Genomic DNA, 84,827 nt, shown 5'->3' with positions numbered 1-84,827 from the left:
CTCAGGCTTTCCTCCGGGCGCTTCCCTTCGGTGTTTCCGACTCTATCAGATCTTTTCTCGACCCGATTTCCTCGGTGCTTTCCAGGTTCCCGCTCTCGCGTTTCCCTTTCCGGCTTTCCCGACTTTATCAGAGATTCTGAGTCAGGATTTCCGCCCTGCCGGGGCAGGTCCCTGACGCTCGGTGGCGCCGGGTTCCCCCGCTGGCGGAGCCGTAAACGTACTGGAGCGGGGCCCCTCGACGCAAATCGAGGGGCCCCGCTCCAGGTTCACCTGCGTCAGGACTTGACCAGGCGTCAGACCTCAACCACCACAGGCAGGATCATCGGCCTGCGCCGGTAGCTGTCCGAGACCCACTTGCCCAGGGTCCGTCGGATCAGCTGCTGCAGCTGGTGCGGCTCGACGACGCCGTCCTGCGCGGAGCGCTCCAGTACCTCCGTGATCTTCGGGATCACCTCGCCGAAGGCGGAGTCCTCGATGCCCGAGCCACGGGCCTGCAGATGGGGACCACCGGTGATCTTGCCCGTCGAGGCGTCCACGACCACGAAAACCGAGATGATGCCCTCGTCGCCGAGGATCTTGCGGTCCTTGAGCGCCGGCTCCCCGACGTCGCCGACCGAGAGGCCGTCGACGTACACGTATCCGGCCTGGACCTTGCCGGAGATCTTGGCCTTGCCCTCGATGAGGTCGACGGCGATGCCGTCCTCGGCGATGACGATCCGGTCGTGCGGGACACCCGTCAGCGCGCCCAGCTCGGCGTTCGCCCGCAGATGGCGCCATTCGCCGTGGACCGGCATCAGGTTCCTCGGGCGGCAGATGTTGTAGAAGTACAGCAGCTCGCCCGCGGACGCATGGCCCGAGACGTGCACCTTCGCATTCCCCTTGTGCACCACGTTGGCGCCCCAGCGGGTCAGGCCGTTGATCACGCGGTACACAGCGTTCTCGTTGCCCGGGATCAGCGACGAGGCCAGGATCACCGTGTCGCCCTGGACGATGCGGATCTGATGGTCCCGGTTGGCCATCCGGGACAGCGCCGCCATCGGCTCGCCCTGCGAGCCCGTGCACACCAGCACGACCTCTTCGTCAGGCAGGTCGTCCAGGGTCTTGACGTCCACCACCAGACCGGGCGGCACCTTCAGATAACCGAGGTCCCGCGCGATGCCCATGTTGCGGACCATGGAGCGCCCCACGAAGGCGACCCGGCGGCCGTACTCGTGCGCGGCGTCCAGGATCTGCTGGATGCGATGGACATGACTGGCGAAGCTCGCCACGATGATCCGCTTGCGGGCGCCGGCGAAGACCTGACGCAGGACGTTGGAGATGTCACGCTCGGGCGGGACGAAGCCCGGCACCTCGGCGTTCGTCGAGTCGGCGAGGAGGAGGTCGATGCCCTCCTCGCTGAGCCGCGCGAACGCATGCAGGTCGGTGAGGCGGTTGTCCAGCGGGAGCTGGTCCATCTTGAAGTCGCCGGTGTGCACCACCATGCCGGCGGGGGTGCGGATGGCGACCGCCAGGGCGTCCGGGATGGAGTGGTTGACCGCGATGAACTCGCAGTCGAAGGGGCCGACCCGCTCTCGCTGCCCCTCCGCGACCTCCAGCGTGTAGGGGCGGATGCGGTGCTCCTGGAGCTTCGCCTCGATCAGGGCGAGGGTCAGCTTGGAGCCGATCAGCGGGATGTCGGGCTTCTCCCGCAGCAGATACGGGACGCCGCCGATGTGGTCCTCGTGTCCGTGAGTGAGGACGATGCCCTCAACGTCGTCGAGGCGATCGCGGATGGACGAGAAGTCCGGCAGGATCAGGTCGATTCCGGGCTGCTCCTCCTCAGGGAACAGCACGCCGCAGTCGACGATCAGCAGGCGGCCGCCGTACTCGAAGACGGTCATGTTCCGGCCGATTTCCCCGAGGCCGCCGAGTGGGGTGACCCTCAGGCCGCCTTCGGGGAGCTTCGGCGGCGGGCCGAGTTCAGGATGCGGATGACTCAAAAGACTCTCCTCACCACGCACGCCACGTACCTGTAGGGGCACGTGGCGCGCATGACGTTCGTGCAAAAGCAGTTGTTGTGTGGGATGCAGGCACCTGGGTCCTGCCTATTCAGTTGTGAAGTCTGTGTCAGAGTTCTACCCCGCCGGCGACAAGATCGATCTTGAGCTGAGCGGTCTCCTCGGGCGAGAGCTCGACCATGGGCGCGCGCAGCGGTCCGGCGGGCAGACCCTGGAGCGCGAGCGCGGCCTTGGTGGTCATGACGCCCTGGGTGCGGAACATGCCGGTGAAGACCGGGAGCAGCTTCTGGTGGATCTCCAGCGCCTTCTGGACGTCGCCGCCGGCGTAGGCCTCGGCCATCGCCCGCAGCTCCGGGGTGACGACATGGCCGACGACCGAGACGAATCCGACCGCGCCCACCGAGAGCAGGGGCAGGTTGAGCATGTCGTCGCCGGAGTACCAGGCGAGGCCGGACTGGGCGATCGCCCAGCTGGCGCGGCCGAGGTCGCCCTTGGCGTCCTTGTTGGCGACGATCCGCGGGTGCTCGGCCAGTCGGACGAGGGTCTCCGTGGTGATCGGGACACCACTGCGGCCCGGGATGTCGTAGAGCATGACCGGCAGCTCGGTGGCGTCGGCGATGGCCTTGAAGTGCCGGTACAGGCCCTCCTGCGGGGGCTTGTTGTAGTACGGCGTCACGGTGAGCAGTCCGTGTGCGCCGGCCTTGTGCGCCGCGCGCGCCAGCTCGATGCTGTGGTGGGTGTCGTTCGTGCCGACACCGGCGACGATGTGGGCGCGGTCGCCGACCGCCTCCAGGACGGCCCGTACCAGCTCCGATTTCTCCGCATCGCTGGTGGTGGGGGACTCGCCGGTGGTGCCGTTGATGATCAGGCCGTCGTTGCCTGCATCCACCAGGTGGGTGGCGAGCCGCTGTGCGCCGTCGAGGTCGAGTGCGCCGTCCGCCGTGAACGGCGTGACCATGGCGGTGAGGATCCGCCCGAAGGGGATCTGCGGAGTGGAGGTCGGAGCCATGGCATACACGCTACTCGTTGCTCAGGGCGGGGTCTGCCCTCGGGGTGCGGGGAAAGTCCTGACAAAGATGGAACCCGGCACTGCCTGCTCGGGGGTTCAAGCAGTGCCGGGTCCGTTTGATCAGGCTAGATGAACTTCTCGAAATGCCGCAATACGGACACTTCGCTCGGCTGACCGCACATCTGTGCCCGACCCGCGAACAGGCGCGGTATCACGGCGCAACGCGCCCGTTGGCATTGAAGGCGGCATGGGTGAGCGGCATGAGCTCGGCCCACTCCGCCTCCATCCGCTCGCCGACCATCTCGATCTCCCGCTGGGGGAACGAGGGCACCTTGGCCAGTTCGTGCTGGGTGCGCAGGCCGAGGAAGTGCATGAGGGAGCGCGCGTTGCAGGTCGCGTACATCGACGAGAACAGGCCGACCGGGAGGACCGAACGGGCGACCTCGCGGGCCACGCCCGCGGCCAGCATCTCCTGGTAGGCCTCGTACGCGTGCACGTACGTGTCCTCCATGACCCGGCCGACCAGCTCCTGCTGCGCCTGGGTGCCCTCCACGAACCGGTACTTGCCGGGGCGGCCCTCCTGGACGAGCTTGCGGGACTCGTCGGGGACGTAGAAGACGGGCTGGAGCTCGCGGTAGCGCCCGCTCTCCTCGTTGTACGACCAGCCCACGCGGTGCCGCATGAACTCGCGGAAGACGAAGATCGGGGCGCTGATGAAGAACGTCATCGAGTTGTGCTCGAAGGGGCTGCCGTGCCGGTCCCGCATCAGGTAGTTGATCAGCCCCTTGGAGCGCTCCGGGTCCTTCTTCAGCTCGTCGAGGGACTGCTCGCCGGCGGTGGAGACACGGGCGGCCCACAGCACGTCGGAGTCGGCCGCGCTGTGCTTGACCAGCTCGACGCTGACATCGCTGCGGAAGCTGGGCTTGAGGTCGTCGGCGGGGGTGTCGGTCACGGCGTAGAAGATCCTTCCCATCACAGGCTCGGGCGGCGCCCACTCTACGGCCCTGCACCGACAACGGGGCGTTCGCTGCCGGGCCACGACATTCGACCGCGAAGTTCGGCGAAATCGGCGAAACAGGGCACCTTTCGGCGGTCTCGCGCGTCTGTATGAGTGACGGCGCCCCGTTCGGGTCACCCGGTCCACAGCAAGCCCCGGGAATCCCGGTCCCTACCAGCCAGAGGAGATGCGCTCCCCATGTTCCGTCGGCGCGAGCCCGTACCGTTCGCCTTCCTCGCCGAGGCCGACTCCTTCCGCAGCAATGTCACGCGTCCGCCCCGCGAGCGTGCCTCGGTCGGCCAGATCGCCGGGCGCTGGCTGACGGGGCTCACCGTCGTGGCCGGGCTCGTGGGCGCCCTGGTCATCGGCATGCCGTCGATGTCGCACCAGTCACCCGCGGCGACGCAGCACTCCGAGGCCTCCGACGGGCGCTGAGGCGCTCTCGCCGTCCGACTGGCGCACAGGCGCACTCCCTCGGCCCCCCGAGGGTGGTGAGCCGGGACACGGCTCGATAGCCTCACCGGGCACAGCCCCATGAGCGAGTGAGGATCAGCCGTGCCCCTGCCCTTCCTGACGGCCGACCGTGCTTTCGAGCAGGCAGCGGACGACACCCCGCTGCCGTACGACGACCGCGACCGCTGGCGGCGCCCCTACCGCCCCGGCCCCTGGCGGGTGGGTGCGGCCGCGCTCCTGCTCCTCCTGGCCTCGTACGTGCTCTTCGCGGCCGTCATCATCGCGTTCACCGGCACGCTGTCCGGTGCCGTCATGGTCTTCGCCATCGCGCTGGTCGTCATCGCCGGGGCCCTGCGGCTGCTGCGCATGGGTGTCTGGGTGAGCGCGCGGGGGCTGCGCCGGGTGGGCTTCTTCGCCACGCGTACGACGCGCTGGGAGCAGGTCGTCTCGGTACGGACGGTGCAGCAGCCGGTGCGCTGGCTCGGGCTTCCGCGCACGGTACAGGGACAGGCGCTGGTCTTCCTCCGCAAGGAACGCGCGGCCGAGGAGCTGCTGCCGCCCCTGCTCACCACGCACGGCGCCGACTTCCTGGCGCGCCCGCAGGCCTTCGACCGGGCGGCGGACACGGTCGAGGCATGGGCCGCGGAGTACGGCCGGGTCTGACCGGCCAGGACTCCGGGCCGGACGCGTCACGACGCAGGGCCGCCGGAGGCGCGACGACCCGACGACGAAGGGGCCGCCCACGGATGCGGGGCGGCCCCTTGTGCGTCCGGGCGGCCGGTCCTCGGACCGGGGCGGGGACGGCGGTCGTCAGGGTGTGACCGGCCTGCCCTCGTGCAGGGCGATCGCCCGCTGCATCGCCTTGCGGGCGCGGGGCGTGTCACGGGCGTCGTGGTAGGCGATGGCCAGCCGGAACCAGCTGCGCCAGTCGTCGGGGGCCGCCTCCGTCTCCGCCCTGCGCCGGGCGAAGACCTCGTCGGCCGAGTCGCGGTCGATCCGGCCGCCGGGAGTGCGTCTGAGTTCGTCGACCGGCAGACCGCCCTCGGCGTCCAGCTCGGCGGCGAGCCGATTGGCCTTGCGGACGAACTGGGTGTTCATCCACAGGAACCACACGCCGATGACCGGCAGGATCAGTACCGCGACACCGAAGGGGACGGTGACCGCGGTGCCGGTCTGGATCAGGAGCACTCCACGGCTGCCGACCAGGACGAAGTAGACGACGAGGACGGCGGCCGTGACGGCGTAGGTGAGCTTCGCGCGCATGGACGGCCGCTTCTACTTCAGGTCGAGGAAGTGTTCCAGGCCGAAGGTGAGGCCCGGGGTGGTCACGACACGGCGGACACCGAGCAGGATGCCCGGCATGAAGCTGCTGTGGTGCAGCGAGTCATGGCGGATGGTGAGGGTCTCGCCCTCGCCGCCGAGCAGCACCTCCTGGTGGGCGAGCAGACCGCGCAGACGGACCGCGTGCACCGGCACCCCGTCGACGTTCGCCCCGCGGGCGCCGTCCAGGGCCGTCACCGTGGCGTCGGGCTGCGGGGCGCTGCCCGCCTTCTCGCGCGCCGCGGCGATCAGCTGGGCGGTGCGCGTGGCGGTGCCGCTGGGGGCGTCCACCTTGTTCGGGTGGTGCAGCTCGATGACCTCGACGGACTCGAAGTACGGGGCGGCCACCTCGGCGAACTTCATGGTCAGCACGGCGCCGATGGAGAAGTTCGGGGCGATGAGGACGCCCGTCTCCGGTGACTGGGCCAGCCAGCCCCTCAGCTGCGCGAGGCGCTCGTCGGTCCAGCCCGTCGTACCCACCACGGCGTGGATGCCGTGCCGTACGCAGAAGTCGAGATTGCCCATCACCGAAGCCGGCGTGGTCAGCTCCACCGCCACCTGGGCGCCCGTCTCGACGAGGGCCTCCAGCTTGTCGCCCCGGCCGAGAGCGGCCACCAGTTCCATGTCCTCGGCGGCGTCGACGGCCCGTACCGCCTCCGCACCGATCCGGCCCTTGGCGCCCAGGACCGCCACGCGCAGCTTGCTCATCTCTTGCTTCCTTAACCGGAGGGGATTACGCGACCGCATCGTGCAGACGGGACGCCTGCCGGTCCTTCAGCGGGCCGATGACCGACAGCGAGGGCCGCTGTCCGAGGACGTCCCGGGCCACGGACCGGACGTCGTCCGGGGTGACCTCGGCTATCCGGGCCAGCATGTCGTCGACGGACATCTGGTCGCCCCAGCACAGCTCGCTCTTGCCGATGCGGTTCATCAGCGCGCCCGTGTCCTCCAGCCCGAGGACCGTGGCCCCGCGCAGCTGGCCGATGGCGCGGGTGATCTCGTCGTCGGACAGACCGTGCTCGGCCACCTGGTCCAGCTCGTCCCGGCAGATCTTGAGGACGTCGTGGACCTGGCTGGGGCGGCAGCCCGCGTAGACGCCGAACAGACCGCAGTCGGCGAAGCCGGAGGTGTACGAGTACACGCTGTAGGCGAGGCCCCGCTTCTCGCGGACCTCCTGGAAGAGCCGGGACGACATACCGCCGCCGAGCGCCGTGTTCAGCACCCCGAGGGCCCAGCGGCGCTCGTCGGTGCGGGCCAGGCCGGGCATGCCGAGGACGACATGCGCCTGCTCGGTCTTGCGGGACAGCAGCTCGACCCGGCCGGCCGTGCGGATGCCGCGGCGGCCTTCGCGCGGCCCGAGGGGCACGGCGTCCGACCGGGTGAGCGCGCCGGCCTTCTCGAAGGCGGCACGCACCTGGCGTACGACCTTGTTGTGGTCGACGTTGCCCGCGCACGCGACCACCAGATGCGTGGGGTCGTAGTGCTTGCGGTAGAAGCGGCGGACGCGGTCCGCGGTCAGCGCGTTGACCGTGTCGACCGTGCCGAGGACCGGGCGGCCGAGCGGGGTGTCGCCGAGCATCGTGTGCGCGAAGAGGTCGTGCACACAGTCGCCCGGGTCGTCCTCCGTCATCGCGATCTCCTCGAGGATCGCGCCGCGCTCGATGTCGACATCCTCCTCGCGGATCAGCGAGCCGGTGAGCATGTCACAGACGACATCGATCGCCAGCGGCAGGTCGGTGTCGAGCACCCGCGCGTAGTAGCACGTGTACTCCTTCGCCGTGAACGCGTTCATCTCGCCGCCGACCGCGTCGATCGCGGCCGAGATGTCCAGGGCGCTACGCCGTTCCGTGCCCTTGAAGAGCAGGTGTTCGAGGTAGTGCGTGGCGCCGTTCAGCGCCGGTGTCTCGTCGCGCGAGCCGACGTGCGCCCAGATGCCGAACGTGGCGGAGCGCACCGAGGGCAGGGTCTCGGTGACGATGCGCAGTCCACCCGGAAGGGTGGTCTTACGGACAGTGCCGATGCCGTTCGCCCCCTTGATCAGGGTTTGGGTACGGGCGACGGCCCGCGCCTCCGAGGAGGTGCGGGCCGTCGCCTTGAAGCCACGGGACGTCACTGGTCGGTGTCGTCCTTCGCGTCCTCGCCCGCGTCCTCGCCCTCGATGACGGGGATGAGGGAGAGCTTGCCGCGGGAGTCGATCTCGGCGATCTCGACCTGGACCTTCTGGCCCACGCCGACGACGTCCTCGACGTTCTCCACGCGCTTGCCGCCGGCGAGCTTGCGGATCTGCGAGATGTGCAGCAGACCGTCCTTGCCCGGGAGCAGCGAGACGAACGCGCCGAAGGTGGTCGTCTTCACGACCGTGCCCAGGTAGCGCTCGCCGACCTCCGGCATGGTCGGGTTGGCGATGCCGTTGATCGTGGCGCGGGCGGCCTCGGCGGACGGGCCGTCGGCGGCACCGATGTAGATCGTGCCGTCGTCCTCGATCGTGATCTCGGCGCCGGTGTCCTCCTGGATCTGGTTGATCATCTTGCCCTTGGGGCCGATGACCTCACCGATCTTGTCGACCGGGATCTTGACGGTGATGATCCGCGGGGCGTGCGGGGACATCTCGTCGGGCCGGTCGATGGCCTCCATCATCACGTCGAGGATGTGGAGACGGGCGTCGCGGGCCTGCTTGAGGGCCGCGGCCAGGACGGAGGCCGGGATGCCGTCCAGCTTGGTGTCGAGCTGGAGGGCGGTCACGAACTCCTTGGTGCCGGCGACCTTGAAGTCCATGTCGCCGAAGGCGTCCTCGGCGCCGAGGATGTCGGTCAGCGTCACGTAGTGCGTCTCGCCGTCGATCTCCTGGGAGATCAGACCCATGGCGATACCGGCGACCGGGGCCTTCAGCGGCACACCGGCGTTCAGCAGCGACATGGTGGAGGCGCAGACCGAGCCCATGGACGTCGAGCCGTTGGAGCCGAGGGCCTCGGACACCTGACGGATCGCGTACGGGAACTCCTCGCGCGTGGGCAGGACCGGGACCAGGGCGCGCTCGGCGAGGGCGCCGTGGCCGATCTCGCGGCGCTTCGGGGAGCCGACGCGGCCGGTCTCACCGGTGGAGTACGGCGGGAAGTTGTAGTTGTGCATGTAGCGCTTGCGCGTCACCGGGGAGAGGGTGTCGAGCTGCTGCTCCATGCGCAGCATGTTCAGCGTGGTGACACCCAGGATCTGGGTCTCGCCGCGCTCGAACAGGGCCGAGCCGTGCACCCGCGGGATGGCCTCGACCTCGGCGGCCAGGGTGCGGATGTCGGTGACACCGCGGCCGTCGATGCGCTTCTTCTCCTTGATGACGCGCTCGCGGACCAGGGCCTTGGTCAGCGAACGGTACGCGGCGGAGATCTCCTTCTCGCGGCCCTCGAACTCCGGCAGGAGCTTCTCGGCGGCGAGCTGCTTGACGCGGTCCAGCTCGCTCTCGCGCTCCTGCTTGCCGGCGATGGTGAGCGCCTGGGCCAGCTCGGGGCGGACCGCGGCGGTCAGTGCCTCCAGGACGTCGTCCTGGTAGTCGAGGAAGATCGGGAACTCGGCGGTCGGCTTGGCGGCCTTCGCGGCGAGGTCGGCCTGGGCCTTGCACAGCACCTTGATGAAGGGCTTCGCGGCATCCAGACCGGCGGCGACGACCTCCTCGGTGGGGGCCTCGGCACCGCCCTTGACCAGCTGGATGGTCTTGTCGGTGGCCTCGGCCTCGACCATCATGATCGCGACGTCGCCGTCCTCCAGGGCGCGGCCCGCGACGACCATGTCGAAGACGGCGTCCTCGAGCTCGGTGTGCGTCGGGAAGGCGACCCACTGGCCGTTGATCAGCGCGACGCGGACGCCGCCGATCGGGCCGGAGAAGGGCAGGCCGGCCAGCTGCGTGGACGCGGACGCGGCGTTGATCGCCACGACGTCGTACAGGTGGTCGGGGTTGAGCGCCATGATGGTGGCGACGACCTGGATCTCGTTGCGCAGGCCCTTCTTGAAGGACGGGCGCAGCGGGCGGTCGATGAGCCGGCAGGTGAGGATGGCGTCCTCGGAGGGACGGCCCTCACGGCGGAAGAAGGAACCGGGAATCTTCCCGGCCGCGTACATCCGCTCCTCGACGTCCACCGTCAGGGGGAAGAAGTCGAGCTGGTCCTTGGGGCTCTTGGACGCGGTGGTGGCCGACAGGACCATCGTGTCGTCGTCCAGGTACGCGACGGCGGAGCCGGCGGCCTGCTTGGCCAGGCGGCCCGTCTCGAAGCGGATCGTACGGGTGCCGAAGGAGCCGTTGTCGATGACGGCCTCGGCGTAGTGGGTCTCGTTCTCCACTAGCGTTTTCTCCTCGTCTTCGTCCCTCGCTGCCCGTGTGGCAGGGGGACGGTGGCGGAGAAGCGCTCCATCTGGTGCGGGCCGGTCTTCGATCGAAGCACCCGGGGCTCGCTTCCCCCCGGGGGCCACTACCGAGGACCGGCGGCGGCGAGGTGCGCTTCTCCTCGTTCGGTGCGCGGGGATGTGCCCGGGGTCCGGACGCTCCTCGCACGGTGTCGTACGTCTTGCGTTGTGCTACCACACTACAAAGCGGCAGTGACAGTCCGCACGTACAGCAAAGGGAGCGGTCCCCTTCGCTCGGGAACCGCTCCCTTCACGGCGTCTTACTTGGCGCCCGCCGCACCACGGCGGATGCCGAGGCGGTCGACCAGCACACGGAAGCGCTGGATGTCCTTCTTGGCCAGGTACTGCAGCAGGCGGCGACGCTGACCGACCAGGATGAGCAGACCACGGCGGGAGTGGTGGTCGTGCTTGTGGGTCTTGAGGTGCTCGGTCAGGTCCGAGATACGGCGGGACAGCAGCGCGACCTGGACCTCGGGGGAGCCGGTGTCGCCCTCCTTGGTACCGAACTCGGACATGATGTGCTTCTTCGTAGCGGCGTCGAGCGACACGCGTACTCCTCGTAGTCTTTTTGAGTGCCACCGAGTGCCCCTGGTCTGCTTCTCAGGGGAGCTTCCACAACTCGGGCGGCGGGATCCGCTCGGCGCGGCCTCCGGATCCCTGGCAGCCCCTGAGGGGCGTCGGCGGGGTCCGGGGGGCGTACACGAACGGCCGTCACACAGGGTACCAGCCCGTAGTGGGCAGGTTTCCCGCCCCTCGGGCCCGGCGGGCTGCGGGCATCAGCGCGCCCGCAGGAACTGGTCTGCGACGACGACGGCGACGAGCCCGGTCGCCAGCAGCCACGTGCCGACGCGGGTCCGGCCGCGGCGGCTGAGCTCGATGACCACGCCGCACAAGATGAGGATGGCGCCGTAGACACCGATGGTCAGGAGCGAGGGTTGTTCACGGAGCCCTATGACAAGCATGACAGCGACCGCGGCCATGATTGTCCCGGCCACGGCCATGCGTAGGCGGCGGGCCTGCCGGGGGCTCAGTGCCTGGTGCCGCTCCTCCGGTTCCGCCGGCTCGTCAAGCTCCTCGGTCTCCCCGGTGGGCCCGGTCCGGTCGCCATCGGCATCTTCCTGACCGGTGTCGACGTCTTCTTGATCGGTCGAGGTCACGTCTTCTTGATCGGTCGAGGGCACGGCAGCCTGATCGGTCGAGGTCACGGCAGCTTGATCGGTCGTGGTCATGAGGGCAGCGTAGAAGCGGAAGCATCGTGCGCGCCGACAACATCGCGGCAATGCCTCCGACTTCCGGGACGGCGACGAACCACTCGTCCGGGCACGCTCGCCTGATGAACCACCCGTCCGGGAGCGCTCGCCTCCGGCTCGCGGGTCGCGGGCCCCATGCGACAGGCCGCAAGCCGCAGAGTCACCGCAGGCAGGGTCACAACAGCCGGAAGCCGAAGCCCGTGGCGGCGAGGCCGACGACGAGGATCGTCGGTCCGAGGACGTAGTTGCCCCACTTTCTGCGTCCTTGGGCACGCCAAAGAGCGATGGTCACAGCGACACCGGCTATGACGATCAGACACCCGGCGATCCCGAGGAGCGCCAGCAGGAAGCCGCTCCAGGAAGCGGGGTGGTCCTGGTTCGGGGTCCAGGTCGCCGCAAGTCTCATGGCGTCGGCTGCTCTCCCTCGCTCTTGGCCAGGTCCTGGATGTCCGACTCGATGCCGGAGCCTGCGGCGTAGACGCCCGTGTTCAACGTGGTGCCCACGGTGTTCTTGAACGCGCTGTCGGCGAGCTTGCCCTGATCGCTGAGGTTCTCGCCGCCAAGGCTTCCATGCTCCTCCAAGGCGTGGTTGACGCCATGGTTCTGGGCGTTGCCGACGGCACCGGTCGCAGCGTTCGTGAGAGCGTCCTGACCCATCGTCGACGCGTCCTGGTCGTTTGCCATGTCGGCCGAGAGGCCACCCGCGACGTTGCCCGCCGCGCCGTTGACGGTGGTGCCGAGCAGGCCATCGCCCCTGAGGACATTGCCCGCCACCCCGGTCAGCTCCGCCGTGTCCGCCAGCGCCGCACCGCCCCCGGTGAACACGGCCGTACCGCCGGCGGCCCACGCACCGCCGGCGAGGTCGTCCCCGACGGTCACAGGCTGACCGTGAACGGCCTGGTTGACCATCATGCTGCCCGAGTCGGCGGCGAAGTTCGTGACGAAGCTCTCGCCCCCCTTGGTGAGGAACTTCGCGCTGAACTGGGCCACTTTGGTGAGAACCCGGGCCAGCGTGGCCGCCCCTTCCTCGGTGAGCGCGCCGAATCGCTCCAGCAGGGCCGCCACCTTCTCGGCGGCCGAGGTGAAGAGCTTCACCAGGTCGACGATCCTGCTGATGCGTGCGGCCACTGCCGTGTTCGCGACGAGGTCGGAGAGGAAGCCGGTGAAGAAGGACAGCGCCGCTCCGGCCACCTCCATCTCGGCGATCTCGACACAGATGTCGATGATCTCCTCGTTGATCCTGTCGATCTCGTCGGCGTACGCCCGCAGCCCGTCGGCCACCTGGTGGAAGTTGTGCGCGACGTCGCTGATGACCTGCTTCTGTTCCCGCCAGTGCTTCTCGAAGGCGTCACGGGCCTCGCCGTGCCAGCCCTGTCTGTCGATCCCCGCGATCGCCACATCGAGGGTGTGGACGACCTCGGTCAGCTCGGTGCCCATGGTGTCCCAGGCACGGGCGATCGTCCGGAGGCTCTCGCCGTCACCGCCCGGAAGCTCCACCCCGCACGCCTGGAGGATCTCCAGGACCTTGCCGTCGATCCAGCTGTTGATGCTCACGCCGGGCCCGCTGCCGGCCTGGTCGCGGCGTGGAGACGGCTTACGGCCACCTGGTCGGAGTCCTTGTAGTTCGCGGCGTTGAGGCGCAGCCGGTCGGCGTCGCTGCCGAGCACCCCGGGGAGGTGCCCGAGCGCCTTGACGGTGCTGGTCAGCAACTTCTGGTACTTCTCCGCCGCCCCGTCGCAGGCGCCGAGCAGACCGAAGGCCTCCCCGATCTCGGACGCGGTCGCCGCGAAGTCGTCGATCGGCCCGGCCAGCCCCTTCGCCTCCCTGTCGAACTTGCCCGCGAGGTCCGTCAACGTATCGGGATCGACACCGAACTGGTTCGTCATCCCGCCCCCGTCGTCGAGTACATGATTCAGCGACGGTACCCACGACAGTCATGCGTGACGGGGGACGTTTACCGGTTCAGAAGACGACCCTGTCGCATCCTTTGCGCCTGCCCGTCCCGCGGTTTACGCAGCAGCCTGCGCGCGGGAGGCCTGGGCTGGTCGCAGTAGGCAATCCGCACGTACGGCAACACCTACGGCAAAGGAAACGGCGCCCCGCAGTAGCGGAGCGCCGTTCGCCGTCGAGCGGTCGTCAGACTCCGCCGCGGACTTTGCCGTAGACATCGAGGACGGCCAGGCAGACCGGGACCAGGGAGAGCAGGACCAGGGAGTCCGCGAGGTCCAGCATGCGGCCCCAGAAGGGGGAGAGCCCCTTCTGCGGCACGATCAGGGCGATCGAGATCAGCAGCAGCACACCGGCCGCGACCGAGGCCCCGAGCCACAGGGTCCGTATGTCGACGGGTCCGGCGTTGCCCTGGGCCAGCTCGACGAGGATGTCGGTCGGGGGCGAGATCGCGAGGCCGAGGACCAGGAGGCCGAGGGTGACGACACCGGCCACGAACAGGCACGTCACCTGAGCGGTGTAGCGGAACAGACGGGCCCGCAGCATCGCGGCGAGGCCGGTGCACAGGGCGAGCAGCTGCGCCCAGCCGCTGTCGCTGAAGCCGAGCACCGCGCCGCCCGCGCCGATGACGACGGCGGCGCAGCCGCCCACCAAGCCGAGCAGCAGTTCGTGGCCCCGGCCGGTCTGGGCGATGATGCGCTGGACGTCGACCGCCTCCAGGTCGCCGTCCCGGCCCTCGCGACGGGCCCGGGCCAGGTCCTCCGGGTTGCGGAAGCCGATCGGCAGCTTGGCGAAGCGGGCCGACCAGCCGGGCAGGAAGCCGACGACGGCCAGCGCGACGACCGCGGTGCCCGCGGCGATCTGCCGGGGCTGTGCGTCGGTGAGCACACCGCAGAACACGGCGAGCGTGCCGATCGCGGCGGCGAGCGCGGCGGCCACGAAGGGGGCGTCACCCTGCGGCAGCAGCATGATCAGCACGATGGAGAAGAGCAGCACGGCGACGCAGCCGACGAGGAACTGGATCCGGCCGGGACCGTGCCCCGCGTCCTGGGGAATGACGCCGGAGCCCGCGATGAGCGCGTGCGGCAGGGCCGAGACACCGAGCGCGACGGCGGAACCGCGGTCGGCGTAGACCCGGGCCCGCACACCGGCGAGTGCCGTGAGGCCGACGGCGACCACACCGGCGAGGATGCCCTGAAGGCCGTGCATGTCATGCCGTATCGGGTCCGCGAACCAGAAGACGAAGCCGAGCATGACCAGCAGCAGTGCACCGGAGACGAGGCCGGCCACCCGCATCAGGTTGTCGTTCCAGCTGCGCAGGTCCTGCTTGACCGCGGCGGCGATCGCGTCCACCACGTCGTCGTGCACGGCCGGCGGCAGGGAATCGGCGAACGTGCGCAGCAGCAGCACCTCGCCGTCCCTGACCCGCTGCTCCTGCAACGACCGGCTCGCGTCGAGCACTTGCCCCTCGCGACGTACGAGGTGGTAGCCGGCGGGGCTGGTGTCGGGCTGGACCAGGCCCGAGAGCCTGACAATCTCGGGAAAGAGGTCCTGAATCGGCAGGTCCTCCGGCAGCGCCACATCGACACGGCTGTCCGGCGCTGCGATGGTGATTCGGCAGAAACCTGTCGAAGTCCCCGTGCTCACCTGGTAGTTCCCCCTGCTAGACAAGGCTTCTTCACGACTTTTTCACGACTTCGCGCCGCTCGTACGACACGGAGCGCCACCCTATCCGTTGCCGCCTCGGGTCCGGGGCCAGCCTCCTCCTTTCCCCCAGGACCCGCCAGGCATCTCCATCGTCCTGCCTCCTTTGCGCACGGTGCGCATCAGTAGGATCGACGCCTGCGTGGACGACGCCTACGCGAACGAGAACAGGTCGCGGTACACGGGGGCGTCGGTACCAAGACGTATCAATCGCGAAGGAAGAGTGCATCGGTGAGCGTCGTCATCATCAAACGGCCGCCGCGGACAGCGCCCCTGGTCGTCCCGGACGGCGAGATCAGACTGGAGACGCCCCCCGAGATCCCGCGTGAGGGCGAGGAGAGCATGCTGATGACCCTGCTGCCCATGATGGGCATGCTGGGTTCGGTCGGCTTCTTCTTCATGCCGGGCCTGCCGTCCTATATGCGGGTGGTCGGCGGACTGATGCTGGCCTCGACCCTGGCCATGGCGATCGCCCAGTTCACCAAGTCCCGTCAGGGCGGCGGCGCCGGGATGGCGCAGGACCGGCGTGACTACTTCCGCTATCTGGAGCAGGTCCGCAAGGACGTGCACAAGACCGCCGATCTGCAGCGGCGCAGCCAGCTCTTCCAGCATCCCGACCCGGATCAGCTGTGGGCGCTGGCGACCGACGGCAGGCGGCTGTGGGAGCGGCGCCCGACCGACGGGGACTTCGCCTCCGTCCGGATAGGCCGGGGCACCCAGCAGCTGAACACTCCGCTCGTCGCTCCCGAGACCGCGCCCAAGGAGGAGCTGGAACCGCTGACCGCGGCGGCCATGAAGGCCTTCCTCGACGCCCATGGCAGCCTGTCCGACCTGCCTGTCTCCGTCTCGCTGCGCGCCTTCTACCACGTGACGGTGTGCGGAGACACCGACACGGTCTACGGCAACGCCCGCGCCTCCCTGGCCCAGCTGACGACGCTGCACTCGCCGGAGGACCTGATGGTGGCCGTGGTGGCGCACCCGTCCGCGGCGGCCGACTGGGACTGGATCAAGTGGCTTCCGCACAGCCAGCATCCGAAGGCGAAGGACGGAGCGGGCTCGGCCCGGCTCCTCTTCGACGACCTCGGGGAGCTGGAGGAGGCCCTGGCCGACCAGCTGGCGGACCGGCCGCGCTGGAACCGGGACGCGAACCCGGTGTACGACCAGCCGCACCTGATCGTGGTGCTCGACGGCGGCACGGTGCCGCCGGACTCCGAACTCGCCAGTGTCGAGGGACTCCAGGGTGTCACCTTCCTGGAGATCGCCCCGGGTGAGCTGGAGGAGGAGCTGCGCGCCGGTCTGACGGTCTATGCGAAGCCCAACGGCATGCGGCTGTACGTGGGTCACGAGTCCGCGTACACCGGCAAGGCCGATGTGCTGGGCGCCGCGCAGGCCGAGTCCCTGGCCCGGCAGCTCGCCCCGTTCCGGGTGGGCACCGCGGAGGAGGGCGAACCCCTGCTGTCCAACCTGGACTTCACCGATCTCATGGGCATCGGTGACGCGGGTTCCGTCGATGTCTCGCGCACCTGGCGTCCGCGCACGCTGCACGAGCGGCTGCGGGTGCCGATCGGTGTCGGCGAGAACGGCGAGCCGGTCATGCTCGACCTCAAGGAGGCCTCGCAGGAGGGCATGGGTCCGCACGGTCTGTGCGTCGGCGCGACCGGTTCCGGCAAGTCGGAGCTGCTGAGGACGCTGGTACTCGGTCTCGCGGTGACACACTCCTCGGAGACCCTGAACTTCATCCTCGCGGACTTCAAGGGTGGTGCGACCTTCGCGGGCATGGCGGACATGCCGCACACCGCGGCCGTCATCACCAACCTCGCGGACGACCTCACGCTCGTCGACCGTATGCGTGACGCGATCACGGGTGAGATGCAGCGGCGTCAGGAACTGCTGCGCACGGCGGGCAACTACGCCAATCTGCACGACTACGAGAAGGCACGGGCGGCGGGCGCGGCCCTGGAACCGATGGCCTCGCTGGTGATCGTCCTCGACGAGTTCTCCGAGCTGCTCACCGCCAAGCCCGACTTCATCGACATGTTCATCCAGATCGGCCGTATCGGCCGCTCGCTGGGTGTGCACCTGCTGCTGGCCTCGCAGCGTCTGGAGGAGGGCAAGCTGCGCGGCCTGGACACCTATCTGTCGTACCGGATCGGTCTGCGTACCTTCTCCGCCGCCGAGTCCCGTACCGCGATCGGCGTCCCGGACGCCTACCATCTGCCGTCGATCCCCGGCTCGGGTTATCTGCGCTACGACACCGACACCATGGTCCGTTTCAAGGCCGCGTATGTGTCGGGGGCGTACCACGGCGAGGGCCCGTCCCGGGTGAACCGCTCCACCCAGCTGCGGCCCGCGCTGTTCACGGCGGAACACGTGGCGCTGCCCGTGCAGCCGGTGGTCGAGGAGCCGGAGGCCGACAGCGGCGTGGACGACGCGCTCGCCGACACGGTCCTGGACGTCATCGTGGGCCGGATGGTCAACCAGGGACCGCCCGCGCACCAGGTGTGGCTGCCCCCGCTCGAGGAGGCGCCCTCGCTGGAGCAGCTGCTCCCCCAGCTGGCCGTCACCCCGGAGCGCGGCCTGACCGCGCCCGAGTACACGGCGCTCGGCCGGCTCAATGTGCCGGTCGGCCTGGTGGACAAGCCGTTCGAGCAGCGCCGCGACGTGCTCTACCGGGACTTCTCCGGCGGTGCGGGCCACGGTCTGTTCATCGGCGGTCCGCAGTCCGGCAAGTCGACGCTGCTGCGCACGCTCGTCTCGTCGTTCGCACTCACCCACACACCCACCGAAGTGCAGTTCTACTGCCTGGACTTCGGCGGTGGCAGTCTGATCGCGATGGAGGAGCTGGCGCACGTCGGCGGAGTCGCCAACCGGCTCGACGCGGAGAAGGTCCGCCGGACGGTCAGCGAGGTCGAGGGCATTCTGAACACGCGCGAGGAGTACTTCCGCGCGAACAACATCGACTCGATCCAGACGTACCGGCAGCGCAGGGCCGCGGGGCTGCTGCCGGACCAACCGTGGGGTGACGTCTTCCTCGTCATCGACGGCTGGGCGACCTTCAAGATGGACTACGAGCTGCTGGAGGCGGCCGTCACCGACATCGCGACGCGCGGTCTCGGCTTCGGTGTGCATGTGATCCTGACCGCCAGCCGCTACACCGAGGTGCGGCCCGCGCTCAAGGACATGCTGCAGAACCGCATCGAGCTGCGGCTCGGTGACCCGACCGAGTCGGAGATCGACCGCAAGGTCGCCCAGAACGTGCCCAGCACCATGCCGGGCCGCGGCCTCAGCCTGGACAAGCTGCACTTCATGACGGCGCTGCCCCGCGTCGACGGCTCCTCGGACACGAAGGACCTGTCGGAGGCGACGACGATCCTCGTACGCGGCGTCAACGACAACTGGCAGGGCAGCCACGCTCCGGCCGTACGGCTGCTGCCCACCCAGCTGTCGGCGGACCGGCTGCCCAAGGGGTACGAGCACCCGGCGCGCGGTGTCGCCATCGGCATCGACGAGTCGACGCTCGCGCCGGTCTTCGTCGACTTCGAGACGGACCCTCACTTCATCGTGTTCGGTGAGAGCGAGTCCGGTAAGTCCGCGATGCTGAGGCTGCTCATCAAGCAGATCACCGAGCGCTACAGCCCGGACAAGGCGAAGATCGTCATGGGTGACTACCGGCGCGCCCATCTGGAGGGTGTCCCGGAGTCGCATCTGTCGCGCTACTGCGCGTCGGCGCCCGCCCTGACGGAGACGCTGGAGGGCCTGGCCGGTTCGATGAACCGTCGCATGCCGGGCCCGGACGTCACACCCGAGCAGCTGCGCAACCGGAGCTGGTACAACAGCCCGGACGCGTTCGTCATCGTCGACGACTACGACCTGGTGGCGACGGGCATGAACCCGCTGGCCCCGCTGCTCGAGTATCTTCCCTTCGCCCGTGACATCGGCCTGCGCGTCATCATCGCGCGGTCCTCGGGCGGTGCCAGCCGGTCGCTGTACGAGCCGGTGATGCAGCGCCTGCGCGAACTGGGCGCCCAGGGCATCGTGCTCTCCGGCGACCGCACGGAGGGCGCCCTGCTCGGCAACATCACCCCGTCGCAACTGCCGCCCGGCCGTGGCTACTTCCACACGCGGCGGCGCGGGGGCCAGCTGATCCAGACCGGATGGCTTCCGGCGCGGTTCTGAGTTCCCGTCTGGCCCGGCACGACGATCGGAGGGGCGGCACCTGAGGGGTGCCGCCCCTCCGGCGTGTGTGGGGTTGGAGGGGATGAGGGGCCGGAGGTGGGTACGGCCCCGGCGTGCCCGCTAGGGTGGTCTGTCGAACAGTCGAACAAATGCCGATTCACGGGGGGCAGTTGTGGCCGACGACGGGCTGCGCGCCGATCCTTCGGTCCTCAAGGCCGAGGGCTACAACATGTTCACGGTGGGCCAGAACTTCGGCAAGGCGGTGGATAGCCTGCAGAAAGGGCTGACCGCGCTCGAAGGCGGCAACGGCACCCCGCCGTGGGGCGACGACGACATCGGCGAGAAGTTCGGCGTCGCCTACGAGGGCCTGCGCGACGGCATGTACCAGTCGATGGGCAGCCTGGCGGAACGGCTCGCGGGGATGGGGCTGGCCTTCACGGAGATGGGCGTACGACACGAACGGAACGAGGGCGACGAGGACGCCGCCTGGCGGACCATCACGGCTGAGTACGACGGTCAGGTGGACATGCCGACGGGGCCGCACCATCTGCGTCGTCGGCAAGAGGGCTGATCGGAAGGCGTACGACGGCTTGATCCGCGGTCGTGAGGCGGCTCGATCGGCAGCCGCCAGGAGGTCGCGCGCACCGCGGTCAAGCAGCCCGGCCTGCAACAGATTTGTGACAGCAATCCTCTGAAGTTGCTCGCGGGCCGGTACGTAAGCTGTGCGTACGGCTGTTCCATGCGCGATCTCCCCTGATGGGTGGGGGAGTTGGAAGCCGGTTGCAGACGGGGGTGTGTGCGCTGTGTCGATGATGCTGCCGGACGAACTCGAGTGGGTTCTCGAGATGCTCGGCTACCGCTGGCCGACGGCGGACGAGGACAAGCTCAGGGAGTGCGCCACCCTGTGGCGGAAGTTCGGCGACGACGTCACCGACCTGCACGCCTCGGCGAACGCCAGTGCCCGGACCGTGGTGGCTCACAACGCCGGCGAGTCGATCGACGCGTTCACCAAGGCCTACGCCAAGTTCGACGGCGGGAACGGCTCCGACGGCTACCTCGCGAACGCGGCCCAGGCCGCCTACACCATCGCAAACGTGCTGGAAGCCTGCGCGTACATCGTCGAGTTCGCCAAATGGGCGGTGATCGCCCAGCTGATCGCCCTGGCCTTCGAGATCGCCGCCGCCCAGGCCGCCGCGCCCTTCACCTTCGGCCTGTCCGAGGCCGGCGCACTCGGCGCCACCCAGGTCACTCGGCTGATCGTGCGTCGCCTCCTCGACGAGCTCAAAGAGGCGCTCATGGAATCGATCGTCGAGGCGATGAAGGAACCCGCCATCTCGGCGATCGAGGCGATCATCACCGACCTCATCCGGCAGACGGTGAATGTCGGCTTCGGCGCCCAGCAGGGCTACGACCTCGGCCAGACCGTGAAGGCCGGCAAGGACGCCGGCTGGCAGGCCATCAAGCAGACCCCCCAGACCCTGGCCGAGGGTGTGCGCGACAGCCTGGGCCAGAAGGCCGGCCACCGCTTCCACCACGCCATCGACAGCCGCATCGACGGCCATCACGCGTCGGGCACGGAGAACGGCGAGGGCGGGGACGGGGAGGGCGGGGACGGGGACTCCAACTCCTCGTCGAGGTCGTCGTCGGACTCGGACACAGGCACGGACTCGGGGTCCTCGTCCGACTCCTCGTCGTCGACGCACTCGGACACGAGCGGGCACTCGGACAGCACGGATTCGGGTACGAGCAGGGATTCGGGTACGAGCACGGATTCGGGTGCGGGGCGGAACATAGGCGCCGGTATATCCGCCGACACGGGTGGTGCCGGCCTGCACACGCCGGACGTGGGCGTGGGCCCCGGCTCGGACTCCGGTTCTGATTCCGGCTCCGGCTCCGACTCGGGTTCCGGCTCGCCGGACCCCTCCTCCTCGGACACGCCGGCCCCGCGGCACACACCGTCGCTGGCGGACTTCGACGACCCCACGCCCCGCGGAACCTCGCACAGCGCCCCGAACACCGACGTCTCGTCCGGTGCTCCGAGTACGTCCGGCACGGGCCACTCCTCCGTGTCCGGCTTCTCTTCACCGACCCCGCACGCGGCACCCAGCCATGTGTCGTCCGACGGTGCGGCGCCCTCGTCGGGCAGTGGCAGGGGCGGCGGCATCGGCACATCGATCGACAGCCTGGCCGCCGGCGTCCCCACCCAGTCCCACGCCTCCCCCACCCCGGCCGCCACCGACCACTCCCCCAGCGGAACCGGCGGCCGCACGGACGGCGGCTCAGCGATGCCCACCTCGCCCACGCCTCCGCCCACCACCGGCGGCCCGGGCCCGCGCCCGACGGCAAGCACACTCGGCACCACGTCCTCCGCGCCGGGCCCCACCAGCCCGGCCACGGCCCCGGGCCCGACGAGGAGTCCTTCCTCCACCACCCCGTCCGCAACGGGAACGGGCCCCGCGCCCACGCCGAGCCCCACATCCCAGACGACGCCTCGGACACTGCGAACCGCGATGCCGGAGGGCCGTATACCCGGCACGGGCGGCGGCCGAATACCCAGCGCGGGCGACGGCCGAATACCAAGCGGTGGTGACGGCCGAGTATCCGGCGCAGGTGACGGACGGCCATCCGGCACGAGCGACGGACGCACGCCTCGTACGACAGAGGGCCGCACACCCGGGACGGCAGAGGGCCGCACGCCCGGTGCGACAGACGGCCGCATCCCGACGCAGCGCACCCCTGGCACGGTCCCGGAGAGCCGAACTACACCGCGGGAAACGCCGGAGGGACGCACGACGCCCCGCAGCCTTCCGGAGGACCGCTCGACGCCCCGCAGTCCTTCGGAGGACCGTACGACGCCGCGGCCGGAGGACCGCGCCGCACCCAGGACGGACGACCGGTCGACCCCCCGCACGGACGAGCGGACGACGCCTCGAAACACCACCCCAGAGGACCGCACCGCACCCCGCAACACCCCCGGCACCACACCGAGCGACCGCACCGCACCCCGGAACACCACAGACGCGACCGACGTCCGCACACCCACCCGTGCCCAAAGCCCGGCCGCGGACCCGAGCCCGAACCGGAACTCGAACGCGGACCCGAACTCGCCCACGAATCGAACCGCCAACCAGACGCCCCCGCCCGCCACCTCAAGCAACACCGGCGCCAGCACTGGCAGCGGCAGCGGCAGCGGGCCGGAGCGAACCTCGAACCCGAACAGCAACACCTCGACCCCGAACTCCTCAACCCAGCCCGGCCCCACCCAGACCCCCCGTGGCTCCGGCACGCCCGGCGCTCAGAACCAGCCGGGCCCCCGCCCCACTCCCAACAGGCCGAACCAGCCCGCAGGCACGGCACCCGGCACCCCTCCGCACCCGAACGCCCCGCAGCAACCGGCGTCACAGCACCACACGTCGCAGACATCCGAAGCCGGAACGGACAAGCCCCGCGACCACGATCGACAGCACGACCATGTGACGCCCGTCCCGATCCACACCGTCGCTCCCGCCGCGGCACCCTCCACCCCGCCGTCGCACGCGGGCCACGCCACACCGCAGCCACCGGGCACGCCGCACGCCCAACCGGGCACGTCCCCCCAGCAGCACCCGCACCAGGACAGCCTGGACAACATCCGCAACGACCTGGACCATTACCCGGGCGGCCTGACCGACCCACACCCGGACGACCAGCAGGCACTGGCCAACGCGGTGCCGCACGAGCCCGACGGCACCCCGCAACGTTTCCCGGACCCCTTCGGCCACTGGTCCCAGCTCCAGAACGACGGCGGCAACCAAGTCCCCGGCCGCAGCAACAACTGCGCCGACTGCTCCCGTTCTTTCCTGGAGACCTGGTACGGCAATCCCCAGGTCTCGGCCCCCCGCACCCTCGACGTCGACGCACACGGCAACCTCGACCCCTGGTCCCCCGAGCACAACGCGAACACGAACCAGATCCGTTGGTCAGGCGCCGCGCACACCTACGCCGGCACCGGCAGCGACCCCGAGACCCCCAACCGCATCGCGTCGGACCTCCAGCAAGCCGGCCACGGCGCCGCAGCCATCGTCCAGGTCGACTGGCCGGGCGGAGGCGGCCACGCCTTCAACGCGGTCAACCACCACGGCAACATCATCTGGATCGACACCCAGAGCGGAGAGGTCAGCCACCAGCCCCTCCACATCCCCAACGCGGAACACGTCTGGCACATCCCCCTGGACGCCAACCGCAACCCGATCCACCCCACCCCAACGGACACCAGCACCTCCCACCACGGCTCGGACACCCCCCAAGAAGGAACCAGCACCCCCCACCACGAAACGAACACCCCCCAAGAAGGAACCAGCACCCCCCGCCAGAAGCCCGACAGTTCCCCCCAGGAAAACGAGAACCACAAGGATCCCGAGCCGAAACCGTCGAGCGAGTCATCGGACCACGTCCCCGGCGACGACTCCACCCACCAGTCCGACCCCGACTCGTCCAGGCCGGATCCACTCCCGACCACGGCCACCCACGACACCAACTCACCCGGGGGCATCACCCATCCCACCCCCGCGGAGCAGGAGGCCCACCACGACCGTCCTCAACGAGACCGGAAATTTCCGGCCGATCCTCCAAGCACCGATCGGCGTGCGCCGGAAGAGCCGGCGGGTAAAAAGTCCGACGACGATTCAAGCGACCCGTGGCTTGATGACGGGGACGGTACCGATCACGGAGAACACACATCCGCGCCTCCCGAAAGCTCGTCGTCGTACGAGGAGAGGCAGTCGGCGGATCACCAGCACTACGGCATGCTCGGCGACCAGGCACAGCAGGATCTCCGGGAGCGCAACGTCCACCAGATCGACCAAGAGCATGTGTACAACTACCTGGAGAACCTGGCCAATCACCACCATGATCAGATGCGCCAGTTGCTCGAGGGAAGCGAGAGCGGCACCACCTGGCGCCGCAGCGACTTGATGGCGCTTCCTGGCTTTGGGGACCTGAGCCGTGGCCAGCAATTGGCAACTGTGGCCGTCCTGGCGCGCCTCAGCATCCACTTCCACACAAACCAAGGAGTCGGCGCCAGCCCCCATCCGCGCGAGGGCGATAACTCTGCCTACAAATGGCGGGAAGATACAGAGCGAGAGCCGCTTCGGCCACGCGATGCCCTCCGGCAGAAGAACTACGACGGAGTCGACAACCATCGGTCATCGCGCGCTGCCGGGGTTCGCACCAAGTCGGACTTCTCGAACGTGGATGGTTCTGACAGCAAGAGCAGTTCGCCGGCTCAGCGCACGCGACACTACCTGGATGAAAAATACGGCGAGAGCGTTGCTGATCAGGTGGTTGCAGCAACCAGTGACATGAGACCCGACTTCTCCGGCCGGAACTTTGCCGTTATCGAGGTGTCCGACCCGCATACGGGAGAAACCCACTATGTGGCCGACAGTTCATTCAACTACGCGGGACCCCGTCCGGCACACTCAGAACCGCACATCGGTGGCTGGATAGAACGCCTCAATGAAGACCGAGCAGCCGAGGGAAAGAAACCCTTTGACGTAGTGCACATGTACACAGAGCGAGAACCGTGCGGACACCCCTCTGAATCCCCAGGTCACGCGGATTGCTCGGGATACATCTTGAAGTACATGCCCGAGGGCATGCCGATAAGCTATGGAACCGGATACCGGAAGGGCGAGCAGGTCGTTCCCTTCATCGACCCTCTGGGCCGAGAGGGAGTGAACACCCCACGCCAGGCAATGGATGCCGACTCCCAGCGCCATCTGAACAGGGTCTCAGATATCCTGAAGGCATACGCCCTCCCGACCCCCACGTCGGATTCCTAGAAACGACTTGACGTATGAGCACATCCGCCCCGGACCCGGCCGAAGTGTCACCCGAACTCGCCTTGAACCGCGCACTGCGGTGGATCGACAGGCCACGTGACAGCAGTGCCTGGTTGTGGTTCGGCGGCAAGGAGAGGGCCGGCAAGACCGAACTACTCCGCGAGATTTCCAGGCAGCAGCCCGATGCATTCTTCTTGGATTGCGCGGGCACGCCTTCCGAGGAGATCGCCCGCAAACTGGCTGATTCCTTTGGTGTGGCCGCACTCGATACCTATGGCCGTAATTTTTCGAATGCGGTAACCAGTATCTCCACGGGACCGGTGGTGCTCCTGGCGAACACTCAATGGGCAGGCAGTCTCCGCACCACACGTGAGCCGGAACGAGTCGTACATCAGGTGGTTCATACTCTCATCAGGAATCACAGGCGTAGCCTGGGGATGCGACTACTGATCGAGGTGGACCACACCGCGGACGTGATGGCATCCATGGGCGGCCGAGAGCTGACACTGGGCGCGCCCGGTGGAGACTACGCACAAATGAATCGTTCCGCAGACCCGGTCGAGGCCACAGCATTCCGTGCCCTCGCATTGGCCGAGTCCCGAACTGTTCCGCTGTCTGTCTGGTCGGTCCTGTGCTCAGCGCTTGGACACGACATCTCAGTCCAGCAATTGGAGCGGCTGACCTCATCGCGCTCAGCGGATCTACTGACTCAGACGAACAGTGAATTCGCCTGGGCGGGCGTCGCTTTCCGCCGCGAGTCCACTGCTCAGGTATGGCGTGAGACGGTGCCGCACGAAGAGGCAGAGCTCTTCCACGCAAGGGTGCTCTCCGCCTTGCGGTCCGCAGAACCGACGTCTGCGGTCCACTGGTACGTGCATCGCGCGGCCGCCGGCCACGCAGCCGCAGGCGGAGTCTTCGAGTCTCTGCTCCAAGACGCAACCATCATGGCCAAGGTCGGCCATCACACCTTGTTCGAGGCATTCGAAGCCGCCTACCACGGTGGCACCGTGCCTCAGTCAAGTCCCGCCGCCAACCTCTACTATCTCGCCGAACGCGGTGTCTGGCCTCATACACACGGTGAGTGGCTTGCCCTCCTGCATCACTCCCTTCTCAACCGAGGACCGGCAGATCGGGCCTTGGCCGATCGTCTCCTCGGCGCTGTCGGCGCCTCCACCTTGCCGTGGCACACCCTGTGGACACATGGCACCGGTCCCGGCACCGCCACCACGGAGAACTTGATCAAGCGGCCAAACGTACGCAAACTACATATCGTGCGCTCTGCATCTGCCCCCTTGGTCACCGCCACGGACGGTCAGGGCAACAGCAGCGTGTGGCGTCTGGACAACGGTGAGCCTGCCGTCGATCCTGACGACGCTCCCATGGCGCCGGAGTCCGTCGAGGCGGACCAAGGGCTTCAGGGGTGGAGGCCTGCTGGAGCGGCCGAAGGACACGTCGATGTACCGCGTATGCCGCGATATGTGCGACGCGCCGTTCGCACAGGTGACCGTGCTGTGATGTCGTCCAGCGACGGAGTCTTCGCCATAGCCGTCCACTCCTCGGAGTCGGGGGTACCGTCGGGAGTCCTGAAGAGGATGTTGCGTACTACCACCAGGCTTGGGACCGCCGACTTTCCCTCTGAGGCGCTACGGGCTCCCGCCGAGTGGTTCGAGAATGTCTGGGGTGCAACCCGGCTCAAGAGGCTTGCCCAGGGTGCCTTGCCCTCGAGACTCTCCGATCTCGGAGCACGCCAGTTCTTGACCGAGATCGGTTTCCCTCACATCAGCGGTTTCCTGGAACTTGAAACTCTGGATCTGTCCGTAACACATCTGACGGCTGTTTCCCATCCCTTGGTCGAGGATGGGACCGGGTTTCTGCTCGGGACCTGGCAGGGAGCGCACCTTCTCATCGACGGAAACAGTGGCAAAGTGTTGCAGGACGGATCCACCGGAATCAGCAACCCACTGGCCGGGAGCTCCCTGCGACAGTTCGTCACCATGGTGCGGCTCTATTACTGGTGGTTCGCCTCCGACTGGTCCGTCGAAGACGCGGAGGCCGACCTGCGTTCATGGCTCGCTCGCCTCGACCCCGAAGCTTACGCTGCTCAGTGCTGGCAACGCGTCTTCGAGGACTACAACTTCACGGATCGTGCCTGATGGGAATGCAGGTGGAATCACGATGTGATTCGGCTGTCCGGCCTACCGTGGCTCGACGGCAGACGATGTCGCACGCCGTCTGTTGGTGACTCAGCGTACCGACACCGTACACCTCACTTCACCGAAGATCATCAGAGTTGAGAGTGGCGGAGCTGGTAGGTCCCCCCGAACTCTGGACGGACCCAGACACTGCTTCGGCTGCGCGAGGCCGTCCCCGACGTGACGTGAGGTTGGAAAAGGCTCCTTGGGTGATTCGGCAGTCGGCGACCGGCGTAGTCGGCTCAAGTCGCAGATCGCAACAGCAATGAGCTCCCCGTATCCGCGGGCACCCGCCCTGTCCGAACCCGGGCAAGTGCCCTCAGGGGGCACCCTACAGCTCTGCGCACCACAACTTGGCTGTGTCCCACGGCAGATACCACCGACGCTCTCCCACGGGACCTCTCCGACATGGATAGCAATGTTCGGCAGGGCGCAGAGTACGGCCCGGTCATGCTCGGCGTTCAGGTTGTCGACGGGTTGCTGCCGTATGTCGGTGGGGGCGGATCGTCCGGCCTCAGGTGGAGTGCCGAGTCCGGCCTCAGGCGTTTGGGCGACGAGGTACTGTCACGCCTGAGGGAGATCCGGTGTCAAGGTCCTGGCCGCTTGCGCAGCAATGCCCTGAAGGTCTTGGTCGACTCGGACGGCGCCGAATGCCTCGATGCGGCCGACCGGTGCGCCGTGGAACGCCTCGTGCGAGTCAAGCTCCTGGACGAACTCCCCGTGAGTGTCCCCTCGGAGGCCGGCCGCTGGCCGGCCTTCCCGGCGGACCGGCTCGACGACGCCGTATCCGCTCTTGGACTGCACGATCCCTCGTCCGGTCACTACCGTCATGGGCGTGGCCGCCGCCACCCAGGCCGCAGACTCCCTGCAGTTCCAGGATCCCCAGGGCGAAACGCAGACCGCCTACCGGGTCTTCATCACGCCAGAGTTCGAGAATTGGCGCTCGTCCCTGCAGTTCAAGAAGTGGCGCATGCTGTGGGGAAACTCCTTTCTGGAGGAACTCGACGGTTTCCGGCTGGCCCGGAGACTCAGCCGGCGATGCGGAGAGGCCCACTTCTACAGCATCGACCCCTACAACGCCGCCGAGAACTGGTACATCGCCCGCGAGGGTCACCCTGTAAGAAGCTACGACACCTACGATTGACGCTGAGCCACGCAGGACTGGCGCAGCCTCGCAAACGCGCAGTGCGCAGGGTCGCCGTGGTGACCGTCCGTAGCCGTTGCGGTACGCGCGGCGGAAGTGGCTGGTGTCGGCGAACTGCCAGCGTGTCGCCACGTCGGCGACGGTGTACGAACTGCCGGGGTGGTCGAGTTCACGGTGGGCGCCTTCGAGACGACGTCGGCGTACATAGGCCATGACGGTCTCACCGTCGGCGAAGGCGCGATGGAGGGTGCGGACGGAGACGTTCGGCGCCTCGGCGATGGCGGCCGGAGTCAGGCGGGGTCCTGCAGCCGGCTGTCGGCGACGCCGCCGACCAGGCGGTGTTCCACCCGGGTGCGGTGGACGCCGGCGGTGCGGTTGGCGGGCAGGCGCGGATGCCGCACATGCGCGCGATGGCCGAGCCGGCGCTGCCACTGCTCGTGCAGGAGGTCCTGCCTGTGGGGATGGTGCAGCGGAACGTCGAGGGGCGCCCGCTGCCGCCACGCCGCTACGTCGACAGCTTCCGTCCGTGTCACGCGTGTCCCCGTCGCGCACCGATGTTCCTTCCGGTGCCCGTGCCGCGCTTCCTACGCTGCCGCCTACGCGATGAGCCCGTCGCCTCGGCCGACGCCGGGCCGCTCACGACTTCGTGTGCCGACACCGACCCCGCACCTCAGTGGAACCCTGTCGGGAACCTGCCCCTGCTCTCCCCCACGCCGGCCGACGAGGCCGACATCCGCACCGCGTTGACGGCGACGGCCGGAAGGCCCGCACCCATTCTCGTACGCCTACCGGGCCGCCGACGACCTCGACCGCGCCTCCGCCGAGGGCCGGCAACTCACGGTCGCGGAGCGAGCCCGGGTCTGTAGGGACACCGCCGTCGCCGCGATCCGCAGCCGCGAGGCGGTGGACCGTCTCGTCTCCGTGCCCGGCGCGAGCGCTTTGGCCCTCGCCAACCCCCTCCAGCGGATCCGAAGCGACCTGGGCACCGCCTCCCGCCACGGCGTCGTCAACCCCGACCTGGGCCGGGAGATCTACGGCCGCAGCCTGCCGGGCATCGGGGAACCGGCACGCCGGTACCGGGTGTCGTATCGATCATGACTGAAGGGCAAGGCTCCCAATCCGGAGTTCCGCCGGCCCGCCCTCTACAGGCGGGCCTTGCCGGAGACCTGCGAAAGCCGGCTGGCCGCACAGTCCGCGCAGTCCTCTCACGGCACCGGCATGCCGACCGGTGCCGGTTCGGGATACCGTCCCAAGCACCTGTCCCAGGACAGCCGCCAGCCGCACGGGCGAACTCCCGCAGGAGCGGTCCCGATACGACCACCACGACAAGGAGACCGGTTCCATGACCCCGGACACCCCGGCGGCTCCCCCCACCACCCCCGAGGAAGCCCTGGCCATCGTCCGCAGCCGGTACGCCCAGCCGAAGCTGCCCGACGGCACCCCGGCTGCCCTGAACGTCCACGAGTTCGACATCGGCTATCTGGTGTACGCGGCCTTCCCGCCCACCACCGACGCCGAAGGCCGGCCGCAGCCCTCGGCGCCGGGTGGCAGCAAGATCGTGGTCGCCAAGGACACCGGCGAGACCGTGACCGTCCCCAACTTCCCGACCGAGGCCGCGATCGCTCTGTACCGCCGTCAGCGTCAGGCGCAGCAGCCGAACGCATAGCGCTCGTCGGCGCCTAAGATCGAGGCCGGATCGAGGGCAGATCGACGTCGTACGCACATGCGACCGCGAAGGCGAAGGACGGGGAACGGGGAACCATGAGCGGCTCGACCGAGGACTACGCACCGCACCCCCACATAGGCGGCCGGACCGCCGCACTGCGCGCGCTCGCCGCGTGGCGCGGGGCCGCGCCCGGCGTGCCGCGCGTGGTCGTGGTCACCGGCGACTCCGGCAGCGGGCGTTCGCGGCTGCTCACCGGCTTCCTCATGCTGTGCGAGCCGGAGTTCCGCAAGCAGCTGCCGCTGGATGCGATGGATCCGTCGACGGTGCCGCCGGAACTTCCGGCCCCGGCGGTCCCGGCCCCCGACGGGCTGACCGCCGCGCAGGTGCTGTGGCTGCTCGCCGACCACTACGAGTTGGACGCCACGAGCACGCAGGGCGTGTTCGCCGAACTGGCGGCACTCGACGAGCCGGTGACCGTCGTCGTGCCGGATGCCGACCGGGCCGGTCCGGTACGGGCCGCGGGCGAGCCCGCGCGGCTTGTGCGGGAGGTGCTGGCGCCGCTCGCCGCCACCGGGACCGTACGGCTCCTGGCCGAGGTACCGCGCCCGCTGGTCGTCGAGCTCGCCGCGGGTCTCGCGCGCGGCACCGTACAGATCATCGATCTCGACGAGCCGGAGTGGGCCGACCCGGAGGGCCTCGTGCGGCACGCCCAGGCGGCGCTGAGTCCGGAGTTCGGTGCGCCCGAGCTGCCGTTCACGGTCGATCCCGCCGCCCGCCTCGCCCTCGCCGCGGCCATAGGCCGCCGGGCGGGGACGAGTCCGCTGGTCGTTCAACTCGCCGTTCAGGGTGTTCTGATGGCACCCGAGGGCTTCGATCCTGCCGACGAGAGCTGGTTGCCGACCTCCGTCGGGGAGGCCCTCGATCTGCATGCCGGGCGGCTCGGCGCCGATCCGCAGACGCTACGGCTGATGCTGGCACCGCTCGCCCTGGCCGAGGCCGACGGCATACCCGTCCCTCTGTGGGCGCGGCTGGCGAGCGCGGTCGCGGAACAGGACATGAGCCAGGCCATCGCGGGTGGGATGCTGCTCGCCGGGCCCTTCGTGCAACCCGAGGAGCAGCCGGCGGAGGGGGAGCGGGGCGGCGGACGTACGCTGCTCCGGCTACTGCACCCCGCCATCGGCGACGAGATCCGCGCCGGTCTGCCGAACCTCCACACCGCTCAGACGCGGATAGCGATGGCCCTGCTGGAGGCCGTGCCGGAGCAGGACTGGAGCAAGGCCGACCCCTACGTACGCGACCACATCGCCGGTCACACCCTGGAGGCAGGTCTGCTGCCCCAACTCCTCACGGATCCGGGGCTGTTCGTGCACGCCGACCCGGTGTCGCTGCGTGCCGCCGTCGAGGCCGTACCGGTGGAGGCGCTCGGCGCTCCGGCCCGTACGTACCTGCGTACGGCTCCCCTGCTGACCCGCACCCAGGTGCCCGCCGCGCTGCGCGCCGCCCTGCTGGAGACCGCGTTCGTCGAGGACGGCCTGCCCGAGTACGCCGACGCCGTCCAGCGGCTGGGCTTCGAGTTGCCCTGGCGGACGCTGTGGAGTCTGCCCGTCGCCGGCGTCAGCGCCGTGACCGTCGGGGGCCTTCCCCGTCCCGAGGGGCCGGCCACGCCCGTCGCCGTTCTCGTCGTACCCGCGGACACTCCTGGCGCGCGTCCGGTCGCAGGAGCGGGTGAGGTCGAGGTGAGCGCGACCGGTGAGATGGGCGAGACCAGCGCCGCGGAAGGGGCCGGCGACACGGACGAGACGGGCCGTTCCGCCGTACTCGTGCACGATCTCCTCCAGCCCCACTCCCTCGACGAGATCGATCCCGGGCAGATCCTGCGCCCGTCCGAGGACGAGCGGGCCGCCGCCCCGCTGGGGCTCAGCCGGGGCGCCGACTATCTGCGTGTCTGGGACCGGGCGAGCGGGGAGGTCGTGGCCGCGCTGATCTCCGACACGCCCTTCGTCGCTGCCGACCTCTCCCCCGACGGCATCCTCGTCGTCGCCACAGAGCGCGGGGCGAAGGCCCTCCACCTCCGCCCGGCGGCCTCGACGATAGCCTCGTAGGACATCCGCAGACGTCCCCCCGGCCTCCTCTCTTCCTTCCCCCACTCTCGACCGACTTCGAAGGAGCCTCCCCGTGACCAGCCAGGAGCAGGCGCTCGCCATCGCCGACCGGTGGCTCAACCCGGAAGGCTCGGCGGCGCCGCGTCGTGAGGTCGGGATGCGGGAGTTCGATCTGGGGTGGGTCGTGTGGGCCGCGCCCGGAGCCCCCGACCACGACCCGGTGACCGGGGAGCGCCGCGCGCCCGCCGCGGTCGGCGACGCGTGCGGAGTCGTCGACCGCCGCACCGGCGAGCTGACGCTCTGGCCGTCGGCGCCGGTCGAGGAGGTCGTACGGATGTACCAGCAGAAGCACGGCGGCGGCACGCAGGGCGGGGCACCGGCGGTGGACGCCCGCCCGGTCACCGGCCCCGGCAACACCGCCGTCATCACCTACACCGACCCGGCGAACGGCGAGGAGACCACCCTCTTCCGCACTTCCGGGCCGGGCCTGCCCCCCGCCGAGTACCAGGCCTGGGGCGAGCTGCGGCGCATGAACGTCCCCGAGAGCAGTGTTCTCGCGATCCACACCGACCTGCGCCCCAGCCTGCTCCCCGGCGGCTACACCGCCGAACTCCTGAATCAGTTCCGCAACGCCGAACTCTCCTGCTCGCAGAACTACGGCGCCCGCCCCGAGGACCGCGCGGAGGGCATCGCCGCCCTGGTCGAGCAGGTCGAGATCATGCACCGGATGGCCGGCCAGCAGCCGCCGCCCCGCCCGCACCGCCTCCCCGTACCCGCGCACGCGAGGCTCGCGGAGCCGATGCCTGACGTGGCCCTCGGCCGCCATCTCGTGGAGGTCTTCGGCCAGGAGGGCGTACGTCGCTACGACGCCGACGACGTCGCCGAAATCCCGCTGCCCGAGGCCGCCAAGTCGACGCTCGCCTGGGCCGGTGTCCCCGCCGACCTTCCGCTCTTCTTCACTGCCGACCGGCCCGACGCGCCTCCGGTCGGCGGCCTGTTCACCGACGTCGCCACGAATCTGCGCGAGCGCCGCAGCCCGGCCGGCGAGGAGAAGATCGGCGCCCTGGCCCATCTGGTGCGGATCGGGTTCGACGGCGCCGCGGTGGTCGCGGTGCAGTGCCTGCCCGGTACAACGGAACCGGACGGCCTCGGTGCGCTGTGGGCGGTGGACCCGGTCACCGCCGACGCCCGCTACATCAACGTCTCGGTCGCCGCCTTCGCCCGCTGTCTGGCGCTGCTCTCCACCACGCGGCAGCGGATGCAGGGCCTGGACCCGGCCGCGGCGGGGGCGGCGGTGGCGGCTCTGCAGGAGCAGCTCGCCGCCATCGATCCCTCGTCGCTGGGAAACCCGGACACGTGGTGGTCGCTGATCGTCGAGCAGATGTGGCACGGGCTGTTCTGATCGGTCGGCCGACTCCGCATCAGTACAGCGAGAATCCGCCACTGTGCCGCGCCTGGCCCTTCTTCGCGGACTGCGCGGACTGGCCCTCCGCCCTCTTCGGCTCGGACTGCCCCGAGGAGGGTTCACCGCTCGTCAGTGCCTCCCCGTGCCTGATCTGCTCGCGTTCCTCCTCGGAGAGCGACTCCCACTGGCCGCGCAGGGGCGCCAGCCCCTCGCCCAGGGCGTGGGCCGCCGTGGGGTCGTCCAGGGCGTTGCGCAGGGCGAGGCGGCCGGAGAGCAGCCTCTTCGCCGCCTCCTGCATGTCCTTGCCGACACCGTCGGTCTCGGACAGCTTGCGCAGGGCGGAGTTGAGAGAACGTGTCTGCTCCGGTTCGAGTGCCTCGTCCAGCACACCGGGGTCCTGCGAAGCGCCGTGCGGATTAGTTGAGTTCGCGGGTCGCCTGGTCATGTCGCTTCTCCTCGCTGCCCTCGTCTCTCGGACACCCGAAGTATCTCCCGTCCTGCACGGATGCCATGCTGACCCCCACCGGCCGAAGGGGAGAAGGACCTTATTGTCATGGCTCAGACACAGGGCACAGCACAAGGCAAAGGCGTCGATCGTTCCCTTGCCGGTCTCGTCGGCAGAGCCTTCGGCCGCCTCGGGCGCGCGGGCGGCCTGGTCTTCCTCCTCGCCGGCCTCGCCCTGAGCGGATGGGGCGCGTACGAGGGGGCGTACCTGGCGGGTTGGGCGGGCACGCACGGCACCCTGACCGTGAAGCAGTGCGAGGTGAGCTACCCGAACAACGCCTCCCGCAGCCACCGCAAGAACCGACGCCCCGTCCGCTGCGAGGGCAGCTTCGTGTCCGACGACGGCAAGAGCACGGACGCGGGCGCGGCGGTGCAGGTCAGGCGGCGGTACGCACCGGGCACCGAACTCTCGGTGCAGCAGACCGGCACGGCCACGACGAGCACCTCCGCGGACGGCGACTATGTGCAGAGCGGCATGGACCGCGCCTGGCGCTTCTTCAGCGCCTTCTTCGGCGGCTGGGTCCTCACGGGCCTCGGCGTCTTCTGCCTCGCCACCGGATACGCGCCGTTCGGCCAGAGTCGTATCTCCTTCGACGCGGCATGGGAGTCGGCGGGACGGGGAGTGACGCGCCGGATCGTGATCGGGATGCTGGGTGTGGGGCTCGCCGGAGCCGGGGTGTCATTCCTGGTCAGCTACTTCGTCTGACCTGCCCCGATGGCGACCGGACCGAGGGCAGAGGGATAGCCTGCGTTGATCAACTTCTCGTTGATCTCTGTTCGTTCAGTCATCACGCAGTCAACTACGGGGTCCTCCAGGCATGTCGACGCCTCCACCGCAGTATCCGAACCAACCGCCGTATCAGAGCCAATCGCCGTACGGGCAGAACCAACCGCCGTACCAGAACCAACCGCCGTACGGGCAGCCCCAACAGCCGTACGGACACCCGCAGCAACCGCAGTCTCAGCGAGGGCCCCAGCGCCCGCGACCGGGAGGTCCGCTGCGGGTTGTGAAGTCCGTCGCCATCGTCGTAGCGATCTGCGCTGGTCTGGCCTACTACGTCTGGGACTACAACACCAGCCCCACCGGCGGCAAAGCGAAGGCCGAGGCGTCGGCGTCCGCGTACGCCGAAGCCCACGACCCGGAGATCGGCGACTGCGTCAAGGTCAAGGACCCCCAGGGCGTGCCGCTTCCGACGGTCGTCGACTGTGGCTCCCCCGATGCCCAGTACAAGTTGGGCGAGATGCTTCCCGGCAAGGGCATGCACTGCGCGTCGGAGTACGACTACGGCATTCAGTACCGCAATGGCCAGAAGTTCAACTACACGTTGTGCTTCACCAAGGTCTGAGGTTCGGCTCGCATTCCGACCGTCTGCCGCCGTCCGCAGGAGCGGGCGGCGGCCGCCTCTTCCGGCGACCGCTGACCGAGTGCGGTGGTGACCCGCAACCCGCCAGGCACCGGCCCGAGTTCACCTCGTAGAGCGTGCTTTCTAGTGCTCTGAACGCATAGGTTCGCCGGGTTGGCGGTGGTCCCGGTTGGATGTGCGCTGACGTCCGATCCGACTGCTGGGGGTGCTGTGGTGGCCGAGCCTGTCCGTGTGCGCAGATTGACCGACCAGGATGGGCAGAAGCTGCAGCAGATCGTGCGCCGGGGCAGCACCAGCTCGGTTCGCTCTCGGCGCGCGATGATGCTGCTGCTGGCCTCCGCTGGCGGGAACCGGGGGCCGGGGGCCGTTGATCGTCCAGCTGGTCCAGGCCGACGAGAGCACACTGTCCGGGACGTGATCCACCGGTTCAACGAGATCCGGCCTGGCCTGCCTGTCCCCTTAGTAGGCGGGAGGCCGTCCCCGGCCATCAACTATCTTCTCCTCGCCCAGTTCCTGGTAGAGGTGACCGGCACGACGGCCGACCGGTACTTCACCCGACACGTCACCGAGCGCGCCAAGCTCTGGCACACCGCGTTCCCGCCGGCCGATACAACGCACCGTCTCGGTCGTCTCCCAGGAGGGAAGGATCGTCGACTACGGTTTTGGCCCGCACCCGACGGGGCGCTGGCCAGAGCGTCTTCCGGGGCCGCGGCGGCGCCGTCTGGGGTGGTGGCACGCTCACCGTGATCCGTGCCGAAGGCAGCCGGCAGACGTCCGTCGCGGTGAATCTGCGGAGGGGGAACACGCTCGGCTCCGCCGGTAAGCCTCAATCCCCGTCCACTCGGTTGCGCGCTTGCGCGTCCGTACCGCGTGGCGATGTACGGCTGACGGACCGAGGAGGAAATCGGTGGAGTCGGCCCCACACTGGAGCGGTCGACAGCCCCGCTGACCGTGCAGCGCGGCGACAGCCCTATGGAACACCTCGCAGAGGCAAGGGGGTCAGTTGACCGGCAGTTCGTCGTTCTCCCGTCGGGAGGCTGTGCCGAGCAATGTACGTGCGACGTCTTCCAGTGATTCGAGCAGCGGGTTGGGGTCGTCAGCGCGCGTGACGAGCACGACCTCGCAGGGATCGATGTCGATGACGGGCACCAGGGCGATGTCCTCGCGCACAGCAGCGCGTCGATCGCCGGCAGGGAAGATCGCGACACAGTGGCCGGTGGCGATGAGTTCCAGCTTGTCCTCGTAGCTGTCGTCGATTGCGGGCGGGGGTGGTGCCGGGCGGTCGCCGACCGGCTTGGGCGTGCTCCAGACAACCGGAGTGCTGAGGCAGGCCACCAGTTCCTCGTCCGACAGAGCCCGCAGGCTGACGGGTTTCTCGTTCGCCAGATGATGACTCGCCGACGTGACGAGTACCCGCGACTCCTCATGGAGCTTGGTCACCCGGAAGCCGTCCGTGGGCAAGGGCAGGGGTCTGTATGCGACGAGCGCGTCGACCCGCCCCTCGGCGAGGGCGTGCGTGTCCCGCCAGTCGAGGTGCCGGGTGCGGACCTGGCCGTCGGGGTGCCGGCGGCGCAGTTCCTGCACACAGGCGGTGATGACCAGCCCTTCGGCGTAGCCGACGGTGATGGTACGGGGCTGGACGGCGGCTCTGGCCGTGTGAGCGGCTTGCTCGGCCTCTTGGAGCAGCATCCGGGCCCTGGGAAGGAAGGCCTGACCGGCGTCGGTGAGGCTGCTGCCCTGCGGCGAGCGGTCGAAAAGCCGGACACCGAGCTGAGCTTCCAGTCGCTGGATCTGGCGGCTCAGCGACGGCTGCGCCAGGTGCAGCTTGGTGGCGGCCCGGCCGAAGTTGCCGTACTCCGCCACGACCGTGAAATAGCGCACGAGCCGCAGATCAACGTCCATTCGCCCAGGGTACGTCGCGCGCCGCCATACGCCTGGGACATGACGGCATACGGAACAGGTCTTGGACATGGTGTGCGGGTGGATATTTGGCTGGAGGGCATGACCACTTATGACGGCAAGAAGATCGTGATCACGGGCGGAAGCAGCGGTATTGGCCTGACTACGGCCCGGTTGTTCGCGGACGGCGGGGCGCACGTACTGATCACCGGCCGCACCAGATCCACCCTGGACGCCGCGTTGGAGCAGTTGGGGAACAAGGCGATCGCCGTCCGTAGCGACGCCGCGTCCCTGAAGGACATCAAGGCGCTGGCCGGCACGGTCCAGGAGCGGTTCGGCGCGGTGGACGCGCTGTTCGTCAACGCCGGCGTCACTGCGTCCGCGCCGTTCGGCTCGACGACGGAGGAGATGTACGACGAGCTGTTCGGCGTCAACGCCAAGGGCCCGTACTTCACAGTGCAGGCGTTGGCGCCGCTGTTGCGCGAGGGAAGCGGCGTGGTCCTCACCACGTCGGTGGTGAACGTCCTGGGCCTCGACGCGCTCAGTGTCTACTCGGCGAGCAAAGCAGCCCTGCGGTCGATGACGCGCACCCTGGCCCGCGAGCTGCTTCCGCGCAAGGTGCGCGTCAATGCCGTGAGCCCCGGCCCGATCGACTCGGGCATCCTGGACCGCTCCTTGCTGCCCGCCGACGTCGTCGAGGCGACGAAGGACACCTACCGGAGCACCAACCCGATGCAGCGGCTGGGGACGTCCGAGGAAGTGGCCGCCGCAGTGGCGTACTTGGCGTTCGATGCGACCTACTCGACGGGAACGGAGTTCCCTGTCGACGGAGGGGCTTCGCAACTCTAGGTGCTCTGACCACATAGGTTCGCCGGGGCGTCAGGGCGCGGTGGAGGGGGGCGTCCGCCCCAGCGGATGCCCTTCTCGCTGCGGATGCGGGCGCGCTCGCGGCGTTGAGCGGTCAGCACGTCGGGATGGCGGGTGTTCTGGTTCCGCCAGCGTAGGTAGGCGTGCACGGATCGGGTCTGCACGGTGTGGTTGCGGTGGTTGGAGTTGGCGACGGTGAACTGTCGCAGCGGCCCGAAGCAGGCTTCGATCGGGTTGGCCCAGGACGCGTAGGTCGGGGTGAAGCACAGCTCGACCCGGTGTTTCTTCGCCCAGCGCCAGGTCTGCTTGCCTTTGTGGGCGGAGAGGTTGTCCAGGATGACGTAGACCGGGGCTCCGTCCGGGCGGGCCGCGCGGATCGACTTGAGCGCGGCCAGGGTGTTCGCGACGCCCTTCTCGGCGTGGTTGACGCCCCACAGGGTGTCGTCGCCGATGGAGTAGCAGCCGTGGAAGTAGCGGACTCCGTGGGTGCGGTGGTAGGTCGCGGGACGACGTTCGGGGCGGCCCTGCTCGGACCAGCACGACCCAGCGGTGGGGCGGATGTCGAGCGGTCCGTACTCGTCGAATGCGAAGACGCGGTCGGGGAAGCGGTCCAGGACCTCTTCGATGCGGTCGAGCTTGGCATCGCGGTCGGAGTCCGGAGACTCTTTCCAGGTCTTGGTGCGCTGGAAGGTGATGCCGCGGCGGGCGAGGAGGCACCGTAACACCTCACGGCTGATCCGGCTGACGCGGCCGTGTACTTTCCGCAGGCAGGCGGCGAGTTCGCGGATGGACCAGCGGGTGAAGGGCTGGCCGAGATTGGTCGGGCCGGTGGCGGCCGTCTCGATGACGAAGTCCTCGTCGTCAGGGCTGAGCAGGCGGGGGACGGCCTCCCGCCCATCGAGGGTCCAGACAGGCCATTCCGATCTCGTTGAACTGGTGAATCACATCCCGGACGGTGTCCTCGTCGCCCTGCACCAGCTTCGCGACCACCGGCACCCGGTTCCCGCCCGCCGACGCCAACAGCATCATCGCGCGCCGATAGCGAACCGAACTGGTGCTGCCCCGGCGCACGATCTGCTGCAACTTCTGCCCTTCCTGGACGGTCAACCTGCACACACGGACAGGCTCTGCCACCGCACCCCCCACAGTCAGACGGACATCACCGCACATCCAACCGCCGGACCTGCCACCCCGGCGAACCTTCCCGGTCACAGCACTAGACTTCAGACCATGTCGTTCTCCGGCGAGCTCTCCCCCTCCCCCAGCGCCACCGTCGTGCCCACCGGTCAGCGAGCCTCGCGGCGGATGATCCCCCTAGGCCTCGTGCTCACGGCGATCAGTACCCTCGTTCTGTTCGGCGGCATAGGGGTGGCCGCCGGATTCGGGGACGGTGAGCCGAACCCGAAGGGGATCGGGGGAATCGTCATCGGGCTCTTCATGGGCTTCGTCGGCGTCACCAGCCTGATCACCGCCTGGGCCGCTCGGCACTCCAGCGTGAGCGTGGACCAGACGGGGCTGTGGGTCAGCAACGGCAAGGCGCGGAACGTCATCCCCTGGCAGAGCCTCGCCGGAGTCGGGTTGCACTGGTGCAAGGTCGGCAAACGCGGCGTGAAGATCTACTCCATCGAGCTGTGCCCCAACGCCCCCGTCGACCGCGACGACCCGGTCCTGTGGCCCCTGGTCCGCGACGAGGAACCGCTGCACGCCACCCTCCCGCGACTGCGCTACCGCCTGCCCGTCCCCGCGAGTTCCCGGGTAGCCCTGGTCACAGCCATCCAGCAGCAGGTCCCCCAGCTCTGGTTCGGGGAGACCGAGCGTCAGGCCGGATACGTGGGCGTTCCGGACAGCAAGGGGCACCGGGAGCGTACGCGCGGATCCTCACGCTGAGGAACCGGTGTCGGGGCGCATCCTCGCGCACGCCGGTCCGGGGCGCCCGGCAGAAGGCAGTCACTCCCGAGGCCCAGCGCTGAGCCTCACCGCCGAGCCTCACCGCCGAACGGCCGCCCGCCCCGGCCGGAGATGCCCACCGGCGCGTCCCGCTCCGCACGTTCGCGGTCCAGCTCCGCCTGCTGCCGCGCGTCCCAGTCCGCGAACTGGGCCTGGGACTGCCGGCGTTCGGCGTACGTCTGGTCATCGGCGGCCCGGCGGATCTCGTGGAGCCGCCGGTAGACGGCCTCGGTGTAGCGCGGGTCCTGGAAGGCGTCCTTGACGTCGACGCGACCGCTCAGCACCGCACGCGCCATGTCACGCAGGGTCGGGTCGAGCGATGCCGCGTCGGCGACGGTACGCAACGAGCGGTGCAGCCGCAGGGCCTGCTCGGGGTCCTGGGCGACCCCCATGAGTTCCTCGTCCTGGATCTCCCGGTCCGCGGTCATGGATCCGGCATGTCCTTCCTGTCGACCCTGTCGACGGTGTGAGAGGTGAAGACGGGTGAAGTCGGTAATGACGGTGAGGGCACAAAGGCGCTGAAGGATTGGGGGCGTTGAAGGCCCGAAGGCGCTGAAGGCATAAGGGCGTTGAAGGCCCGAAGGCGCTGAAGGCGTAGGGACGTTGGAGACGCAGGGGGCGGTGGGGGATGCAGGACCGGTGAAGGCATAGGGGCGTTGAAGTCGGGAGACGCGGCGAACGAGGGAACACCCGCAAGAGCCGTGAACCCGGCGAGCGGCCGCGCCGACGTCAGCCGAACTCGCTTCGAGCCCACTCCTGCGCGCCCCCCGTGCTGCCCGAGGATCGGGAGCCGCCCGCGGAGGCAGTGGCCGGGGCCCTGTTGGACGCCTGGGCCGTGCGCGAGGGGCCGGAAGCCTCCGCGGAGGCGGTGTCCGCAGCGCCGTCGGACCCCTCCGTCGCTTGGGCGCCATGTCCGGAAAGCGCGTCGACACCCCGCTGTGCCCGATCCCCGATCGCCCCGGTGACCTTCTCCGTCGCGCTGTCCACGGTGTTGTCCACGTGCCCCGACACGTCCGTGTAGTCGGCGAAGGTCGAGCCCTCACCCCCGGTGACCTCGTTCTTGAGGTCGTCCACGTACTCGCCGGCCGCCGTCTTGGCGACGTCCGCCGTCTCTCCGAGGTCGATGCCCGAACGTGCGTCGAAGTAGGTCTCGATGCTCTGCTGACCGACGTTCTGCGCCATACCGATGGCGGCCTCTTTGGCCTTGTCCTTGGCGGCGTCGACCACCTTTTCCTGGACGAACTGCTTGGCCTGCTCCTTGATCTGCTCCTTGGCGTACTGCTTGATCTTCTCCTTGGTGACCTTCTCGAGCTGCTCCTTGGCGATCTTCTTGAGGGCGTCCATGGAAGCGTGCTCCATGGCCTTGGTGATCGCCTCCATGACCTCCTTCTTGAGTTTCTCCAGCAGCTCCCGGACGACCACCCGGGCGGCCTGCGTCGCACCCAGCCCGCCGATCTCGGAGAGTCCGAAGGTGAAAGGGGCCGCCGCCTGCGCCGCGATGATCTCCACGGCCAGAGCGACGAGCTGGGCGATCACGGCGAGCTTCGCCGTGAGGACCGCCAACGCGGCCGCGTCGAAGGCGAGGGCGATCACTTCGCACGCGGTCTTCGCGTCCGGGATGTATCTGTCCTCGCCGTTCGCGCCGGTATAGGCGCCCCAGGCCTTGCTGAATCCGTCGACGGCCGAGCCCATATTGCTCGCGATGACGGTGCCGGCGAAGCGTTCGCCCTGCGCCTGGATCTCTTCGAGTTCCGCACCGAAATTCCGCCAGGTCTCCGCGACCTCATGAAGTGCTTCTTCGTCGACCTCGGGCCAGGAATAGCCAAGAAGGTCGAGCACCCAGACAAGCTCGCTGGGCAGTGTGAGCGACATGCCAATAGCCCCGTTGTTTTTCTTACAGTTGGCGGGAAATCCCGTTCAGCAGAACATCGTTGGACGCGTCCGCTCCGTCGTAGCTACGCGCCATGTCCTGCAAGTTGTGCCCGATCTGCTCGAGCCGTTTCGCAAGACTGCCCATCGATGTCAGGATTCCGTCGCGAATCGGCGTGTAGACCTGGCCGAAGACTTCCCCGAAGTCCGCGTCCTCCCAGGGCTCTCCAAGCCCTTCGAGGGTGTCCCCGAGCCGCTTGGAGGCATTCGAGAAATCACCCCCGAGGTCGACGAAGTTCCCCCCTTGGTTGCGGAGCACAGCAGTGTCCACGTCGAAGGTCCCGAACTCCATTGCGCTCCCCCGTAGTTCACTTGTCGCAGTTCATATAGGACGACAGACCGATACCCTAGACTCCTCGCGCACGACCCAGCGAATCCGCTGGTCAAGAGAACGTCAAGTTCCCAGGGGGACGACCGACAGTGGTGACAGCACAGCCGCGTTACGGCAGCACAGGGAGCCTGTGGGCGGGCAGACTCCTCGGACTGGGACTGCTTCTCCTGGCGGCGGTCGTCGCCGCGGTGACCATTCCGGAACTGCGCAGCGAACTCGCCGGTGAAGGCACCGACGGAACCCTCACGGTTTCTTCATGCGAAACACACACGAAGACCCACTACGGCACGCACAGGCGCACCACGGAACTCAAGTTCAGCTGCACGGGAAACTGGACCGCACAACACGGCGGGGCCGCCTACCAAGACGTAGAGGTGAACACCTCATCGCGTCTTGAAACCGGGGCGAAAATCCCCGTGGTGCACGTGGACAATACTTTCGAGCAGCCGCAGGACCGGAACCCCGGACGCGACGCGGGGATTCTCGCGCTCTGCCTCTCCTTGACGGCATTCGGCATCTACTGCCTCCTCACCGGATTCGGCACTCGCAACGGCCCCGGTTTGGCGGCCTCCTGGCAGCGCCTGCCGGCCCCCACTGTCACCGGCCCTCTTCTGGGCGGCATTTTCGCCCTGGGCATCCTGGCGGCGCTCGTCTGCGCACTCGCCCTGTGACGCCCGCATCCATTCTGAGGAACCCTCAATGACACAAGTACACGGGAACGCAGCGACGAACGCCACCGCGCCGGGAGAGCGCACGGGTCTCGGCCGCCTCATCGGCGCAGGCCTGATCCTCGTAAGCCTCGTGCTCCTGGCCCTCGGCGCCTTCCTCGGCCCCTATCGCTACGCCACCTCCACGCCCGGCAAGCTCACCGTCCAGACCTGCACCGTCGACTACAAGTACCGCTCCAGCACATCGAGCAGCTCACGGAAGCGGACCAAGACCAGGTGGTGCTACGGCACTTTCACCGCCGCCGACGGCAGCGCCAAGGACCTCAACGCCGAGCTCAAGAGCGACGCCCTGTACCCGCGCGGCCACGTCATCGAGGCGCGCAAGTCCGGCGACACCTCCTACCAGCAGGACCACGGCTGGGTCGGCGCCATCGCCGTCGGCTGCGCATGGTGGTTCGCCGCCCTGGTCCCCCTCGCCATCGGCCTCTTCTTCACCGCCACCGGCTTCGCCTTCGGCGGCCCCTCCGACGTCCACCGCGCCGGCCAGGCAGCGAGCCAGGGCCTGCTCCGTACCATCTACGTACTGACCGCGACAGGCGTGATCGGCTTCGTCATCAGCATGCTGGTGATGTTCTTCGCGTGAGAAACACCCCGGCGCCTCTCCAGGAAATCGAGGGACGCCGGGGTCGATGTGCTCGCGGACTCCTTCCCTGACAACCCAGCTCGGCGTTGGCGGCCTCGAGGTGCAGCGCCATGCCGCTCGCCGAACTTCCAGCCGAAACCAGCCGGTTGTGCCTAGCCCAGCACCGTCAGCACATCTCGAAACGTCGATGGTTGCGAGCGGCCAAAAAGACAGCCCGGTACGAGCTGGTCTTCGCCGATTCCGTTGCCCACCACGCTCGTCCACTTCGGCCGTGGCATACCAACAGATACGGCGTGGTGGCCGGTTCGGTGTGGATCACTCCGTCATTGCCCGGAAGCCCGGTCGCCGGCATCCGACTCCGCCGTCCTGCGACAGGACCACCCATTCCCGCAAGGATGGGAGATTCGCCCAGCAGCGCAAGGCTCACGTGCAGCCAACGATGGCCGACCGCCTCACCAGCCGCCGCCGGCGGCGCAGTTCGTTGCGCGCACCTCGACAGCAGAAGCACATCGATGAGGAGGTCCCGGACTCGCCCTACAGGGGTCATGACTCCCCCTGGCGCCTCATACTTACAGTTGCCAGCCACGGGCTTGGTGCGGCGCTGACGTACCTCGCTTGCCTCTGCCTCGCTCCTCCTGCCGTTCAGCTTGCTCCCGGTCAATCTCCTGCTGGTACTCGTCCAGTTGCCGCAGGCCCTGAGCTTCTGCGGCGCTGCGTTCTTCAGCGCTCATCTGCTCGTAGGCGCGCATCCCCGTCCGGGCCCTGTCCTGCAACGCTTCTCGGTAGGCTCCCGTCCGCATCGCCTGGCGCAGCCCGACCCGGCCGGCGAGGACTTCCCGGGCCATCTCCCGCAGCGTCTCGTCTTTACTGTCGGCCAGCCTCTGCAACGACTTACGCAAGGCCCGGGCCCGAGCAGGATCCTTGGCGATGTCGAGGAATTCCTCGTCTCCGACCTCGTGTTCGTCCATGCGCGCTGCTCCTCGCGAGGGGTTTACCGGACGGCGCTAGAGTAGCCGACGGTGATGAAGCGGCCGTGCGACGACGGGGTGAGGGATGACGTTCGAGGTCAAGCCGGAGGACCTGGATGGGTACAGCCGTCAGGTGGGGCGCGCGGCTGAGGACATGCACCAGGCACAGGAGTACATCAAGAAGTACGGCGACATGGGTGCCCTCACCGGGCAGGGGCTGTTCCTGTGGGCGACCGGCATGCACTCCCAGGCGATGGATGGGGTCAGTGACGTGGTCACCCGACTCCATACTCTCCTGGCCGCCAGCGCCAAGGAGCTGTCGAAATCCGCAGGGTACTACCGGACAACCGACCAGGACCAGGCATCCAAGCTGGACGCCACATACCCGCCGAGCAAGCGCTAACCCACCTGGAGCCTCATTCGCATGAGTTTCGCAGACACTGTCGAGCCCGTCGGCCATCTCAAAACCCCCAGCACGCCTGCTGAATTCTCCAAGGGAATTGTCGGTGACACCGTAAGTACGGTGAGCGACTTCCTGAGCCCCAGCGAGTGGGCACTGGCGACAATTCAGTTCGTCTTCGGCTTTAACCCCTTGGAAGACGCCATCGCATGGTTCACCGGCGACTGGGAGTCGTATGTGAAATGCGGCGAGATGTGGGCCAACACCGCAGCGTTCGCCACCGACATAGCCACGAATCTGAGGTCGGGCAACAGGGAGCTGGATGCGACCTGGAACGGCAACGCCGCTGATTCCGCCTATGTCTACTTTGAAGAATTGGCGAAGAAGATCGGCTCGCTCGGAGGCGACCTGAAGGCGCTTCAGGGCGCTTACAAGGAGGTCGGCCTCGCTGTGGCCAGGGCCGCCGACCTCATCAAGGGCTTGCTCGAGCAGCTAGCGGATGAGGCAATCATCGCGGAGGTCGAACTCAGTGCGGGCACACTGCTGGCCGAGACGGGCGTGGGTGCCATCATGGGCTATGCGGCTGCTGCTCTGGAAATCGCCGAAATGATCAAGACGTGGGGACGCGCGACCGAAGCCTACAGCGCTGCCCAGAACGCTGTGGATGCGGCGACAGCCGCTGCTGGAGTGGTAGTCGGCAGGATCAGCGTCGCTCTGCAGAGTTTCCCTGAGCCGGGGCAGAGCTACGACAATCCTGCGGTGTAGCCGCTACTAGGTCAGTAGCCAGGCCAGCAGCGTCAGTAGGAGGCAGAGGCCAGAGCCGGCGAGGCCTGCGCGGACAAGCCACCTGCGCACCGCGCCTGCCCGTGTGCCTGATACCGCCCGGGAAATCATGGCTACCTGCATGCCGCTGCGGGGGCACATGCCTGTGACAGCGAATGACATGCCGAATGCCGCTACGAGCCAGCCGAGGAAGAACAGCGCGATCCATCGGGTCGTCTCACCGAAGCCGACCCGCACATACGAGCCGCCAGCCTGCTGCACGGAAACCTTGCTACCCGGCTTCACCTTCGCCCGGATGCTCGCCTCGTCGTCAACGACCTTGTCGTCGTCGGATCGGAAGGTACCTCCACACACCGTGGTGTCACTGGAGCTGCGGCTACCTTGTTTGACCCAGCAATGCTCAACGGCCAGAGTGCCGTGGGTACCGGCGACGCCGGCTGCGTGGGCCGCGTTGTAGACGCCGAACCCGGAGATCACGAGGGCAAGAACGAAGAACAGCCCTCCCAAGGCGCGGCCCATGATGCCGGGCTGAGGGAGCGATGCAGTTGGTGCGAGCGGCGTCAAATCCGGCTGCCTCACTACGCGCCCTCTCCCATGTCAGACCTCTCAACCAGCTCTCGGTCATACCTCAAGCTGTTCGCCGCCGTCGACTCCACACATGCGCGGATCGCATCGGGCTCCTTCATACTGCCTAAGTAAACCAGGACGCCGACCGGGATCTGCGGGCCCGGAGGGGGCTGCCCGTCTTGGAGCTGGGGTTAGACCTGCCGACATCACCCAGACCAATGACGCCATGCCGGCGGCTTCGAGACGCATGGCGGCTCATCGGTCCGGGGTGTCGACATGGAGGCTGAGTAGCCGAGGGGGGTCTCACCCCTCGGCCCTCAACCCTCATAGATCCGTACGTGACGACCTCTCGTCATGCGGCACCCGTCGCACTGGGCGCCCCGCCGCAGCGCCAGAAGCAGTCCGCTGATCACCATCGACAACCCCACGCCGTCGGCCCCTGGACCGGTCAGCCACATCCCCTGTTCCGGACCAGCATGAGTGGTCTTCGGGTGTACCCACGGGAGAGGTGAGGCCGCAGCTTTCACTGCGGCAGCGGCGTCGGCCCGTACCCGAGGAGGGCATTCCACCCGCCCGGCGGGTGGCGGGCGGTCCTGGTGAGGATCGCGCGCGTCTGGGCCCGGAGTGAGCTTGGGATTGTGGGAGAGCATCAGCGCCACGACATCTGAGACGAGCGCAGCCGCCGACGACGTACCGTCGATCGGCTCGAAGCCGCCCGTGTTCTTCGCGCTCTTGATGTCCACACCGTGGGCGGCCACCTCGTTGTACGTGCACGGTTGAGAACTCGGCGCGAGCTCCGTCCTATTTGGTCGCGGCGACAGCGATGACGCTTGCATAGCCAGCGGGAGCCGAGGACTAGTTGAGCTCGCTTTCGCCGTTGCGGGCCGCCGCGAGAAGGGGCACCCCACGGCTCACCGCATAGCCGATGGCTGCGGCGACGTCCTCGTTCTAGAAGTACCCGACATTGCTGGTCCCAAGAGACATCGAGATCACATTGACGCTGTGATCCACCGCGTACAAGATTCCCTTTGCGTTGGGACCCCCGGCAATGGCTCCACGGCCGCCGACGTCAGGACCGCCTCGGCGGGCCTCGCCTGCTCCCATGAGCAGAGACAGCAGGACAGAGAGCTCAGTAGGCGGGAAGTACCATGCCGAAAGCGCCCAAGACCCCGACTGCGTGCGGCAGGATCAGGGCCAGGCCACCGATGCTGCGCCCTGTGACAGACGTCCCATGCGTACCTGTTGTGCTTTCAGCACCTCACGACAGGGTCGCCACCGTTGAGCTCGTCACGTGGTTCTCCGCCCCCGCCCGAAGTCGCTGCGTGTCCAGACGGCCATGCTCTCTGTCTCGGTTTATTCACGGCTCAACATCCAATTGCGCGGTCAGCGGCCCGATGTGCGCTGATCACCGGCTACGCCGCGGCCCGCTTGGCGTAGCGGTCCTCGTTCAAGGCAACACCACCGACCGCACAAGCTCCGAGGAAACCAACGATCCCGGCCGCCCAGCGCCATCCGGTGGGCACGTCGAACGTCAGCAAAGCAGCACAGGTGATGACGACGGCGCAGGTCTGCAACGCCAACGGCTCGATGCAAAAGGGCCAGTAGGAGCGCGGATCGAACAGCCGAAGCGGTCGGTCCTCCTGTGGACCAGGATTCAGCTTCTCCACAGACACCGCGCTGTCGTTCAACGAACGTGTCTGGTCAACACTGATCATTCCGTGCACCACCAAGCCGTTGTCGAATACCATCGCTGCAGGCGTTGTACTCGGAGCGAGCCGCGCGCGCACCGATGTGCGTCCCAGCAAAGCCACAATTGCTGACCCACCAACACCTCGGGCAGGCCGTTCTCGCCTGTAGCTGTGTAGAAGCGCGCCCGTCCGGCATCCGTGCTGATCTCCAGGTGCTTGCCCCTGATCGGTGATCCTTTCTTCTCTGTATCGAAGTGTCCACCAACTCGGGTGTAGGCGCCCCGAATAGCCTTGTCCCTCTTGCCCAGCCGTGAAAACGCCCGAAAACCGTGTTTGGCCGACAGGTGATTCGCGACCGGGACCAAACTGAGCACCATCACGACGACAAAGAACCAGCGCATGTACGAGGGCATCGACTGCCCACGTAGCTGCCAGCCAAGGCTGCGCTCGTCCTCGGCCACCGCTCCGAGCCGCGGTTGGGAGGGCGCATACAGCACCTTCACCGGGTCACCGGGGCTCACGCGCTGGTATGTCGTTGGCTTGACCGTTGTCGACACCGGCTTGCCGCCGGCTTCCACCGGTAGTTGGACGACCACCGTCGCCGTATAGGGGTCCTTGCCTCTGGAGGGCTTTTGCCGGACATCGCTGACCTTCTCCGCCCGTGCAACGCCGAACTCGGCTCCGGCCGAATAGATGCGCTGCACCCGATCCGGCCTTTGCGGCGCCCCAGCAGCCAAGGCCACGATCCCCACAAGCACGGAGGGGACCACGATTCCCCAGGCAAGGCTTCGAAGCTGCGAGCCTCGCCTAGAAGGGATGCTCCGTGGCACAGGCACGGGCCCCGCGGTCCAGCCACGCACCTCGTCCGCAGCTTCAGCACACACAGTTGCGGCGACTTCTCCGTACGGCCTCCGGCCTCCTGACGACTTTCGCTGCAACGCGATCATCACGACACAGATGAGCAAACAGCCCAGCGACGCCAGGACCAGTCGCTGCCGTAGATCTGGAACCGTACCGAACAGCCACAGCCACAGCCACAGCACGGGCGTCGCTGCCGTCAGCCCCAGGCCGGTACACCACGCACCGACCCTGGAGAACGCCTTGAAAGGAGTACGAATCACTTCCGCGCGCCCCCTCACCCAAAATCCTCGCAGATCCGGTCCATTGCCGATCTGTGGTCACCCCCGACGCCTCTCCGGGCGTCTGTTTGCGCCCCTTTCACGCTCTTGTCCACCCCGTCGAACCCGTCTTTCGCGGTGTCCGCGGAAACGCCCCCCGCTACCGGCTTGGCGGAGCCGAAGGCGACGTCGGTGCCGACCTGTTGGTGCTCCGGTCGGTCCCCGCCGCAGGCGAAGTCGTTGTCGTTTCTCAGGCCTCGAGCCATGTCACCGAAGCCCCTGTCGACCGCCCTAGCACCGCCACCGAGTCCGCAGGCCGTGCTTCCGGTGACAGCGGTGACGGCCTCTTGCCTGATATCGACATCCTCACCCTTGTGTAGGGAATCCAGATAATCTCCGAGACCCCTGCAGCTGCACCGCCGACCATCCCACCGGCAAACCCCTTGCCACCGACCGCGGTCACGGCTTTGCGCGCGGCAGTACCGGCGGTCGCACCGATGACAACTACAGCTGCGACTCCGCTCCGGCACTGCCGATAATGCCGGGGATACCCAAGCGCCGGACCCATGATCGCCTGCGTGGCAAGGTGGCTACCCTGTTCGCCGCTCTGAACGTGGCCACCGACGAGGCGAAAGGACCGCTGCACCGCCGCCACCGGGCAGTGGACTTCAAGAAGTTGCTGACTAAGTCGGAAAGGAAGGGTCCCACTGATCCCGCTGTCCGTCTGACCTGTGGCAACTACCCGACCCACAAGACCGGGTGTTCCAGAAGTGACCGCTGGACTATCCCCGGTACCGCATGACTCTGACTCCCGACCGGCGTGTCCTGGCTCAACCAGCCCGACCGCCAGTTCGCCTTTTCGACAGACGAGCGGATACGGCGAGTGGTGCACAAAGCCGCCGAGGTATTCGAGAAGGATATCTGCGACAGGACCAAGTGCTGGAACGACGATCCCCCTTTGCCTGGACGAGGGCGCCACCGCCTCATCGGATATTTTCAGCGAACTCAGGCCTCAGGACACTTGGACGCAAGCGACTCTACGACGTTTGCGACCAAGCCCAGGACGCCCACAGCGGCGCAGTCGACGACACCGAGGCCCACCCACACGGCCGCCTTCTCACGCCGCGAAGGCTCCGGACTCCGTTTCGGCTTCCTCGACGTGGCGGGCCTGACCACCAGGTACGCGATCCAGCCGAGGGCGGCCACGGCAAACCCGACCTGCCACAACTCGTCTACGACGCCCCGGATCCCGGTCCGCTGAATCGTCTCTGGCGCAAGTCCCTGCCGCGCATCGAACTCGGTGCCGTCCGGGTAGTTGTGCCCGGTGTAATCAAGGTGCACATAAACGGCATCGGCGGCGCTGCCGCCGTGCGGTGTGAAGTACCTGTAGCAGTCGTACTTGGAGTGATTACGTCGGTAGTCGGTGTCGTGGCAGCTCTCCACCCTGTAGATGCCCGGGACGCCGTAGACGCCCATGGCAAGGGCAAGATCGGCAGTCGAGGTGACGGCCCAGAAAGCGGCGATGAACGCGGCGATGCCGCCGGAAATCCAGAGGATCAATCGAGTCACGGGGCGTCTGGAGCGGGTGTTGGTCATGCGGAGAGAACTCCGGACACAGATGTGCGGGTGGAGAAGCTTGGAAGGGCGTGCAGAGCATGCCCTTCCCGAAGCGATGTGGCTCCTACTCCTACTGCCCGCCATACGGGGGTTGTTGAGTGTAGGGGTTGGGATGCTGCGGGGACTGTCCCGGCGCAGTGCCGTACCCCTGGTGGGGAGCAGTGTTGGAGTACGGCTGTTGGGCGGTCGGGTGGGTGGGGTGCTGGGGCGGGTAGCCCATACCCTGAGGAGGGATTCCGCCGCCGGAGCCAGGTCCGTTGCCACGGCGGTTCCGCCGACTGCGGATGACAGCAAAAGCCACGGCGGCCACGACCACGACGGCTGCGATGCCGACGATGAGGAGGACGCCTCCAGAAGAGGAACTCTTCTCCCTGCTCGCCTGGTTCGTGCTGTCACTGCCCTTGGATGCGGAGCCGGAGTTCGCCGACGTTGACGCCTGGGCGAGAGGCCCTTCCTTGGGGCCGGCGGGGATGTTCATCGTCAGCGCCTTGTACGGACGGATGATCCCATATCCGTACTCCTCGTCGGGTGTCTTCTTGACATCGTGGTTAAGGAAGGTTGCCGACTTGATGAGGCGGTTGATGACCTGGCCTGCGGTGAGGTTGGGGTACTTGGCTCGGACGAGGGCCGCGGTGGCCGAGACATACGCGGCAGCGTCGGACGTACCCGTCCCCTCTGAATAGCCACTGGGCTGTGAAGGGTCAGCTTCCACGATTTTGACACCGGGAGCGGTGAGTGTCACCCCAGCACCGTAGTTTGAGTTATCCCAGAGGTTCAAAGACTGGTCAACTGCACCTACGGCTACCACGCCTGGCAGCTTTCCCGGATAATCTACTTCGGCGCTTCCATCATTTCCGGTAGACGCTACGACAACGACATCTCGCCGCTGGGCGTACTCAATCGCCTTCGCTCCCTCAGAACCAGGACGAGCGAGTGAGTCCTTGAACGACAGGTTGATCACCGAGGCGCCGTGATCCACTGCGTAACGAACACCAGCCGGCCACAGCTCATTTACATCTTCGCTGCTATTTCCAGCCTTGATCGGGAGAATTTTTGCTTTCGGTGCCAAGCCAATAACACCCGAGGAGTAACCCGCCCCGTGCCCGTGACCAGCGATGATACTCGCCATGCCAGTGCCATGGCCGTTGGTGTCACGATGCGGATCTTCGTCACTTCCAGTGACATTCTTTCCAGGTAGAACCTGCCCGACCAGATCGGGGTTACTGGCGTCTACTCCCGTGTCGATGACTGCAACCGTGACGCCCTGGCCCCGTGACTCCGCCCAAACTTTCTCGAAGTTCATAACACCAATGACCCACTGCTTGTCGCGGATGTAATCCGCTGAAGCATTGGGGGCAGAAGTGAGGAGCAAGGCTCCTGTCAGCGCCACGACTCCCGTCGCGGACGACACTTGTTTGAAACCCATTTCCTTGCTCCTCACTCAGCTACGGCCGACTACGCCAGCCTAGGTGGGCAGACTCCGGCTCTCCGCCCACCCCGCTTGGATGCCTACTCGATCGTGCGCGGTACGTTGCGGTTGAGGTCCTCTTCCGAGATCCAGGTCTCTTCGTCCTCGACCAGGTAGTCGGGACGCTCGTTCCCAGCGCTCTCTTCCTCGGACCGTCGGCCGTTGCGGCCGCCAGCACCGCCCGCCATGGCACCGCGCTGAGATCCACCGCGGCTGCCGTGAAGGCCCGCGCCGCCACCGCCCTTGCCGGTGACTCCCTTTGCTGCACCGACCACACCGCCACGAGCGCGCGCGAGGGCACCACGGCCGCCGAGGCCGGCACCGCCTCGGCCACCGGCACCAGCTCCACCGGCGCCCATACCGCCCATGCCGGTCCGGCCGCCAGCGCCGCGACCAGCTGCCGCGCCGCCACCAGTCAGACCACTACGTCCACCGGCAAAGCCGACTCCGCTGCGTCCAAGGTTGGATGCTCCGCCTGGAGCCACAATGTCCGGGGACTGGACGCCGCCTGCACCGATGCCACCGACGCTGCCTCCGCCGAATCCGCCGGTTCCAGGGCCGGAACCCGGAGTCGGGAGTAGGGAGATGCCGTCCACCTTGGTCTTGACAGTCGGAAGCTCCGAGCCTCCCTTGATGCCCCGGTCTTGAGGAACCGGCAGACCTCCCGGGATGCCCTCGTCTCCGGGACCCGCGGGGGCCGGCTTGATGCTGGTTGTGGGGCCAGCGCTCCAAGGCCTATTGGCCGCTCGCCCTGTACCCGGCCCCGCAGGTGAAATGCTGGGGGGTGTAATTGGGGGAGGCATCGTGCCGTCGTGTCTCGGAGGAGTGACGCCTTCTCGATCGTTCTGCCAGGCGTTGTTACCAAGGTTCTTCGAGTAGACCTGGTAGTTGGCCGCCAGATTCTCCATCACTGCAACGGCCTGCAGCTGCCGCTCCTTGGTGAGAGACAGGTTCTTCTCGTTCGCCTTGGCGACCGTGTCCGCGCTGACGCCTGCGGCGAGGTCCTTTTTCATCTGGGCGTCGTTGCGGCCGTCGTCGTTGAGCTTGTCGCTCGCGCGCTCAGCCAGAGAGGGTTCTTTGATCTCCTCCATCTTCGCCTTGGAGGTGTCGAGATCCTTACTGATCGCGAAGAGCTGCTCAGCCATGAAGTTGGCGTGCGCGGATCCGTTGCGGATCTGGACGCCGATGTCGCTCGCCTTGCGCCGGAAGGCGTCGGCCGCTTGGCCCTCCCAGTGCTCGAGGACATTGTCGACGGCCGTCTGGAGCAGGCCGGCGATGCTGCCCTTGGCCGGCTGCGTGTCCACACCGCCGGTCTTGCCGTCCCCGTCACCACCGGAGAGGATCTCGTGGACCTTCTTCCAGTGACCGCCAACCTCCGAGATCTTGCCGGGGTTGGAGTCCAGGATCATCTTGCGGAGGCCGTTGATCGAGTAGGACATGAAGTCCGTCTTGAGACCTGTGGGCCGTCCCCCGTGCCCCTGGTGTGCGACCTCGTCAGACTCGATGAGGCGGTCGTGTTCCTTCTGGTGTTCTGCGTTCCTCTCCTTTTCTTGATGCTCTGCGTACTGCTTGCTGGCTTCGTAGTCTCCTCTAGCGTCGGCCACAGCGAACTCCCCTCGTCAGTTCTGTTTCCGGAAAACGACCACTAAGCCAGCTGGTTCTTCTTGGAGCCACCCGAGTTGTCCCCCACGCTCCGCTTGATCTCATGTTCCTTGTCGTTGTACTTGTCTCGGACCTTCGAGGTCTTCGTGCTGAAGTCGTCTATCAACTCGTGGAGCTGCTTGATGATGCCTTCGATCTTGGTCTTCATATCGCCCTGGGCCCCGTGCAGGTCCCTGGCCTCGGTGAACCAACACGACTGGCCGAAGGCATCCATCGGGATCTCGGTGTCGTACTTCGACGTGGTGCCGGCCTTGTCCATGTCGTCCAGCAACGTCCAGAGCTTCCGGATGACCTCATCCAGTGCGCTCAGATCGACCCGCATTCCGTTGCTCATACCCCGTTGTCCTCTCCCCTGTTTCCAAATCCAAGTCTTGTCTAGCTCGGCAGGCCGGTTCGTTCGGCTCGTTTTGTGCGCCAGTCTCGTACGGCGATGCCGCTTCCTGCGGTGACGAGGACCAGGAGCAGGGTCACGCCCAGGACGTACACGGCGACCCTGCGTTCGCGGTCCGTTTCGCTTTCTCCCATCGTGACGGCCATCGGAACGACTCCTCCCGAACGGGCCGCCGCGGGCGGGTCCGGTTGGGGGGTGGTGGCCGGTGTGGAGTCGTCCGACAGGGCCGCGACCGGGTCGACCACGCCCCAGCCGGTGTAGCGGTTGGGGCCGCGGTCCGGGCGTTGGGCGGTTTGCTCGATGCGGGTGGCGATCTGGGACGCCGACCAGTTCGGGTGCTTCTGCTTGAGCAAAGCCGCGACCCCCGCGACGTACGGGGCCGCGAAGCTTGTGCCGTCGGCGGTGCACTGGCCGCCCTTCGGGACGGTGGAGACCATGCCGACGCCCGGTGCCGCGACGTCCACGAAGTCGCCCGTCTGTGAGAAGAAGGCGCGTTCGTCGTTGCGGTCGGAGGCCGCCACCGCCAGGACGCCCGGGTACGAGGCGGGGTAGGTGTTCGCGGACTTGCCGTCGGCTCCGTCGTTGCCGGCGGCCGCCACGATCAGGGCGCCCGACCGTACGGCGGCCTCGACCGCGTTACGCAGTGGCGTGTTGTCCTGCTTGTCCGCGGTGTCCGAGGAGATGTTGATGATCTTCGCGCCCTTGGCCACCGCGGCGTTGATCGCCCGGGACATGGTCTGCGAGTTGCCCTGTTTCTCCTGCGCGCCCGTGTAGCGGAAGGAGAGGATCTTGGCTTCCGGTGCGATGCCCTCGAAGCCCGTGCCCTTGATCGGGCGGGCGGCGATGATGCCCGCGACCCGGGTGCCATGCCCCTCGACGTCCTGGGTGCCGTCCGTGGAGCCGACGAAGTCGCCGCCGCCGGGGGCCATGGCGGTCCTCAGCTGCTCGTTGGAGTCGTCGACGCCGGTGTCGATCACCGCGACCGTGACGCCCTTGCCCGTCGCCTGTCCGTGCAGCTGGTCCAGGAGGATCCGCTGGAGGGACCAGGGCGTGGACTTGATGACGTCGCCGCCGAAGACGCACTCGGCGGTCGACGAGACGCCGGAGCCGGGGTCGTCGTCGGAACCGGAGTTGCCGGTGGCGAGGTGGGTGGGTGTCGCCGGGGCGGCCCCTGCCGACGGGGCCGGGGCGAGGCAGATTCCCGTGGCTGCGAGCACGCCGAAGGCCCGCCGGAGTGTGCGGGTTCCGCTCTCGCGCCTACGCGAACGGGCTGTCGTGCCCCCCATGTTCAGGCCCCCAGGGCTTGCTTGCTTCCTTCGAAGCTGGGTCATGTCGGTGTGTGTGGTGCGTCGGCACAAATGGACCCGTGCCGACTTTGTGAAGGTTCATGGCTCTTACTGTGCGCGGCCCCGAGACGGGGTCGGCCCAGCGGACGCCGCGGCGTCGGCTGGGCCGATTCTCCTCATGTCGTGTCCCTCGGGCCGCCGACGGCTCAGCCCCAGGTCGAGGCGTTGCTCTTCTCCGTGGCCTGGTAGTTCTCGGCCGCGCTCTGGAGCGCCGTGGAGATCTTCAGCAGGGTGGCGTGCAGGTCCGCGGCGGTCTGGTCCCACTCGCGCTGCTTGCGCTGGTACCCCTCCTGCGCCTCGCCTTCCCAGGTGCTGGCGACGCGCTTGACCGCGGCCTCGAGGTCGTCGAGCTGCTGCTTGATGCGGCCGGCCGTCGAGCGCACGTCCGTGGACGCGTTGGTGATGGTTGCGTAATTGACGAGAATCGACATCGCGTTCCCTTTCAGGGGGAGTCGAAGGAATCGGTGGAAAGAGGGAAGAACTGCTGTCCTACGCGGCTGGATCAGCCGAAGTCGGACATGATCTTGCTGATCTCGGAGTTCTGCTGCTCTTCCGAAGCGGAGTAGTTGCTCCGCGTCGAGTCCACGGCTTCCTTGATGTCGTTGAGGATGTCGCTCATCCTCTTCGCGTCCGCGTTCCAGCGCTCCTGCAACTGGCGGTAGGACTGGGCCGCCTGGCCCTGCCAGCCGCCCGCGATCTGGTCGATGACGCCGTTCAGACGGCGGATCTCTCCCTGGATCTGACCGTTCGCGGTGCTGATGTCGCCGGAGAGCTTGGTCAGCTCATCTTCTGTTACCCGGAACTGGCCGGCCATGTTGAACCTTCCCCCATGTAGTCGTTGATCCGGGAAACCTGCACCAGGTGCCCGGAAAAGCTTCGCAGCCTTGAGTGCTGCAAACACTCTATCGTCCGCCTGTGACTCATCCACAGGCAAGCCCAATCAGTTACACGGCTCACACACTTGAGCGATGCTTCTGTGATCCATAGAGCCAACGTGGCCTGTCGGCACGCCTGTTGGTGCTCAGCCGGTTCGCGGCGGAGCGCCTACCGGGCCTGCGGCAGAGTGCCTACCGGGCCCGCGGCTGGGCCTACTGCGCCTGCGGCTGGGCCGCGCTGCCGGTGTCCAGGGTCGGCCCCTTGGGGATGAACGTCGCCCAGGACTGTGGCACGACCGCGGGGTTGGAGACCTTCTCGTAGCCCAGCCGGGTGCGGGCCTTGTCCGTCTCGCTCGCATCGCCCCCCGATCCCGATGAGGTCGCGGACGACGCGGACGGGGTGCCGGCCGAGCTGTCGTTGTTCGACGGGAGCGAGTAGCGCAGGCCCGTGTCGGTCAGCAGGTACGTGGCGCCGCCGCCCCCTGCCGCACCCGTGACCTCCTGGAACAACAGGCCCGAGCCGGAGGAGACATAGGCGCTCAGCGAGTCGGCGACGACCTTCTCGGGGTACGCCGTCCCGGCCCAGGCGGCCAGCTGCGGCTTCCTGTCCGCGCCGATGGTGCCGTTGTAGACGCTGCACGAGGTGGTGCGGGCCTGCTCGGTCGACGTGGCGGCGGGGTTGGCCTGCCGCGGGACCGTCTGGGGCCAGCCCTTGTCGGCGTAGAAGGCGTCCGCCTGGCCGCCGTTGGCGGCGATGATGTCCGGGGTGCCGACCTTGATGTCGGTGATCGCGTCGGTCCCGTACGCCAACTTGGCGGAGGGCGAGCTCTTGAGCAGGTTCGCCACAAAGGGTGTGATGCCGGCGACGCGGTCTCGTAGGACGACGTAGTACTGCGTGCCCTGCGCGTCCTGCGCCTTGAGCACCCGACCCACCGTCCCCGCCTCCTGGGGCAGACCCTTGACCGAGGTCGGCTGGCCCGCCGACGGAATGACCGGGAAGCTGATGACCCCGCCCTCGTTGAGGGTGTGCAGCCACTGTTCGCTCACCGGCTGCGGCCGGGCCGTGGTGCCTATGACGGCGGCGCGCAGCTGCTCCATGGTGGTGTTGTCCAGCCCCGAGGGGCCGCCCAGCAGGAAGGCGTTGCCCTTGCCGTCCACCAGGTATTCCTGTCTGGTCTTGGAGTCGACGACGTACAGGGCCTCGCCGGCGTCCACCTTCCCGGAGTTCGCCAGCGACTTCGCATCGCCAGCGTCGAGGACGAAGACGGCACGGTCGATGGCGTCGTCGGATCCGGCGGCCGGCCGTTCGCACACCGCCCAGGTCTTCGCCTTCTCCGCGTCCTCCTTGGCGGGCAGCCGGTCGGGGGCGTAGGGGATGCCGAGGGTCGCGCCGTGCGGGATGCCGCTCTTGTCGATCTCCTTGCCTGGCACCTCGAGGACGCTGCCCTTGTCCTTGTCGAGGAGCAGCTTGGCGGAGGCGTAGTTGAGGACGGGGTGCAGCGTCGGAGTCGCCTTGCCGTTCGCCCCCTTGTCGTTGAGGACCACGTAGCGCGTCGTGGAGTCGCTGTCGACGATGATGTACTCGCCGGGCGTGTTCCAGCCGGGCGGCGCCGACGGCTTGATCACGCCCCAGGCGATGAATCCAACGACCAGCACGACGCCCATCGCCAGGCTGGGCATCACCGTCTGCATGGGGCGCGGCGCGCCTTCGTCCGAGCCTCCCGGCGATGGTGCGAGGAACGCCGCAACGGTGCGCTTGCGAGCGAACGTATAGGCGGCGAGCTCGTCCCGACGCTTTGCCATGGTCCCCAGGTCTCCCGTTTTGTCATGCTCTGTGTGCTCGATGGGCCGCTGCGGCCGAGCAGGCATTTACTATCGCACTGCGCCGTGGGGCGACGGTTCATCAGGTGTGCGGCCGCCCCTGCATCTTCACAGAGCCTCACACAGCGCACCACCATGCGGGGCCGGTCCATGACAGGCTGGCTCTTCGGGGTTCCGGTGTCCCCTGTGTCGCCCCGCGTTCAGCAGCGGGTACCGTGAGCCACGCGCATGGATGACGTGGGCCATCGGTGCCCCTGGCCCGTCGCCGGGATCTCCGCAGAGGATCTCCGCCCGACGTTCGGCCACTATTTCGCGAAAGGGATGTCCCGGGGGATGACCAGCGCTTCGAGCACTCGGCGCGGAGGCCGCGCACAGCAGCAACAGGACGGCCCGGACCGCAGACGGGTGCCGGCTTCGGCTCCCGCCGCCGCGTCGCCGCGACTGCTGCCCAGCCCGGGCGGTATGGGTCCGGTGCGGCTGCCGCAGCTCGTTCTGGTGGAGCTGGCGGCGGCGGTGATGCTGGTCGCCTGGGTCGCCGACGCCTCCTGGCTGCTGGCTCCGGCCGGTGCCGTGGCGGCGCTGCTGCTGCTTCTGGCGGTTCTGCGCCGGGGCCACCGGCCGCTGCCCGAGTGGTACGAGACGCGGCGCGCGCTGAGGCGCCGTCAGCGCGAGGCCAAACTGCCCGTCCCGCCGGGGACGGACCCGATGCTGGCCCCCGCCGTGGAGAGCGACCCGGCGCTGCGGACCTACCGCTTCGTGTCCCGTGACAACCGCTCGATCGGCATGATCGGCGACGGCACCTTCCTGACCGCCGTGCTCTTCGTGCAGCCGGGTGACCAGCCGCTGCGTCCCGAGTCCGCCGGGCGGCAGCTGCCGCTCGGGCTGGTCCACGAGGCCCTGGAGGTCGACGGGATCCGGCTGGCGTCCGCGCAGATCGTGCAGCACACCCAGCCCGCGCCCGCACCGCATCTGCCGCCGCAGGCGGTCGCCGTACGGTCCTACGGTCCCCTCCAGGCGCAGTCCGGCTCTCCCGCGCTGCGGCTCACCTGGGTCGCCCTCAAGCTCGACCCGGAGCTGTGCCCGGAGGCGGTCCAGGCACGGGGTGACGGCGTTCCGGGGGCGCAGCGGGCGCTGTTGCGCGTGGCGGACCAGCTGGTGAGCCGACTGGCCGGGGCCGGTTTCAAGGCGACCATTCTGGATGAGAGCGAGCTGGTGCAGGCGCTCGCGACGTCCAGCTGTCTGAACCCGCGGGCCAACGCGCAGCACGCCCAGGACGGGCGGCCGGCCCAGCGGCGTACGGTCGAGTCGGTACGCAGCTGGCGCGTCGACGACCGGTGGCACACCACCTACTGGCTCTCCCGCTGGCCGCAGCTGGGGGGCGGCGGTGTGGCGCTGCCCGAGCTGGTCACGCGGTTCACCTCGCTCCCCGTGCTCGCCACGACGTTCAGCGTGACCCTGGGCAGGGCCGGCAGCCGGGGCGTCTCCCTCACCGGACACATTCGCATCACCACCCGTGGTGACAGCGAACTGGGCCAGGTGGGCCGGGAGTTGGAACGGGCCGCGAGCGCCGCGAAGGTCGGTCTGGTGCGCCTCGACCGGGAGCAGGTCCCCGGAGCCCTCGCCACTTTGCCGCTCGGAGGTACGTACTGATGTCCCACCCCGCTACGGCCATGGAATCGGGGCAGCGCAGCCGGGCCCCCGGGCGCACGCCGGCGCATGTGGCCTCGCCCACCGACACCGGGATGATCCCGATCATCTCCGAGTCGCAGGCGCCGCTGGAGCAACGGCGCGTGTTCAGCCCGGGCTTCGGGCTGCGCGGACCGCGCCGCAACCGCCATGTCGTCACCGTCGACGAGCTGGCCGCGGTCAGCATGCCGATCGGTGACGACGGTGTGATCATCGGCACGGACACGGAGTCGCAGCCGGCCGTGCTCGGTCTGTCCCGGCCGACGCCGTTCGACGTCGTCCTCGTGGGCGGCCTCTGGCTCGCCCAGGTGCTGGCGCTGCGCGCCGCCGCGACGGGGGCACGCGTGGGCGTGGAGACCGGCCGTCCGGGGGCCTGGCAGCAGTTGGCGCAGGCGGCGGGCGGCGGCCAGCAGTGTGTGACGGTCTATCCGGTGGGGCGGGTGCCCGCCCAGGGGCCCTCGGTCTCCAGCCCCGTGGTGCTGATCCGGGACTGCGGCGTCCGTCCGCCGCGCGGGCGGGTGACGTCCCTGCCGTGGCAGGCCGTCGTGACGGTGCTGCCCTTCGTCAGCGAGCACGCGCCGCGCTGGCTGGCCCAGGCCCAATTGGTCGGTATCCAGCGCATCTCGCCGCAGGAGACGGAGATCGTACGGGACACTCTGGGCATCCCGGACGAGCCGCTGCAGGCGCTGCCCACGCTGTATGACGGCGTCGCTCTGTGGTGCACTCGCAAGCACCGCAAGTTCGTGATGACCGAGCCCACGGACGCGGAGACGGGCCTTCTCGGCGTGGCTCGCCGGATGGACTGACGGCTCGTCGTTCCGGCGGGTGCGCTGCCGGTCGGCCACCCCCACGGCCACTTTTCCCTCCCGCGATACGAGTGATTAGTCTTCTGGTGATGCGGTGACGATCGCAGCCGCGTGGGCTCGCCACTCGGTCCGCCCGGCCGCGACGACGACCAACTCAGCAGCAGTGGCTGACCAGGAGGCAAGCAGTGAACAGCGATCGGTCCGAGTACAACGGCGGCAGCCCGTCCTCGGACGGGGACGATCAAGAGGTTGACCTCACCGGCGAGTTCGAAATCGTCTACACGCCTCCCGCCTGGTACGCGCAAAGCACGCAAGGAAGCTCGCCGGCCGGCGGGCCTCGGGACGCCGCCCAGGCGCCGCCACCGCCGTCTCCCGGACCGCCGGTCGGTCCGGCCGTAGGGATGCCCGCCGGACCGCCGGGCGGCCCCGGTCCCGCGCCGCACACAGCCCCGCCCCAGGCTCCCGCGCCGCACACAGCCGCACCGCACGCCCCCGCACCGCACACGGCCCCGCCCCAGGCCCCTGTCCCGCAGGCCCCTGCTCACCAGGCCCCCGCCCCGCAGGCTCCGGCACCCCAGGCTCCGGCACCGGCACAGCCGTACGCCCAAGGCGTCCCGCAGCCGCCCGCGTACGGCGCGCCCGTCGCGAACCCCTACGCCACGGGGGGCTACGGTTTCCCGCAGCAGCACTCCGCGCCGGGCACTCCCCCGGCGGCCGCGGGCGCGGTGCCGCCCGGCGGCTACGGCTACCCGCAGGCGGCGCCGGGCGCGCCCCAACAGGGCCAGGACGCGCCGGGCGGGTACGGACAGCCCCAGCCACAGCAGCCGCCGGCCCAGCCGACCGCCGCGCCGGGCTTCCCCGTGCTGCGGCCGGTCGACGAGGACGCCCAGGCCGCCCCGCCCCCGGCCGCCGCCCCCGTGGCGAGCGTCCCCCGGCAGGCCGCCCCCGAACAGCCGATGCCCGAGCAGCCGATGCCCGACCTGAACCATGCCGCCGCCGACGCCGAGGCCCAGCGGCTGTTCGGTGATGCCCCCGACGAGGAGGAGCCGGAGGAGGAGCGCGGCGACGCGGCGCCGGAGCCGAGCGACTTCGCGGGTTCCGTGACCGGAGCGGACGTCGACGAGACGACGGACGCCGCGTCCATGGCAAAGCCCGCCACGGCGTCCCGCACAGCCGAGGACCCCGGGGCCGGGTCCGCGACGGCGGAGGCAGAGCCGGAAGCGGCGACGGAAACAGACGCGGAGTCAGGGGCGCACGCGGACGCCGAGGCGCGTACGGAGGCGGAGCCGGCGCCCTCCGCCCCCGGTCCCCTGCCGGCGCAGGCACAGCAGCCCCCCGCGGCACCCCAGCCGGACCAGGAGCTTCCCCCGCTGCCGCAGGGCTATGTGCCCGCGCAGCCGCTCCCGGGAGTGCCGCAACAGGCGCCCCCGCCCGCACAGCCCCAGCCTCCGCAGCCGCAGGCCGCCGGGTACGGATACCCGCGGCCGCCCGCCCAGCCCGAGCATCAGATGCCGCCTCAGGGCTCGTTCGGTCCGGTCCAGCCGCCCGCGTTCCCGACGCAGGGTCAGCCGCCGGCCGACCCGCGGCAGGCGCCCCCGCCCGTACCGCCTCAGCCGCAGGCCGCCGGATACGGCTATCCGCAGCCGCCCGCGCAGCCCCAGCCGCCCCAGCCGCAGGCCGCCGGATACGGCTACCCGCAGCCGCCCGCCCAGCCCGGACCCCCGCAGCAGCAGCCCGGACCGGTCGCCTACGGCTATCCGCCCCAGCCGGACGGCTACGGCTACCCGCAGCCGCCCGCCCAGCCGCAGCAGCCCGCGCCCCAACAGCAGCCCCCGGCCCAGGCCGTGCCGCAGCAGCAGACGCCCCAGCAGCCTCCCGCTGCCTACGGCAACCAGGGCTGGACCGCCCCGGTCGGCCCCCAGGCCGGGCCGGGTGCCGCGCAGCCACAGGCCGCGCCGGGCACCCCGCTCGGTTACAACGCCGCCGTGGAGCTGTCGTCCGACCGGCTGCTGCGCAACCAGCCCAAGGCCCGTAAGAACAACGCGAGTCCGTCCCGGTTCAAGTTCGGCGCCAAGAAGGAGGAGGCCGAGCGCCAGCGGAAGCTGGGGCTGATCCGTACGCCGGTGATGTCCTGCTACCGGATCGCGGTGATCAGCCTCAAGGGTGGCGTGGGCAAGACCACGACGACCATGTCGCTCGGCGCCACGCTCGCCACCGAGCGCCAGGACAAGATCCTCGCGATCGACGCCAACCCCGACGCCGGCACCCTCGGCCGACGGGTGCGGCGCGAGACGGGCGCCACCATCCGCGACCTGGTGCAGGCGATCCCGCAGCTGAACAGCTACATGGACATCCGTCGTTTCACCTCGCAGGCGCCCTCGGGTCTGGAGATCATCGCCAACGACGTGGACCCGGCGGTCTCCACCACGTTCAACGACCAGGACTACCGCAGCGCCCTGGAGGTGCTGGGCCGGCAGTACCCGATCATCCTCACGGACTCGGGTACCGGTCTTCTCTACAGCGCGATGCGCGGAGTCCTGGACCTCGCCGACCAGTTGATCATCATCTCCACTCCCTCGGTGGATGGCGCGAGCAGCGCCTCGACCACGCTCGACTGGCTGTCGGCGAACGGGTTCGCCGATCTCGTCCAGCGGTCGGTCACCGTGATCTCCGGTGTCCGCGAGACCGGCAAGATGATCAAGGTCGAGGACATCGTCGCGCACTTCGAGACCCGCTGCCGCGGTGTCGTCGTGGTGCCCTTCGACGAACACCTCTCGGCGGGTGCCGAGGTGGACCTCAACATGATGCGCCCCAAGACCCGCGAGGCGTACTTCGATCTCGCCGCGCTCATCGCCGAGGACATCGCCCGTACCCAGCAGGGCTTCGGCAATCCGAACCTGCAGTTCCAGCAGCAGCCCCCGCAGGGGTACGCACCCCCGCCCCAGCCCCAGCCCCAGCAGCCCTACGGCCAGCCCGGTGGTGCCCCCCAGCAGGGGCAGAGCTGGCAGCAGCAGCCCGCCCCCGGTCAGGGCTGGCAGCAGCAGCCGCCGGCACCGGGGCAGAGCTGGCAGCAGCAGCCGCCTGCGCCGGGCCAGGGGTGGCAGCAGGCCCCGCCGCCCCAGGCTCCGCAGCAGGAGCAACCCCCGCAGGGCCCCGTACCGCCCGGCTGGACACAGCAGTAGCGGACCGGCAGGTCAGAGACCGGCCGGCAACGCCAGAGGGCCGGCACTCTCACAGTGCCGGCCCTCTGGCGTCCGCGTGCGTCGCGGACGCGAGCGGACGGATCCGTCTCCGGGTGCTATCGCAGATCGAACTCCCCGTCGCGCGCCCCCAGTACGAACGCCCGCCACTCCGCCGCGGTGTAGCGCAGGACCGTGTCGGGGTCCGCGGAGTTGCGCATCGCGACGGCGCCGCCCTCCAGGTAAGCGATCTCCACCCGCTCGTCCTGGGGACCGTCAGGGGAGCCGACCCACTCGACGCCGCTGATGTCCATGGCGTACAGCGCTTCCTTCTCCTGCTCGGTCGCCACCGTTCACTCCGTTCCACCGACCTTACGGACAGCGAGGATTCTACAACTGAGCGCGGTGGCAGGGGGTTTACCGAGCGAACCCGACAAGTCGGGTTCAGGCGGGGCGTTCGGCGGCCGCGATCAGCTCCCGGCAGCGCTTCACGTCCTCGGCCATCTGCTCCAGCAGGGCGTCGAGCGAATCGAACCTGGCCTGGCCGCGGACGAACGCGAGGAAGTCGACGGCGACATGCAGCCCGTACAGGTCCAGGCCCACCCGGTCGATGGCGTACGCCTCCACGGTCCGCTCGGTGCCGTCGAACTGCGGGTTGGTGCCGATGGAGATCGCGGCCGGCATCGCCTCGCTCTGGACGTGCAGCCATCCGGCGTAGACGCCGTCGGCGGGGATCGCGGTGTGCGGCAGGGTCTCGACGTTGGCGGTGGGGAAACCGAGGTCGCGACCGCGCTGGGCGCCACGCACCACCACGCCCTCGACCCGGTGCGGACGCCCGAGGATCTCGCTCGCGCCCTCCACATCGCCCTCGGCGATCAGCCGCCGGGTCAGGGTGGAGGAGAAGGGCTCGCCGCCGCCCGCCTCGCCGGACACGTACAGATCCACGACCTCGACCTCGAAGTCGTAGGTCTTGCCCTGGTCGGTCAGGAATTCCACGTTCCCGGCGGCCTTGTGGCCGAAGCGGAAGTTGGGGCCCTCGACCACGGCCTTGGCATGCAGCTTGTCGACCAGGACCTTGACCACGAAGTCGGCGGGCGAGAGCCGGGAGAACTCGGTGGTGAAGGGCAGGATCAGGACCGCGTCGACACCCAGCTCGGCGCACAGCTCCGCGCGGCGGTGGTGCGAGGCGAGCAGCGGCGGGTGGCTGCCGGGGCGCACGACCTCGCTGGGGTGCGGGTCGAAGGTGACGAGCACCGAGGGGACGCCCAGCTCACGGGCGCGCTCCACCGCATGCCGGATGATCAGCTGGTGTCCGCGGTGGACTCCGTCGTAGGAGCCGATGGTGACGACGCTGCGCCCCCAGTCCTCGGGGATGTCCTCCAAGCCACGCCAGCGCTGCACTGTGACCGCTCCTCGTCGAACCCGTGTCCGTGTTTGCCTTGTACGCAGGTCTAAGGGTGCCATGCCACGGGCTCTCGGCCCGCATCGGCATGGTGGCTGTGACGGGCGGCACGCGCGGCGGGGCCGCCGGGGCCCCTCACGCCGGGACCCGCACGGACGCGAGGCCCTCGATCATGCGACGGGTGCCGGGGCCGACCACGGCGGCCCACTCCCCCGGGGCCTCGGCCAGCCAGCGGACGAGGAGCTGGGCGAAACCCGGCACCCGCCGGGCGAGATCGAGCAGGCCCCGGTCGAGGCGGGCGGCGCCCTCCTGGGTGCGGGCCAGCAGCAGGCCCGCCCGGTGGATCACCACACGGGCGTGGGCCTCCCCGCCGCCATACGCCCCGTCGGCGGCGGCCCGCAGCAGGGCGTCGAGGACGGCTGGGTCCCGCTCCTGGGCGAGCAGCAGGTCGAGCAGTTCGTGCCGCAGGGGGCGGGACTCCTCGACCCCGGGCGCGCCGAGGACCACGGCGAACGCGGACCGCAGCCCCGGGGACCCGCCGTCGAGCAGCCCGGCGACCAGCGGCAGCAGCACGGCACGGGCGGCGAGGCCGTGGTCGAGCCGTCGGCCGACGTGGGCGGCGACCTGCTCCGCGAGGCTCCGGGCCGCTCCCGGACCGGTGGTGCTCGTCGCCTCCTGAGGACCCTGTGCCGCGGCCTCGCGGATGAGGGCGGCGATCTGGTGGGCGAGGGCGGGTGTGGTGGCGTCGGCGAGGGCGCGCAGGGTCTCGCCGGTGTCGGGTCCTGAGTGCCGCAGCCGGGTGCGGAACGCGGAAAGCACCGGTTCCGGATGCGTGGCGAGGGCCGTGACCAGGGCGTTCGGGGGCAGCTGGGGGTCACTGGCGGCGAACCGCGCGAGGGCCGCCGTCAGATGCCGGGCGCGGGTGCGGGGATCGCGTACGAGGAGTGCGAGGGCGCCGCCGTGCACCGCGCAGTCGGCGGGGCGGGCGAGCACGGTGAGGGCGGCGTGACGCAGCAGCTCCTGGTCGGCCTCGGTGCGGGCGTACGGGGCGGCGCGCAGTCCGTACGCCATCGCCGCCACCCGCCGCGCGGGCCGCTCGTCGTGGGCCCACCGGCCGACGGCCCGGCAGATGGCCGACGGCTCCTCCTCGGCGAGCACGGTGAGCAGTTCGTCGCCGCGCCGGTGCGCGCTGTCCGCGAGCGCCTCGGGCAGATCGTCCGGGGCGCGATGCCGGTGGGTGTGCAGCAGGGCCTGCGCGGCGGTCGCGACGGTCGCGTGCGGGGTGGCGGGCAGCGGGCGCTCGTCGTCGAACCAGCGGGTGGTGAGGTGGCGTTGTACGACGACGGGGTCGGCGGCGAGCAGCCGGGCGACGGCGTCCAGGTACCGGGGCGGTGCGGCCCCATCGGACCCGTCCGCCTGTCGGTGGCCGACACCACGGGCTGCGCGGGGCCGCCCGGACCGGCCGGGGGGCTCGTCCGCCGTCACCAGTCTTCTGAGCAGGTCGAGACGTTCTGCCTCCGGTACGGGCAGCGCCGTCCAGAACCATGGCGCGAACGCGCGGGGGACGCGCCGTCCCGCGGCCCGCCATCGCACGATGCGGTCGGCGAGGAGGCGCAGGACATGCAGATAGGGCCGTGCGTCGGTGAGCCGGACGAGGGTGTCGGTGAGCAGGTGGGCGGCCCACCAGAGCGCGTCGTCGTCCGGTGGCGTGGGACGGGGCTCCAGCAGCGCGTCCACCGCGTGCACCAGGTCCTCCAGCCGCAGGGCGAGTCCGGCCGGGCCCTCCCGGCGGGCCAGGTGGAGCAGTGCCTCAACGACCGGGCCGCTGCGGTGACGCGGCACGGGCTGGGTGCGGGACACCGCGGCGGCCCGGTGGAAGGGACGGGTACGGCGGCGGGCGGCGGCCGTGGCGGCGAGGGAGGACACCGGGTGCTCTCCCGTGCCGGGCACGCTCCGGTGCACCAGGGTGTGCAGGGCGGCGTCCAGGTCGAGGTGCCTGCCCTGGAGCCAGTCGGCGAGTTCCTCGTGGGTGAAGCGGTAGCCCAGGCCCGCGGGCTGGATCAGGCCCTCGGCGAGTACGGCACAGGCCCAGCCCGCGGTTTTGCCGAGCCGTCGTCCCGGGGCGGGTCCCCAGGGGAAGACGGCCTCGAAGGCGGCGGGGTCCAGGGCGCCCTGTCCGGGGCCGAGGCTGCGGCGGGCGGCGTCGTGGACCTGCCCGGAGACCTTGGCGGCGAGGCGGCGTACGGCAGTGCCGTGCAGGCCGTTCTCCGCGGCGAGCCGCACCGCGATGCGCAGACAGACCAAGTCGAGATAGGCGGAGAAGACCTCGTCACGGTCGACCGGAGCGCACGGAAGGTCTTCCGCACCCGGCACGCAGGGCAGATCCTCCGCACCCGGCACGCACCGCAGATCCTCCGCACCCGGCACGCACGGCAGATCCGGCCCGCCCATCGCATCAGGGAGCGCGGCGCGCACCTCCCCGAGCAGGCGCAGGGTGAGCGGGTGCCGGGTCTCGGGGTCCCGGAGGAGGCCTTCGGGGATGCCATGGCGGGCCAGGGCCTCGTGTGCCTCGGCCGGGGTGAGATCGCCGAGTGCCACGCAGGGAGGCAGATGGTCCGGCACCGGGACCGGGTGACACCCCTCCGGCACGGACGGCAGCGCCCCCGGCCTTCCCGCGCGCCCCCGGTACAGCAGCTCCTGCGGGAACCGTGTCCCGGCCAGCTCCCAGTGTTCGGGCCCGCAGGCCGTCACCAGCCGTGCCCCGGTCCCGCGCAGCCAGGCGGCCGTCTCCCGCATCCACTCCGGGAGCCTGCGGGCAAGACCGGGCGGCATCTCCTCGGGGCCGTCGAGGAGCAGCAGCAAGGGGCGCCCGGCCTTCCGCGCGACCCGCGCGAGATGGTCGGGCAGGACTCCGCCGGGCTCGCTCTCGGCACAGTCGGCCGGCAAGACGGGGTGCCCACCGGCGCCCGTCCGGTGCAGCGCCCGTGCCACCGCGGCGGCCAGGGAGGGGTCGGTGTCCCTGAGGTCCGCCCCGCGCAGCCGCAGCACCGGGGCCGGCTCGGGGTCCCGGGCGTACCGCGCGGCCAGGGCGGCGAGTTCCGTCGTACGACCGCTGCCGGGGGCACCGACGAGCGCCAGGACGGCGCACTCGCTCCGCTCGAAGGCGGTGAACTCCTCGATGAGACGTGTGCGCCGGACGGTGAGGCGGTCGTCGGGCGGGCCGCCCGTCCTCGCTGCCCTCGCCGTGAGGTCCAGGACTCCCGCGAGGTTCAGGTCCTCCCCGTAGGCGGGGACGGTCCGGGCGTTGCGGTCCAGCAGCTCGTCCAGGGGCTGTCCCAGCCCCCGCAGCGGCACGGCGAACCCCGTGGCCCGGTGGTCGGTGTGCAGCCGGGTGCCGAGGACGGCCAGCACGGCACCGGTGGCGGCGTCGAGGACCGGTCCGCCGGCGGCCCCGCCGCCCGGGCGGAGCGCTTCGGTGCCCGCCGTGCCGACCGCCAGTTCCAGGGCGTCGTCCACGAGGCGGGAGCAGTCGCCGGCCCGGTAGGTGGCCGCGGTCGTGCCGAGCACCCGGGCCTCGCGCCAGCCGCCCGCGGAGATCTTCACATAGACGCCGCTCTCGATCCGGTCCCGGGCCGTGACGGGGAGCGGCTCCAGACCCAGTCCCTCGGTGCGGACGAGGGCGAGGTCGGCGTACGGCAGCGGGGTCACCGCGTCGGCGTCCAGCACACGGACGCGTCCGTCGGGTGTGTGCAGCGCCAGGCGGGCCAGTCCGTCGACGGCCTCGTGGCTGGTGATCAGCGTGCCCTGATGGTCGATCGCGAACCCGGTGCCACGGGGGCGTCCGGCCAGGTCGCACACCCGTACAAGGGCGGAATCCGTGCCGTGCCCTGCCTCGCCGCCGTCCCGTGTCCGAGGGCCTGGTACCACCATGCTCGAACCTCCCCGCCGTGCCTGAGCCCGACGGTAGGCCGCTGGTGATCAACGGAACAGATCTTGTGGCGAACGCGCCCCCTTCCGCTCCCTCGGTTCACTCCGAGCGCCTGCTCGATGGGGTGAATAGACGAGGGGGGATGGATAGACCTCTGGGAGGGGGAACCGAGGGGGGACCGTGGAGCGGCGGCTCGAACCCCGTGCTCGCCGCTCCACGGGCACCGACCAACGCCACCGACGTCAGCCGAACACCGCCAGGCTCTTCGCCTTGCCCTTGTACGCCTCCACCAGCACGAGCAGGCGCCCCTCCGGATCGAAGACGGCGACAGGGCCCGCGCCCGCGTACTCCTCAGGCATCTCCAGACGCACACCGTTGGCGAGCAGCCGGGCCCGCTTGGCGTCCACGTCCCAGCGCGGGAACGCCGCCGAGGCGGCGTCGGCGATCGGCATCACGGCCAGCTCCTGCTGGAGCTGGTCCAGGGTGCGCGCGGAGTCGATCTTGTACGGCCCGACGCGGGTGCGCCGCAGCGCGGTGAGGTGGCCGCCGACCCCGAGGTCCGCGCCCAGGTCACGGGCGAGGGCCCGGATATAGGTCCCGGAGGAGCAGACGACGGAGACCACCAGGTCCAGCACCGGGGTGCCGTCCTCGGCGACGGCGTCCCGGACGTCGTACACCGTGAAGGAGGAGACGGTGACGGGCCGCGCGGGGATGTCGAACTCCTCGCCCTCACGGGCCCGCTTGTACGAGCGCACACCGTCGATCTTGATCGCACTGACCTTGGACGGCACCTGGAGGATGTCACCGGTGAGCTTGGCGATCCCCGCGTCGACGGCGTCGCGGGTGATCCCGGAGGCGGCAGCGGAGGAGAGGATCTCTCCCTCGGCGTCGTCCGTGACGGTGTTCTGCCCGAGCCGGATGGTGCCCAGGTACTCCTTCTCCGTCAGGGCGAGGTGCCCGAGGAGCTTGGTGGCCTTCTGCACGCCGAGGACGAGCACGCCGGTCGCCATCGGGTCCAGGGTGCCGGCGTGTCCGACGCGCCGGGTCCGGGCGATCCCGCGCATCTTGGCGACGACGTCGTGCGAAGTGAAGCCCGACGGCTTGTCGACGATGACAAGGCCGTCGGGCGTGGTGTGCTGCTGGGTCATGCGGAGGTGTCGTCCGTCTCGTCGTCGGAGTCGGGCTTCTTGTACGGGTCGGCATCACCGGCGTACGAGGCGCCCGTGGCCGTCTCGCGCACCTTCTCGTCGGAGGCGCGCGCCTGGTCGAGGAGGTCCTCGATGGTCCGTGCGGTGTCCGGAAGGGCGTCCGCGACGAAGGTGAGGGTGGGCGTGAACTTCACGCCCGCGGCGCGCCCGACCTCGGAGCGCAGGATGCCCTTGGCGCTCTCCAGGCCCGCGGCCGCCGCCTTCCGCTCCTCGTCGTCCCCGTACACCGTGTAGAAGACGGTCGCCTCCCGCAGATCACCCGTCACCCGGGTGTCCGTGATGGTGACGTGCGTGCCGAGCCGCGGGTCCTTGATCCCGCGCTGCAGCTTCTGGGCCACCACCTCTCGGATGAGGTCCGCCAGCCTCTTCGCCCGCGCGTTGTCGGCCACTGGTCCGTCTCCCGTTCTTTCCTGATCTGTGTTCGATGCTCAGTCGTCGTCGCCGTGGAAGCGCCGTCTGACGGACAGCAGTTCCACCTCGGGGCGCCCGGCGACCAGCCGCTCGCACCGGTCGAGTACGTCGGTCACGTGCCCCGCGTCTCCTGCGACCACCGCGAGGCCGATGCCGGCCCGCCGGTAGAGGTCCAGGTGGTCCACCTCGGCCGCGCTCACCGCGTACTTCCGCTGGAGTTCGGCGACGATCGGGCGGACGACGGAGCGCTTCTCCTTCAGCGACCGTACGTCGCCCAGGAGGAGGTCGAAGGACAACGTCCCCACATACATGTATGAATCCGGATGACCCGCCGGTACGGGATCGATGGCCCCGCCGCCGGAAGGGGCAGGGACACCAAAACCGTACAACGAACACCGGGGGCGGCTCGACGGAGTTTTCACCGGGGGCCGTCGGGCCAGGGGCGGTGTGCCGGGGCCGAAACCCCGGGCAGACGGCACGCCGGCCGACGGGACAAGGTCCCGTCGGCCGGCGGTGATCCGTCGGCGGTCACACCCGCTGCGGGGTGTTACACCCGCGGCTTCTCGCGCATCTCGTACGTCGCGATGACGTCGTCGATCTTGATGTCGTTGAAGTTGCCGAGGTTGATACCACCCTCGAACCCTTCGCGGATCTCGGTGACGTCGTCCTTGAAGCGACGCAGGCCCTCGATGTTGAGGTTCTCCGCGACCACCTTGCCGTCGCGGATGAGGCGCGCCTTGGTGTTGCGCTTGACCTCGCCGGAGCGGATGAGGACACCGGCGATGTTGCCCAGCTTGGACGACTTGAAGACCTCGCGGATCTCCGCCGTACCGAGCTCGACCTCCTCGAACTCCGGCTTCAGCATGCCCTTCAGGGCCGCCTCGATCTCCTCGATCGCCTGGTAGATGACCGAGTAGTACCGGACGTCCACGCCCTCGCGCTCGGCCATCTGTGCCGCGCGGCCTGCCGCGCGGACGTTGAAGCCGATCACGATGGCGTCCGAGCCCATCGCCAGGTCGATGTCCGACTCCGTGACCGCACCGACGCCGCGGTGCAGGACGCGGATGTCGACCTCTTCGCCGACGTCCAGCTGGAGCAGGGAGGACTCAAGAGCCTCGACGGAACCAGAAGCGTCACCCTTGATGATCAGGTTCAGCTGCTGGACCTCGCCGGCCTTCAGCACCTTGTCCAGGTCCTCGAGCGAGACACGGCGCGTGCGCTTGGCGAACGCGGCGTTCCGCTCGCGGGCGGCACGCTTCTCCGCGATCTGGCGGGCCGTACGGTCCTCCTCGACCACGATGAAGTTGTCGCCGGCACCCGGGACGTTGGTCAGACCCAGGACCTGCACCGGCGTCGACGGGCCGGCCTCGGCCACGTTGTTGCCGTTGTCGTCGAGCATCGCCCGGACGCGGCCGTACGCGTCGCCGACCACCATCGTGTCGCCGACCCGCAGCGTGCCTCGCTGGACGAGGACCGTCGCCACGGCACCACGGCCGCGGTCGAGACGGGACTCGATCGAGATGCCCTGCGCGTCCTGGTTCGGGTTGGCCCGAAGGTCCAGGGCGGCGTCGGCCGTGAGGACCACGGCCTCCAGCAGGCTGTCGATGTGCAGGCCCTGCTTGGCGGAGATGTCGACGAACATGGTCTCGCCGCCGTACTCCTCGGCCACCAGGCCGTACTCGGTCAGCTGACCGCGCACCTTGGTCGGGTCCGCGCCCTCGACGTCGATCTTGTTGACCGCGACCACGATCGGCACATCTGCCGCCTTGGCGTGGTTCAGCGCCTCGACCGTCTGCGGCATCACACCGTCGTTGGCCGCGACCACGAGGATCGCGATGTCCGTCGACTTGGCACCACGGGCACGCATGGCGGTGAACGCCTCGTGACCCGGGGTGTCGATGAAGGTGATCGCCCGGTCCTCGCCGTTGACCTCGGTCGCGACCTGGTAGGCACCGATGTGCTGGGTGATGCCACCGGCCTCGCCCGCGATGACGTTCGTCTTGCGGATCGCGTCGAGCAGACGGGTCTTACCGTGGTCGACGTGACCCATGACGGTCACCACCGGCGGACGGACGACCAGGTCCTCCTCGGAGCCCTCGTCCTCACCGAACTCCAGGTCGAAGGACTCGAGCAGCTCGCGGTCCTCCTCCTCGGGGCTGACGATCTGAACCGTGTAGTTCATCTCGCCGGCGAGGAGCAGCAGGGTCTCGTCGGTGACGGACTGCGTGGCCGTGACCATCTCGCCGAGGTTCATCATGACCGCGACGAGGGACGCCGGGTTGGCGTTGATCTTCTCCGCGAAGTCGGTGAGCGACGCACCGCGCGACAGGCGAATGGTCTCGCCGTTGCCGCGAGGCAGCATCACACCGCCGACCGACGGGGCCTGCATGGCCTCGTACTCCTGACGGCGCTGCCGCTTCGACTTGCGGCCACGACGCGCCGGACCGCCGGGACGGCCGAACGCACCCTGCGTGCCACCGCGACCACCCGGACCACCGGGACGACCGCCGAAGCCGGGACGGCCACCGCCGCCACCGCCGAAGCCGCCGCCACCACCGGGAGCGCCGCCACCGGGACGACCGGCGAAGCCGCCGCCGCCACCCGGACGACCGGCACCGCCGCCGCCACCCGGACGACCGGCGAAGCCGCCGCCACCGCCCGGACGACCGCCGCCGCCACCGGGACGACCGGCACCGGCCGGACCACGGCCGCCGCCGGGGCCGCCGCCGGGACGCGGGCCGGCAGCGGGACGCTGCGGCATCATGCCGGGGTTCGGACGCGGACCCGCGGGGCCGCCGCCGGGACGCGGACCGCCCTGCGGACGGGGCATCGAGCCCGGAGTCGGGCGCGAACCGCCCGGAGCCTGCGGACGGGGACCGCCACCGGCCGCACCCTGCGGACGGGGACCGCCCTGACCCGCACCCTGCGGACGCGGGCCGCCGGGGGCACCGCCCGGACCGCCCGGACGGGGGCCGCCCTGCGGACGGGGCGCCTGCGGACGCGCCATACCGGTGGAGCCACCGGAGGTGAAGGGGTTGTTACCCGGACGGGGACCGGCCGGACGGCCACCGGGACGCGGTCCCTGGCCACCCGGACGCGGGGCACCCGGACGAGCGGCCTGACCGCCGCCCTGTCCCTGGCCACGCCCCTCGGGACGTGCGCCGCCGGGCTTCGGGCCGCCGGGACGGGCTCCCGGACGCGGGGCCTGAGCCGGGGTCTGGGCAGCCGGAGCCGACGGCGGTGCCGTGAACTCGGGCGTGCTCGGGGCCGGGGCCGCCGGGGCGGGCCGCGGCGCGGGCTTCGGGCCGGGCGTCGGCCGCGGACCCGGGGCGGGGGCCGCCGCCGGGCGCTCGGGCGCGGGGCGCTCGGCCGCCGGGGGCTTGGGCGCCGCCGGGCGCGGGGCAGCCGGACGGGCGGCCTGCGCCGGGGAGGGCGCCGCCGGCCTGGCCGGTGCGGCCTTGCGGGAGGCGGTGGGCTTGGCGCCACCGCCGTTCCCCTGCTGCAAGGCGTCGGTCAGCTTGCGTACTACGGGCGCCTCGATCGTCGAGGACGCCGATCGGACGAATTCACCGAGTTCCTGGAGCTTGGCCATGACGACCTTGCTCTCCACACCGAACTCCTTGGCGAGTTCGTAGACCCGGACCTTAGCCACTTCGCTCCTTTGAGGTCCGGGTTGCGGCCGGACCGTCGCTAGTTCATGGGCGTACTCATCGCGTACTCATCGAGTGCTCATCGCAATCTCGACCTGCTTTCGACTCGCGAGGTACCAGACCGCACAGCGTTCCGCGCGGCGCGTTTTCTTACGGTGTTACCTGCTCAGCAAGGTGCTGTCGGCAACGTTCGGTCTGCTCGACGTACTGGCGCAACGCCTTTATGTCGAGCGGTCCCGGGAGGCGGAGCGCCCTCGGGAATGCCCGGCGGCGGACCGCCAGGTCGAGACAAGCCGACACGGGGTGCACATAGGCACCCCGGCCGGGCAGCGTACCGCGAGGATCGGGGACGCAGTCGCCCTCGATCACCACCGTGCGCAGTAGTTCGATCTTGGCCGCTCGCTCCCGGCACCCCACACAGGTGCGCTCAGGGCATGCGCGGGCATGCGTCCGGCCAGACACGGTTAAGTCTACCTCCCCGCACCGACCTCACCCCTTTGGGGCAAGAATCGAACGCTTGCTGCGCAACAAACTGTCGTGATCTCAGCGACGCCCGGCCGGGATCTATTCCCCCGGACGAGGCCGGAGACCTCATTCCTGCCGGTCGGCGGGCTGCTCGGTGTCGGGTCGGATGTCGATCCGCCAGCCGGTCAGACGGGCCGCGAGGCGGGCGTTCTGCCCCTCCTTGCCGATCGCCAGCGACAGCTGGTAGTCCGGGACCGTCACCCGGGCGGAGCGGGCCGCGAGGTCCACGACCTCCACCTTGGAGACACGGGCCGGGGAGAGGGCGTTCGCCACCATCTCGGCCGGGTCGTCCGACCAGTCGACGATGTCGATCTTCTCGCCGCTCAGCTCGCCCATGACGTTGCGGACCCGGCCGCCCATCGGGCCGATGCAGGCGCCCTTGGCGTTCAGACCCGATCGGGTGGACCGGACGGCGATCTTCGTACGGTGGCCGGCCTCACGGGCGATCGCGGCGATCTCGACGGAGCCGTCGGCGATCTCCGGCACCTCCAGGGCGAAGAGTTTCTTCACCAGATTGGGGTGGGTGCGCGAGAGGGTGACGGACGGACCGCGCACACCCTTCGCCACCCGTACGACGTACGACCGGATCCGCTTGCCGTGCTCGTACGACTCACCCGGCACCTGCTCCTGCACCGGCAGGATGGCCTCCAGCTTGCCGATGTCCACGAGCACGTTCTTGGGGTCGCGGCCCTGCTGGACCACACCGGTGACGATGTCGCCCTCGCGGCCCGCGTACTCGCCGAGCGTCGCGTCGTCCTCAGCGTCGCGCAGACGCTGCAGGATGACCTGCTTGGCGGTGGTGGCGGCGATGCGGCCGAATCCCGACGGGGTGTCGTCGAACTCGCGCGCCTCCTGCCCCTCATCGAGGTCCTCGGGGTCCTCCTTCGCCCACACAGTCACATGGCCGGTCTCCCGGTTGAGCTCCACGCGCGCGTGGCGGCGGCTTCCCTCGGTGCGGTGGTAGGCGATGAGGAGGGCCGCCTCGATCGCCTCGACCAGCAGGTCGAAGGAGATCTCCTTCTCCCGAACCAAGCCCCGCAGGGCACTCATGTCGATGTCCACGGCTACGCCTCCTCCTCTTCCTTCATGTCCTTCGTGTCCTTGCGGTTGAACTCGACCTGTACGCGCGCCCTGTCGATCTCCGGGAAGGCGAGTCTGCGGGTGGTGGCCTTGCGGCCCTTCACACCCGGCACCTCGAGGTCGACTCCCTCGTCGTCGACCTGCATGATCCTGGCGACCAGCTCGCCGCCCTCGGTCAGCTGGAATCTCGCCAGCCGGCCCTCGGCCCGTACGTAGTGCCGGTGTTCCGTGAGGAGGCGCTCCGCGCCCGGGGTTCCGACCTCGAGGGTGTACTCGCCCTCGCCCATCGCGTCCGTCTCGTCGAGCTTCGCCGAGAGCGCGCGGCTCACATCGGCGATCTGGTCCAGGTCGGCTCCGGCGTCGGAGTCGACGACGACGCGCAGCACACGCTTGCGCCCCACGGAGTCCACCACGATCTCTTCGAGGTCAAGGCCCTCGGAGCTGACGAGCGGTTCCAGCAGTTCTCGCAGCCTCTCGCTCTGGGTGGTGCTCATCCGGGTGACTCCTCGGCCGCGTGTGCTGTTGTGGGATGGTCGCGTGTCAGGTCAAAGGGTATCCGGTCCCGGAGGGTGTTGCCGTCCACCGGCACCGCCTCCCGGCCGCCCGCGGGCCCGGCCGGATCCCGGGTGCTGCGGCCCGGCCGAGCCGATGGCGATCAGTGCGGCGGGGCGCGGGTACGGTGATCACGGGCAGCCGCCCATCCGTTCGTACGAGGTCTTCGAGGACGTCTGCCGTGCCGTTCCCTCCGCACCCGCGCATCCGTCTGCGCAGAAGGAGTCTGCTCGCGTCGGCCGCGGGTGCCGCGCTGGTCGCGGGCTGTTCCGCCGCCCCCGATACGGCCGGCCCGGGCCGGTCCACCTCGGCCGCCGACCGGGTACGCGCGCGTGCCGCCCGCGACAGCGAGGAGCTGGCCGAGCGCTACGCCGACGTGATCGCCGCCCATCCGGCACTGGCGGCCCGACTGGGCCCGCTGCGCACGGAAACCGTCCGGCACGCACAGGCGTTCGGCGGCCACCCCGGGACCTCGGTGTCCCCGTCCGCTTCGGGGTCGGCGTCGGCGTCTCCCCCCGGTCCGGCCCCGTCGTCTTCCGCGTCGGCGTCTCCATCCACTTCGGCATCGGCATCCCCGTCCGCTCCGGGGACCGGATCCCCGTCCGCTTCCGGGTCCGCGCCCCCCTCGGCGTCCGCCGTGCCCGCGGACCCGAAGGCCGCCCTCGCCGGGCTGGCCTCGGCCGAACGGACCCTGGCCGACCGGCGGACGGCCGAGCTGCTGGACGTGCCGGGCGAACTGGCCCGGCTGTTGGCGTCCGTGGCGGCGGCCGGGGCCGCCCATGTGTATCTGCTGACGGAGGGCGGAAAATGAGCGGCAGCGACAGCACGCCGAAGGACGGCGGCGAGCTGGCGGCCCTGCAGGCCGCCCTGCGCGCCGAGCACGCCGCGGTCTACGGCTACGGTGTCGTCGGCGGACGCGTCGAGCGGGCCCGCCGAGCCGAGGCGCAGGCCGCCTACGACGCCCACCGCGCCCGGCGGGACGAACTGGCCCGGGCGGTACGGGACCTGGGCGGCGCGCCGGAGCCCGCCGCGGCCGGGTACGCGATGCCCTTCTCCGTCCCCGACTCCGCCGCCGCCGTGCGGCTCGCCGCCGAGCTGGAGGAGCGGGTGGCCGGGGTGTACTCGGACCTGGTGCGGGCCTCGACGGGCGCGCGGCGGCGGTCCGCGGCCGGGGCACTGCGCGAGGCGGCGGTGCGGGCGGTGCGCTGGAGCGGCGAGAGCGTAGCCTTCCCTGGTCTGGCCGAGCGGGCGGCGGCGGCCTCCCCCACCGCGTCGGTGACACCGCGGACCTGAGCGGCGCCGCGGGACGTAGGCGTACGCGCATCTGGCACGCGTGCGAAGCCGACCTGGAAGGGAACAACTCGCGCATGGCTTTCGAACCGCCGCGGCGTCTCGTGCGGGCGCTGGGCGAGACGCACCGGGACGGCGGCGCCGAGTGGCTGGCCACGCTGCCCGGGCTGATCCGGCAGGCCGTGGATCTACGCGGGTTGACCGTGGAGCGGGTGCAGGCGCCGGGCGGCCGGAGCAGCCTGGTGCTGCTGGTGCGGCAGGCGGACGGCGCGCCCGCGGTGCTGAAGCTGGCGCCGCCCAGGGCCCGGCCGGAGAGCGAACGGGCGGCCCTTGTGCACTGGAACGGCTCGGGGGCCGTACGGCTCCTGGACGCGGACGCCGAGCAGGGCGTGCTGCTGCTGGAGCGGCTCCATCCGGAGATGTCGGTGCGCTCGCTGCCGGAGGCGAAGGCCCTGCTGGAGGCGGCGGGCACGCTGCGCCGGCTGTGGGTCGAGCCGCCCGCCTGGCACCCTTTCGAGACGGTGGCCGGGCGTACCGGGCGGCAGGCCGAGGCGATGCGGGAGGGTGCCCGGACGGACCCCGAGGCAGCGCCGCTGATCGAGGCGGCGCTCGCGGCCCGTGAGCAGTTGCTCGCCGCCCCGCCCGAGGAGCGGCTGCTGCACGGCACCCTCCGGCAGAGCAAGATCCTCGCCGGGGAGCGGATGCCGTGGCTCGCGGTGGGCCCGGATCCGGTGGTCGGCGAGTGCGCCTTCGATCTGGCGCGCCTGGTGCGCGACCGGGTGGAGGACCTGATCGCGGCGCCCTCCGGTGCGTCGATCACCCGCCGCCGGGTGAAGCGGCTCGCGGAGTCGCTGGACCTGGACCAGGAGCGGCTGCGCGGCTGGACGCTGTTCCGGGCGGTCGAGTCCGGGGTGCGGGCGCGCCGGGTGGGCCGCACCCAGGACGCGGAACTGCTGCTGGAGTTCGCGACCTGGCTGTAGCCGTCCCGAAGCCGTGGAAGAAGCCGACGGCCGCCGGTCTCTGAGACCGGCGGCCGTCGTCGTGCAGAAGGGCGCGGACGGTCAGGCGGTGAGGCGGGCGATCGCCTCGTCCACCGTCAGTTCCTCGCGCTCGCCGGTGCGGCGGTCCTTCAGCTCCACCACACCCTCGCCGGAGCGGCGGCCCGCCACCAGGATCTTCGGCACACCGATCAGCTCGGCATCGGTGAACTTCACACCCGGGGAGACACCGGCCCGGTCGTCGACCAGGACGCGGAGGCCGGCCTCGGCCAGCTTCCCGGACACCTCAAGAGCCAGCTCGGTCTGGAGCGCCTTGCCCGCCGCCACCACGTGCACATCGGCCGGGGCGACCTCCGCGGGCCAGCACAGGCCCTGCTCGTCGGCGGTCTGCTCGGCGAGCGCGGCGACCGCGCGGGAGACACCGATGCCGTAGGAGCCCATGGTCACGCGGACCGGCTTGCCGTTCGGGCCGAGGACGTCGAGCTTGAGGGCGTCGGCGTACTTGCGGCCCAGCTGGAAGATGTGGCCGATCTCGATGGCACGGTCGAGCTTGAGACCGGTGCCGCACTTGGGGCACGGGTCGCCCTCCTGCACCACCACGACGTCGACGTAGGCGTCGACCTTGAAGTCGCGGCCGGAGACCACGTTCTTGGCGTGCATGCCCTCCTTGTTGGCGCCGGTGATCCAGGAGGTGCCGGGGGCCACGCGCGGGTCGGCGATGTACGTGATCTTCTCCAGGCCCTGCGGCCCGACGTAACCGCGCACCAGGTCGGGGCGGGCGACGAAGTCGTCGACGGTGACCAGCTCGACGCCGGCCGGCGCGAAGTGGGCCTCCACCTTGTCCATGTCGACCTCGCGGTCGCCGGGGACACCGACGGCGACGATCTCGCCGTCGACCTTCACCAGGAGGTTCTTCAGGGTGGCGGAGGCCGGGACGCCGAGCGAGGCGGCGAGGGTCTCGATGGTCGGGGTGTCCGGGGTGGGGATCTCCTCCAGCGCGGGCACCTCGCCGGCGTCGACCGGCTTCAGCTCGTAGGTGATCGCCTCGGTGTTCGCGGCGAAGTCGCAGTTCGGGCAGTCGGCGAAGGTGTCCTCGCCGGCCTCGGCCGGGGCGAGGAACTCCTCGGACTTGGAGCCGCCCATCGCGCCCGCGGTCGCGGCGACGATCCGGTAGTCGAGGCCGAGGCGCTCGAAGACCCGCTGGTAGGCCTGGCGGTGCAGGGCGTAGGACTGGGCGAGGCCCTCGTCCTCCAGGTCGAAGGAGTACGAGTCCTTCATCAGGAACTCACGACCGCGCAGGATGCCCGCGCGCGGCCGGGCCTCGTCCCGGAACTTGGTCTGGATCTGGTAGAGGATGACCGGCAGGTCCTTGTACGAGGACGCCTGGTCCTTCACCAGCAGGGTGAAGATCTCCTCGTGGGTCGGACCGAGCAGATAGTCGCCGCCCTTGCGGTCGTGCAGGCGGAACAGCTCGGCGCCGTACTCGTCCCAGCGGCCGGTCGCCTCGTACGGCTCGCGCGGCAGCAGGGCGGGGAGCAGCACCTCCTGCGCGCCGATCGCGTCCATCTCCTCGCGGACGACCCGCTCCACGTTGGCGAGGACCTTCTTGCCGAGCGGCAGCCAGGTCCACACGCCCGCGGCGGTACGGCGCACATAGCCGGCGCGGACCAGCAGCTTGTGGCTGAGGACCTCGGCGTCCGCCGGGTCGTCGCGCAGCGTCTTCGCCATCAACTGGGACATGCGCTGGACCGGTGCGTTCGCCATGGTTTCTCGTACTCCTGCCGATGTGATCCCCCCGCCCGGGCGGGACCGCGCGGGGAGGAGGCTGATGGCTAGGAGATTAGCCGGGCTTGCTGTGCCGGTGGAAATCCGTTAACGGCGGCGGAGTGGCAGGGGGGCGCCCATCACGGCGTACGGCTTCGGCGCACTGGGGAAGACCACCCGTCGTGCCAGGTCCACATAGCCCAGGGAGTGGTACAGGCCGCGGGCCGGGCTGTCCATGTCGATCGCCGAGAGGATCGAGCGCGGCTGGGCGGCGACGTCGGTGATGGTGGTGATCAGGCGGCGGCCGACACCCCGGTTCTGGTAGGCCGGGTGGACATGCAGTTCGGTGATCACGAAGGAGCTGTCGAGCCAGTCGTCGTGCCCCTGGGCGCGAAGATAGGGCTCGACGACGGTGGACCACCAGTGGGTACGGTCGTTGGGCATGCCGTAGACGAAGCCGGCGAGCCGTCCGTCGGCGGTGGTGGCGCCGAGGGCACGCGCACCCGGGTAGGTGATGTGCCGCAGCACGATCTGGCGGCGCACGGCGACCTCCTCGGCGCCGAGCCCGAACGCGATGGCCTGTACGGCGAGCGCCTCGTCGACGCGCTCGGACAGGTCCAGGGGGCCGATCACTACGTCGTCGGGGGTACGCGGCATGCCTGGAGCCTACCGGGGTGCCGGGCCGCTCTCAGAACAGAATGCTCATGAAAGCGCCGACCTCCTGGAACCCGACCCTGAGGTAGGTCCGCCGGGCCGCCGTGTTGAAGTCGTTGACGTACAGGCTCGCCACCGGCGCCACCTCGTGCAGCGCGTAGCGCAGCACCGCCGCCATGCCGGGCGCCGCGAGGCCCTGGCCTCGGTACTCGGGGGCGACCCACACGCCCTGGATCTGGCAGGCCCTCGGGGTGGCCGCGCCGATCTCCGCCTTGAACATGACCCGCCCCTGGTCGTCGAGCCGGGCGAACGAACGCCCCGCACCGACGAGTTCCGCGACCCGGGCCTGGTAGAGCAGCCCGCCGTCGCCCGCCATCGGGGAGACGCCGACCTCCTCGGTGAACATCGCCACGCACGCCGGCATGATCGTCTCCATCTCGTCCTTGCGGACGCGGCGGACGTACGGATCCGGGGCGATGTCGGCGGGCATACGGTCGGTGAGCATGAGCGGCTGATGGGCGCGGACCTCACGGGCCGGGCCCCAGCCGGGCTCCAGCAGCCGCCACAGCTGGGCGGTGGGCCCGGCGGGTCCGACGATGGAGGAGCAACGGCGCCCGGCCCGCCGCGCACGGTCGGCGAAGGCACGCACCGCACGCGGGGTCGCGCAGATCGGCACGAGGTTGGCGCCCGCGTAGCACAACGACGTGAGCATTCCGTCCTCGTACCAGCCCCACATCTCGCCGCCGAGACGCCACGGGTCGAGGCCTGCGACCTGCACCCGGGACGTCACGAAGGCGTTCTGGACCGGCTCGCGGTCGAGGACGGCGAGCGCGGCGTCCAGGTCACTCGGTTCGAGGACCCGGGTGGTGGTCTGCGTCAACACGTGGGGATGCCTCACCCTGGGGTCTGCTGATCTCCGCACTGTACCTGGCGTGCCGCGGGGGCGCCGCCCCGTAGCGCCCGGTAAGGGCACCGTCACGTGGTGGCGAACCCTATGAATGCCTTCCAGGCGGTGGGCGGGAGGGTGAGGGTGGGGCCCGTTTCGGGGGCGAGTTTGGAGTCACGGATGTGGAGGGCGGTGGGGCAGGGGGCGACCTCCAGGCATTCGCCGCCTTCACCGTCGCTGTAGCCGGACTTGAACCACACGAGCTCGGACGCTTCTTGGGCGTTCATCTCTCCCCCGGCAACTTCTCTGCGTGGGCCAGTGATTCACGGGGTGGCAGGGCCTGGGCGCGCAGAACGCCGTACCGCTCGTCCAGTTGGTTCCCTGACGGTGGACCGGTCAGTGAAGAGGCGGCTGCTCTTGAACGCCTCCACGTAGGCGATCCTGCGCTCGTTGATTGTCTCGATCAAGGTGAAGCGACCTGAAAGTGCCGCATGTTCCTCACGACTGTCCGGCATGACCTGGATCTCGACGTTGGGTCGCTCACCAATGAGCAGGATCTGCTCCAACTGCCCTCGCATGACCGCCGGTCCACCCAACTGCTTCCGCAGAACCGCCTCTTCGATCACGAAGCTGATCACGGACATCGGCCTACGCACGAAGATCGCCTGCCGGGCCAGTCGCGCCGCCACGCGCTGTTCGATCGTCGACTCGTCCAACGGAGGCCGTCGTATGGCGAACACCGCTCGCGCATACTCCTCCGTCTGCAACAGACCGGGGACCGTCGGCACGGCGAAGAAATGCAACGCGACCGCCTCCTTCTCCAACTTCGCCGCATCCTGGAAGAACGGCGGATACTGCACCCTCTCCATCTCCTCGACCAGCTCCAGCAACACCCCATGCGCACCCAGCACTTCATGCGCCTGCCCGATGAAGCGCCGCGACGGAATCCGCCTCCCCTGCTCGAACGAGGCGATCGTCGACTCCGAGTACCCCGTACGCGCCCCCAGTTCCGCGCGTCCCCACCCCGCCCGTGTCCGCAGCCTCTTCAACTGCCGCCCGAAGATGCGCGGCACACCCGTCCCCACGGCCTGCTCGTCGCTCATACACCCCTCACCGCTCTCACCGCAGCACCGGTTACGGCTCGCCTCGCGTACAGATGCGTCCCGACCACGTACAACGCGCCACGGTCCCGGCTCAGCCGCCGTTCAACGCTACGCAGCGTGCGCGAGCGTTGGCCCCATGAAGTCAGCGACTCCCTCCGACTGGCATCTGCCGAAGCGCAACCCGTCCGCACACACGTTCGAGATGCGGTTCACGTCCACTCCCCGGGGCGCCCGGCTCGCCCGGCGTCTCGTCTTCCACCGTCTCCACGAATGGGGTCACCCCTACGACGGCACCCTCAACGAGACCGTCACCCTGATCGCCGCCGAGCTGGCCGCCAACGCCGTGCGGCACGGTCATGTGCCGGGGCGGGACTTCCATCTGCGGCTCGTCGCCGCGCCGGACGGCGTACGGCTGGAGGTCTCCGACACCCGCGGCAAGCGGCTGCCCGAGGCGCGACCCCTGCGGGACCCGGCGACCGACGAGTCCGGGCGGGGGCTGCTGCTGGTGGAGGCGCCGGCCGAGCGGTGGGGCGTGGAGCCGCGCAGTCCCGGGAAGTGCGTCTGGGCGGACGCACGACTGAGTCCCGCCACCCCCAGGTGACGGGACTCAGGAAAAGCTCGGGGAGGAAGTGTCACTCCGCGACCGAGACGGACGGCTCGCCGGAGGCCACGCCGTCCTTCTCCATCTGCTCGGCCAGCTTCATGGCCTCCTCGATCAGGGTCTCCACGATCTTCGACTCAGGGACCGTCTTGATGACCTCGCCCTTGACGAAGATCTGGCCCTTGCCGTTGCCGGACGCCACACCCAGGTCGGCCTCCCGCGCCTCGCCCGGGCCGTTCACGACACAGCCCATGACCGCCACCCTCAGCGGGACCTCCATGCCGGTCAGGCCCGCCGTGACCTCCTCGGCCAGCTTGTAGACGTCCACCTGGGCGCGCCCGCAGGACGGGCAGGAGACGATCTCCAGGCCCCGCTGGCGCAGGTTCAGCGACTCCAGGATCTGGGTGCCGACCTTGACCTCCTCGACCGGGGGCGCGGACAGGGAGACGCGGATGGTGTCGCCGATGCCCTGGGAGAGCAGGGCGCCGAAGGCGACGGCCGACTTGATGGTGCCCTGGAACGCGGGGCCCGCCTCGGTGACACCGAGGTGGAGGGGGTAGTCGCACTGCTCGGCGAGCTGGCGGTACGCCTCGATCATCACGACCGGGTCGTTGTGCTTGACGGAGATCTTGATGTCCCGGAAGTCGTGCTCCTCGAAGAGGGAGGCCTCCC

74 protein-coding genes and 3 pseudogenes are annotated in these 84,827 nt (G+C 69.4%); 27 read left to right on the top strand and 50 right to left on the bottom strand.

Features of this window, described 5'->3' with window-relative positions; all coding sequences use genetic code 11:
* Positions 1–293 precede the first annotated feature (293 nt).
* The 3 genes from AB0L95_RS33760 to thyX all read right to left on the bottom strand — a co-directional run bounded on the left by AB0L95_RS33760 (position 294) and on the right by thyX (position 3,958).
* Positions 294–1,979: a ribonuclease J gene (locus tag AB0L95_RS33760; RefSeq protein ID WP_365168443.1), complete on the bottom strand. Its 1,686-nt coding sequence runs from the start codon at positions 1,977–1,979 to the stop codon at positions 294–296.
* 127 nt (positions 1,980–2,106) lie between these two features.
* Positions 2,107–3,006 carry a 4-hydroxy-tetrahydrodipicolinate synthase gene (dapA, locus tag AB0L95_RS33755; RefSeq protein WP_365168441.1) on the bottom strand — a complete coding sequence of 300 codons (900 nt, stop codon included), beginning with the start codon at positions 3,004–3,006 and terminating at the stop codon, positions 2,107–2,109.
* Between the two features lie 211 nt (positions 3,007–3,217).
* Positions 3,218–3,958, bottom strand: coding sequence for an FAD-dependent thymidylate synthase (gene thyX, locus AB0L95_RS33750; RefSeq protein ID WP_365168438.1), 741 nt, complete (start codon positions 3,956–3,958; stop codon positions 3,218–3,220).
* Between the two features lie 243 nt (positions 3,959–4,201).
* Between thyX and AB0L95_RS33745 the strand changes: the two genes are divergently transcribed.
* On the top strand, positions 4,202–4,438 hold the full coding sequence (locus AB0L95_RS33745) for a hypothetical protein (RefSeq protein ID WP_365168436.1): 237 nt from the start codon (positions 4,202–4,204) through the stop codon (positions 4,436–4,438).
* A 120-nt stretch (positions 4,439–4,558) separates the two neighbouring features.
* Positions 4,559–5,119: a PH domain-containing protein gene (locus tag AB0L95_RS33740; protein WP_365168434.1), complete on the top strand. Its 561-nt coding sequence runs from the start codon at positions 4,559–4,561 to the stop codon at positions 5,117–5,119.
* Positions 5,120–5,266: 147 nt separating this feature from the next.
* Here the strand turns inward: AB0L95_RS33740 and AB0L95_RS33735 are convergent, their stop codons facing one another.
* From AB0L95_RS33735 to eccD, 10 genes are all read right to left on the bottom strand, one after another.
* Complete coding sequence (locus AB0L95_RS33735) at positions 5,267–5,719, bottom strand: tetratricopeptide repeat protein (protein WP_365168432.1); 453 nt, start codon at positions 5,717–5,719, stop codon at positions 5,267–5,269.
* A gap of 12 nt (positions 5,720–5,731) precedes the next feature.
* Complete coding sequence (gene dapB / locus AB0L95_RS33730) at positions 5,732–6,484, bottom strand: 4-hydroxy-tetrahydrodipicolinate reductase (RefSeq protein WP_365168430.1); 753 nt, start codon at positions 6,482–6,484, stop codon at positions 5,732–5,734.
* 25 nt (positions 6,485–6,509) lie between these two features.
* Positions 6,510–7,889, bottom strand: coding sequence for a pitrilysin family protein (locus AB0L95_RS33725; protein ID WP_365168428.1), 1,380 nt, complete (start codon positions 7,887–7,889; stop codon positions 6,510–6,512).
* Positions 7,886–10,105, bottom strand: coding sequence for a polyribonucleotide nucleotidyltransferase (locus AB0L95_RS33720; protein ID WP_365168425.1), 2,220 nt, complete (start codon positions 10,103–10,105; stop codon positions 7,886–7,888). Before AB0L95_RS33720 ends, AB0L95_RS33725 begins: the two co-directional genes overlap by 4 nt.
* Before the next feature lie 323 nt (positions 10,106–10,428).
* Positions 10,429–10,716 carry a 30S ribosomal protein S15 gene (gene rpsO, locus AB0L95_RS33715; protein ID WP_365168423.1) on the bottom strand — a complete coding sequence of 96 codons (288 nt, stop codon included), beginning with the start codon at positions 10,714–10,716 and terminating at the stop codon, positions 10,429–10,431.
* A 228-nt stretch (positions 10,717–10,944) separates the two neighbouring features.
* On the bottom strand, positions 10,945–11,397 hold the full coding sequence (locus AB0L95_RS33710) for a hypothetical protein (RefSeq protein WP_365168421.1): 453 nt from the start codon (positions 11,395–11,397) through the stop codon (positions 10,945–10,947).
* 196 nt (positions 11,398–11,593) lie between these two features.
* The gene (locus AB0L95_RS33705) at positions 11,594–11,824 is read right to left on the bottom strand and encodes a hypothetical protein (protein ID WP_365168418.1); all 231 of its coding nucleotides are present in this window, start codon (positions 11,822–11,824) and stop codon (positions 11,594–11,596) included.
* On the bottom strand, positions 11,821–12,972 hold the full coding sequence (locus AB0L95_RS33700) for a WXG100 family type VII secretion target (protein WP_365168416.1): 1,152 nt from the start codon (positions 12,970–12,972) through the stop codon (positions 11,821–11,823). The genes AB0L95_RS33705 and AB0L95_RS33700 overlap by 4 nt, the downstream gene beginning before the upstream one ends.
* On the bottom strand, positions 12,969–13,304 hold the full coding sequence (locus AB0L95_RS33695) for a type VII secretion target (RefSeq protein WP_365168414.1): 336 nt from the start codon (positions 13,302–13,304) through the stop codon (positions 12,969–12,971). The genes AB0L95_RS33700 and AB0L95_RS33695 overlap by 4 nt, the downstream gene beginning before the upstream one ends.
* Positions 13,305–13,554: 250 nt before the next feature.
* Positions 13,555–15,012 (bottom strand): type VII secretion integral membrane protein EccD, encoded by a 1,458-nt coding sequence (gene eccD, locus AB0L95_RS33690; RefSeq protein ID WP_365168412.1) that lies wholly within the window; start codon positions 15,010–15,012, stop codon positions 13,555–13,557.
* A gap of 288 nt (positions 15,013–15,300) precedes the next feature.
* Here eccD and eccCa point away from each other — a divergent pair, with 288 nt between their 5' ends.
* From eccCa to AB0L95_RS33665, 5 genes are all read left to right on the top strand, one after another.
* Complete coding sequence (gene eccCa, locus AB0L95_RS33685; RefSeq protein ID WP_365168410.1) at positions 15,301–19,245, top strand: type VII secretion protein EccCa; 3,945 nt, start codon at positions 15,301–15,303, stop codon at positions 19,243–19,245.
* 172 nt (positions 19,246–19,417) lie between these two features.
* On the top strand, positions 19,418–19,816 hold the full coding sequence (locus AB0L95_RS33680; RefSeq protein WP_365168407.1) for a hypothetical protein: 399 nt from the start codon (positions 19,418–19,420) through the stop codon (positions 19,814–19,816).
* A gap of 238 nt (positions 19,817–20,054) precedes the next feature.
* Entirely contained in the window at positions 20,055–25,067 is a 5,013-nt protein-coding gene (locus AB0L95_RS33675) for a toxin glutamine deamidase domain-containing protein (RefSeq protein ID WP_365168449.1), read from the top strand.
* A 14-nt stretch (positions 25,068–25,081) separates the two neighbouring features.
* A complete protein-coding gene (locus AB0L95_RS33670) occupies positions 25,082–27,220 on the top strand; it encodes an SUKH-4 family immunity protein (RefSeq protein ID WP_365168404.1) in 2,139 nt (712 codons plus the stop codon).
* A gap of 874 nt (positions 27,221–28,094) precedes the next feature.
* Entirely contained in the window at positions 28,095–28,403 is a 309-nt protein-coding gene (locus AB0L95_RS33665; protein ID WP_365168454.1) for a hypothetical protein, read from the top strand.
* 66 nt (positions 28,404–28,469) lie between these two features.
* On the opposite strand, the pseudogene AB0L95_RS33660 reads toward AB0L95_RS33665, so the two are convergent.
* Positions 28,470–28,682 (bottom strand): annotated as a pseudogene (locus AB0L95_RS33660) (helix-turn-helix transcriptional regulator); the annotation flags it as partial.
* 11 nt (positions 28,683–28,693) lie between these two features.
* Positions 28,694–28,936 carry a hypothetical protein gene (locus AB0L95_RS33655; RefSeq protein ID WP_365168451.1) on the bottom strand — a complete coding sequence of 81 codons (243 nt, stop codon included), beginning with the start codon at positions 28,934–28,936 and terminating at the stop codon, positions 28,694–28,696.
* Between the two features lie 265 nt (positions 28,937–29,201).
* Between AB0L95_RS33655 and AB0L95_RS33650 the strand changes: the two are divergent.
* The 4 genes and pseudogenes from AB0L95_RS33650 to AB0L95_RS33635 form a co-directional block, all read left to right on the top strand.
* A pseudogene (locus AB0L95_RS33650) lies at positions 29,202–29,501 on the top strand (hypothetical protein); the annotation flags it as partial.
* A gap of 244 nt (positions 29,502–29,745) precedes the next feature.
* A complete protein-coding gene (locus tag AB0L95_RS33645; protein ID WP_365168401.1) occupies positions 29,746–30,069 on the top strand; it encodes a hypothetical protein in 324 nt (107 codons plus the stop codon).
* A gap of 95 nt (positions 30,070–30,164) precedes the next feature.
* Positions 30,165–32,171, top strand: coding sequence for an ATP-binding protein (locus AB0L95_RS33640; RefSeq protein ID WP_365168398.1), 2,007 nt, complete (start codon positions 30,165–30,167; stop codon positions 32,169–32,171).
* A gap of 73 nt (positions 32,172–32,244) precedes the next feature.
* Positions 32,245–33,573: an SUKH-4 family immunity protein gene (locus AB0L95_RS33635; protein ID WP_365168396.1), complete on the top strand. Its 1,329-nt coding sequence runs from the start codon at positions 32,245–32,247 to the stop codon at positions 33,571–33,573.
* A 19-nt stretch (positions 33,574–33,592) separates the two neighbouring features.
* Here AB0L95_RS33635 and AB0L95_RS33630 read toward each other — a convergent pair whose 3' ends face one another.
* Positions 33,593–34,021, bottom strand: coding sequence for a hypothetical protein (locus tag AB0L95_RS33630; protein ID WP_365168394.1), 429 nt, complete (start codon positions 34,019–34,021; stop codon positions 33,593–33,595).
* A gap of 108 nt (positions 34,022–34,129) precedes the next feature.
* On the opposite strand from AB0L95_RS33630, the gene AB0L95_RS33625 reads away from it, so the two are divergent.
* The 3 genes from AB0L95_RS33625 to AB0L95_RS33615 all read left to right on the top strand — a co-directional run bounded on the left by AB0L95_RS33625 (position 34,130) and on the right by AB0L95_RS33615 (position 36,191).
* Positions 34,130–34,786, top strand: a complete 657-nt coding sequence (locus AB0L95_RS33625; protein WP_365168391.1) for a hypothetical protein — start codon at positions 34,130–34,132, stop codon at positions 34,784–34,786.
* A 301-nt stretch (positions 34,787–35,087) separates the two neighbouring features.
* Positions 35,088–35,426 (top strand): hypothetical protein, encoded by a 339-nt coding sequence (locus AB0L95_RS33620; RefSeq protein ID WP_365168388.1) that lies wholly within the window; start codon positions 35,088–35,090, stop codon positions 35,424–35,426.
* Positions 35,427–35,762: 336 nt separating this feature from the next.
* Entirely contained in the window at positions 35,763–36,191 is a 429-nt protein-coding gene (locus AB0L95_RS33615) for a serine hydrolase (protein ID WP_365168446.1), read from the top strand.
* A gap of 252 nt (positions 36,192–36,443) precedes the next feature.
* Here the strand turns inward: AB0L95_RS33615 and AB0L95_RS33610 are convergent, their stop codons facing one another.
* Positions 36,444–37,346, bottom strand: a complete 903-nt coding sequence (locus AB0L95_RS33610) for a LysR family transcriptional regulator (protein ID WP_365168385.1) — start codon at positions 37,344–37,346, stop codon at positions 36,444–36,446.
* A 99-nt stretch (positions 37,347–37,445) separates the two neighbouring features.
* Here AB0L95_RS33610 and AB0L95_RS33605 point away from each other — a divergent pair, with 99 nt between their 5' ends.
* Positions 37,446–38,192: an SDR family oxidoreductase gene (locus AB0L95_RS33605; RefSeq protein ID WP_365168382.1), complete on the top strand. Its 747-nt coding sequence runs from the start codon at positions 37,446–37,448 to the stop codon at positions 38,190–38,192.
* Here the strand turns inward: AB0L95_RS33605 and AB0L95_RS33600 are convergent.
* Positions 38,189–39,344, bottom strand: a pseudogene (locus tag AB0L95_RS33600) (IS630 family transposase). The gene AB0L95_RS33605 and the pseudogene AB0L95_RS33600 sit on opposite strands and share 4 nt — an antisense overlap.
* 96 nt (positions 39,345–39,440) lie before the next feature.
* Here AB0L95_RS33600 and AB0L95_RS33595 point away from each other — a divergent pair.
* Positions 39,441–40,097, top strand: a complete 657-nt coding sequence (locus tag AB0L95_RS33595) for a hypothetical protein (protein ID WP_365168380.1) — start codon at positions 39,441–39,443, stop codon at positions 40,095–40,097.
* 86 nt (positions 40,098–40,183) lie between these two features.
* On the opposite strand, the gene AB0L95_RS33590 is transcribed toward AB0L95_RS33595, so the two are convergent.
* The 3 genes from AB0L95_RS33590 to AB0L95_RS33580 all read right to left on the bottom strand — a co-directional run bounded on the left by AB0L95_RS33590 (position 40,184) and on the right by AB0L95_RS33580 (position 42,378).
* Positions 40,184–40,585, bottom strand: coding sequence for a hypothetical protein (locus AB0L95_RS33590; protein WP_365168377.1), 402 nt, complete (start codon positions 40,583–40,585; stop codon positions 40,184–40,186).
* 301 nt (positions 40,586–40,886) lie between these two features.
* Positions 40,887–42,029: a PE-PGRS family protein gene (locus AB0L95_RS33585; protein ID WP_365168375.1), complete on the bottom strand. Its 1,143-nt coding sequence runs from the start codon at positions 42,027–42,029 to the stop codon at positions 40,887–40,889.
* A 22-nt stretch (positions 42,030–42,051) separates the two neighbouring features.
* Positions 42,052–42,378 (bottom strand): hypothetical protein, encoded by a 327-nt coding sequence (locus AB0L95_RS33580; RefSeq protein WP_365168373.1) that lies wholly within the window; start codon positions 42,376–42,378, stop codon positions 42,052–42,054.
* A gap of 128 nt (positions 42,379–42,506) precedes the next feature.
* Here AB0L95_RS33580 and AB0L95_RS33575 point away from each other — a divergent pair, with 128 nt between their 5' ends.
* Both AB0L95_RS33575 and AB0L95_RS33570 read left to right on the top strand, forming a co-directional pair.
* Complete coding sequence (locus tag AB0L95_RS33575) at positions 42,507–43,088, top strand: hypothetical protein (protein WP_365168371.1); 582 nt, start codon at positions 42,507–42,509, stop codon at positions 43,086–43,088.
* A gap of 28 nt (positions 43,089–43,116) precedes the next feature.
* On the top strand, positions 43,117–43,728 hold the full coding sequence (locus AB0L95_RS33570; RefSeq protein WP_365168369.1) for a hypothetical protein: 612 nt from the start codon (positions 43,117–43,119) through the stop codon (positions 43,726–43,728).
* Between the two features lie 569 nt (positions 43,729–44,297).
* On the opposite strand, the gene AB0L95_RS33565 is transcribed toward AB0L95_RS33570, so the two are convergent.
* A complete protein-coding gene (locus AB0L95_RS33565; RefSeq protein WP_365168366.1) occupies positions 44,298–44,696 on the bottom strand; it encodes a hypothetical protein in 399 nt (132 codons plus the stop codon).
* A gap of 85 nt (positions 44,697–44,781) precedes the next feature.
* Between AB0L95_RS33565 and AB0L95_RS33560 the strand changes: the two genes are divergently transcribed.
* Together AB0L95_RS33560 and AB0L95_RS33555 are read left to right on the top strand one after the other, a co-directional pair.
* The gene (locus tag AB0L95_RS33560) at positions 44,782–45,099 is read left to right on the top strand and encodes a type VII secretion target (protein ID WP_365168364.1); all 318 of its coding nucleotides are present in this window, start codon (positions 44,782–44,784) and stop codon (positions 45,097–45,099) included.
* 21 nt (positions 45,100–45,120) lie between these two features.
* Complete coding sequence (locus AB0L95_RS33555) at positions 45,121–45,861, top strand: hypothetical protein (protein WP_365168362.1); 741 nt, start codon at positions 45,121–45,123, stop codon at positions 45,859–45,861.
* Between the two features lie 6 nt (positions 45,862–45,867).
* Here the strand turns inward: AB0L95_RS33555 and AB0L95_RS33550 are convergent, their stop codons facing one another.
* The 12 genes from AB0L95_RS33550 to eccB form a co-directional block, all read right to left on the bottom strand.
* On the bottom strand, positions 45,868–46,443 hold the full coding sequence (locus AB0L95_RS33550) for a hypothetical protein (protein WP_365168360.1): 576 nt from the start codon (positions 46,441–46,443) through the stop codon (positions 45,868–45,870).
* A gap of 320 nt (positions 46,444–46,763) precedes the next feature.
* The gene (locus AB0L95_RS33545; protein WP_365168358.1) at positions 46,764–47,282 is read right to left on the bottom strand and encodes a S8 family serine peptidase; all 519 of its coding nucleotides are present in this window, start codon (positions 47,280–47,282) and stop codon (positions 46,764–46,766) included.
* 576 nt (positions 47,283–47,858) lie between these two features.
* The gene (locus AB0L95_RS33540) at positions 47,859–48,161 is read right to left on the bottom strand and encodes a hypothetical protein (RefSeq protein WP_365168356.1); all 303 of its coding nucleotides are present in this window, start codon (positions 48,159–48,161) and stop codon (positions 47,859–47,861) included.
* Positions 48,158–48,838, bottom strand: a complete 681-nt coding sequence (locus AB0L95_RS33535; protein WP_365168354.1) for a hypothetical protein — start codon at positions 48,836–48,838, stop codon at positions 48,158–48,160. The genes AB0L95_RS33540 and AB0L95_RS33535 overlap by 4 nt, the downstream gene beginning before the upstream one ends.
* 1,419 nt (positions 48,839–50,257) lie before the next feature.
* Positions 50,258–50,848 (bottom strand): hypothetical protein, encoded by a 591-nt coding sequence (locus tag AB0L95_RS33530; RefSeq protein ID WP_365168351.1) that lies wholly within the window; start codon positions 50,846–50,848, stop codon positions 50,258–50,260.
* A gap of 91 nt (positions 50,849–50,939) precedes the next feature.
* Positions 50,940–52,295, bottom strand: a complete 1,356-nt coding sequence (mycP, locus tag AB0L95_RS33525; protein ID WP_365168349.1) for a type VII secretion-associated serine protease mycosin — start codon at positions 52,293–52,295, stop codon at positions 50,940–50,942.
* 83 nt (positions 52,296–52,378) lie between these two features.
* Positions 52,379–53,941, bottom strand: coding sequence for a hypothetical protein (locus AB0L95_RS33520; protein WP_365168347.1), 1,563 nt, complete (start codon positions 53,939–53,941; stop codon positions 52,379–52,381).
* Between the two features lie 41 nt (positions 53,942–53,982).
* Positions 53,983–54,333, bottom strand: coding sequence for a hypothetical protein (locus AB0L95_RS33515; protein ID WP_365168345.1), 351 nt, complete (start codon positions 54,331–54,333; stop codon positions 53,983–53,985).
* 41 nt (positions 54,334–54,374) lie between these two features.
* Positions 54,375–55,607, bottom strand: coding sequence for a type VII secretion-associated serine protease mycosin (mycP, locus tag AB0L95_RS33510; RefSeq protein WP_365168343.1), 1,233 nt, complete (start codon positions 55,605–55,607; stop codon positions 54,375–54,377).
* A 275-nt stretch (positions 55,608–55,882) separates the two neighbouring features.
* Positions 55,883–56,167 carry a WXG100 family type VII secretion target gene (locus AB0L95_RS33505; protein ID WP_365168340.1) on the bottom strand — a complete coding sequence of 95 codons (285 nt, stop codon included), beginning with the start codon at positions 56,165–56,167 and terminating at the stop codon, positions 55,883–55,885.
* Between the two features lie 71 nt (positions 56,168–56,238).
* Positions 56,239–56,550: a WXG100 family type VII secretion target gene (locus AB0L95_RS33500; RefSeq protein ID WP_361665786.1), complete on the bottom strand. Its 312-nt coding sequence runs from the start codon at positions 56,548–56,550 to the stop codon at positions 56,239–56,241.
* Between the two features lie 274 nt (positions 56,551–56,824).
* Positions 56,825–58,414, bottom strand: a complete 1,590-nt coding sequence (gene eccB, locus AB0L95_RS33495) for a type VII secretion protein EccB (RefSeq protein WP_365168338.1) — start codon at positions 58,412–58,414, stop codon at positions 56,825–56,827.
* 351 nt (positions 58,415–58,765) lie between these two features.
* Here eccB and eccE point away from each other — a divergent pair, with 351 nt between their 5' ends.
* From eccE to AB0L95_RS33480, 3 genes are all read left to right on the top strand, one after another.
* A complete protein-coding gene (eccE, locus tag AB0L95_RS33490; protein ID WP_365168336.1) occupies positions 58,766–60,082 on the top strand; it encodes a type VII secretion protein EccE in 1,317 nt (438 codons plus the stop codon).
* The gene (locus AB0L95_RS33485; RefSeq protein ID WP_365168333.1) at positions 60,082–60,924 is read left to right on the top strand and encodes a hypothetical protein; all 843 of its coding nucleotides are present in this window, start codon (positions 60,082–60,084) and stop codon (positions 60,922–60,924) included. Before eccE ends, AB0L95_RS33485 begins: the two co-directional genes overlap by 1 nt.
* A gap of 185 nt (positions 60,925–61,109) precedes the next feature.
* Positions 61,110–64,106, top strand: coding sequence for an SCO5717 family growth-regulating ATPase (locus AB0L95_RS33480; RefSeq protein ID WP_365168331.1), 2,997 nt, complete (start codon positions 61,110–61,112; stop codon positions 64,104–64,106).
* Between the two features lie 116 nt (positions 64,107–64,222).
* Here AB0L95_RS33480 and AB0L95_RS33475 read toward each other — a convergent pair whose 3' ends face one another.
* The 10 genes from AB0L95_RS33475 to rimP all read right to left on the bottom strand — a co-directional run bounded on the left by AB0L95_RS33475 (position 64,223) and on the right by rimP (position 76,801).
* Complete coding sequence (locus AB0L95_RS33475) at positions 64,223–64,453, bottom strand: DUF397 domain-containing protein (protein ID WP_311697205.1); 231 nt, start codon at positions 64,451–64,453, stop codon at positions 64,223–64,225.
* Between the two features lie 94 nt (positions 64,454–64,547).
* Positions 64,548–65,504 carry a bifunctional riboflavin kinase/FAD synthetase gene (locus tag AB0L95_RS33470; RefSeq protein ID WP_365168328.1) on the bottom strand — a complete coding sequence of 319 codons (957 nt, stop codon included), beginning with the start codon at positions 65,502–65,504 and terminating at the stop codon, positions 64,548–64,550.
* A gap of 136 nt (positions 65,505–65,640) precedes the next feature.
* Positions 65,641–69,435: a trypsin-like peptidase domain-containing protein gene (locus tag AB0L95_RS33465; protein WP_365168325.1), complete on the bottom strand. Its 3,795-nt coding sequence runs from the start codon at positions 69,433–69,435 to the stop codon at positions 65,641–65,643.
* A 240-nt stretch (positions 69,436–69,675) separates the two neighbouring features.
* Positions 69,676–70,581 (bottom strand): tRNA pseudouridine(55) synthase TruB, encoded by a 906-nt coding sequence (gene truB / locus AB0L95_RS33460; RefSeq protein ID WP_365168323.1) that lies wholly within the window; start codon positions 70,579–70,581, stop codon positions 69,676–69,678.
* The gene (gene rbfA, locus AB0L95_RS33455; RefSeq protein WP_365168321.1) at positions 70,578–71,030 is read right to left on the bottom strand and encodes a 30S ribosome-binding factor RbfA; all 453 of its coding nucleotides are present in this window, start codon (positions 71,028–71,030) and stop codon (positions 70,578–70,580) included. Before rbfA ends, truB begins: the two co-directional genes overlap by 4 nt.
* A gap of 39 nt (positions 71,031–71,069) precedes the next feature.
* Positions 71,070–71,363, bottom strand: a complete 294-nt coding sequence (locus tag AB0L95_RS33450) for a DUF503 domain-containing protein (protein WP_365168319.1) — start codon at positions 71,361–71,363, stop codon at positions 71,070–71,072.
* Between the two features lie 236 nt (positions 71,364–71,599).
* Positions 71,600–74,704, bottom strand: coding sequence for a translation initiation factor IF-2 (gene infB / locus AB0L95_RS33445; RefSeq protein WP_365168317.1), 3,105 nt, complete (start codon positions 74,702–74,704; stop codon positions 71,600–71,602).
* Between the two features lie 148 nt (positions 74,705–74,852).
* Positions 74,853–75,164 carry a YlxR family protein gene (locus AB0L95_RS33440; protein ID WP_365168314.1) on the bottom strand — a complete coding sequence of 104 codons (312 nt, stop codon included), beginning with the start codon at positions 75,162–75,164 and terminating at the stop codon, positions 74,853–74,855.
* Between the two features lie 129 nt (positions 75,165–75,293).
* Entirely contained in the window at positions 75,294–76,289 is a 996-nt protein-coding gene (gene nusA, locus AB0L95_RS33435; RefSeq protein WP_365168312.1) for a transcription termination factor NusA, read from the bottom strand.
* 2 nt (positions 76,290–76,291) lie between these two features.
* Positions 76,292–76,801, bottom strand: coding sequence for a ribosome maturation factor RimP (gene rimP, locus AB0L95_RS33430; RefSeq protein ID WP_365168310.1), 510 nt, complete (start codon positions 76,799–76,801; stop codon positions 76,292–76,294).
* A gap of 239 nt (positions 76,802–77,040) precedes the next feature.
* Between rimP and AB0L95_RS33425 the strand changes: the two genes are divergently transcribed.
* The 3 genes from AB0L95_RS33425 (at position 77,041) to AB0L95_RS33415 (ending at position 79,129) form a co-directional block, all read left to right on the top strand.
* Positions 77,041–77,670, top strand: a complete 630-nt coding sequence (locus tag AB0L95_RS33425) for a hypothetical protein (RefSeq protein ID WP_365168308.1) — start codon at positions 77,041–77,043, stop codon at positions 77,668–77,670.
* Positions 77,667–78,152: a ferritin-like domain-containing protein gene (locus AB0L95_RS33420; protein WP_365168305.1), complete on the top strand. Its 486-nt coding sequence runs from the start codon at positions 77,667–77,669 to the stop codon at positions 78,150–78,152. Before AB0L95_RS33425 ends, AB0L95_RS33420 begins: the two co-directional genes overlap by 4 nt.
* Positions 78,153–78,226: 74 nt before the next feature.
* Positions 78,227–79,129 carry an aminoglycoside phosphotransferase family protein gene (locus AB0L95_RS33415; protein WP_365168303.1) on the top strand — a complete coding sequence of 301 codons (903 nt, stop codon included), beginning with the start codon at positions 78,227–78,229 and terminating at the stop codon, positions 79,127–79,129.
* Between the two features lie 81 nt (positions 79,130–79,210).
* Here the strand turns inward: AB0L95_RS33415 and AB0L95_RS33410 are convergent, their stop codons facing one another.
* The 5 genes from AB0L95_RS33410 to AB0L95_RS33390 all read right to left on the bottom strand — a co-directional run bounded on the left by AB0L95_RS33410 (position 79,211) and on the right by AB0L95_RS33390 (position 83,554).
* Positions 79,211–80,911 carry a proline--tRNA ligase gene (locus tag AB0L95_RS33410; RefSeq protein ID WP_365168301.1) on the bottom strand — a complete coding sequence of 567 codons (1,701 nt, stop codon included), beginning with the start codon at positions 80,909–80,911 and terminating at the stop codon, positions 79,211–79,213.
* A 108-nt stretch (positions 80,912–81,019) separates the two neighbouring features.
* A complete protein-coding gene (locus AB0L95_RS33405; protein WP_365168299.1) occupies positions 81,020–81,568 on the bottom strand; it encodes a GNAT family N-acetyltransferase in 549 nt (182 codons plus the stop codon).
* A 31-nt stretch (positions 81,569–81,599) separates the two neighbouring features.
* Complete coding sequence (locus AB0L95_RS33400) at positions 81,600–82,448, bottom strand: GNAT family N-acetyltransferase (RefSeq protein ID WP_365168296.1); 849 nt, start codon at positions 82,446–82,448, stop codon at positions 81,600–81,602.
* Positions 82,449–82,540: 92 nt separating this feature from the next.
* On the bottom strand, positions 82,541–82,738 hold the full coding sequence (locus AB0L95_RS33395; protein WP_365168293.1) for a DUF397 domain-containing protein: 198 nt from the start codon (positions 82,736–82,738) through the stop codon (positions 82,541–82,543).
* A gap of 36 nt (positions 82,739–82,774) precedes the next feature.
* Positions 82,775–83,554: a helix-turn-helix transcriptional regulator gene (locus tag AB0L95_RS33390; RefSeq protein WP_365168291.1), complete on the bottom strand. Its 780-nt coding sequence runs from the start codon at positions 83,552–83,554 to the stop codon at positions 82,775–82,777.
* A 136-nt stretch (positions 83,555–83,690) separates the two neighbouring features.
* Between AB0L95_RS33390 and AB0L95_RS33385 the strand changes: the two genes are divergently transcribed.
* Complete coding sequence (locus AB0L95_RS33385; protein WP_365168289.1) at positions 83,691–84,155, top strand: ATP-binding protein; 465 nt, start codon at positions 83,691–83,693, stop codon at positions 84,153–84,155.
* A gap of 31 nt (positions 84,156–84,186) precedes the next feature.
* On the opposite strand, the gene AB0L95_RS33380 is transcribed toward AB0L95_RS33385, so the two are convergent.
* On the bottom strand, positions 84,187–84,827 hold a 641-nt coding region (locus AB0L95_RS33380), incomplete at its 5' end, for a flavodoxin-dependent (E)-4-hydroxy-3-methylbut-2-enyl-diphosphate synthase (RefSeq protein ID WP_365168287.1).

The organism is Streptomyces sp. NPDC052036 (assembly GCF_040680495.1).
Lineage (GTDB): Bacteria > Actinomycetota > Actinomycetes > Streptomycetales > Streptomycetaceae > Streptomyces.
Note: the sequence above shows the minus strand (reverse complement) of the source record. Positions and strands in the feature narration are given on the sequence as shown.

Bases quoted from the DNA above. Each gene is read 5' to 3' on its own strand.
- mycP (WP_365168349.1), bottom strand. From the start codon at position 52,295: ATGGGTTTCAAACAAGTGTCGTCCGCGACGGGAGTCGTGGCGCTGACA.
- dapA (WP_365168441.1), bottom strand. From the start codon at position 3,006: ATGGCTCCGACCTCCACTCCGCAGATCCCCTTCGGGCGGATCCTCACC.
- eccB (WP_365168338.1), bottom strand. From the start codon at position 58,414: ATGGCAAAGCGTCGGGACGAGCTCGCCGCCTATACGTTCGCTCGCAAG.
- AB0L95_RS33565 (WP_365168366.1), bottom strand. From the start codon at position 44,696: ATGGACGAACACGAGGTCGGAGACGAGGAATTCCTCGACATCGCCAAG.
- AB0L95_RS33405 (WP_365168299.1), bottom strand. From the start codon at position 81,568: ATGCCGCGTACCCCCGACGACGTAGTGATCGGCCCCCTGGACCTGTCC.
- AB0L95_RS33745 (WP_365168436.1), top strand. From the start codon at position 4,202: ATGTTCCGTCGGCGCGAGCCCGTACCGTTCGCCTTCCTCGCCGAGGCC.
- AB0L95_RS33500 (WP_361665786.1), bottom strand. From the start codon at position 56,550: ATGGCCGGCCAGTTCCGGGTAACAGAAGATGAGCTGACCAAGCTCTCC.
- AB0L95_RS33585 (WP_365168375.1), bottom strand. From the start codon at position 42,029: ATGTCGCTCACACTGCCCAGCGAGCTTGTCTGGGTGCTCGACCTTCTT.
- AB0L95_RS33640 (WP_365168398.1), top strand. From the start codon at position 30,165: ATGAGCGGCTCGACCGAGGACTACGCACCGCACCCCCACATAGGCGGC.
- AB0L95_RS33385 (WP_365168289.1), top strand. From the start codon at position 83,691: ATGAAGTCAGCGACTCCCTCCGACTGGCATCTGCCGAAGCGCAACCCG.
- rimP (WP_365168310.1), bottom strand. From the start codon at position 76,801: ATGAGCACCACCCAGAGCGAGAGGCTGCGAGAACTGCTGGAACCGCTC.
- AB0L95_RS33540 (WP_365168356.1), bottom strand. From the start codon at position 48,161: ATGATCAGTGTTGACCAGACACGTTCGTTGAACGACAGCGCGGTGTCT.
- AB0L95_RS33545 (WP_365168358.1), bottom strand. From the start codon at position 47,282: ATGCAAGCGTCATCGCTGTCGCCGCGACCAAATAGGACGGAGCTCGCG.
- AB0L95_RS33705 (WP_365168418.1), bottom strand. From the start codon at position 11,824: ATGAGACTTGCGGCGACCTGGACCCCGAACCAGGACCACCCCGCTTCC.
- AB0L95_RS33450 (WP_365168319.1), bottom strand. From the start codon at position 71,363: ATGTATGTGGGGACGTTGTCCTTCGACCTCCTCCTGGGCGACGTACGG.
- AB0L95_RS33395 (WP_365168293.1), bottom strand. From the start codon at position 82,738: ATGAACGCCCAAGAAGCGTCCGAGCTCGTGTGGTTCAAGTCCGGCTAC.
- AB0L95_RS33605 (WP_365168382.1), top strand. From the start codon at position 37,446: ATGACCACTTATGACGGCAAGAAGATCGTGATCACGGGCGGAAGCAGC.
- AB0L95_RS33675 (WP_365168449.1), top strand. From the start codon at position 20,055: ATGATGCTGCCGGACGAACTCGAGTGGGTTCTCGAGATGCTCGGCTAC.
- AB0L95_RS33710 (WP_365168421.1), bottom strand. From the start codon at position 11,397: ATGACCACGACCGATCAAGCTGCCGTGACCTCGACCGATCAGGCTGCC.
- AB0L95_RS33560 (WP_365168364.1), top strand. From the start codon at position 44,782: ATGACGTTCGAGGTCAAGCCGGAGGACCTGGATGGGTACAGCCGTCAG.
- dapB (WP_365168430.1), bottom strand. From the start codon at position 6,484: ATGAGCAAGCTGCGCGTGGCGGTCCTGGGCGCCAAGGGCCGGATCGGT.
- AB0L95_RS33625 (WP_365168391.1), top strand. From the start codon at position 34,130: ATGGCTCAGACACAGGGCACAGCACAAGGCAAAGGCGTCGATCGTTCC.
- AB0L95_RS33390 (WP_365168291.1), bottom strand. From the start codon at position 83,554: ATGAGCGACGAGCAGGCCGTGGGGACGGGTGTGCCGCGCATCTTCGGG.
- AB0L95_RS33555 (WP_365168362.1), top strand. From the start codon at position 45,121: ATGAGTTTCGCAGACACTGTCGAGCCCGTCGGCCATCTCAAAACCCCC.
- AB0L95_RS33670 (WP_365168404.1), top strand. From the start codon at position 25,082: ATGAGCACATCCGCCCCGGACCCGGCCGAAGTGTCACCCGAACTCGCC.
- AB0L95_RS33485 (WP_365168333.1), top strand. From the start codon at position 60,082: ATGTCCCACCCCGCTACGGCCATGGAATCGGGGCAGCGCAGCCGGGCC.
- AB0L95_RS33645 (WP_365168401.1), top strand. From the start codon at position 29,746: ATGACCCCGGACACCCCGGCGGCTCCCCCCACCACCCCCGAGGAAGCC.
- AB0L95_RS33695 (WP_365168414.1), bottom strand. From the start codon at position 13,304: ATGACGAACCAGTTCGGTGTCGATCCCGATACGTTGACGGACCTCGCG.
- AB0L95_RS33610 (WP_365168385.1), bottom strand. From the start codon at position 37,346: ATGGACGTTGATCTGCGGCTCGTGCGCTATTTCACGGTCGTGGCGGAG.
- AB0L95_RS33505 (WP_365168340.1), bottom strand. From the start codon at position 56,167: ATGTCGATTCTCGTCAATTACGCAACCATCACCAACGCGTCCACGGAC.
- truB (WP_365168323.1), bottom strand. From the start codon at position 70,581: ATGACCCAGCAGCACACCACGCCCGACGGCCTTGTCATCGTCGACAAG.
- AB0L95_RS33465 (WP_365168325.1), bottom strand. From the start codon at position 69,435: ATGGTGGTACCAGGCCCTCGGACACGGGACGGCGGCGAGGCAGGGCAC.
- AB0L95_RS33630 (WP_365168394.1), bottom strand. From the start codon at position 34,021: ATGACCAGGCGACCCGCGAACTCAACTAATCCGCACGGCGCTTCGCAG.
- eccE (WP_365168336.1), top strand. From the start codon at position 58,766: ATGACCAGCGCTTCGAGCACTCGGCGCGGAGGCCGCGCACAGCAGCAA.
- AB0L95_RS33595 (WP_365168380.1), top strand. From the start codon at position 39,441: ATGTCGTTCTCCGGCGAGCTCTCCCCCTCCCCCAGCGCCACCGTCGTG.
- AB0L95_RS33580 (WP_365168373.1), bottom strand. From the start codon at position 42,378: ATGGAGTTCGGGACCTTCGACGTGGACACTGCTGTGCTCCGCAACCAA.
- AB0L95_RS33735 (WP_365168432.1), bottom strand. From the start codon at position 5,719: ATGCGCGCGAAGCTCACCTACGCCGTCACGGCCGCCGTCCTCGTCGTC.
- AB0L95_RS33420 (WP_365168305.1), top strand. From the start codon at position 77,667: ATGAGCGGCAGCGACAGCACGCCGAAGGACGGCGGCGAGCTGGCGGCC.
- AB0L95_RS33530 (WP_365168351.1), bottom strand. From the start codon at position 50,848: ATGACCAACACCCGCTCCAGACGCCCCGTGACTCGATTGATCCTCTGG.
- AB0L95_RS33570 (WP_365168369.1), top strand. From the start codon at position 43,117: ATGACACAAGTACACGGGAACGCAGCGACGAACGCCACCGCGCCGGGA.
- AB0L95_RS33415 (WP_365168303.1), top strand. From the start codon at position 78,227: ATGGCTTTCGAACCGCCGCGGCGTCTCGTGCGGGCGCTGGGCGAGACG.
- AB0L95_RS33615 (WP_365168446.1), top strand. From the start codon at position 35,763: ATGATGCTGCTGCTGGCCTCCGCTGGCGGGAACCGGGGGCCGGGGGCC.
- AB0L95_RS33590 (WP_365168377.1), bottom strand. From the start codon at position 40,585: ATGACCGCGGACCGGGAGATCCAGGACGAGGAACTCATGGGGGTCGCC.
- AB0L95_RS33410 (WP_365168301.1), bottom strand. From the start codon at position 80,911: ATGGCGAACGCACCGGTCCAGCGCATGTCCCAGTTGATGGCGAAGACG.
- AB0L95_RS33515 (WP_365168345.1), bottom strand. From the start codon at position 54,333: ATGAGCAACGGAATGCGGGTCGATCTGAGCGCACTGGATGAGGTCATC.